The sequence below is a fragment of the Sinorhizobium sp. P24N7 genome, assembly GCF_042436655.1.
GTDB classification, from domain to species: Bacteria; Pseudomonadota; Alphaproteobacteria; order Rhizobiales; family Rhizobiaceae; genus Sinorhizobium; species Sinorhizobium meliloti_A.
This window is the reverse complement of record NZ_JBHMIW010000010.1, coordinates 171,590-277,603: the sequence shown is the minus strand read 5'-3', so window position 1 is coordinate 277,603 and position 106,014 is coordinate 171,590. Positions and strand designations below refer to the sequence as shown.

General features: G+C 62.4%; 98 protein-coding genes and 1 pseudogene (1 of these 99 running past the window's edge). 62 read left to right on the top strand and 37 right to left on the bottom strand.

Annotated features, from left to right (window positions below; genetic code table 11):
- Positions 1 to 49 precede the first annotated feature (49 nt).
- From ACFHWW_RS19620 to ACFHWW_RS19550, 15 genes are all read right to left on the bottom strand, one after another.
- Positions 50 to 430, bottom strand: a complete 381-nt coding sequence (locus ACFHWW_RS19620) for a RidA family protein (protein WP_379940241.1) — start codon at positions 428 to 430, stop codon at positions 50 to 52.
- Positions 431 to 473: 43 nt separating this feature from the next.
- Positions 474 to 857 carry a RidA family protein gene (locus ACFHWW_RS19615; protein ID WP_275598748.1) on the bottom strand — a complete coding sequence of 128 codons (384 nt, stop codon included), beginning with the start codon at positions 855 to 857 and terminating at the stop codon, positions 474 to 476.
- Between the two features lie 33 nt (positions 858 to 890).
- Positions 891 to 2,354 (bottom strand): NAD-dependent succinate-semialdehyde dehydrogenase, encoded by a 1,464-nt coding sequence (locus ACFHWW_RS19610; RefSeq protein ID WP_379940238.1) that lies wholly within the window; start codon positions 2,352 to 2,354, stop codon positions 891 to 893.
- A gap of 9 nt (positions 2,355 to 2,363) precedes the next feature.
- On the bottom strand, positions 2,364 to 3,749 hold the full coding sequence (locus tag ACFHWW_RS19605; protein ID WP_379940236.1) for an aspartate aminotransferase family protein: 1,386 nt from the start codon (positions 3,747 to 3,749) through the stop codon (positions 2,364 to 2,366).
- Positions 3,750 to 3,779: 30 nt separating this feature from the next.
- Positions 3,780 to 4,829 carry an ABC transporter ATP-binding protein gene (locus tag ACFHWW_RS19600; RefSeq protein WP_379940234.1) on the bottom strand — a complete coding sequence of 350 codons (1,050 nt, stop codon included), beginning with the start codon at positions 4,827 to 4,829 and terminating at the stop codon, positions 3,780 to 3,782.
- A gap of 15 nt (positions 4,830 to 4,844) precedes the next feature.
- Complete coding sequence (locus tag ACFHWW_RS19595; protein ID WP_379940231.1) at positions 4,845 to 5,675, bottom strand: ABC transporter permease; 831 nt, start codon at positions 5,673 to 5,675, stop codon at positions 4,845 to 4,847.
- A complete protein-coding gene (locus tag ACFHWW_RS19590) occupies positions 5,672 to 6,523 on the bottom strand; it encodes an ABC transporter permease (protein ID WP_379940229.1) in 852 nt (283 codons plus the stop codon). Before ACFHWW_RS19590 ends, ACFHWW_RS19595 begins: the two co-directional genes overlap by 4 nt.
- 126 nt (positions 6,524 to 6,649) lie before the next feature.
- Positions 6,650 to 7,723 (bottom strand): extracellular solute-binding protein, encoded by a 1,074-nt coding sequence (locus ACFHWW_RS19585; protein ID WP_379940227.1) that lies wholly within the window; start codon positions 7,721 to 7,723, stop codon positions 6,650 to 6,652.
- Between the two features lie 104 nt (positions 7,724 to 7,827).
- On the bottom strand, positions 7,828 to 8,799 hold the full coding sequence (locus tag ACFHWW_RS19580; RefSeq protein ID WP_100672384.1) for a membrane dipeptidase: 972 nt from the start codon (positions 8,797 to 8,799) through the stop codon (positions 7,828 to 7,830).
- A 12-nt stretch (positions 8,800 to 8,811) separates the two neighbouring features.
- Positions 8,812 to 9,540 carry a hypothetical protein gene (locus ACFHWW_RS19575; RefSeq protein ID WP_379940225.1) on the bottom strand — a complete coding sequence of 243 codons (729 nt, stop codon included), beginning with the start codon at positions 9,538 to 9,540 and terminating at the stop codon, positions 8,812 to 8,814.
- The gene (locus ACFHWW_RS19570) at positions 9,537 to 11,273 is read right to left on the bottom strand and encodes a hypothetical protein (RefSeq protein WP_379940223.1); all 1,737 of its coding nucleotides are present in this window, start codon (positions 11,271 to 11,273) and stop codon (positions 9,537 to 9,539) included. Before ACFHWW_RS19570 ends, ACFHWW_RS19575 begins: the two co-directional genes overlap by 4 nt.
- 1 nt (position 11,274) lies before the next feature.
- The gene (locus tag ACFHWW_RS19565; protein ID WP_275598755.1) at positions 11,275 to 11,994 is read right to left on the bottom strand and encodes an IclR family transcriptional regulator; all 720 of its coding nucleotides are present in this window, start codon (positions 11,992 to 11,994) and stop codon (positions 11,275 to 11,277) included.
- Positions 11,995 to 12,073: 79 nt separating this feature from the next.
- Positions 12,074 to 12,247 (bottom strand): hypothetical protein, encoded by a 174-nt coding sequence (locus tag ACFHWW_RS19560; RefSeq protein WP_379940221.1) that lies wholly within the window; start codon positions 12,245 to 12,247, stop codon positions 12,074 to 12,076.
- A gap of 136 nt (positions 12,248 to 12,383) precedes the next feature.
- On the bottom strand, positions 12,384 to 13,364 hold the full coding sequence (locus tag ACFHWW_RS19555) for an NADPH:quinone reductase (RefSeq protein ID WP_379940219.1): 981 nt from the start codon (positions 13,362 to 13,364) through the stop codon (positions 12,384 to 12,386).
- 16 nt (positions 13,365 to 13,380) lie between these two features.
- Positions 13,381 to 14,406, bottom strand: coding sequence for a sensor domain-containing diguanylate cyclase (locus ACFHWW_RS19550; RefSeq protein WP_275598757.1), 1,026 nt, complete (start codon positions 14,404 to 14,406; stop codon positions 13,381 to 13,383).
- Between the two features lie 320 nt (positions 14,407 to 14,726).
- Here ACFHWW_RS19550 and ACFHWW_RS19545 point away from each other — a divergent pair, with 320 nt between their 5' ends.
- Entirely contained in the window at positions 14,727 to 15,959 is a 1,233-nt protein-coding gene (locus ACFHWW_RS19545) for an HlyD family secretion protein (RefSeq protein ID WP_379940217.1), read from the top strand.
- Entirely contained in the window at positions 15,941 to 17,935 is a 1,995-nt protein-coding gene (locus ACFHWW_RS19540; protein WP_379940215.1) for a glycosyltransferase, read from the top strand. The genes ACFHWW_RS19545 and ACFHWW_RS19540 overlap by 19 nt, the downstream gene beginning before the upstream one ends.
- Positions 17,936 to 17,969: 34 nt before the next feature.
- Here the strand turns inward: ACFHWW_RS19540 and ACFHWW_RS19535 are convergent, their stop codons facing one another.
- A complete protein-coding gene (locus ACFHWW_RS19535; RefSeq protein ID WP_100672376.1) occupies positions 17,970 to 18,683 on the bottom strand; it encodes a transcriptional regulator NanR in 714 nt (237 codons plus the stop codon).
- A 137-nt stretch (positions 18,684 to 18,820) separates the two neighbouring features.
- Here ACFHWW_RS19535 and oiaX point away from each other — a divergent pair, with 137 nt between their 5' ends.
- Positions 18,821 to 20,077 carry a 3-oxo-isoapionate-4-phosphate decarboxylase OiaX gene (oiaX, locus tag ACFHWW_RS19530; RefSeq protein WP_379940213.1) on the top strand — a complete coding sequence of 419 codons (1,257 nt, stop codon included), beginning with the start codon at positions 18,821 to 18,823 and terminating at the stop codon, positions 20,075 to 20,077.
- Positions 20,078 to 20,100: 23 nt separating this feature from the next.
- A complete protein-coding gene (locus ACFHWW_RS19525) occupies positions 20,101 to 21,429 on the top strand; it encodes a four-carbon acid sugar kinase family protein (protein ID WP_379940211.1) in 1,329 nt (442 codons plus the stop codon).
- Between the two features lie 38 nt (positions 21,430 to 21,467).
- On the opposite strand, the gene ACFHWW_RS19520 is transcribed toward ACFHWW_RS19525, so the two are convergent.
- From ACFHWW_RS19520 to ACFHWW_RS19510, 3 genes and pseudogenes are all read right to left on the bottom strand, one after another.
- Positions 21,468 to 23,759 carry a xanthine dehydrogenase family protein molybdopterin-binding subunit gene (locus tag ACFHWW_RS19520; RefSeq protein ID WP_379940209.1) on the bottom strand — a complete coding sequence of 764 codons (2,292 nt, stop codon included), beginning with the start codon at positions 23,757 to 23,759 and terminating at the stop codon, positions 21,468 to 21,470.
- Position 23,760: 1 nt separating this feature from the next.
- Positions 23,761 to 24,715: pseudogene (locus ACFHWW_RS19515) on the bottom strand (FAD binding domain-containing protein).
- Complete coding sequence (locus ACFHWW_RS19510; protein ID WP_379940207.1) at positions 24,712 to 25,278, bottom strand: 2Fe-2S iron-sulfur cluster-binding protein; 567 nt, start codon at positions 25,276 to 25,278, stop codon at positions 24,712 to 24,714. The pseudogene ACFHWW_RS19515 and the gene ACFHWW_RS19510 overlap by 4 nt, the downstream one beginning before the upstream one ends.
- 124 nt (positions 25,279 to 25,402) lie before the next feature.
- Here ACFHWW_RS19510 and ACFHWW_RS19505 point away from each other — a divergent pair, with 124 nt between their 5' ends.
- Together ACFHWW_RS19505 and ACFHWW_RS19500 are read left to right on the top strand one after the other, a co-directional pair.
- Entirely contained in the window at positions 25,403 to 25,942 is a 540-nt protein-coding gene (locus tag ACFHWW_RS19505; protein ID WP_198516735.1) for a metallophosphoesterase family protein, read from the top strand.
- A 91-nt stretch (positions 25,943 to 26,033) separates the two neighbouring features.
- Complete coding sequence (locus ACFHWW_RS19500; protein ID WP_324764161.1) at positions 26,034 to 26,624, top strand: alpha-ketoglutarate-dependent dioxygenase AlkB; 591 nt, start codon at positions 26,034 to 26,036, stop codon at positions 26,622 to 26,624.
- Between the two features lie 11 nt (positions 26,625 to 26,635).
- On the opposite strand, the gene ACFHWW_RS19495 is transcribed toward ACFHWW_RS19500, so the two are convergent.
- Together ACFHWW_RS19495 and ACFHWW_RS19490 are read right to left on the bottom strand one after the other, a co-directional pair.
- Positions 26,636 to 26,899 (bottom strand): hypothetical protein, encoded by a 264-nt coding sequence (locus ACFHWW_RS19495; RefSeq protein WP_338283208.1) that lies wholly within the window; start codon positions 26,897 to 26,899, stop codon positions 26,636 to 26,638.
- A gap of 27 nt (positions 26,900 to 26,926) precedes the next feature.
- Entirely contained in the window at positions 26,927 to 27,100 is a 174-nt protein-coding gene (locus tag ACFHWW_RS19490; protein ID WP_275598765.1) for a hypothetical protein, read from the bottom strand.
- Positions 27,101 to 27,241: 141 nt separating this feature from the next.
- On the opposite strand from ACFHWW_RS19490, the gene ACFHWW_RS19485 reads away from it, so the two are divergent.
- The 3 genes from ACFHWW_RS19485 to ACFHWW_RS19475 are packed head-to-tail and all read left to right on the top strand — an operon-like array spanning position 27,242 to position 31,370.
- Positions 27,242 to 28,630: a c-type cytochrome gene (locus ACFHWW_RS19485; RefSeq protein WP_379940204.1), complete on the top strand. Its 1,389-nt coding sequence runs from the start codon at positions 27,242 to 27,244 to the stop codon at positions 28,628 to 28,630.
- 2 nt (positions 28,631 to 28,632) lie between these two features.
- A complete protein-coding gene (locus ACFHWW_RS19480; protein ID WP_379940202.1) occupies positions 28,633 to 29,130 on the top strand; it encodes a (2Fe-2S)-binding protein in 498 nt (165 codons plus the stop codon).
- Positions 29,130 to 31,370, top strand: coding sequence for a molybdopterin cofactor-binding domain-containing protein (locus ACFHWW_RS19475; protein WP_379940200.1), 2,241 nt, complete (start codon positions 29,130 to 29,132; stop codon positions 31,368 to 31,370). The genes ACFHWW_RS19480 and ACFHWW_RS19475 overlap by 1 nt, the downstream gene beginning before the upstream one ends.
- A gap of 15 nt (positions 31,371 to 31,385) precedes the next feature.
- Here ACFHWW_RS19475 and ACFHWW_RS19470 read toward each other — a convergent pair whose 3' ends face one another.
- Positions 31,386 to 32,165 carry a LuxR C-terminal-related transcriptional regulator gene (locus ACFHWW_RS19470; RefSeq protein ID WP_379940265.1) on the bottom strand — a complete coding sequence of 260 codons (780 nt, stop codon included), beginning with the start codon at positions 32,163 to 32,165 and terminating at the stop codon, positions 31,386 to 31,388.
- A gap of 111 nt (positions 32,166 to 32,276) precedes the next feature.
- On the opposite strand from ACFHWW_RS19470, the gene ACFHWW_RS19465 reads away from it, so the two are divergent.
- The 5 genes from ACFHWW_RS19465 (at position 32,277) to ACFHWW_RS19445 (ending at position 38,951) form a co-directional block, all read left to right on the top strand.
- A complete protein-coding gene (locus ACFHWW_RS19465; RefSeq protein WP_379940198.1) occupies positions 32,277 to 34,406 on the top strand; it encodes a hydantoinase/oxoprolinase family protein in 2,130 nt (709 codons plus the stop codon).
- A 17-nt stretch (positions 34,407 to 34,423) separates the two neighbouring features.
- Positions 34,424 to 36,616: a hydantoinase B/oxoprolinase family protein gene (locus ACFHWW_RS19460; RefSeq protein WP_379940196.1), complete on the top strand. Its 2,193-nt coding sequence runs from the start codon at positions 34,424 to 34,426 to the stop codon at positions 36,614 to 36,616.
- A gap of 3 nt (positions 36,617 to 36,619) precedes the next feature.
- The gene (locus tag ACFHWW_RS19455) at positions 36,620 to 37,117 is read left to right on the top strand and encodes an acetone carboxylase subunit gamma (protein WP_338283212.1); all 498 of its coding nucleotides are present in this window, start codon (positions 36,620 to 36,622) and stop codon (positions 37,115 to 37,117) included.
- Entirely contained in the window at positions 37,114 to 37,944 is an 831-nt protein-coding gene (locus ACFHWW_RS19450) for an SDR family NAD(P)-dependent oxidoreductase (protein ID WP_379940194.1), read from the top strand. Before ACFHWW_RS19455 ends, ACFHWW_RS19450 begins: the two co-directional genes overlap by 4 nt.
- 68 nt (positions 37,945 to 38,012) lie before the next feature.
- Positions 38,013 to 38,951, top strand: a complete 939-nt coding sequence (locus tag ACFHWW_RS19445) for a choline ABC transporter substrate-binding protein (RefSeq protein WP_379940263.1) — start codon at positions 38,013 to 38,015, stop codon at positions 38,949 to 38,951.
- Positions 38,952 to 39,118: 167 nt separating this feature from the next.
- Here ACFHWW_RS19445 and ACFHWW_RS19440 read toward each other — a convergent pair whose 3' ends face one another.
- A complete protein-coding gene (locus tag ACFHWW_RS19440; protein ID WP_102762638.1) occupies positions 39,119 to 39,592 on the bottom strand; it encodes a DUF2269 family protein in 474 nt (157 codons plus the stop codon).
- Entirely contained in the window at positions 39,592 to 40,881 is a 1,290-nt protein-coding gene (locus ACFHWW_RS19435) for an SDR family oxidoreductase (protein WP_379940192.1), read from the bottom strand. Before ACFHWW_RS19435 ends, ACFHWW_RS19440 begins: the two co-directional genes overlap by 1 nt.
- Positions 40,882 to 41,249: 368 nt before the next feature.
- On the opposite strand from ACFHWW_RS19435, the gene ugpB reads away from it, so the two are divergent.
- From ugpB to ACFHWW_RS19410, 5 genes are all read left to right on the top strand, one after another.
- Complete coding sequence (gene ugpB / locus ACFHWW_RS19430) at positions 41,250 to 42,542, top strand: sn-glycerol-3-phosphate ABC transporter substrate-binding protein UgpB (RefSeq protein ID WP_102762640.1); 1,293 nt, start codon at positions 41,250 to 41,252, stop codon at positions 42,540 to 42,542.
- Between the two features lie 117 nt (positions 42,543 to 42,659).
- The gene (gene ugpA / locus ACFHWW_RS19425; protein ID WP_018098461.1) at positions 42,660 to 43,541 is read left to right on the top strand and encodes a sn-glycerol-3-phosphate ABC transporter permease UgpA; all 882 of its coding nucleotides are present in this window, start codon (positions 42,660 to 42,662) and stop codon (positions 43,539 to 43,541) included.
- A gap of 8 nt (positions 43,542 to 43,549) precedes the next feature.
- The gene (ugpE, locus tag ACFHWW_RS19420) at positions 43,550 to 44,398 is read left to right on the top strand and encodes a sn-glycerol-3-phosphate ABC transporter permease UgpE (RefSeq protein ID WP_018098462.1); all 849 of its coding nucleotides are present in this window, start codon (positions 43,550 to 43,552) and stop codon (positions 44,396 to 44,398) included.
- Entirely contained in the window at positions 44,398 to 45,447 is a 1,050-nt protein-coding gene (locus ACFHWW_RS19415) for a sn-glycerol-3-phosphate import ATP-binding protein UgpC (protein ID WP_275598775.1), read from the top strand. Before ugpE ends, ACFHWW_RS19415 begins: the two co-directional genes overlap by 1 nt.
- A gap of 121 nt (positions 45,448 to 45,568) precedes the next feature.
- Complete coding sequence (locus ACFHWW_RS19410; protein WP_379940189.1) at positions 45,569 to 46,195, top strand: glutathione S-transferase family protein; 627 nt, start codon at positions 45,569 to 45,571, stop codon at positions 46,193 to 46,195.
- 102 nt (positions 46,196 to 46,297) lie between these two features.
- Here ACFHWW_RS19410 and ACFHWW_RS19405 read toward each other — a convergent pair whose 3' ends face one another.
- The 4 genes from ACFHWW_RS19405 to ACFHWW_RS19390 all read right to left on the bottom strand — a co-directional run bounded on the left by ACFHWW_RS19405 (position 46,298) and on the right by ACFHWW_RS19390 (position 51,028).
- The gene (locus ACFHWW_RS19405; protein ID WP_379940187.1) at positions 46,298 to 47,371 is read right to left on the bottom strand and encodes an alcohol dehydrogenase family protein; all 1,074 of its coding nucleotides are present in this window, start codon (positions 47,369 to 47,371) and stop codon (positions 46,298 to 46,300) included.
- 11 nt (positions 47,372 to 47,382) lie between these two features.
- Positions 47,383 to 48,759 carry an aspartate aminotransferase family protein gene (locus ACFHWW_RS19400; protein WP_379940185.1) on the bottom strand — a complete coding sequence of 459 codons (1,377 nt, stop codon included), beginning with the start codon at positions 48,757 to 48,759 and terminating at the stop codon, positions 47,383 to 47,385.
- Between the two features lie 120 nt (positions 48,760 to 48,879).
- A complete protein-coding gene (locus tag ACFHWW_RS19395) occupies positions 48,880 to 50,376 on the bottom strand; it encodes an NAD-dependent succinate-semialdehyde dehydrogenase (protein ID WP_379940183.1) in 1,497 nt (498 codons plus the stop codon).
- A gap of 157 nt (positions 50,377 to 50,533) precedes the next feature.
- Positions 50,534 to 51,028, bottom strand: coding sequence for an Lrp/AsnC family transcriptional regulator (locus tag ACFHWW_RS19390; protein WP_100672351.1), 495 nt, complete (start codon positions 51,026 to 51,028; stop codon positions 50,534 to 50,536).
- 104 nt (positions 51,029 to 51,132) lie between these two features.
- On the opposite strand from ACFHWW_RS19390, the gene ACFHWW_RS19385 reads away from it, so the two are divergent.
- The 23 genes from ACFHWW_RS19385 to ACFHWW_RS19275 all read left to right on the top strand — a co-directional run bounded on the left by ACFHWW_RS19385 (position 51,133) and on the right by ACFHWW_RS19275 (position 75,817).
- Entirely contained in the window at positions 51,133 to 52,518 is a 1,386-nt protein-coding gene (locus tag ACFHWW_RS19385; RefSeq protein ID WP_379940181.1) for a PLP-dependent aminotransferase family protein, read from the top strand.
- A gap of 170 nt (positions 52,519 to 52,688) precedes the next feature.
- Entirely contained in the window at positions 52,689 to 53,474 is a 786-nt protein-coding gene (gene ehuA / locus ACFHWW_RS19380; protein ID WP_379940179.1) for an ectoine/hydroxyectoine ABC transporter ATP-binding protein EhuA, read from the top strand.
- Positions 53,475 to 53,532: 58 nt separating this feature from the next.
- Positions 53,533 to 54,384, top strand: coding sequence for an ectoine/hydroxyectoine ABC transporter substrate-binding protein EhuB (gene ehuB / locus ACFHWW_RS19375; RefSeq protein ID WP_379940177.1), 852 nt, complete (start codon positions 53,533 to 53,535; stop codon positions 54,382 to 54,384).
- Positions 54,385 to 54,487: 103 nt separating this feature from the next.
- Entirely contained in the window at positions 54,488 to 55,147 is a 660-nt protein-coding gene (gene ehuC, locus ACFHWW_RS19370; RefSeq protein WP_003525889.1) for an ectoine/hydroxyectoine ABC transporter permease subunit EhuC, read from the top strand.
- Positions 55,148 to 55,149: 2 nt separating this feature from the next.
- On the top strand, positions 55,150 to 55,812 hold the full coding sequence (gene ehuD, locus ACFHWW_RS19365) for an ectoine/hydroxyectoine ABC transporter permease subunit EhuD (protein ID WP_018098471.1): 663 nt from the start codon (positions 55,150 to 55,152) through the stop codon (positions 55,810 to 55,812).
- The gene (eutA, locus tag ACFHWW_RS19360) at positions 55,812 to 56,597 is read left to right on the top strand and encodes an ectoine utilization protein EutA (RefSeq protein ID WP_379940173.1); all 786 of its coding nucleotides are present in this window, start codon (positions 55,812 to 55,814) and stop codon (positions 56,595 to 56,597) included. Before ehuD ends, eutA begins: the two co-directional genes overlap by 1 nt.
- The gene (eutB, locus tag ACFHWW_RS19355) at positions 56,594 to 57,598 is read left to right on the top strand and encodes a hydroxyectoine utilization dehydratase EutB (RefSeq protein ID WP_379940171.1); all 1,005 of its coding nucleotides are present in this window, start codon (positions 56,594 to 56,596) and stop codon (positions 57,596 to 57,598) included. The genes eutA and eutB overlap by 4 nt, the downstream gene beginning before the upstream one ends.
- Positions 57,595 to 58,584 (top strand): ectoine utilization protein EutC, encoded by a 990-nt coding sequence (gene eutC, locus ACFHWW_RS19350; RefSeq protein ID WP_379940169.1) that lies wholly within the window; start codon positions 57,595 to 57,597, stop codon positions 58,582 to 58,584. Before eutB ends, eutC begins: the two co-directional genes overlap by 4 nt.
- 43 nt (positions 58,585 to 58,627) lie before the next feature.
- Positions 58,628 to 59,809: an ectoine hydrolase DoeA gene (gene doeA / locus ACFHWW_RS19345; protein ID WP_379940167.1), complete on the top strand. Its 1,182-nt coding sequence runs from the start codon at positions 58,628 to 58,630 to the stop codon at positions 59,807 to 59,809.
- Between the two features lie 4 nt (positions 59,810 to 59,813).
- Positions 59,814 to 60,818, top strand: a complete 1,005-nt coding sequence (gene doeB, locus ACFHWW_RS19340; RefSeq protein WP_379940165.1) for a N(2)-acetyl-L-2,4-diaminobutanoate deacetylase DoeB — start codon at positions 59,814 to 59,816, stop codon at positions 60,816 to 60,818.
- A gap of 406 nt (positions 60,819 to 61,224) precedes the next feature.
- The gene (locus ACFHWW_RS19335; RefSeq protein WP_379940163.1) at positions 61,225 to 62,499 is read left to right on the top strand and encodes a nitrate/nitrite transporter; all 1,275 of its coding nucleotides are present in this window, start codon (positions 61,225 to 61,227) and stop codon (positions 62,497 to 62,499) included.
- A gap of 247 nt (positions 62,500 to 62,746) precedes the next feature.
- On the top strand, positions 62,747 to 63,487 hold the full coding sequence (locus ACFHWW_RS19330) for a FadR/GntR family transcriptional regulator (protein ID WP_100672572.1): 741 nt from the start codon (positions 62,747 to 62,749) through the stop codon (positions 63,485 to 63,487).
- Positions 63,488 to 63,523: 36 nt separating this feature from the next.
- Positions 63,524 to 64,498, top strand: a complete 975-nt coding sequence (locus tag ACFHWW_RS19325; RefSeq protein ID WP_100672345.1) for a sialic acid TRAP transporter substrate-binding protein SiaP — start codon at positions 63,524 to 63,526, stop codon at positions 64,496 to 64,498.
- Positions 64,499 to 64,565: 67 nt separating this feature from the next.
- Positions 64,566 to 65,138 (top strand): TRAP transporter small permease, encoded by a 573-nt coding sequence (locus tag ACFHWW_RS19320; protein WP_379940160.1) that lies wholly within the window; start codon positions 64,566 to 64,568, stop codon positions 65,136 to 65,138.
- Positions 65,139 to 65,143: 5 nt separating this feature from the next.
- Complete coding sequence (locus tag ACFHWW_RS19315) at positions 65,144 to 66,550, top strand: TRAP transporter large permease (protein WP_379940158.1); 1,407 nt, start codon at positions 65,144 to 65,146, stop codon at positions 66,548 to 66,550.
- Between the two features lie 14 nt (positions 66,551 to 66,564).
- A complete protein-coding gene (locus ACFHWW_RS19310; RefSeq protein ID WP_379940156.1) occupies positions 66,565 to 67,608 on the top strand; it encodes an L-idonate 5-dehydrogenase in 1,044 nt (347 codons plus the stop codon).
- Between the two features lie 9 nt (positions 67,609 to 67,617).
- Entirely contained in the window at positions 67,618 to 68,826 is a 1,209-nt protein-coding gene (gene uxuA / locus ACFHWW_RS19305; protein ID WP_379940154.1) for a mannonate dehydratase, read from the top strand.
- Between the two features lie 254 nt (positions 68,827 to 69,080).
- Complete coding sequence (locus ACFHWW_RS19300; RefSeq protein ID WP_379940152.1) at positions 69,081 to 70,775, top strand: putative bifunctional diguanylate cyclase/phosphodiesterase; 1,695 nt, start codon at positions 69,081 to 69,083, stop codon at positions 70,773 to 70,775.
- Between the two features lie 76 nt (positions 70,776 to 70,851).
- Complete coding sequence (locus tag ACFHWW_RS19295; RefSeq protein WP_379940150.1) at positions 70,852 to 71,370, top strand: ubiquinone biosynthesis methyltransferase UbiE; 519 nt, start codon at positions 70,852 to 70,854, stop codon at positions 71,368 to 71,370.
- Positions 71,367 to 72,545: a methyltransferase domain-containing protein gene (locus tag ACFHWW_RS19290; RefSeq protein WP_379940148.1), complete on the top strand. Its 1,179-nt coding sequence runs from the start codon at positions 71,367 to 71,369 to the stop codon at positions 72,543 to 72,545. The genes ACFHWW_RS19295 and ACFHWW_RS19290 overlap by 4 nt, the downstream gene beginning before the upstream one ends.
- Positions 72,542 to 74,902, top strand: coding sequence for a SpoIIE family protein phosphatase (locus ACFHWW_RS19285; RefSeq protein WP_379940146.1), 2,361 nt, complete (start codon positions 72,542 to 72,544; stop codon positions 74,900 to 74,902). The genes ACFHWW_RS19290 and ACFHWW_RS19285 overlap by 4 nt, the downstream gene beginning before the upstream one ends.
- Before the next feature lie 4 nt (positions 74,903 to 74,906).
- Positions 74,907 to 75,464 carry a slr1658 superfamily regulator gene (locus tag ACFHWW_RS19280; RefSeq protein ID WP_102762651.1) on the top strand — a complete coding sequence of 186 codons (558 nt, stop codon included), beginning with the start codon at positions 74,907 to 74,909 and terminating at the stop codon, positions 75,462 to 75,464.
- A gap of 14 nt (positions 75,465 to 75,478) precedes the next feature.
- Entirely contained in the window at positions 75,479 to 75,817 is a 339-nt protein-coding gene (locus ACFHWW_RS19275; RefSeq protein WP_026168975.1) for a slr1659 superfamily regulator, read from the top strand.
- A 35-nt stretch (positions 75,818 to 75,852) separates the two neighbouring features.
- On the opposite strand, the gene ACFHWW_RS19270 is transcribed toward ACFHWW_RS19275, so the two are convergent.
- Complete coding sequence (locus tag ACFHWW_RS19270; RefSeq protein ID WP_379940143.1) at positions 75,853 to 76,764, bottom strand: SMP-30/gluconolactonase/LRE family protein; 912 nt, start codon at positions 76,762 to 76,764, stop codon at positions 75,853 to 75,855.
- Between the two features lie 251 nt (positions 76,765 to 77,015).
- Between ACFHWW_RS19270 and ACFHWW_RS19265 the strand changes: the two genes are divergently transcribed.
- Positions 77,016 to 77,435: a DUF1236 domain-containing protein gene (locus ACFHWW_RS19265; protein ID WP_102762653.1), complete on the top strand. Its 420-nt coding sequence runs from the start codon at positions 77,016 to 77,018 to the stop codon at positions 77,433 to 77,435.
- 106 nt (positions 77,436 to 77,541) lie between these two features.
- On the opposite strand, the gene ACFHWW_RS19260 is transcribed toward ACFHWW_RS19265, so the two are convergent.
- Positions 77,542 to 78,156: a TetR/AcrR family transcriptional regulator gene (locus ACFHWW_RS19260; RefSeq protein ID WP_379940141.1), complete on the bottom strand. Its 615-nt coding sequence runs from the start codon at positions 78,154 to 78,156 to the stop codon at positions 77,542 to 77,544.
- Between the two features lie 104 nt (positions 78,157 to 78,260).
- On the opposite strand from ACFHWW_RS19260, the gene ACFHWW_RS19255 reads away from it, so the two are divergent.
- Positions 78,261 to 79,007: an SDR family NAD(P)-dependent oxidoreductase gene (locus tag ACFHWW_RS19255; protein WP_379940139.1), complete on the top strand. Its 747-nt coding sequence runs from the start codon at positions 78,261 to 78,263 to the stop codon at positions 79,005 to 79,007.
- 79 nt (positions 79,008 to 79,086) lie between these two features.
- Here ACFHWW_RS19255 and ACFHWW_RS19250 read toward each other — a convergent pair whose 3' ends face one another.
- On the bottom strand, positions 79,087 to 80,235 hold the full coding sequence (locus ACFHWW_RS19250) for an AraC family transcriptional regulator (RefSeq protein ID WP_379940137.1): 1,149 nt from the start codon (positions 80,233 to 80,235) through the stop codon (positions 79,087 to 79,089).
- Positions 80,236 to 80,593: 358 nt separating this feature from the next.
- Here ACFHWW_RS19250 and ACFHWW_RS19245 point away from each other — a divergent pair, with 358 nt between their 5' ends.
- Genes ACFHWW_RS19245 through ACFHWW_RS19220 form a run of 6 tightly spaced genes read left to right on the top strand, consistent with a single transcriptional unit; the run spans position 80,594 to position 86,587 of the window.
- Positions 80,594 to 81,640, top strand: coding sequence for a UDP-glucuronic acid decarboxylase family protein (locus tag ACFHWW_RS19245; protein WP_379940135.1), 1,047 nt, complete (start codon positions 80,594 to 80,596; stop codon positions 81,638 to 81,640).
- On the top strand, positions 81,640 to 82,626 hold the full coding sequence (galE, locus tag ACFHWW_RS19240) for a UDP-glucose 4-epimerase GalE (RefSeq protein WP_379940133.1): 987 nt from the start codon (positions 81,640 to 81,642) through the stop codon (positions 82,624 to 82,626). Before ACFHWW_RS19245 ends, galE begins: the two co-directional genes overlap by 1 nt.
- Positions 82,623 to 84,488, top strand: a complete 1,866-nt coding sequence (locus tag ACFHWW_RS19235) for a glycosyltransferase family 2 protein (RefSeq protein ID WP_379940130.1) — start codon at positions 82,623 to 82,625, stop codon at positions 84,486 to 84,488. Before galE ends, ACFHWW_RS19235 begins: the two co-directional genes overlap by 4 nt.
- A gap of 4 nt (positions 84,489 to 84,492) precedes the next feature.
- The gene (locus ACFHWW_RS19230) at positions 84,493 to 85,104 is read left to right on the top strand and encodes a DUF995 domain-containing protein (RefSeq protein ID WP_379940127.1); all 612 of its coding nucleotides are present in this window, start codon (positions 84,493 to 84,495) and stop codon (positions 85,102 to 85,104) included.
- A complete protein-coding gene (locus tag ACFHWW_RS19225; protein WP_379940124.1) occupies positions 85,101 to 86,078 on the top strand; it encodes a glycoside hydrolase family 26 protein in 978 nt (325 codons plus the stop codon). Before ACFHWW_RS19230 ends, ACFHWW_RS19225 begins: the two co-directional genes overlap by 4 nt.
- Entirely contained in the window at positions 86,078 to 86,587 is a 510-nt protein-coding gene (locus ACFHWW_RS19220; protein ID WP_379940122.1) for a DUF995 domain-containing protein, read from the top strand. The genes ACFHWW_RS19225 and ACFHWW_RS19220 overlap by 1 nt, the downstream gene beginning before the upstream one ends.
- A gap of 115 nt (positions 86,588 to 86,702) precedes the next feature.
- Here the strand turns inward: ACFHWW_RS19220 and ACFHWW_RS19215 are convergent, their stop codons facing one another.
- Positions 86,703 to 87,005 carry a hypothetical protein gene (locus ACFHWW_RS19215; RefSeq protein WP_379940119.1) on the bottom strand — a complete coding sequence of 101 codons (303 nt, stop codon included), beginning with the start codon at positions 87,003 to 87,005 and terminating at the stop codon, positions 86,703 to 86,705.
- Between the two features lie 146 nt (positions 87,006 to 87,151).
- Complete coding sequence (locus ACFHWW_RS19210; RefSeq protein WP_379940116.1) at positions 87,152 to 88,222, bottom strand: ROK family protein; 1,071 nt, start codon at positions 88,220 to 88,222, stop codon at positions 87,152 to 87,154.
- A gap of 176 nt (positions 88,223 to 88,398) precedes the next feature.
- On the opposite strand from ACFHWW_RS19210, the gene ACFHWW_RS19205 reads away from it, so the two are divergent.
- From ACFHWW_RS19205 to ACFHWW_RS19195, 3 genes are all read left to right on the top strand, one after another.
- Positions 88,399 to 89,556, top strand: a complete 1,158-nt coding sequence (locus ACFHWW_RS19205; protein ID WP_379940261.1) for an osmoprotectant NAGGN system M42 family peptidase — start codon at positions 88,399 to 88,401, stop codon at positions 89,554 to 89,556.
- A gap of 247 nt (positions 89,557 to 89,803) precedes the next feature.
- The gene (locus ACFHWW_RS19200) at positions 89,804 to 91,630 is read left to right on the top strand and encodes a sensor histidine kinase (protein WP_379940114.1); all 1,827 of its coding nucleotides are present in this window, start codon (positions 89,804 to 89,806) and stop codon (positions 91,628 to 91,630) included.
- Positions 91,591 to 92,271 carry a response regulator gene (locus tag ACFHWW_RS19195; protein WP_379940111.1) on the top strand — a complete coding sequence of 227 codons (681 nt, stop codon included), beginning with the start codon at positions 91,591 to 91,593 and terminating at the stop codon, positions 92,269 to 92,271. Before ACFHWW_RS19200 ends, ACFHWW_RS19195 begins: the two co-directional genes overlap by 40 nt.
- A gap of 29 nt (positions 92,272 to 92,300) precedes the next feature.
- Here the strand turns inward: ACFHWW_RS19195 and ACFHWW_RS19190 are convergent, their stop codons facing one another.
- Positions 92,301 to 93,632 carry a GDSL-type esterase/lipase family protein gene (locus ACFHWW_RS19190; RefSeq protein ID WP_379940108.1) on the bottom strand — a complete coding sequence of 444 codons (1,332 nt, stop codon included), beginning with the start codon at positions 93,630 to 93,632 and terminating at the stop codon, positions 92,301 to 92,303.
- A 422-nt stretch (positions 93,633 to 94,054) separates the two neighbouring features.
- Between ACFHWW_RS19190 and ACFHWW_RS19185 the strand changes: the two genes are divergently transcribed.
- Genes ACFHWW_RS19185 through ACFHWW_RS19175 form a run of 3 tightly spaced genes read left to right on the top strand, consistent with a single transcriptional unit; the run spans position 94,055 to position 96,512 of the window.
- Positions 94,055 to 94,486, top strand: coding sequence for a hypothetical protein (locus ACFHWW_RS19185; RefSeq protein WP_338283253.1), 432 nt, complete (start codon positions 94,055 to 94,057; stop codon positions 94,484 to 94,486).
- A gap of 30 nt (positions 94,487 to 94,516) precedes the next feature.
- The gene (locus ACFHWW_RS19180) at positions 94,517 to 94,666 is read left to right on the top strand and encodes a DUF5989 family protein (protein WP_010975331.1); all 150 of its coding nucleotides are present in this window, start codon (positions 94,517 to 94,519) and stop codon (positions 94,664 to 94,666) included.
- A 13-nt stretch (positions 94,667 to 94,679) separates the two neighbouring features.
- Positions 94,680 to 96,512, top strand: coding sequence for a carbamoyltransferase (locus tag ACFHWW_RS19175; protein ID WP_379940105.1), 1,833 nt, complete (start codon positions 94,680 to 94,682; stop codon positions 96,510 to 96,512).
- 208 nt (positions 96,513 to 96,720) lie between these two features.
- On the opposite strand, the gene ACFHWW_RS19170 is transcribed toward ACFHWW_RS19175, so the two are convergent.
- From ACFHWW_RS19170 to ACFHWW_RS19160, 3 genes are all read right to left on the bottom strand, one after another.
- Positions 96,721 to 97,224: a hypothetical protein gene (locus ACFHWW_RS19170; RefSeq protein WP_379940103.1), complete on the bottom strand. Its 504-nt coding sequence runs from the start codon at positions 97,222 to 97,224 to the stop codon at positions 96,721 to 96,723.
- A 1,019-nt stretch (positions 97,225 to 98,243) separates the two neighbouring features.
- Positions 98,244 to 98,465: a DUF4287 domain-containing protein gene (locus ACFHWW_RS19165; protein ID WP_379940101.1), complete on the bottom strand. Its 222-nt coding sequence runs from the start codon at positions 98,463 to 98,465 to the stop codon at positions 98,244 to 98,246.
- Positions 98,462 to 98,947 (bottom strand): VOC family protein, encoded by a 486-nt coding sequence (locus ACFHWW_RS19160; protein WP_275598801.1) that lies wholly within the window; start codon positions 98,945 to 98,947, stop codon positions 98,462 to 98,464. The genes ACFHWW_RS19165 and ACFHWW_RS19160 overlap by 4 nt, the downstream gene beginning before the upstream one ends.
- 291 nt (positions 98,948 to 99,238) lie before the next feature.
- Here ACFHWW_RS19160 and ACFHWW_RS19155 point away from each other — a divergent pair, with 291 nt between their 5' ends.
- The 6 genes from ACFHWW_RS19155 to ACFHWW_RS19130 all read left to right on the top strand — a co-directional run.
- A complete protein-coding gene (locus ACFHWW_RS19155) occupies positions 99,239 to 100,804 on the top strand; it encodes an ABC transporter substrate-binding protein (protein WP_379940099.1) in 1,566 nt (521 codons plus the stop codon).
- Between the two features lie 77 nt (positions 100,805 to 100,881).
- Positions 100,882 to 101,829: an ABC transporter permease gene (locus ACFHWW_RS19150; RefSeq protein WP_379940097.1), complete on the top strand. Its 948-nt coding sequence runs from the start codon at positions 100,882 to 100,884 to the stop codon at positions 101,827 to 101,829.
- Complete coding sequence (locus ACFHWW_RS19145) at positions 101,826 to 103,628, top strand: dipeptide/oligopeptide/nickel ABC transporter permease/ATP-binding protein (RefSeq protein WP_379940094.1); 1,803 nt, start codon at positions 101,826 to 101,828, stop codon at positions 103,626 to 103,628. Before ACFHWW_RS19150 ends, ACFHWW_RS19145 begins: the two co-directional genes overlap by 4 nt.
- Positions 103,625 to 104,422, top strand: coding sequence for an ATP-binding cassette domain-containing protein (locus ACFHWW_RS19140; RefSeq protein ID WP_379940092.1), 798 nt, complete (start codon positions 103,625 to 103,627; stop codon positions 104,420 to 104,422). Before ACFHWW_RS19145 ends, ACFHWW_RS19140 begins: the two co-directional genes overlap by 4 nt.
- Before the next feature lie 6 nt (positions 104,423 to 104,428).
- Complete coding sequence (locus ACFHWW_RS19135; protein WP_379940090.1) at positions 104,429 to 105,211, top strand: FadR/GntR family transcriptional regulator; 783 nt, start codon at positions 104,429 to 104,431, stop codon at positions 105,209 to 105,211.
- 123 nt (positions 105,212 to 105,334) lie between these two features.
- On the top strand, positions 105,335 to 106,014 hold the beginning of the coding sequence (locus ACFHWW_RS19130; protein ID WP_379940088.1) for an N-acetylglutaminylglutamine amidotransferase. The gene runs 1,096 nt beyond the window's last position; 680 of the gene's 1,776 nt are visible here — the first part of the coding sequence; it begins with the start codon at positions 105,335 to 105,337; its stop codon lies off the right edge, out of view.

Here is a 106,014-nt window from a genome sequence, read left to right as displayed (position 1 = left end):
GCTTGCAGCAGCGACGCGTGCAGCCGGCTTGGGCTGTCGCTTGAACTGCTCAATCCGGGGAGCAGACCGCAGTGGCGAGGATTTCCAGGCGGATGCCGGGTGAAAGGAGCTCCGTGACGACTGTCGCCCGCACGGGAAAGGGAGGCGCGAAGAATTCGCGGTATATCTTGTTCATGCTCGGGGCATCGGCCCGGTCGACCAGATAGACCTGTATCTGCACGACAGCGGCAAGCGTGCTTCCGGCGGCTTCAAGCGCCTGCCGGAGGTTGGAGAATACCTGTCGCGCCTGGTACTCGATGTCCCCGGTGACGAGTTCGCCGGTCGCCGGGTTCTTCGCTATGTGAGCCGATCTCACGATCCGGCCCGCCTTCACGGTACCGCTCAAGGGAGAGCGGGATGCGGCAATTCCGGTTTCGACTTTCTCGAACATTCGTGTTTCTCACGCCTTGCTGAATTCGGGCCGTGCGCTGCGATCAAGCACCCTCGAGCACCGCATGGGCAAGGACCTCGATGCGCAGGCCCGGGGTGATGAGCTCCTTGACGACCACGGTCGCGCGCACCGGATAGGGCTCCCTGAAGAACTCGGTATAGACCCTGTTCATGCCGGGAGCGTCGGCTCTTTCAGTGAGGAACACCTGCATCTGCACGACATTTGCGACGGAGCCGCCGGCGGCCTTGATCGCGATTTCCAGATTCTGCAGCGTGCGGCGCGCCTGCGTTTCGATGTCGCCAAAGACCGGCTCGCCGGTGACCGGGTCCTCCGAGATGTGCACCGACCAGAAAAGATCGCCGGCGCGAACCGCTTCGCTGACCGGAACATCCGACGGATCGGCGCCGGTATCGATGACTTCAAACATGCTCTTCTCGCTCGTTTCGTCTGTCGGATAGGTTCACTGCGGGACTTGGTCGAAACGGGTGACGAACTTCGCATTCAGATAGCCGTCGAAAGTCTCCAAGCCTCCCTCGCTGCCGTAGCCGCTGTCGTTGATTCCTCCGAAGGGGGTCTCCGGCAGCGCCAGGCCGAAATGGTTGATGCTCACCATTCCGGCTGCAAGGGCGCGTGCGGCATGCCGTGCGCGGCTGCTCGAGCCGGTGAACACATAGGACGCAAGACCGAAGGGCAGGCTGTTGGCGCGACGGATCACCTCGTCGAACTCGCCGAAGGGCGTCACGACGGCGATCGGTCCGAAGGGCTCCTCCTTCATCAGGCGCAGTTCATCGGTGCCGCCGGCGACCACGGTTGGCGCGTAGAAAAATCCCGCATTCCCAACGCGCTCGCCGCCGGTGACGATCTCGGCACCCTGCTCGCGCGCGTCCTGAACGAAACCCTCCATGGCAGCGACGCGTCGGGCGTGGCAGAGCGGGCCCATCTGTACGCTCTCCTCGAAACCGTTGCCGACCCTTGTCGAAGCGATCTTCTCGGCAAAGCGTGCCAGGAAACGGTCGTGCCCTTTCGCCTGCACGTAAAACCGTGTCGGAGAGATGCAGACCTGGCCCGCATTACGCACCTTCTGGCCGGCAAGCGCGTCGGCTGCCGCATCGATGTCGGCGTCGTCGAAGATGATCACCGGCGCATGACCCCCGAGCTCCATCGTGGACCGCTTCATGTACCTGCCCGCAAGGCTCGCGAGATGCTTCCCGACCTCGACCGAACCCGTGAAGGATATCTTTCTGACTTCCGGCGCCGCCAGCAGCGTCTCCGACAGGTGGGCCGGGTCGCCCCAGAGAATGTTGAGACAGCCGTCCGGCAGCCCGGCCTCCTGCATCAGCCGGCCGATCGCGACCGTGGAGGAGGGGGATTCTCCCGGTCCCTTGAGGATCACGGTGCAGCCGCTTGCAAGCGCCGCCACCACCTTGCGCAGCGCCTGGCTGAAGGGGAAATTCCAAGGGGTGAAGGCGATACAGACCCCCACCGGTTCGCGAAGGACCATCTGCTGTACGCGCGGATCGCGCGCGGGAATGACCCGTCCGTAGATGCGGCGCGCTTCCTCTGCGTGCCAATCGGCATGGTCGGCGGCGAAACGGACTTCGCCGATCGCCTCACCGAGCGGCTTGCCCTGGTCGCGCGTCATGTTGCGGGCGATCTCGTCGGCATGCTTGCGGGCGAGGTCTGCGAAGCGGCGCAGGATCTGGCCCCGCTCGAGCGGGGAGCGATCCTTCCAGCTCTCGAATGCGCGCTGCGAGGAGGCAACGGCTTCGGCAATCTCGCCATCGGTCGCCAAAGGCAGCTGAGCAATCGTCTGGCCCGTGGCGGGATCCACCACGTCGGTGCTCCGCTCCGTCTCGTAGATCCAGCGGCCATCGATCAGCATGCCGAGGCGCTCATAGGGGACTGCAGTGGTTTCCGGATTCATGATCTTCCCTCAGGCGACATGTCCCTCGGCGCGTGCCCAGGCCAGCGTATCATCAAGCGCCAGCCCCATGCGCGTCATCAGGTCGTCGATCTGCTCGTCATCGATGATCATCGCGGGGCAGAGGCTCACCATGTCGCCGAGGCCGCGTGTCAGGACGCCGCGGGCGGTCGCGAACTTGCCGGCCTGGTTTGCCACCTGCAGGGCGGGCGCAAAATTCTCCTTGGTCGCTTTGTCCTTGACGAATTCGAGACCGGCAACGAGACCGACGCCGCGCGCTTCTCCGATCAGCGGGTGCTCGCCGAGCTTACGCACACGTTCCTGGAAGGCGGGGGCGACGGAGCGCACATGGCCGACGATGTCGATCTCCTCGTAAATCGTCAGCGCTTCCAGCGCCACGGCGGCTGCAACCGGATGGCCGCCATAGGTGAAACCGTGCGAGAAGGTGCCGATCTTCCGGCTCTGGTCCACCAGTGCGTCCGCGATCGTCTCGTTGATCATCAGGGCGGAGATCGGCATATAGGCCGCCGACAGCTGCTTGGCGCAGCTGATCATGTCCGGCTTGAGCCCGTAGGTTTCTGAGCCGAACATGTTGCCCGTGCGGCCAAAGCCGCAGATCACCTCGTCGGCGACGAGCAGGATATCGTATTTGCGGAGGACCGCCTGGACCTTTTCGAAATAGCCTTTCGGCGGGGTGATGACGCCGCCCGAGACCATGACGGGCTCGGCGAAGAAGGCGGCGATCGTTTCCGGACCCTCTTCGAGGATCATCGCTTCGAGGTTGTCGGCCATGCGCGTGGCGAAGTCTTCCTCCGTCTCCCCGATCTCGGCGAAGCGCCAGTAGTGCGGGCAATCGGTATGGAGAATGTTGGCGATCGGCAGGTCGAAATCGCGGTGATTGAACGGCAGACCGGTGAGGCTCGCGGTTGCGACGGTGACGCCGTGATAGGCCTTGCGGCGCGAGATGATCTTCTTCTTCCCGGGACGCCCGAGAGCGTTGTTGTAGTACCAGATGAGCTTGATCGCCGTGTCGTTCGCTTCCGACCCGGAGCCGGCGAAGAACACCTTCGACATCGGTACCGGCGCGATCGCCAGGAGCTTCTCCGCCAGCCTGATGCCCGGCTCCGTCGATTTGTGCGCGAAGGAGTGATAGAAGGGCATCGTCTTGAGCTGTCGCGTCGCGGCCTCCACGAGGCGCTGCTCGCTGAAGCCTAGACCGGCGCAGAACAGACCCGCCAATCCCTCGATGTAGCGTCTTCCTTCGTCGTCGACGACATAGATGCCGTCGCCGCCGGTGATCACGTGCGGCCCGGTTTCCTGATGCACGGCCAGGTTCGTGTAGGGGTGGACGAGGCTCTGCTTGTCGAGAGCGTGGAGGGAATTCGGACGGTCGTTCATGTGCGGCTCCATCGGCAACCGGAGTTCGGATCAGGCGATGACGTGGACATCCTCGGCGCGCCAGGTCACGTGGCATTCGGAAATGCCCTCGATCCTGCGCGCTTCGGCGCCGGGGACCCGCATGCGGATTGGCTGCGTGCCGAGCTTCCCGATGACGAGCAGGTTGTCGCCGTAGTTGATCGTGCTGTCGATCTTCAGCGGCTGGCGTCCGCCCTGTGAGGTTTCGGCGATGCGGATCATTTCAGGTCTGAGCAGCAGATCGGCCCGCCGGTTGCGCTCCGCTTGCCTGCTCCGCGCCTCGACAATGCCGACCGGCGTGTCGAATCTTCCGTCGCCGAGCGACGAGCCCTCGATGAGGTTGCTGTCACCGATGAAGGATGCGACGAAGCGGGTCTTCGGCGCGCGGTAGATCTCGTTCGGCGTGCCGACCTGTTCGATCCGCCCCTGATTGAAGACGGCGATCCGGTCTGACATGGTCATGGCCTCCGACTGGTCGTGGGTGACGTAGACCATGGTGACGCCGAGGTCCTTGTGGATGCGCTTCAATTCCACCTGCATATGTTCGCGCAGTGCCTTGTCGAGCGCGCCGAGCGGCTCGTCGAGCAGAATGATGTCGGGTTCGAAGACAAGAGCACGGGCAAGCGCCACGCGCTGCTGTTGGCCGCCGGAAAGCTCGGAGGGCACGCGCGTTTCGAAACCCAGAAGCCCGACCTTGGCCAATGCCTCGCGGGAACGGCGCTCCTTGTCTTGCTTGGCGACGCCGCGCATGCGCAGCGGGAAGCCCACATTGTCGGCGACCGTCATGTGCGGGAAGAGCGCATAGTTCTGGAACACCATGCCGATATTGCGCCTGTGCGGCGGCAGGTTGTCGATTGCGCGCTCGCCGAGCCGGATCTCGCCGCTGGTCGGACGCTGGAAACCGGCGATCATCATCAGCGTCGTCGTCTTGCCGGAGCCGGACGGGCCGAGGAAGGAGACGAACTCGCCGGCCTTGATGTCGAGCGAAACGTCGTCGGCAGCCATATGCCTGCCGTCATAGGACTTGGTAACGTTGCGAAGGGTGAGGGAACGGGCATTCATGGCTTTGCTCCAAAATCAGGATGCTGCGGCGGCCGGCTCGGCGGCGCCGTTGCCGTCGGTCTGGTCCAGCACGCGGGTGCGGCGGCGCACGAGTTGCGGCGCAAGCCAGATGCAGAGGCCGGCGAGAACGAGCAGGAACAGGAAGGACGAGGCGGCCGAAATTGTCGGATCCGCTTCCTGGCGGACGGCGTTGAACATCTGGCGCGGCAAGGTCGCCTTGTCGCGGCCGGAGATGAAGAGGGCGATGACGGCCTCATCGAAGGATGCGATGAAGGCGAAGAGCCCGGCGACGGTGAAGGCCGGCCGCAGGATCGGAAAGGTGATAAGCCGGAAGGTCGTGAGCGGCGAAGCCCCCAGATTCATCGCGGCGCGTTCCACCGAGCGGTCGAAGCCCTTGAGCGCCGCCGTCAGGATCAGCGTCGACATCGGCAGGGCGATGCAGCTATGGGCGAGGATCACGCCGAGATAGCTCTGAACCAGCCGGAGCTGCCCGAAATAGATGTAGTAGCCGAGCGCCATGACGATGGTGGGCACGATCATCGGCAGCATGATCAGAAGGTTGAAGACCGTGCGCCCCATGAACACGTGCCGCACCAGGGCGAAAGAGGCCGGAACGGCGACGAGCATCGTCACGCAGACCGTGCCGAGGCCGATCAGCAGGCTGTTGGTCAGCGGCTGCGTCCAGTTCGGGTCGGAGAAGAAGTTGACGTAGTTCTGAAGCGTATAGCCGGGCGGCGGGAAGGCGAGCGATGCCGCCGAGCTGAAGGACATCGGAATGACGATGAACATCGGCGCCGCGACGAAGGCGGCGATCAGAATTGCCAGAGAACGGACCCAGAGGCTCATCGGTCACCTCCCGCCCAAAGGCGGTCGAGACCGAAGAAGCGGTTGTAGAGCGCATAGACCGCGAGCGTCAGCGCCAACAGCACGATCGAGATCGCCGAGCCGAGGCCGAAGTCGAGGGTCTGCTCGATCTGGTCTCCGATGATGCCGGCGATCATCTGGTCGCGTGGGCTCCCGAGCAGGACGGGCATGACGTAGAAGCCGAGGCAGGTGATGAAGACCAGGGTGCAGCCATTGACGATGCCGGGCGCGCTCAACGGCAGATAGACGGAGACGAAGGCGCGAAGCGGGTGCGCGCCGAGGTTTTCCGCAGCGCGGACATAGAGCGGGTCGATCCGTTTCATCACGGCGAAGAGCGACATGGTCATGAAGGGAATAAGGGCGTGGGTCATGGCGAGCGTGGCGCTGAAGGTGGTGAACAGGATCTTCGGCGCGCGGTCCCAACCGAACCACGTGAGGAGCGCCGTCACCGGCCCCTGATTGCCGAGGATGACCATCCAGGCATAGGTGCGCACCAGATAGCTGGTCCAGAACGAGAGGGCGACGACCGTCAACAGGAAAGTCGCAAAGCGCTTCGAGCCATTCGCCGCGGCATAGGCGAGCGGATAGGCGAAGAGAAGGCTCAGCAGCGTCACCAGGAGCGCCGTCTTGAACGTGTTGTAGAGGACCGAGGCGAACAGACTGGAATTCAGCAGCCGGCCAAAATTCTGCAATCCGATCACGGGCTGCGACACGCTCATCCAGACCACGTAGCCAAGCGGAACGAGAAAGAAGAGCGCAAGGAAGATCACCGCCGGAGCCATCAGCGGCATGGGCCCTTCTACCAGGATCGGGGACGTCCGGAGTTTCATGACATTGCTCCTTTACCCTCGGATAGGGTCTCCGTCGCGGACGGCCGGTACCGGCGCAGGCATCGCCGGCACCCTATCCGATGCATTGCATTTTCCGGCCGCACTTACCGGGACCGGATGCGCTGCTTAGATTCCGACCCAGCTTTCGAAGCGGGTGGACAGCTCGTCGAGTTGGGGCAGCAGCTTCGCCCCGTCCAGCATGACGGCCCGGGCCAGATGCTCCGGATGGGTCGGCATTCTGGCCGCGACCTCGGTGGGAATGAAATCGAAGGATTTCGGGTTCATCGGGCCGTTCTGGTCGGCGATGCAGAACTTCGCGAGCCCCTCTGCGTTCTGGCCGATATGGCTGATCAGCTTGAAGCCGTTTTCGGCGCGCGGGCTGTCTTTGGCGACGATCCAGCAGGCCTTGTCGACGACGGCCTGGTCCCAGACGATCTCGATCGGATCCTTCGATGCCTCCTTGGCGCCGAAGGCGTCGCTGTCCCAGAGGCCTGCCATGTCCACCTCGCCGTCGGTCAGTATCTGCCGCGCCTGTGGCCCGGCGGTCCACCAGACGCGGACGTGGTCCTTGATCCGGTCGAGCGAGGCGAAAGCGCGGTCGAGGTCATAGGGAAAGAGCTGGTCGGCCGGAACGCCGTCGGCTAGCAGCGCGATCGCCAGGACGCGGGCGGCGTGACGCTGCAGACTGCGGTTGCCCGGAAACTTCTCGGCATTGAAGAAGTCGGACCAGTTCTTCAACGCTTCCGGGAATTTCGCGGCATTGTAGGCCATCTGCGTGGCAAAGCCATGCGTCGACAGCCCGTTTTGGTAGATGGCGCCTTCCCAAAGCTTGGAGGTGTCGACGTGACCTTCCAGCGCCTCGAGGAGACCAGCGCCATTGGCGCGCGCGACATCGGCGACGCCGAGCGTGGTCACGTCGAATTCGTAGACGCCCGTGGTCTTCTGCGCAGCGAGCTTGGCGAAGGATATCGGCGAGACGGTCCGGATCTCTATTCCCGTATCCGCCGTGAAGGGTTCGAACAGGAACTTTTTGACCGATGCCTCCCAGTCGCCGCCCCAGGTGTTTACGTAGAGGACGTTTTCCTCCGCGCTGGCGCGCCGGATGTAGGGGGAGGCCAGCATTGCGGTCCCGAAAAGACCGGCGCCGAGAACGGTGCGTCGCGACAGCGGCGTGGCTGATGCTTTCTTGAACATTTCCATTCGTGGTTCTCCTTGATGTCGAATGGTCGTCTGTCTGCTATTCCCGTGGCCGCTCGCCCAAAGCGGCGGCTCTTCTTGTTTTTTGAATCGGTTTTTGGATCCGGTCAGTCCGGGCGGAAGACCTCCGCGTAGAGGCGGAGCCAGTTGCCGCGGAGGATCTTGTTCGCCTCCTCCTGATTGAAACCGGCGCGCAGCAGGGCCGGGGCGACGTCCTGCAGGTTCTGCGGCTTGAGCAGCCATTCCGGTTTCGCCACGGCCCCGGGCCGCTGAGGCGAGCCGGCACCGTACTGGACCGAGCGGGTCCAGCGGCCCTTGCGCATCCAGTCGTAGTCGCGTGGGGTGTGGTTATGCGAAATGTCGGTGCCGATGCCGACATGGTCGATGCCGGCGATGTCGACGGTGCGGGCAACCATCTCGCACCAGCCGTCGACGGTGGCGCAGGCAGCGTCGGGCGTGATGTTGCGATAGGCGACGCAGCCGATGACGCCGCCGCGCTCGGAAAGGGCTTTGATCACCTTGTCGGACTTATTGCGCTTATGCGCGAAGAGCGAAGCGGCATTGGCATGGGTGATCGCCACGGGCTTCTCCGACCACTCGATCGTGTCGAGGGTGGTCCGGTCGCCGACATGGGAAAGATCGACCAGCATGCCGACGCGGTTCATTTCCCGCACGACATCGCGGCCGAAGCGGGCAAGCCCGCTGTCGTTTTCCTCGTAGCAGGAGCCGCCGAGCTCGTTCTGGTTGTTGTAGGTCAGTTGCACGACGCGCACGCCGAGTTCGGCGAAAAACTCGACGAATGCGATGCGGTCCTCGAAGAGGTTGGAATTCTGGTAGCCGAGCACCACCGCCAGCTTTCCCTCCCTTTCGGCGCGCTCGATATCGGCGGCCGTTCTGGCGATAAGGATGAGGTCGGCGTTGTCACGCTCCAGGTCTCGCCAGCGGGCAAGCGAGTCGAGAGACTCCATCGTCCCTTCCCAGAAACCGAGCGTCGGCGTCACCGCGCTGTAGCCGCCCTGCCTCAGCGCCTCGAAGGACTCGCGGTTGAAATGACCGCATTGAAGTGCATCGATGATCATGGTCGTTCCATCTCAGTTATTGATTGCCGTCGTGCCGTGGTCCGCGGCGCCGGCGATGAGCAGGGACAGGTCCGTCTCGTCCTCGTCCTGCCGACCGATGACCTTGCCGTCGGCCTCGACGATGATCGGCCCGGCGTGGCGGCGCGACAGGTAGGAATCGGGCGCGAGTGCTTCGGCGGACCGGTGGAACAGCTGCCACCAGAGAGCCGCATCGACGGTCAGCCCGTCGCGCCTGATTCTTTCGAGAACCGTGGCATCCATTGCCTTCGGGGCGGGCGAGACGACGATCTCGGCAGAGCCGGCGGTCTCGTCGATCGCGACCTCGGCCTGCAGTCCAAAACGCTGCGCAAGAGCCTCGACGATCCTCAGTTCGCCGATCTCGGTGGCGTTACGGACCTCGACCGCCCCCGAGCCCTGCGTGCGCAGACGCTCCGCTGCGAGATCGAGCACCGCATCGGCGGCGATCCATGTGTGCTGCCCGCCGCAGTCGACAATGAGGCGCTCGGCGTCCGCTGTTAGGCTCAGCGCATGCGGATTTGCCGATCGCACCGCCTCGAGGTTGTGAGCCAGCCGGGCGAAGCCGCCGAGGCCGAGCGCTGCGGAATAAAGTGCGCAATCCCTTAGCGAGGGTACGAGACCCGCATCGAGCCGCGTGACCTGTATCAGCCGCTCGAAGACCATTCGCAGTTCGCGAAGGCTTACGGTGAGGGTCGAAGGAAGGTTGGACTGGCGGGAACTCATAGGCACGGCTCCGAAGGGTAGAACCACAGGTCGTCGGCGCTGCCGGCAGCAATGTCCTCCGGAACGGGCGCGCCGTGGAACAGAACGCCGCGCAGGTTGCGGTCGAGAAAATCGCGGGTCTTGTCGATGCCGTGGATGCCGACATTGAGAAGGCGGGTGATATGGGCGGGGGTGAAGGCCCCGCTCATGATGTCGGCATGCGGCGAGTGGAGGCCGGTGCCGGCAAGCGCCTGCACGCGCGTGGCGATCGCACGGTGTTCGGGATGCGCAAGCAGGAAGCGGGCCGTGCTGAGGGTCGGATCGGCGCCGGCGAGGTCGCGGTCGAGGGCAACCACGAGCCGTGGCAGGTCGAGGCCGAGATTGACGACATTCTCGCCGACTTCCGCAGCGGGGCCGCGGCGCGGCTCCTCGGCGGAAACCGATTTGTACCAGACGTATCGCTTTCCGGGCTCGATATCGAGATCGAGTCCGAAAGCCCAGGCGTAGTCATTTCTCAGGATCTCGCGCAGCCGGGCGACCGGCATTTCCGGCCGGCCCGTCAGCTCTTCATCGATGACCAGACCTTCCACGAGCTGGTCGGCCTCTTCGCCAACGAGCTCTATGAGGAGGGAATGGAGGGTTTCCATGGCTTCCGCATGGACGCGGCACTCGAGGGATGCAGCAAGCTCGGCAAAGGGCTCGCTTTCGAAGCGGCTGCCGCTCTGCCAGCGGGTAAGCAAATTCGCAACGGCGTCGCGGATCACGCCGAGTTCCCGCGCCACGACCTCGGAGCGCGTGACGTTCTCGTACTGCACGCGGTCCTCGGACCGGAAGGTGATCGCTTTATCGACAAGGCTCAGCAGCTTGGCGATCTCCGAGCCTGCTTCGTCCGGTGTGAGCGCCTTGGCGCGCGCGATCGCCTCCTCGCGGATGAAGAGCCAGCGCTCGATCAGGCGCGGATGGTTGTTGACGAAGAGCATCAGGCCAAGCGCCGAGCCGTTGCCGACCCCGAGGAAGCGGCGGAGCTCGATCGCCATCTGCGGGGCTGCAGGGGCTTCGAGCCGGACGAGATGGGCAAGGAGATCCTGGGCAAAGACGCGCATCATATAGGCGCAGAGCATCTGGGCGGCGAGCGACCAGCGGAGCGGGTGATCGCCCCCATAGGCGAGGAAGGACTTGGTCCCGAAGGTGCCGTTGCCGTCGAGGCCGGTATTGCGCATCAGATAGCAGGTCTGAGCGAGCTCGGCGACGTTGGGCTGGCGACCGGCCTGGAGCGCAGCCTTCGCGCCTTCGAAGAAGCGGCCGCTGCGGTTGGAGCGGCACCAGATCAGCGTTCCTGGCGTGGCGCGGCCCTCATAGAGCTTCGGAAGCTCGGTTCGGGTCGTTTCGAAATCCCGATCGCTCATGTCGCCTTCGACCAGAGCGCCCATCATATCCCAGGCCCGGCCGATGATGCGGCCCGTACGGCCGTGCGGCGAGGGCTCGAATGAATAGACGGGAAAGCTGAAGCGCCAGCCGCCGATGTCGATGCGGTATTCGGCGACGCCGTTGCCCTTGGCGTCGATGTCGAAGCGCTTGCACAGAATCTGCCAGCGCTGACCGACGGCGCGGCTCATCAGCGCGCGCGATGCGCTGATGCGCGACGGCTGGATGGCGGCGAGCCTTTCTGGCTTCATGATGTCGGCCGGCGAACGCATCAGCCGCGCGATGCGGTGTGCCTCCGACTCCGGCGCGGGTTTCTTCAGGGCGCTCATTTCATTGTTCTCCTCGCAGGCGCGCGGCGCTTGCCGCCGCGGCTGCGACGACGATCCGGGCGCACTTGTCAGTGTCGAAACCTGTGAACGGGCCGGAAAGCGCGAGCGCGCCGATGCATTCGTTCTGCGCATCGATGATCGGGGCGGCGACGGCCGATACGGTCCGTGGCCCTTCGACCTCCGAAATGGCGTAGCCGCACCGGCGCACCTCGGCGACGATCTGGTCATCCGGCAGTTCGACGCCCTGCGCCCGTAGCCGGTCGACTATTTCCGGACGCGAGAACGATACGAGCACCCGGCCGAAGGCGGTGCGATCGAGACGGAGCTGCGTTCCGATCCGAAGGTCCGCGCGAAGAACGCCTCGCGACTCCACCCGCCGAACGATGACCGCGGATTTTCCGTCGAGAACGGCGAGCGAGGCGGTCTCACCACTCTGAGTGACCATCTCTTCCAGAACGCCTGCAAAGCGCGCGCCGAGATTGGATTGTTCGAGCGCCATTGCCGCATGCCCGACGATGCGAAGCGTCAAACGATACCGGCCGTCGGGCGTCTGCTCGATCCATCCGGCTTCCACGAGGGTAACGAGGCGCTGATGGGCCGCACCCCGCGCTTCGCCAAGTTGGCGCGCGATGTCGACGAGGCGCAGCGGCTCCGGTGCAGCGGCGATGCACTCGAACGCTGCGAGGGTCTTGAGCACCGATGATAAGGGTCGAACCGACATTTTGCAAAAATTCCATACAGCCTATTGTCTTCTAATAGAAGACAGCGTATATATATGTTGGACATAGATTTGCCCTCTGTCAACTTCGTTCTGCGCGATCGACGTAGATTTTTTCCGCGCCGAGTCGGTGCTCGCTTCCTGAAAAGAAAAACCGAAGGACTTCAGCGGCTTGCAGCGTCAGGCTTGCATCGCCACCGACGAAGCCAATGTCGCGCCCGGGCTCGATTGCCGGCCGCGACTCAATGCGCCACATTTTAGGAATTGCAGGCGAGAGCTTTTAGAGCACTTCCACGATTGTACGTGTGAGCCGAACGGTTCGAACGTCGGCCCCGATACGGACGCACCACCCGGCCTCCGGTGCCGCGGTTTTCATCGGGCCTTGCCGCGGCCTACCGAGCGAGAGAAACGACGACGTTGCCGACTGGTTTCCCGCTCTCGACCGCCTCGTGGGCTGCGGCGATGTCGTCCAGCGCGAATGTTTCGGCGATATGATGTCTGAGAAGCCCGGATGCCAGCTGCCCTTGCAGCGCGCCGACGGTCTGCTCGCGCACTTCCGGCGACATCTCATAGACGATGAAGAACCGCGCCGCGGCGCCGGCGAGGATCATCGGAAAGAACTCGAATGAGATTTCCGGCTTGCTGGAGCCGTATATTACGCAAAGCCCGTCCCGCGCTATGATGCCTGGCAGCATCTCGACATTCGTGGCGGCGTCCACCTCTATGACTCGGTCGACGCCGCGCCCGTTGGTGATGCCCCCTATCCGGTCGACGACATCTTCCGTTCTGTAGTTGATCGTGTGGTCGGCTCCCAGCTGCGTGCAGATTTCGGCCTTTTCCGACGAACTGACGGTCGTGACGATGCGCGCCGCGCCATAAAGCCTGGCGAACTGAATGGCGTAAGCGCCGACTGCGCCCGCACCGCCGGTGACCAGCACGGTTTTTCCAAATACGGCTCCGTCCGTGGTCACCGCGCGAAGTGCCGTCAGCGCTGGAATGCCGAGGCAGGCGCCCTGCTCGAAAGATACGTTATCGGGCAGGTGAACCGCCTGATCCTGCGGAAGGACCACATATTCGGCAGCCGTACCGTTCGAACGCCGCCAGGCGGCATTCCAGGTCCATACTCGCTCGCCGATGCGCTCGCCTGCGACGCCCGTTCCCACCGCGTCGATAATGCCCGCGCCATCACTGTGCGGGATCATTCGCCCGGCAATGAGGGGCCGTCCGGCCCTGGCCTTCACATCGGACGGATTGACGCCGGACGCATGTATGCGGACGCGGACCTCTCCGGGGCCGGGGATAGGCTCGGGAAGGCTGCCAACCTCCAGGACATCGCGGGCGGCGCCATTCTTCTCGTACCATGCAGCTCTCATTGTCGTTGCCTTTCCGTCAGGCGTCGAGGACGACGAAACGGTCGCGACCGTCACGCTTTGCCGCGTAGAGAGCCCTGTCGCAGCTGTTCAGCAGCTCCGCTCGTTGCTGCCCGTTGGACGGGGCGAGGGCGCCGCCGATGCTGATGCGTGCGAGGACCGCCTTGCCGTCTACCTGGAAGGGTTCGCGAAAGGCTGCGACCAGCCGCTGCGAAACCGCTGCGAGCGCCGGCGCATTGGGCGGATTTGGAATGAAAACGGCGAATTCGTCGCCGCCCATGCGGATCGCGATATCGCCTGCTCTGATGACCGAGCGAATTCGGTTGGCGGCCTCGTACAGAACCTCGTCGCCGGCGTGATGGCCAAGCTCGTCGTTGATCGCCTTGAATCCATCCATGTCGAGATAAAGAGCCCCGAAGGTCTGACCCGCGGCAATCGCGTGGTGGAGAGCCCCGTCGACGATCGACGACAGGGCCGAGCGGTTGAACAGGCCCGTCAACGGATCGGTGATGGCCGCATTCTGTAATTGGTTATGGGCGAGGCCCATGACGAGATTGGCCTTCTGCAGGCTCAAAAGCGCACTGGCGACCGCCGCAAATCGGCGCAGGTTCTGCGCCTGCTCGTCGGAAAGATCCCTGGGCCGGCCATCGAGGATGCAGAAGCTGCCGACGGGCAGGTTCTCGAGATAGACGGGCGCGCCGGCGTAAAAGCGGAAGTGCGGGCTTCCGACCACATACGGTCTCGTTTTCAGTTCACGGTCTTCCGCCAGATCCGGGATAATGAGGAGTTCGTCCGCGAAGACGACCCGCGTGCATATGGACATCTCGCGCGAGCATTCGCCGATCCTCAAGCCCGCCTGACCGGCGATCCGCTGCCAGTCTTCGTCGATGATGTTTATGGCGGCGTAGGAAACGTCGAAGATGCCCTTGGCAAGCTCGGCCAGGGTTGCGAGTTCGGGCGTGGGAGCGCTGCCGATTGAATTGAGCGAACGGACTGCGAGCAATCTTTGACGCTCGTTCGTGGGGATTCGTACGGCTTGTCCCATTTCTGTCTCCGTCGTTCGTGAAAGAAGGCGCCCGGGCGACCCGTCCCTTGTTAGGGGAAGCCCGGCGGCGTTCCGACCTATCGCAAAAAAACGTCGGCGCGCTATCCTTAAACCTTAGAGTAATGCGGGCACTCTCCGTCACTCGCCGAAGTTTTGCGCAGTTCACCACGGAAACATGCAAATTTGAGGGTTGCTCAGCAAAGAATACCATTCAATCGTGACGGGATGCGGCGAGGCGGACTTGAGTTCGGGCGCGGCGTCGCGAGAAGAGTTGCAGCAGCGTATCAGCCGAACCGGCTGACCCCAGTGAGTAATTTGACATGATCCTCAATCATCGGCTCACACGTATTACCGTCGGCATCCTCCTCCTGGCGCTTGCAATTGCCGTCCTGCTGCCCGGGTTGACTGGCTACAGCAGCCTGGATGGGACGGTAAACGCGCGCCTTGCCGTGATAAATGCGCCGATCGACGGCGAGATCGAGAAACCGGCGTCTCGGATCGGAACGCCGGTGGCAGAGGGTGAAACGCTCGCGACGATCCGTAACCAGCGTGTCAACAGAGCGATCCTGGCGTCGCTGCGCACCGATCATCGAACCGCCGTCGAGCGCGTCGCGGCGCTGCGGCGGGAGCGGGATGAACTCGCGCGATTGCGGGATGATCTTGCCGGGCGGCTCGACATCTTCAGGAACGCGACCATCGCCAGTCTGGAGCGCGAGGTTCAGATCCTGCAGAAGAGGATCGAAGTGTCGCGCGCGCAGGACGTCGTGGCGAGGGTCGACCTCGTCCGGCGGCAGGACCTCGAGGCCAAGGGGATATTCACCCGCAAGATGGTGGAGGCGGCGGAAGCCGCCGGTGCGGCCGCCGGCGGCGAACTCGAGATCAGCAATTTGACCGTGGAATTGCTGCAGCAACGCCTCAAAGCCGTGCGTCAGGGCATATTCATCGTCGGCGACGGCCAGAACGACGTGCCTTATTCCAGGCAGCGCCAGGACGAGGTGATCGTCCGCATCCACGATCTCAATACGCGGATCGCGGAGAACGAGGCACGGGCAAAACAGACGGACCAGCAGATAGCCGAGGAGGAGAGGCGGGTTCTCAGTCTCGAAGCCGCGACGATCCCGTCGCCCTTCGATGGCGTCGTGTGGAGCCGCAACGTGGTCAGCGGTTCCAATGTCGTTCTGAACAACGAGATGATGCGCATCCTCGACTGCCGCGAGCTGTTCGTCGACATTCTGGTTCCTGAAGTCGATTATGACGAGATCTATCCCGGCCGCGAGGCGGAGGTCCGGCTCTTCGGGCGCGGAGATGTCTTCCAAGGCCGCGTGCAGGCAGTCAAGGGATCGTCCGCGGTCGCGGAAAAGGACACGCTGGCCGCCAACGAGCCGGAGACAGAGGAGCGAAATGCCCGCATCCGCGTCACGCTCGCTCCGTCGGCACTCAACACCGATTTCGCGAATTTCTGTCAGGTCGGGCGAACGGCCCAGGTCCGTTTCTCCAAGCGCAGCCTTCACCTGGCCCAGTGGGTTCAAAGCTTGTGGTTCAGTCTCTTCTAGCGCTGGCGCCGACCTTACTCGTCATCGCCTTTTTTCTCCTCGGGCCTTTCAACTGGCCGCGCCACAGGAGCTGGTCGCGCGCGGTCACCTGCGCGGTCGTCGCTGCCTTCGCGCTGCGTTACCTGATCTGGCGGTTCACCGAAACCGTTCTGCCCTATCCGAACGACGGTGCCAATTTCTATTGGGTCTGGTTCGTCTTCATCGTCGAGTTCCTCGCCTTTGCGGAGGTGGTGCTCTTCCTCATCCTGATGAGCCGCTACGTCGACCGCAGTGCCGAGGGGGATCGGCTGGAGCGGCAGTTTTTTGAGCGGGATGAACGGGAACTTCCCACGGTCGACGTCTTCATACCAACCTATAATGAGCCGCTCGACGTACTGGAACGGACGATCGTCGGGGCGCTTGCGCTCGATCATCCGAAGGACAAGCTGAAGGTTTATGTGCTCGATGACGGCCGGCGCGACTGGCTCAGGACGTTCTGCGAGGGGCGCGGGGCGATCCATGTCACGCGCAGCGACAACGCGCATGCCAAGGCCGGCAACATGAACAACGGATTGCGCGTCAGCTCAGGCGATTTCATCGCCGTCTTCGATGCCGATTTCGTGCCCTATCGCAGTTTCCTCCGGCGCACCTTGCCTTTCTTCATGGACGATACCATCGGCATCGTGCAGACACCGCAGCACTTCTTCAACGTCGATCCGATCCAGTCCAATCTCGGACTGGAGAACCTATGGCCCGATGAGCAACGCTTGTTTTTCGACGAGATCGCCCCCAGCCGCGACGGCTGGGACGTCAGCTTCTGCTGCGGCTCCTGTTCGATCGCAAGGCGCAAGGCCGTAGACGCCATCGGCGGATTTCCGACCGAGTCGATCACCGAGGACCTGCTGACGACGTTGTCGATGCTCAACCGGGGTTTCAAGACCCGCTATCTCAACGAGCGCCTTTCAATGGGTCTGGCGGCCGAGAATCTCACCGGTTATTTCGTCCAGCGCGAGCGCTGGTGCCAAGGCGGTATCCAGACGCTCTACCTGCACAACGGCCCCTTGCGCGGGCCGGGTCTCTCGCTCTTTCAGCGCGTCATGTTCCTGCCCATGTCGTGGCTGGTGCAATATCTGGTCCGCTTCATCGTGCTTCTCATTCCCATAATCTATCTGTGGTTCGGCGCCCTGCCGCTCTATTTCACGGATGTGGCCGACTATGTCTCGAACCAGGTGCCCCTGCTCGCGGCCTATTTCCTGCTGATGTTCTGGCTCACGCCGACGCGGTACCTTCCGGTGGTCTCCACCGCCGTCGGCACCTTCTCGACCTTCCGCATGCTGCCGACCGTCCTTTCGAGTCTGGTCAGGCCCTTCGGCAAGCCATTCAAGGTGACCCCGAAGGGCAGCAGCAACGAGGAGAACGTCTTCGACGCCTATACTTTCACCTGGATCGCCGGCTTCATCGTGGTTACCGCGCTGGGCCTCCTGATCAACATCGTTCCGGAGACGGCGCGGGTAGAGGGTTCGTTCTCGACGATTGCCGCGCTTTGGTCGGGCATCAACATCGTGGTGCTGATCATCGCTTCGCTTATCTGCTTCGAGAAGCCGCGGCGCCTGCTGCAGGCGTTCAAGCTCGACGAGCCGGTGGATGTGGATGGCGTCGAAGGCCGCCTCGTGAGCCTCTCGCTGGACAAGGCGGTGGTAGCGGTTTCGACGGAAACGCGGTTCAAATCGACCAAGGTCAGGCTGAACATCGAAGGCTTCGCGCCGCTCGAAGCGGATCTGAAGCAGGTAACGCAGCGGCGCGGGGACATCACCCGCACCGGCGACAAGCAGCGTTACTACCTTCATCTTCACTACGACCTGCGTGGATTCGAGCGGGACAAGATGATCATCAAGCTCTACACCGGGCGCTACTCCCGGGACGTTCCCGATATCGACAAGATCGCAGTTTCGGTGAATTTGCTGTTGCGCGCTTTCGGTCGCACGCGAACCGCCTGATCAGCGGTCCGCAGCCGGGCGGGAAGCTTCCGGTCTACCTGCCCTTCGGGGCATAGAGCGTGCGGGAGCGCTCGAGGTGTCTGATCATCGCCTGCTCGGCTTCGTCCGGATTTCCGCGGCGGATACAATCGATGATTTCCTCGTGTTCCGTGAGGGTCACGTTCTCCCGGCCGGTCCAGATCAGCATTTCCGTATGATACTCTTTGAGCCAGCCGAGCATCGCCTCGCTGACGGCGGTATATATCGGATTGCCGGAAATCTGGGCAATGCGGGTGTGGAACGCCATGTCCGCGGCGATGAACGCATCGGGATCCTCGAGTGCCGCCTGCTGCCGCTTCAAGGTTTCCTCCAGCGCCGCGATATCGGCGGCCTCGGCCCTGCCTGCCGCCTCCCGTGCCATGCCGCGTTCGAAGAAGATGCGCGCGCTCTTCAGGTGTTCGAGCGAATCCGAGGAGGCCGCAAGCATGATCTTGGCCGCGGCATCCACCTGCCGAAGCAGCGACCGCGCCGTCGGCTGCAGCACCTTGGCCCGCTCGCCATGCGAAATCTCGATCAGCCCCATATTGGCAAGCGCCTGCAGAGCCTCGCGAATGGCCGGGCGTCCCACCTGGAAGCGCTCCATCAGCATCCGCTCGGAGGGCATTTCGTCTCCCGGTTGCAGCTCGCCGGTTTCGATCAACGCCTTCAGCCGGGCAAACACCTCGTCGGAAAGTTTCCTGCGGATGATGGGCTCGGATTGCATGACCATGTGAACTCCAGCAGCTTGCGGATCATTCTCTATAGGCAGGTTTCTTCCGGCAGGCGAGATTTCTCTTGCCTAACTCAGATACTCATTATACCAGTTGCGCGAGAGAAGCTACTGAATCCAATGCAAAGAGCGCTGCCGTGATACGCATCACCTACCGCATCGAGACCCCGGGCGATGTCGAAGTCCTGGCGAGAAAGATCGCAAGCGACCAGTCGACCGGAACGTTCGTGCCGGTGCCGGGCGAAAGCGAAGAGCTGAAGGCGCGGGCGGCCGCGCGCGTAGTGGCTATCCGCCACCTCGAACCCGCCGATCGAGCCTCATGGCCGGACGAGGCGGGAGGTGCCACGCGCTTCAACCGGGCCGATGCGGAGATTGCCTTCCCGCTCGATGCGGTAGGAACGGATCTTTCCGCCTTGATGACCATTGCGATCGGCGGCGTCTATTCCATCAAGGGAATGACCGGCATCCGCATCGTGGATATGAAGCTGCCGCCGGAGTTCGCGGCGGCGCATCCGGGCCCGCAGTTCGGTGTTGCCGGCAGCCGGCGCCTGACCGGTGTCGAAGGCCGTCCGATCATCGGGACGATCGTCAAGCCGGCGCTGGGTTTGCGGCCCGAGGAAACGGCGATGCTCGTCGGCGACCTGCTTTCCTCCGGGGTGGATTTCATCAAGGATGACGAGAAGCTGATGAGCCCGGCCTATTCGCCGCTGAGCGCGCGCATTGCAGCCATCATGCCGAGAATCCTCGACCACGAGCAGAAGACCGGCAAGAAGGTGATGTATGCCTTCGGCATATCCCATACCGATCCGGATGAGATGATGCGAAACCACGATCTGGTGGTCGCGGCCGGCGGCAATGCGGCGGTCGTCAACATCAATTCCGTCGGAATGGGCGGCGTCGCTTTCCTGCGCAAGCGCTCCGGCCTCGTTCTCCACGCCCATCGCAACGGCTGGGACATTCTCACGCGTCATGGCGGCTTGGGCATGGAGTTTTCGGTCTGGCAGCAATTCTGGCGCCTCCTCGGGGTCGACCAGTTCCAGATCAACGGCATCCGCGTCAAATACTGGGAACCTGACGAGAGCTTCGTGAAGTCCTTCGAGGCCGTGAGCACGCCGCTCTTTTCCAAGGAAGATTGTCCGCTGCCGGTCGTGGCGTCGGGTCAATGGGGCGGACAGGCGCCCGAGACCTATGCACGGACCGGGCGTACGACCGATCTGCTCTATCTCTGCGGCGGCGGCATAGTCAGCCATCCGGGCGGACCCGGCGCCGGCGTCAGGGCCGTATGCCAGGCCTGGGAGGCGGCAGTCGCCGGGATCCCGTTGGCCGATTATGCCAGGGATCACCCCGAACTGGCGCAATCGCTCGAAAAATTCGCCGACGGCAAGGGCGCCTGACTTCCGCGCGACCGGAGACCCCAATGCACATTCCCTTGCTCAGCTACTACGGCGACGATCTGACCGGCTCGACCGACGTGATGGAGGCACTCTCCTCGCACGGGGTCGAAACCGCGTTGTTTCTCAAGGTGCCCGAGCCTTCGCTCTTCGAGCGCTTCGGCCATTGCCGTGCCTTTGGGCTCGCGGGCACCAGCCGCAGCCAAACGCCGGGCTGGATGGCGGAAAACCTTCCTCCGGCCTTTCTGTGGCTGAAGGCGCTGAAGGCGGAGATCGCCCACTATAAGGTTTGCTCGACCTTCGATTCGAGCCCCGGTGTCGGCAACATAGGCAAGGCGATCGAGATCGGGCGGGATGTCTTCGGCGCCGCGCCGGTACCGCTGGTCATCGGCGCGCCGCAGATCCGCCGTTACACCGCCTTCGGCAATCTGTTCGCCGCCTTTCGCGGCGAAACCTACCGCATAGACCGCCATCCGGTGATGAGCAGGCATCCGGTAACCCCGATGAACGAGGCGGATATCCGCCTTCACCTTTCGCGTCAGACATCGCTCAGCGCGGCTCTTGTAGACCTCGTGCAACTCGCATCGCCGGACGTGGACGCGTTCGCCGACAGGGCTTTCGCGGATCACCAACTCGTCCTTCTCGATGTCGCGGATGAGGGGAGCCAGGCCGTCGTCGGGCGCCAGCTCTGGCGGACGCGAGCAACGGAAGGGCAATTCGTCTGCGGCTCGTCCGGCATCGAATATGCACTCGTTCGCGAATGGCGTCGCCTTGGCCTGCTCGGCGAAGCGCCGACATTCGCGCCGCCCGGACCGGTCGACCGGATCGCGGTGGTTTCGGGCAGCGTCTCTCCGACCACGGAGCGGCAAATCCGTCATGCGATGGAGAACGGTTTCGAGGGGATAGGGCTCGATGCAGTCGCACTCGCGGCGACGGATGCCGGCTCGGCATTCGAGGATGCCGTTGCGCGGGGGCTTGCCTGTCTGAAGAAGGGCCGGAGCATCATTCTCTATACCGCACTCGGCCCCTCTGCCGATCGGGGCGAAGCCATTCCTCTGGAGGATGGCTCGCGTCACCGGATCGGCGAACGGCTCGGATCGCTGCTGAGAGAACTGGTGACGCGGGCCGGGCTCCGCCGCGCCGTCATCGCCGGGGGCGATACGTCGAGCCACGCCCTTGGCCAGCTTTCTGTCGACGCACTCACATTGCGGCTGCCACTTCCGCAGTCGCCGGGATCGCCTCTCTGCACCGCGCATAGCGCCGATCCGAGGGTGGACGGCATGGAGGTCGCTCTGAAGGGCGGCCAGGTCGGGCTCGACGACTATTTTTCGATGATCCGGGATGGACGGGGCTAAGGCGCTTCCGAGGAAAAGTGCGTCGTTCCGAAGCGCTCTCATAGCAGCTTGTCGAGCGTTATCGGCAGCTCGCGAATGCGTTTTCCAGTCGCGTGAAAGATGGCATTCGCAATTGCCGCCGCCGCGCCCGTTATGCCGATTTCGCCGACCCCGTGTGCGCCAAGCGGCGTATGTTCGTCGGGAATGTCGTTGTAGATGACCTCGATATGCGGCACGTCGAGATGCACCGGAACATGATATTCGGCGAGTGACGGATTCATGATCCGCCCGCGGCGCGTGTCGAGCAGGGTTTCCTCCGCGAGAGCCATGCCGATCCCCATGACGATCCCGCCGCGAAGCTGGCTGACGGCCGTTTTCGGATTGAGGATCCGGCCGCAATCGAAGGAGCCGAGCCAGCGGGAGATCCGCACTTCGCCCGATTCCCGGTTGACGCGAGCTTCGCAGAATTGCGCGCCGTAGGAGGCCATGGAGTACTTCATTACCTCGAACGGCATTCCCGAAGTCTCTTCCACTTCAATGAAATCACGGCCGGCGCGCTTCAGGATCGAGGCATAGGTCTCGCCCTTGCTTCCCTCGCCGGACAGGAAAAGCCCGCCGTCGCGTGCCTCGATCTCTACGTTTGCACCTGCCAACGGCGAGCCGTTACCGGCGAGCTTGATGAGTTCGCGATGGATCTTTTCGACGGCCACCTGCACCGCCGCGGCGATGCTGCCGGTCTGGCTCGAGCCGCCGGCGATGATCGGCGAGTCCGGCAGGGCGGAGTCGCCATAGCGGAATGAAACCATCTCCAGCGGCAGGCCGAGACGGTCTGCTGCGTGCTGAATCTGCACCGTCGCGGTTCCCATGCCCATTTCGTTCGCCGCCGCTTCCACGAGTGCGCTGCCGTCGGCGGAAATGCGAAGGCGAATTGCGGCGGGAAAGCGGAAGACCGGGTAATAGGCCGTCGCGACACCTTGTCCGATCAGCCATTTTCCATCGCGCTGCGAACACGGTTCGGCCGGCCGCCGGCTCCAGCCGAACTTTTCCGCGCCGCGCCGATAGGCCTCGACGAGATGACGGCTCGAAAATTCCGTGCCTTTCGTGGGATCCTTTTCGGGCTCGTTCAAGCGGCGAAGTTCGACCGGATCGATCTTCATCGCGTAGGCGAGTTCGTCTATGGCCGATTCCAAAGCGAAAGTGCCGATCGATTCCCCCGGCGCGCGCATCCATGTGTTGGCGACGGTATCGAGATCGACGACCTTCTGACCGACGGACATTGTCCGCGAGGCGTAGAGATGCCGCGGAGTCAATGAAAATTGTTCGGGATACTTGGCGTGGGTCGTCGTCGCCGTCACCCCGGTGTGAATGATCGCCGCGAATTTTCCATCCTCATCGGCGCCGAGCGCGACGCGCTGTTCCGAAGGCGTGCGGCCGCCGATGAGGCGGAAAACGTCTTCGCGAGCGAGCGCCATTTTGACGGGGCGATTGGCGACTTTGGCCGCCGCCGCACAGAGCGCGGTGTGATTCCACAAGGCGGCCTTGCCGCCGAAGCCCCCGCCGACGAATGGCGCGATGACGCGCACGTCGTCCCCCTTGAGGCCGAACATGCCGGCGAGTGCGTGCTTGCAGCCGTTTACGAATTGGGTCGAGTCGAAAACCGTCAACCTGCCGTCTTCGTCCCAGGCGGCGATCGCCGCATGCGGCTCTATGGCGTTGTGGTTGTAGTGCGGTGTCCGGTAGAGATTGTCGACCTTGAATGCCGCCGCCGCGAAAGCCTTCTCAGGGTCGCCGATCTCGAGTTCGGGATCTTCGCCCAGGACGGCGGACGGCACGGTCGCCTCCGCCTTGAGGTCCTCGAACGAAACGCGCGCTGCTTTCTCATCATAGTCGACGCGCACGAGCGAAGCCGCATGCTCCGCCTGTTCGAGCGTTTCGGCGACGACAACCGCGACGGGCTGCCCATCCCAACTGATCTCGTCGTCCTGCAGAACAGCGAGATCACTGGCCGCGAACCCCTTGTCCATGTGCCTTACGTCCATGAGTGGCGGCCGTTTCATCTTCGGGGCGTTTTCGGCAGTGACGATCGTTATGACGCCTGGACTCCTCTCGGCATCGGAGGCGTCGATTCCGACAATTCGCCCCTTGGCGATCGTGCTGCAGACCGGAACGGCATAGGCCAGATTTTCGATCTCGAATTCCGCGGCGAAGCGCGCTTCACCCTTCACCTTCCGTTGCCCGTCAACGCGGCTGACGGGCGTGCCGAGGTAACCGTGTTTGTGGATGAGCGGGTCCGGCGACTTGTCGGGCATGAACTGGACGACGGTTTCCATAAGCTTCTGCAGGACGCTCATCTTACCCTCCGGCCAATTCGCCCAACACGCCGACGATCGTGCGCTTCGCCAACTCGACCTTGAAGGCGTTATGGGCTAGGCCTCTCGCCGGCGCGAGTTCGGCTTCCGCCGCCTGTCTGAAGCTCTCGGCACCAGCGTTCGCTCCCGCCAGGCTTGTGCGCCACGCCCCCGAGCGCCAGGCGGACGTTCCTGACCTTACCGCTGTCGATCTCCAGAGCGGCGGCCACGCTGACCAGGGCAAAAGCATAGCTCGCGCGGTCCCGGACCTTCCGATAGAGCGAGCGCCTGGCGAAGCCGAGCGGCGGGATCTCGATGCCGGTGATAAGTTCGCCGGGCTGCAGATCGGTCTCGATATGGGGTGTATGCTCCGGCAAACGGTGGAAGTCCTCGAAGGCAATCGTGCGCGCGCCGCTGGGCCCGACGACGTTCACCTTCGCATCGAGAGCCGCCAGGGCGACGCACATATCGGACGGATGCGTGGCGATGCAGCTGTCCGAGGCTCCGAGGATCGCGTGCATCCGATTGAAGCCCCCGATCGCATCGCATCCCGCTCCCGGTGCACGCTTGTTGCAGCGCGCCGCGTGGTCGTAGAAATAGAGGCAACGCGTTCGCTGCATGAGGTTGCCCGCAACGGTCGCCATGTTGCGGATCTGGCCCGATGCTCCGAACACGATCGCCTGGGCCAGAAACGGATAGCGGTCCCGCACGACCGGATGACCGGCGACCGCCGTGTTCCGCACCGTCGCACCGATAGCAAGGCTGCCATCCGGCCGCTCCTCGATCCGGTCCAGAGGCAGCCCGGTCACATCCACCAGCGCGTCCGGCTGTTCGATGTTCTCGCGCATCAGGTCCACAAGGTTGGTGCCGCCGCCGAGCAACTTCGCATTCGGGGTCTTGGAGAGGAGCTGCACGGCGGTTTCCAGATCAGTCGCTCTCGCATAGGCGAAGCTCTTCATTTCGCCACCTCGCGGTCAAATGCGCCGTGGATCGCCTCGCAGATGCCGACATAAGCCCCGCAACGACAGAGGTTTCCGCTCATGCGTTCCTTGATCTCGGCGTCCGAGAATTCGATCGTAGCCGCGGCCATGTCCCCGGTCACGGCGCTCGGCAAGCCGCTTTGAAATTCTTGGAACATTCCGATCGCCGAACAGATCTGCCCGGGGGTGCAATAACCGCATTGGAAACCGTCATGCTCTATGAATGCGGCCTGAAGCGGGTGAAGCTCGCCATTGGCAATGCCTTCGATCGTGGTGATCTCCCGGCCTTCAAGCTGAAGCGCCAGCGACAGGCAGGACAGGACGCGCTGACCGTCCACCAAAACCGTGCAGGCCCCGCAGGCGCCCTGGTTGCATCCCTTTTTGGGCCCGGTAAGGCTCAAATGCTCGCGCAGAACGTCCAGCAGAGAGGTGCGTGGGTCGATCGACAGGGAATGGTCGACGCCGTTGATCTTCAGCAGGATCGGCGCTGAGCCGGCAGGCGGGATGGGCGCCGCCTTAGGCGTTCGGTGGGGCGATGGCATGAGCACACCCTCTCGATTTGCATCAGCCGCGGCATCTCGCGCCGGAGCGGGGCAGGTCAGTCGCGCGAGGCGGCAGGGGTTGCCAGAACCCGGCAATCGGATGAATGTTCCGAAGATTGTTCGCATGCGGCACGACCGCGGCGGCCGGGCAGGGACAGCGATTGGCGAGATGATCTATTTCACGGGCGACACGCATTACGGCGATCCGCGTGTGCTTCGCATCGACCGCCGCCCGTTTTCCAATATGGCCGAACATGATGCCGCCCTGATCGCCAATTGGAACGAAACCGTCTCGCCGCAGGACGACGTCTGGCACCTTGGCGACTTCGCGGCAAAGAGAACCGGGCTTGCCGAAGATCTGCTGTCCCGTCTGAACGGCCGCAAGCACCTCATCGTAGGCAACAACGACCCGATCGACACGACCGGGGCGAGCGGCTGGCACAGCGTGCAGCATTACGCGGAGCTGATGGTCGATGGGCGGCTGCTCGTCCTTTGCCATTATCCGTTCCGGACATGGAACCAGATGGGAAAGAAGTCGATCAATCTGCACGGGCACTCCCATGGCAGGCTGAAGCCGATCCCGCGGCAGTTCGATGTGGGCGTGGATGCGAGAGGCCTGCGTCCGGTCCGGCTGGTTGATATTCTCCCCCAGGCCGGGCGGTAAACTCCCGCTTGGCGCTTCGGGGAACGTGCGAGCCTTTCGAATGTTCTCCAATATCGGTGGCAGGCTTGCGTCCCGAATGCGAGGTGCTTCAATGCAAGGAGACCTATTCGGAAACCCGCCCGGCAATCTGCCCGAGGGCTTCCGCTACCAGGCGGGTATCGTTCCGCAGAAGCTCCAGGAGGTACTTTTGGAGGCGCTGCCGGGGCTTCCCTTCAAGCCTTTCGACTTTCACGGCTACGAGGGCAGGCGGCGTGTGGTTTCATTCGGCTGGAAGTACGACTTCGACACCGAGGCGGTCCGGAAGATCGATGCCATTCCCCCGCTGCTTCTGCCGCTCAGGCAGCTGGCGGCCGACTTTTCCGGACTGCCGGCGGAGGGACTCCAGCAGGCACTGGTCACCGAATATGATGTCGGGGCCCCGATCGGCTGGCACAGGGACAAGGCGGTGTTCGGCGATGTCGTCGGGATATCGCTGCTGGCTTCCTGCACATTCAGGTTGCGCCGAAAGCGGATCGGCAAATGGGAGCGGGCTTCCGTCATTCTCGAGCCGGGCTCGGCATATCTCCTCTCCGGCAGTGCGAGATCCGAATGGGAGCATTCCATCCCGCCGGTAGAGCGCCTGCGCTATTCGATCACCTTCCGGGAGCTGCGCTCAGGGATTACCGCCGGCGGCCGTGCGTGACTCTGTCGATATCAGCCGATCAACGTGCCCCAGGACGGGTCCCATTCGACGTCCTCCACGAGCTCGACATAGATCGGGGCCGACGCTTCGCTGTGGCTTGCCGCCAACCTGAAGGCCGACTCGGCCTCCATTTCTTCTCCGGGAAAGATGACGTCATCCTCGGAGGGGTCGGTGACCTTTCGCACATATCCCCGCACGGCGTCGCCGGAGTGGTAGAGTTTCACGACCATGGCGCCCGGCACGGGTCTTTCCGGAAGCCGCTGATAGACGGACATCGGGACCTCCCTCAGTCGCGGCAAAAGCTAATTCCGGCCATCGTTCGGCCTTGCCTTGTCGCCCCTCTTCTTCACCGTCGTCGCTGTCTTGGCATCCGGCTCCTGTCCGTAATACGTGCCACCCAAATGGCCCCCGGCGCTCGTCTTCTCGGCCTGTTTTCGTGCGTCCTTCTGGGCTTGCTCGACATTGGTCTTGCTCATCTTGGGAACTCCTCTGATTGCTGCTGTGTAACCACAGGCGCGCGCTTCTGTTCCGGGGCAGCGTTTACGTCGGGCAAACGTCAAAGCCGCTTGGAACCCATCGGCAATTGCGGCGTTTCCCCAAATCGGCGGAGATTCCGGATGCGAGCTTTGAGGGTGGCGATCGGCATCGCGGCGGTCATCTTTGTGGCTGCCGCTGGTTTCCTTTTATTTGCGTGGCGTTCGGAGTTACCCGAAGACACCGCGGCGGCGGAGGCGCGCTTTGCTCCGGAGCTAGTTGCCAAGGGCGCGCAGCTGGCGGCGCTCGGCAATTGCATCGCCTGCCACACCGTGCCGGGGAGACCGGCATTTGCCGGCGGCCTTGCATTGCCCACCCCCTTCGGCACGATCTACTCCACCAACATCACCCCTGATCGCGAAACGGGCATCGGCGGCTGGAGCGAGGCGGCCTTCGAGCGCGCCATGAGGGAAGGTGTCGACCGGGAGGGAAGTCACCTCTACCCGGCGTTTCCCTATGAGCACTTCACGCGTGTTTCGGCAGACGACAATCGCGCCCTCTACGCTTTCCTCATGACGCGGGTCGCGGTGAAAGCCGAGGCGCCGGAAAACGACCTTCCGCTTCCCCTTCAGTTCCGGCCTCTGCTTGCCGGCTGGAAGCTGCTTTTCCTCGACGGCGGCGAGCGAGAGCCGGACCCCGGCCAGAGCGAGGCCTGGAACCGCGGGCGTTATCTTGTCGAGGGCCTCGGCCACTGTGGCGCCTGCCATACGCCCCGCAACCCATTTGGCGCCGAGGACCGCGACCGGCATTTCGGCGGCGGCGAAGCGGAAGGCTGGCAGGCCTATGCGATCAACACGGAGTCGAAGGCGCCGATCCCCTGGGACGAGCAAAGCCTCGCCTTCTATCTTCGCAACGGCTGGCACGAATTCCATGGCGTTTCGCGCGGGCCCATGGCCGAGGTGACGGGCAATCTGGCTTTTCTGCCGGACAGCGATATCGCGGCGATCGCCACCTATGTAATGTCGATCATGGGCGCCCCGACGCCGGAACGCGAGCAAAGAGCGGCACAGTTGCGCGAGGCTTTTGGAGGGCAGCGCCCGGAGCAGGCGGCGGACAGCCAGAGCGCACCGGCCAGTGCCGCAGGCGGCCAGCCCGGCGAGGCAATTTATCTTGCCGCCTGTGCAAGCTGTCACGAGAGCGAGCGGCGTCAGCCCTTCGGGGGGCTGAATTTCCAACTCAGCACCGCCGTCAATGCGCCGAACCCGCAAAACATCGTCAACGTGGTGCTGTTCGGCCTTCCGCCCGCCGATGGCGAAGCGAGCGCAGTGATGCCGGCTTTCCGCCATCTGCTCAGCGATCAGCAGGTGGCCGATCTCCTTGCCTACATGCGCGAGCGGTTCTCGGAGGAGCCACCCTGGGCCGGGCTCGTCGAGCAGACGGCCAGAACCCGTTCCGGGACCTACAAGGTGGCAATCCGGCCCTCGGACGGCATTGAAAGGGCGCCGCACCATGTCGGCGCCGAGGAGGATTGAAGATGGTATCGCTGACAGTCAACGGCAGCCCGCATCAGATCGAGGCAGATCCGGCGACGCCGCTGCTTTACGTCCTGCGTGACGAGCTGGCGCTCAACGGGGCCAAATACGGCTGCGGACTTGGGCAGTGCGGCTCCTGCACCGTCGTCGTCGATGGCGAGGCGGTGCTTTCCTGCATGGTGCCTATCATGCTGCTGGAAGGGCGGGAGATCACCACCATCGAGGGCTTGGGAACGATCGACGCGCCGGGGCCGCTGCAGGAGGCGTTCATCGAGCTGCAGGCGGCGCAATGCGGCTATTGCATCCCGGGCATGATGATGAGCGCGCATGCGCTTTTGCGCCGCAACGCGCAGCCGAGCGAAGAGGACATCCGCGAGGCGCTTGCGACCAATCTTTGTCGTTGCGGCACCCATATGCGGATTCTCGCGGCGATCCGGCGCGCCGGCGAACTGATGCAGGCCGCCTCGCTGCGTGCCACTGATCAGGGGAGGGCCGGCTGATGGGCCTGCTTCAGGAAGAAATCACCCGCCGCAGCGTCATCGCAGGCGCCGGCGGGCTCGTCGTCGGTTTCTCGCTCGGCCGTGCATTTGCCCAGGAGCTTCCGCCGGCAATGCCGCCGGCTGCGCCGGTGTCCCTGCCGGGCAGCCTTGATGACGAGCGTTTCCTCGATTCATGGATAGGCATAGATCCCGACAATTCGGTCACGGTCTTCACCGGCAAGGCGGAACTCGGGCAGGGCATTCGAACGGCCCTGTTGCAGGTTGCCGCCGAGGAGCTCGAAGTCGACCCCGCGGAGATCCGGCTCATAACGGCCGACACCGGCCGAACCCCGAATGAAGGGTTCACGGCCGGCAGCCAGTCGATGCAAAACAGCGGTACCGCCATCAGGAACGCTGCAGCGCAGGTGCGGGCCCTGCTTCTGGCCGAAGCTGCCAGGCGCTTCGGCATGGCGGCGACGGAACTCAGGGCGGAAAACAAGGCGGTGCTGGCAAAAGACGGACGGCGGGCGACCTACGGCGAACTCGTTTCCGGACAGATGCTGCACGTGGAAGCGCAGCCGCAATCGGCATTGAAGCCGCCAGGCACTTTCCGCGTGATCGGCAAAACACTGCCGCGCGTCGACATCCCGGGCAAGGTGACGGGCGAGGCGGCCTATGTTCATGATCTTCGCCTGGAGGGCATGCTGCATGCGCGCGTCGTGCGCCCGCCGAGCCCGGCTGCCAGACTATCGGAGGTGGATGCGAGCGCCGCCGAGGCGCTGCCGGGAGTCGTGTCGGTCGTGCGCGACGGCAATTTCCTGGCGGTGGTGGCCTCGAAAGAGTTCCAGGCGGTGAACGCCATGCGGGCGCTGGCCACGGCCGCGCGGTGGCAGGAAAGCGAGACGCTCCCCGACCAGACCGACCTGCCGGCGGAATTGCAAAGACTCGAGAGCGAGGTGGGCACGGTCGCCGAGGCCGGCATGCTTTCGTCTGATGGCAAGGTCTTCGAGGCGACGTTTAGCCGGCCCTATCAGATCCACGGCTCGATCGGCCCGTCCTGCGCCGTCGCGCGGATGAACGCGGACGGGGCGTTGGAGGTCTGGTCCCACACGCAGGGTGTCTTTCCCGATCGGGCGGCGATCGCCGAGATGCTGGCCATGCCGGAAGACAGGGTCCACGTCGTCCATATGGAAGGATCGGGCTGTTACGGCCACAATGGCGCCGATGACGCGGCTGCGGATGCGGCCCTCATCGCCAGCAAACTGCCGGGCAAGCCCGTCCGGGTCCAGTGGATGCGGGAGCAGGAGCACAGCTGGGAGCCCTATGGTCCTGCAATGCTCATGAAGATCAGTGCGGCACTGGATGACCAGGGCAGGATCACCAGCTGGGCCTATGACCTTTGGAGCAATACCCACTCCACCCGTCCGGGCGGAGCCGGTGCGCTCCTGGCGGCGCGCCACAAGGCCGAAGCCTTCCAGCCGAAGCCCGCCAAGCTCAATATCAGTCCGTCGGGCAACGGCGACCGAAATGCCAATCCGCTCTATGTGATCCCGAACAAGCGCGTGCTCTGGCATTTTCTGGCCGAAATGCCGCTTCGCGTATCGGCGCTTCGCGCGCTTGGGGCCTATGCCAACGTCTTCGCGATCGAAAGCACGATTGATGAGCTGGCGCTGATCGCCGAAGCGGATCCGGTCCAATTCCGGCTTCGCCACATGGAGGACCCGCGAGCCCGTGCCGTGATCGAGCTGGCCGCGCAGCGCTTCGGCTGGGACAAGGCGCAAATGCCCCGTAACCGCGGACGCGGCTTCGGTTTCGCCCGCTACAAGAACCTTGCCGCCTATCTGGCGGTGGCGATGGAGGTGGATGTCGAACCCGAAACGGGCCGTGTTCATGTGGTCCGCGCCGTTTCGGCCATCGACAGCGGCGAGATCGTCAATCCGGACGGCATCCGCAATCAGACCGAAGGCGGAATTTTGCAGGCGATCAGCTGGACGCTCTACGAGGCCGTCGCCTTTGACCGGACCAGGATCACCAGCACCGATTGGTCCAGCTATCCGATCCTGCGTTTCGCCAGTGTACCGGAAAGCGTGGAGGTCCACATCGTCGAGCGTCCCGGGGAACCTTTCCTCGGCACCGGGGAGGCGGCCCAGGGCCCGGCCGCCGCAGCCGTCGCCAACGCGATCAGGGATGCGACCGGCAAGCGCCTTTACGATCTGCCTTTTACCAGGGATCGAATTCGAAGCGCCGTCGGGCGCGCGTGATCCAACGGCAGATCCTCACGACAGCCGGTATTGCTGGAAGACCTGCAGGAAGAGTTCGCGCTCCGTCGTGATGTCGAGCTTTTCATAGATGTGCGCCCGGTGGTTCTTGACCGTGCCCGGGGCGATCCCGAGCCTGGACGCGATGGTCGCGTTAGGGTGTCCCTGCAGAATGAGGGCGACGAGTTCGCGCTCCCGTGCCGTCAGATCCGGCCACAGGATCAGCGAGGCCTGGACGGCACTCACCGGTGCTTCCCCCATGGCTTCGGGCGTGCTGGTTCGCCTCAGATCGGGGTCGCGCGTGCGGGTATCGGCTGCGTGCAGTGCTTCGAAAACCGGAAAACGGCTGCGCAGAGCCGCGACCTCGCCATCGCTGAACATCGATGTGGAGCGGTCGAGAAAAATACCTAGGCACCAGTCGTCTCCGTCTTCCAGCAGGATGCCGACCTCGTCGCAGATTTCGGATTGCGCCAGGAACTCCGCTATGTAGCGGCCGCGCTTGGGGGCGTCGTCCGCCAGGCTCTTGAGAGGCACGATCCCTGCGCGCCTGTTCAGGCGCCAATAGGCATAGAAGGGATCGAATACATAATAGGTATCGAGGTAACGAGCCACCATCTCGTCGGAGTAACCGCGGTGCTTGACGAATTCGGGCTTGCGGGTGGCGGAATAACGGGTGACCGTGATAAGATTCTGCGGCACCACGGCTCCGATCATGTCGATCAGCCGGTCGACATGCCTGTCGGTACCGGTGGCGCCGATCGCTTGCGCCAAGATCTTCCAGAACCCATCGCCGCTCATAAGTTCGTCTAGCACTGTTCCCCCCGCCGGTCATTGTGCCTTTTGGCACATTTCCCGGCCGAAAATTCCCACCTAGGTTTCCTCCATCAGCAAAGCCATGGAGGTAAGACCTTGGAAAACCCAATCGTGATCGGCATCGACGCGGGCGGCACGATGACCGACACCATCCTTGTCGATCAAAACGGGCACTTCAAGATCGGCAAGGCCGCGACCACGCCGAAAAACGAGGCCGAAGGCTTCATTTCGTCCGCTGTCGACGCGGCGGACGCCTGGGGTATCTCTCTCGACAGTCTTTTTTCCGGTCTCGACGTGGTGCTCTATTCCGGTACCGGCATGCTCAACACCTTGCTCTCCCGCACCGGTCGTAAACTTGGTCTGATCACCACCAAAGGCATGGAGGACATGGTGCTGATGGGCCGCGGCCTGCAGGCCTGGGCGGATTATTCCTATGCCGACCGCCTCCATGCGGTCACCCACGCCCACCCCGATCCGCTGGTGCCGCGCCGCCGCACCCATGGCGTTACCGAACGCATCGACCATTTCGGCGATATCGTGTTGCCGCTCTACGAGCGCGAGGTAACCGCCGCGGCCCGTGCGCTGATCCGCGACAAGGTCGACGCGATCTGCATCATGACGATCTTCAGCCACGTCAATCCGGTGCATGAGAAGCGCATCGCCGAGATCTGCCGCGAGGAGGTTGCCGCCGCCGGCGTCGAGATCAATGTCTATACCAGCCACGAGGTGCGCCCGGTGATCCGGGAACAGTCGCGGCTGAACTCGGTGCTGATCGAAGCCTATGCGACGTCGCGCGGCCGCCAGCAGCTCAAGGGAATCGAGGAGGCCTCGCACAAATACGGCTTCAAATACGGCGTGCAGACGCTGCTCTCTTTCGGAGGCTTGACGTCGATCAACCATCCGCGCCTCCACGAGACGATGATTTCCGGGCCGATCGGCGGCATTCTCGGGGCAGCCTATGTCGGCAAGCTCATAGGCAATGACTCGCTGATCTGCTCGGACATGGGGGGAACCTCCTTCGACATGGGCGTCATCTCGCGCGGCCAGACCCGCATCGAGAACGAGCCGCTGATGGACCGCTTCAAGCTCAATGTGCCGACACTCCACCTCGACACGATAGGGGCGGGTGCCGGCATGATCCTCAAGGTCGACCCGCTGACCAGGAAGGTGTCGCTCGGACCTGAAAGCGCCGGCGCAGATCCCGGTCCGATCTGCTTCGCGAAGGGCGGCACGGAGCCGACCATCGCAGATTGCGATGCGATCCTCGGCCGGTTGAACCCGTATTACTTCCTCGGGGGCAAGGTGGTGCTCGAGGTCGAGAAGGCACGCGCGGCCTTCAAGGACAAATGCGCGGACGTGCTCGGGGTCGGTGTAGAGGAAGCGGCTGAAGGCATGATCGAGATGCTGGAGCAGGACGCCAATAACGCGCTGCGACGCGTTATCTCGGGCCAGGGCATCCATCCTTCCGAGTTCACGCTTCTTTCCTACGGCGGCTCGGGCCCGCTGCATCTTGCCGGCTGCTCGAGGGGCATCGGCTTCAAGGACATCATCACGTTCCAGTTCGCCGCCGCTTTCTCCGCCTTCGGCTGTACGACGGCCGATTATATGCGCCGGCATTCGGTGTCGACCCAGATCGATATCGGCGCCCGCGCCTCGGACGACAGGCTCGCTGCAGCCGGCGCGCAGGTCACCCGGGTGTGGCAAGACCTCGAAAAGGCCGCCGTCGACGAGATGCTGACCGACGGCCATGCGCGGGAAAAGATCAGGACCGTCCCCTTCTTCATGGCCCGTTACACCGGCCAGCTGGAGGACGTCGAAGTCATTGCGCCGCTTGCGTCCATCAACGGTCCCGACGACATGCGCGCGGTGCTGGCGCAGTTCGAAGAGGTCTATGCCAAGGCCAATCACCGCGTTTCGAAATACGGCGAGGCGGGCTTCTCCCTGATGGAACTCGGCGTCATCGCCACTGCCGAAAAGATCAAGCCGGTGCTTGTCAGGCGGCCTCTCGGGAGCGCCGATCCGCAATCCGCCCACAAGGGCGTGCGCGAAGCCTATATCGGCGGCCGCTGGCACAGGGCAGATCTCTACGAGATGGATCTGCTTGAGCCCGGCCACGAGGTGATCGGCCCCGCAATCATCGAGCACCCGGCAACGACGCTGGTGGTGCATCCGAACGATCGCGTCTTTATCGATGAATGGACGCTGCTTCATTACAACCATGCCTGAGCTGAAGGATGACAGACATGCTGGACAAAACGGCAAATCCCCTGCAGCGGCGGCTGCTCGAATCCGAACGGCTGATGGAGGAGACCGGCTGCTATGACGGCATCACCGAACTTCGGCTGCGCAGGCAGGATCCGCTGAAATTCGAGACCCTGCACACGAAGCTGCGCGCCTATTGCGTCTCGGCCAGGGAAATGGCCCGTCGCATCTCCGCCTCGCCGGGAGTGCGGGAAGTCGGCGAAATGGTAGTGGCGATCTACACGCCGGAAGGCGACGCGATCGCGCTTTCGAACGGCATCATGGTGCATGTGCACACGATGAGCCGCTTCATCAAGTGGATGATCAGAAACGGCTACGAGCAGAATCCATGCATCCGCGACGGCGACATCTTCGCCAATAACGACGCCTTCATCGGCACGGTGCAGGTGCCCGACGTCATGGACGTGGTGCCGATCTTCCACGAGGGCACGCTGGTCGGCTGGGCGGGCGCCGTCTGCCATGAACTCGAGGCGGGTGGCATCACGCCCGGCGGCGATGTGTGTCTTGCGCAGGAACGCTTCACCGAGGGGCTTTTCGTCTGTGCCGAAAAGATCGGCGAGAATGACGAGATCCGCCGGGATTACGTAATCCGTTGCGAGCGCAATCTACGCATGCCTATCTACTGGGTGCTGGACGAAAAAGCCAAGGTCGCCGCCTGCATCGACATGCGCGAGAGCGTAAAGCAGCTCATCGACGAGGTCGGCCTCGAATATTGGCAGCGGCTTTCCAAGGAATTCATCGAAGAGGGCAGAAGAGCACAGCTTGCCCGCACACGGCAGTTGACCGTGCCCGGCATCTATCGCGGCCACACCTTCTACGGTCACGTGACCGAGGGCAAGCCGGGTTTTCAGCCGCTCGCCGACCCGAACTGGCTCTACAATATCCCGATCGAGATGGAGATCACCAGCGAGGGCAAGATCAGGCTCGACTTCGACGGCACGCAGCCCTGGGGCTATCACTCGATGAACTGCACCCCGGCCGGCATGGACGGCGGCATGTTCGTGACACTCACCCAGCACATGAACTTCGAGGGGCTCGTCAATGACGGCGCCTGGATGGCGACCGAGATCAATATTCCCCACGGCACCTGGACCAACCCGGACAACGAGATGGCGGCGACAGCCACCTCCTGGGCCTTGCTGCTCCCGGCTTACGGCGTGTTCCAGCGGCTGCTCTCACGCGGTTTCATCGCCCGGGGCTTTGTCGAGGAAGCTTTTGTCGGTCAGGTGAATTCCCCGATGATCGAGATGGGAGGCACCAGCCAATACGGCACGGGCTTCGGCATGGCCCATTTCGAATGCGCAGCCGCGGGCTCCGGAGCGCTGGCGATCAAAGACGGGCTCGACACCGCCTATGTCGGCTGGAACCCCGAATCCGACATGGGCAATATCGAGATCTGGGAACAGAACATGCCGATGGTCTATATCGGCCGCTCGATCGTGCCGAATTCCGGCGGTGCTGGAAAGTACCGCGGCGGCTGCGCCTTCATCTCGACCTGGCTCATCAACAAGACCGATCACCTGCGCCTCGTGACGTCGGAGCATTCCTCGCGCGTGTTCGACAATGGCGGCCTGTGCGGCGGCTATCCGGCACCGACCTGCGAGAAACATCACGCGGTCAGGAACTCCGATATTCACGAGCGCGCCGAACGCCGGGAGCCGCTCGCGCATGCGCCGGGCACCGACCCGCTGGTCTCGGATTTCGAGCGCACCTACAAAGGCGAGCAGGTCTGGGAGGAGGGTCCCTACATCACCCGGCCCCACAAGGCCGGCGACATTTTCAGCCATGCCTATAATGGCGGCGGCGGCTTCGGCGACGTGTTGGAACGCGACCCGATCAAGACGGCATGGGACGTGGAAAACGGCTTCCTGACGCGCGAAGCCGCCGAGAAGGTATTCGGCATCATCCTTAAGGAGGATGCCGAAGGTTATCCGCAGGCCGACATCGACGCGACCGTCGCCCGCCGCGCGGAACTGCGCAAGAAGCGGCTGAAGCAAGCCATTCCGGTATCGGAATGGATCGCCAGGGAGCAACGGCGAGTGGAGGCTTCGGACTTCGCGCCGGAAGTCGCCAAAATGTACCGGAGCGCGATGAAGCTCTCGCCGCGCTTTTCCAGAAGTTTCAAGGAATTCTGGGGCCTTGCCTCCGATTTCGTTATCGCCGGGGAGAATTGAGCCATGACCGAATATTCGAAGGAAGTCATCAACGACCTCGTCAACGGCACGCTCCCCTGGGCGCAGACGCGGCGGATCATGAGCGGCTATAAGGACGACGACCGCTTCTTCAAATATCTGGCCGTGCTGCAGGACCGCGTTGTCTGGAGCGATCCGATCCTGCTCCCGGTCGGCGACCGGCTCTTCATCTGCGACAGCGCCGAGGGCCGGGTCACCCGCTGCGAATGCGGCCACTCCTTCGGGGACTATCGCAGGAACTGGAAACTGAACGCGGTGATCAACGTGCGCGACACCGAGGAGAGCTTGCGGGAAATCTACCCGAACAGCGATATCCCGGATCCGAAATGGATGGAGATCCGCGAGTTCTTCTGCCCCGAATGTGCGCATCTGCACGAAGTCGAAGCGGCGGCCCCCGGTTATCCGATCGTCCATGATTTCGAGCCGGACTTGGAAGGCTTCTATCGCGACTGGCTCGGCAAGCCTTTGAAGGATCTGTCATGACGGGCAGGCTCAAAGGCCGGAGCGCGGTCATCACCGGCGGATTGACGGGGCAGGGGCTGGCCATTGCGGAGGCGCTCGCTGCCGAGGGCGCCAACGTCGCCGTCGGCTCCTTCGTCCGCGAGGCGGCCGAGCGGCAGAGCGATGCCGCGGCCTATCCCGATCCGCAGGAGATCGTCGAGGTCCGGAAGCGGCTTGCCGTTGGCGGCACGGCTGTTTACGCCGGCCATCTGGACGTTCGCGACAGCGAGGCGATCGAGCTATTCGTGTCGGCGGCGGAAGCCACATGCGGCCCGGCCGACATTCTCGTCAATGCCGCGGGGACGACCGCCGAGCAGCCGGTGTCGGGCCATTCCGACGAATTATGGTTGAAGATCATCGACACCAATCTGAACGGCGCATTCCGAATGACGCGCCGGCTGCTGCCCGGGATGATCGGGCGCAAATGGGGCCGCATCATCAATATAGGCTCGACGGCTGCCACGGTCGGCTGGAAGGACAACCCGGCCTATTGCGCCTCGAAGGCGGGGCTCCTCGGCCTCACCCGCTGCGTAGCCCTCGAAGGGGCGCCGCATGGCGTGACCTGCGTGATGATCAGCCCGACCTGGGTTGAAACGGAACTGATGCGCCGCAACGTTCAGCAGGTCGTCGAAAGGGAGGGCAGGGGGCGGACGATGGAGGAGGCGATGTCGGATATCGCCGCCCAGAACCCGCAGAACCGCATCATTCAGCCCGACGAGATAGCGGCCGTGGCCGCCTTCCTCTGCGGCGAGGGCGCCAGGGGCATCACCATGGAGAACATACAGATCACAGGCGGCGCACTTTGGTGAGCCGCCTTTCTGGTCTTTTGACGTGAGTTTCGCAGTGCATACAGAACCTAAGAAGAGGGAACATGACAATGCTGAAACAGATCACTGCAATGACCGCCGGGCTGCTCATGACGATCGGCGTCGCCGCTGCCGCTGACCCGGAGAGCTGCAAGACAGTCCGTTTCTCCGATGTCGGCTGGACCGACATCACGTCGACGACGGCTGTCGCCTCGACGATTCTCGAAGCGCTCGGCTACGCGCCGCAGAGCAAGCTCCTATCTATCCCCGTCACCTATGCGAGCATGAAGAACAAGGACATCGACGTCTATCTCGGGGATTGGCAGCCGAGCATGGAAGCCGACCGCAAGCCGTTCCTTGAGGACAAGTCGATCGAAGTGATCGGTCCGAACCTCACCGGCGCGAAATATACGTTCGCCGTACCGAAATACGTCGCCGATGCAGGCGTCAAGGACATTTCCGACCTCCAGAAGTTCTCCGACAGATTCGGCCGCAAGATCTACGGGATCGAGCCCGGCAACAACGGCAACCGCATGATCCTCGACATGATCGAAAAGGGCGACTTCGGGCTGACCGGCTGGGAGCTCGTGGAGTCATCCGAGCAGGGCATGCTCGCCGAGGTCGAAAGAGCGACAAAGGACGACCAGTGGATCGTCTTTCTCGGATGGGCTCCGCATCCGATGAACTCGCGCTACCAGATCGATTACCTTTCGGGCGCGGACGCCTATTTCGGGCCGAACTACGGCGGTGCCGATATCTATACCAACATCCGGGCGGGTTATGCGCAGGAATGCCCGAATGTCGCGAAATTCGTGACGAACCTGCGCTTCACCCTGGAGATGGAAAACGAGATCATGAACGGGATATTGAACGACGGCAAAGACCCGAAGGAAGCCGCTGCCGATTGGCTGAAGGCTCATCCCGAGGCAGTCGCTCCGTGGCTTGAAGGGGTGACGACGTTTAACGGAGCACCGGCAAAGGAAGCGGTTGAAAGCGCGTTGAAAAGCTAGGCTCCAGTGAGGAACTCACGACCTGTTCGTCGCGGGCGGCGCGTCCGGACCAGGCGACAGGAGAGGACCCGATCACTTTGCCGGCGGCCACGGTCGAAAACACATTTTCCAATCGGCGGGAGAACCGCGAGTGCTCCGGTTCAGATCTGGTCAACCCGCCCTCGACACTACCAGTCGAGTATCGGCCGCGTGATCATGAGCCAGAAGATTGCGACGACGGCGCCGAAGGCCGGGAAGCCGAAGGCGAACCACAGACGGAAAAGTTGATGATAGCGCTTCGGCAGCGGCTCGCCGGACTTGCGTGCCGTTTCGGCGAGCCGGCGCATTTCCATCTGCATCCACACCACCGGCAGCCAGAATGCACCTGTGATCACGTAGAGGAGAAGCGAGAGCAGGATCCATCCTTCCGTGAGCGAATAGCCGACGTTCCAGGCAAGGGCGATCCCCGTGACGGGCTGCAACACCACGGCGGTGGCGGTGAAAAGAAAATCGGCGACGACGACCATGCGGGCCACGGCTGCGACCGTTTCCGTGCGGCCGGTCCGATGCGCCAGAAGCATGAAGAACGCGATCCCGGCGCCTGTGCCGAGGAGGACGGAGGCGCCGATGATGTGCAGGAACTTGAGAACGAAGTACAGCATCAACGCTCCTCCAGGATTGCGAGGGCAGCGAGATGCAGTACCAGGATGGGCCAGATCTTCAGAAGCGGCCCAAGCGGCTCGTTCCACAATTCCGGGAGCAGGACCGTTCCGGCGATGGCGTAGAAAAGCGAGAGGCCGACCGCGCCGTAAAGGCCGATGCGGCTGGTGCGGCGAAACGCAATTGCCATGCCGATCAGGATATCGGCGAGGGCTCCGGCGATGACGCTCGGCCCGGCAAGAACGCCGGCGCCTCCCCGTTCCATCAGATCAACGCCGATCTCGTACCCCGAGGTGAGCGAGATGACGCCCGTCGTGATCCAGAAGAGCGGCAGGACGACGAAGATGACGGGCTTGAGCAGATAGAGCTTGGCGAACCAGCGCTCCTGGACGGAGACCGGCGTTCTCGCCAGTGCGTCTGCGAGCGCCACCGGTTCTATCCCGGTCGTCTCGGCCCACACCCGGACGTCGCCGACGGCGCCGCGCACGATCTCCTTCTGCGCGGTGCTGCGGGTCGGCGGTCGCCAGCCCAGTGCCCCGGCGATATCGCTGAGCTTGTAGGTGAGGTTCGCGAGCGGCGTTGGCATGTTCACGACGCGAGCGGCGGGCCATCCGAACCAGCGCCTGTAGGCGCCTACCACGTCTTTGAACGACAGGGCCTCGGGTCCCGCAACCTCGAGGATAAGCCGCGAAGGAGCATTCCGGTCGACGAATATCTCGACCGTGCGCACTACGTCTTCGAGGCGCACGACCTGAAGCAAGCCGGTATTCGGCATGATCGGCAGCCAGGGCAGAGCGGCGAGGCCCCTGAAAAGAGCGCTGGCGCCGTAGGCTCCAGGGCCGAGCACAACGGATGGGCGCAGGATGATCCAGTCGAGATCGCATGCCATCAGCGCTTCGTCGCCCTGAAGCTTGGTGCGTGAAAAGGGCGACGGCTGGGCCCTGTCGACCCCCATTGCCGAAAAGTGGATGACGCGGCGCACCCCCGCCTGCTCGCAGGCTTTAAAGAGGGAGGCGGGACCGCGGGCATGGACTGCCGTCGTATCCTCTCCCGGACCGTCCTGGAGCGTTCCCGCGCAGTTTACCACGGCGTCGATACCTGAGAGATGCGGCAGCCAGTCCTCAGGGCCGACGGACCGAAGGTCGAGTTCAAGGGCCCTGCCGGCCGTGCGGGGGCTTGGTGCCGAGCCGGGCCGGACCACGCGGACGATCTCGCTTCCGCGGCCATGGAGCCCCGCGCACACGGCGGAGCCGATCAGGCCGGAGGCGCCGACCACAAGCACTCTCGTCATTCGTCCTCACAATCTTCCCGGGCGAGCCGCTATTCGCACCCGCCTGCGTCCGACGCCAAAACAATTGCGGCAAGGAAGATGTTCCTTTTGACTTGACCTGCGCTTTTTATGCGGCACTCTCCCGGTGGAAGAGTCTTAAGATCCTCTCCGCGAGGGCTCTCGACAATGGCCAGCTCTACTCTATTTGGATCGAGGCGGTGCTGGATGCGAAAAGGTGGCTGTAGCACTTTGATTCACTGCATGTTTTTGTCTTGGAATCATCGGGATTCAAGGGAAGACGCAGTGGAGAGGAAGACGAGTGGTTCGCTTGACATCGGGAGTGTCTGCGAGCGTCTCGGGTGTGGTTGAGTACAAGGGAGGAGAATATTATGCGGTTGATTTCCATTTCCACGACCATTGCCTTCGGTTTCGCTTTTCAGGCGCAGGCCGCCACGGAACTGCAGTGGTGGCACGCAATGACGGGTGCCAACAACGAAATGATCGAGGAACTCACCAAGGAGTTCAACGCGAGCCAGAGCACCTACAAGGTGGTGCCTGTGTTCAAGGGCACCTATCCCGAGACGCTGAATGCCGGGATCGCGGCTTTCCGGTCGAAGCAGCCGCCGGCGATCATTCAGGTGTTCGATGCGGGCAGCGGCACGATGATGGCCGCCGAGGGTGCGATCGTGCCGGCAGCGGAGATCCTCCAGAAGGGCGGCTTCACCTTCGACAAGTCGCAATATCTGCCCGGGATCGTCGCCTATTATTCGAAGCCGGACGGAACGATGCTGTCCTTTCCGTACAACTCCTCCTCGCCAATCCTTTATTACAACAAGGACGCTTTTCAGAAGGCGGGCCTGAACGTCGACAACCCGCCGAAGACCTGGCCGGAAGTCTTCGAAGCGGCGAAGAAGATCAAGACGAGCGGTGCGGCGCCTTGCGGAATGACGTCGACCTGGTTGACGTGGATCCAGACGGAGAACTTCGCGGCCTGGAACAACGTGCCCTACGGAACCAATGAAAACGGCCTCGGCGGCACCGACGTGAAGCTGCAGATCAACGCGCCGCTTTACGTGGAGCATTTCCAGGCCATTGCGGATCTCGCCAAGGAGGGCGCCTTCCGCTATGGCGGGCGCACCTCGGAGGCCAAGCAACTCTTCACCTCAGGTGAATGTGCCATCCTGACCGAGTCTTCGGGCGGTCTCGGCGACATCGCCAAGAGCGGCGTGAACTACGGTATCGGTCAACTCCCCTATTACGAGGGTCACGGTCCGCAGAACACGATCCCCGGCGGAGCGAGCCTCTGGGTATTCGCCGGCAAGTCCGACGAGGAATACAAGGGCGTAGCGGAGTTCTTCAACTTCCTTTCTCAGACCGAGATTCAGGCCAAGCTGCACCAGGTCTCGGGCTATATGCCGGTCACGATGGCCGCCTACGAGGAAACGAAGAAGTCGGGCTTCTACGAGAAGAACCCCGGGCGCGAAACGCCGCTCCTGCAGATGATGGGCAAGGCGCCGACCGAAAACTCGAAGGGTGTCCGGCTCGTCAACCTGCCCCAGGTTCGGGACATCCTCAACGAGGAGTTCGAAGCGATGCTGTCGGGGCAACAGGATGCCAAGACGGCGCTCGACAAGGCGGTCGAACGCGGCGACGCCGCAATCGCAGCAGCAATCAGCAATTGATCGAAGCAGGTTGCCCGGCGCCGTCGTTCGACGGCGTCGTGCTTTCTGCGGTCATGCCACCCTGACGTGATCTCGGGCCGATCCGGCCCCAGATCATCGTGATCCAGGAGATTGCTCGTGCAGCGTGTCGTCTTTCCGAACAAAATCCTCCCTTACCTGCTCGTCGCTCCGCAGATCGTGTTGACGATCGTCTTCTTCTTCTGGCCGGCAAGCCAGGCGCTCTACCAATCGGTGATCCGTGAAGACCCGTTCGGCCTGAAAAGCGGCTTCGTCGGTTTCGCAAACTTCAGCGCCGTGCTTTCGGAGGCGAATTATCTCAACTCGCTGAAGGTCACGGTGATCTTCAGCATTCTCACCGCGCTACTGGCGATGGGCGTCGCCCTGCTTCTCGCCACGGCCGCCGACCGCGTCGTGCGCGGCAAGACCTTCTATCGCACCCTGCTGATCTGGCCCTATGCCGTGGCACCGGCCGTCGCGGGCATGCTGTGGCTGTTCATGTTCAATCCGGCGATGGGCACCTTCGCCTACATGCTGAGGCGCAACGGCATTCATTGGGATCCGTTGCTGAACGGCAATCACGCCATGATCCTGATCGTCGTTGCCGCGGCCTGGAAACAGATCAGCTACAATTTTCTCTTCTTCGTCGCCGGGCTCCAGGCCATACCCAAGTCGCTCATCGAAGCGGCGGCGATCGACGGAGCGCGCGGCACCCGGCGTTTCTGGACGATCATCTTCCCGCTGCTGGCGCCGACGACCTTTTTCCTGCTGGTGGTCAACACCGTCTACGCCTTCTTCGATACGTTCGGCATCATCCACTCGGTGACGGGCGGCGGGCCGGCGAGGGCGACGGAAACGCTGGTCTACAAGGTCTATAACGACGGCTTCGTCAATCTGAACCTCGGCTCGTCCGCGGCCCAGTCCGTGATCCTCATGGCGATCGTCATAGGCCTTACCGCCTTTCAGTTCCGGTTCGTCGAAAGGCGTGTCCACTATGGTTGAAATCGCCAATGATTGAAAAACGCCCCATATCCAACCTGATCGGGCACCTGATGCTGATCATCGGCATCATCATCGTGGTCTTCCCGATCTATTACACCTTCGTCGCCTCGAGCATGAGCTCGGTCGAGATCATCCGGCCGCCGATGCCGCTCGTTCCCGGCACGCGGCTTGCCGAGAATTATGGCGAAGCGCTTTCCGGTGGCGTCGAGCGCGTGGTCGGCGTCAGCCTGGAACGCTTGCTGTTCAACACATTCGTGGTGGCGATCGCGATCGCCGTGGGCAAGATCGTCATTTCCTTCCTCTCGGCCTTCGCCATCGTATTCTTCCGATTCCCGCTGCGCATGGCCTTCTTCTGGATGATCTTCATCACGCTGATGCTCCCGGTGGAAGTGCGGATCCTGCCGACCTACAAGGTGATCGTCGATCTCGGACTGATCGACACCTATGCGGGGCTGACGCTTCCCCTGATGGCCTCGGCGACGGCCACCTTTCTTTTCCGGCAGTTCTTTCTCACCATACCGGGCGAGCTCGTTGAAGCGGCCCGAATCGACAATGCCGGGCCGTTCCGCTTCATGCGGGATATTCTGCTGCCGCTTTCAAAGACGAATATCGCGGCACTTTTCGTGATCCTCTTCATATACGGCTGGACGCAATATCTCTGGCCGCTGCTGGTCACGAATGACAGCCGGATGAACACGATCATCATCGCCCTGAGAAAGATGGTCGATTTCACGGATGCGTCGACCCCGTGGAACTACGTCATGGTGACCGCCATCCTCGCGATCATCCCGCCTGTCGCTGTGGTCGTCCTGATGCAGCGCTGGTTCGTCAAGGGCCTCGTCGAAACGGAGAAGTAATGGCAACGATCACTCTCAAGGATGTCCACAAGACCTATCACGGCGACATCGCCGCGATCCGCGGCGTTTCGCTTGCGATTGCCGACGGCGAGTTCATCGTGCTCGTCGGCCCTTCCGGCTGCGGAAAATCGACACTGCTGAGGATGATCGCGGGGCTCGAGAGCATCACGTCAGGCGAGATCTCCATCGGCGACCGCGTCGTCAACGGGCTGGAGCCATCCGAGCGCGACATTGCGATGGTCTTTCAGAACTACGCGCTCTATCCGCATATGACGGTGCGTCAAAATCTCAGCTATGGCCTGAAGAACCGCAACACGCCGAAGGAAGAAATCGAACGCCGGATAGCCAAGGCGGCGAAGTCCCTGGAGATAGAGCCCTTCCTGGATCGAAAGCCCCGTCAGCTTTCAGGCGGGCAGCGCCAGCGCGTGGCCATGGGGCGCGCCATCGTCCGGGAGCCTGCGGCCTTCCTGTTCGACGAGCCGCTCTCGAACCTCGACGCCAAACTCAGGGTCCAGATGCGTGTCGAAATCAAGCGCCTTCAACGGGCGCTAGGCACGACCAGCGTCTACGTCACCCACGATCAGCTTGAAGCGATGACGCTCGCCGACCGCCTGGTGGTTTTGAACGGGGGCAGGATCGAGCAGGTCGGTACGCCGATCGAGCTGTACGAGAAGCCGGCGACGGCTTTCGTCGCAACTTTCATCGGCTCGCCGTCGATGAACCTTCTCGATGTCGATACCGGCAATGCCGCCTGGTCCGCTCCGGCGGCGCTCGTCGGGAAGCCGGGGCTTGCGACGATTGGGATCCGACCTGAGGACATTACCCTCGCCGGTGCCACGGACGCCGGCGACCGCTTCAGAGCCCGCGTGCGCGTCGGCGCCGTGGAACTCGTCGGCGCCGAAAGCTATGTGCACGGCACGCTGGCGAACGGCGAGCCGCTCGTATTCAGGGTTGCCGGCCGTTCCCGCATAGCGATTGACGAGGAGGTCGAAGTCGCCGCGGCGCCGGAAAGCCTGCATTGGTTCGACGCCGCCGGGCGGCGTTCATAGCGCGAAAGGGGTAAGGGCGTCCCGCTCGCCAGGTTTTTGCAATCCCTTGTCGGCACGGCCTTTCCTGCAACGTCCTTGTGGGTAGCCATGTCGACGATGGCGAAAAATCAGGAGACCCGAGATGATGAAATTATATGGATTAGGTCCGACGCGCTCGCTTCGCGCGCTTTGGGCGCTTCAGGAGCTGGATGCGGAGTTCGAGTTCGTGCGCGTCAACATACTGGCCGGCGAGAACCTTCACCCGGATTTCCTGCGCCTCAACCCGGCGGGCAAGCTTCCGGTGCTGGTCGACGGCGACTTCGTCCTCACGGAATCCGCCGCGATCGTCATGTATCTGGCGGAAAAGTATGGTGACAAAGGGCTTATGCCGGCGGACCTGAAGGAAAGGGCGCAGGCATATCGATGGTCTCTGTTCGCGGTTACCGAACTCGAACAGCCGCTATGGCGGATAGCCAAGCACACATTTCTTTATCCCGAAGACAAGCGCCTGCCTGAAGATATCGCTCTAGCCAGAGAGGAATTCGCGGCCATGGCAGCAGTGCTTGACCGGCACATGGACGGGCGCGCGTTCATCGTCGGCGACAACATAACCGTGGCCGACTGCGTCACAGCCTATGTCCTGGACTGGGGCAACGAAAACGGGCTGATCGACAGCTTTCCAAATCTAAAAGCATATCTGGAACGGATGTATGCGCGTCCAAGGGCGCCGCAGCGCATTGCGGAGGCCGTTGCGAGCCTTCAGAGCTAGAACGGGATCAGGAATGATCCAGAGCGCTGACCCCTCTGCCCTGCCGGCCACCGGCAGAGGGGTCGTACTTGGTCGGCTCTGCCGCTTCGCGCCGTTGTGCCCTTAATCCGGCACGACCACGAGCTTGCCGACGAAGTTCTTCGCCATGAAGTCCGTCTGTGCCCGATGGAATTCCGATAGCGGATAGACGCCGCCGACGAGTGGCCGGATCTTTCTCTCCTCGATATAACGGACGAGGCGGCGGAAATCGGCGCGGCTGCCCTGGCTCGATCCGTGCAGCTCCAACTGCTTCAGATACATCGTCCTGAGATCGAGCTGCACGACCGGCCCGGCGATTGCGCCGGCGGTGGTGTAGCGGCCTTCCGGGTGCAGGATCTTCAGGAGGTCGTTGAAGAGGGGACCGCCGACGAGATCGGCGACCACATCGATCGGCCGGCCGCCGCTTGCCGCCTCCACCGCTTCGGCGAGGTCGCCTTGACCGCGGGTGACGACGGCCTGCGCGCCGATGTCGAGCATCGCCGCTTCCTTGCCCGGTCCGGCAACTGCTATCGGAACGGCGCCACGGGCGCGGGCGAGCTGGACGATCGCGGAGCCGACGCCACCCGAGGCGCCGGTCACGAGCACGGTTTCGCCGGCGGCAAGCCGCGCCCGTTCCAGCATTCGCTCGCCGGTGAGATAGGCGCAGCAGAAGGTGGCGAGCTCGACATCGGTCAGGTCGGTCGCGACCACATGGGCGTTTTCGGCCGGAAGTGCCATATATTCGGCATAGCCGCCATCGCGGCCATGACCCATGTAATCGATGTCGGCAAGACTGTCGTCGTCGCGGTTGTAGATCGAGAAATCGACCATGACGCGTTCGCCGATGCGCGCCCGGTCGACGCCTTCGCCGACGGCAACGATATAACCGACCGTGTCCGTACCCTGAATGCGCGGGAAGGTCAGGGTGTTGCCGTGGCGGCGCCAGGTCGAGACGGCGGACGGATCGTCCTCTGTCCCATAGGCGCCTTCGCGCACCCAGACGTCGGTATTGTTCATGCCGCAGGCAGTGACCTTGATCAGCACCTCGCCCGCAGCCGGAGCCGGGACGGGTACGTCCCGGCTGTAGACCAGCTTCTCCAAGCCGCCGTGCCCCGTCAAAAGCACCGCGGTCATGGTCTTCGGAACAGAATGCATCATACGCATTTTCCTCAGCGGCCGAGTACGGACTGGATGGCTTCGGCTGCCGCCTTGACGACGATGTCGGCTTCGTCTCGCGTCAGGCAGAGCGGCGGCGCGAAGCCGAGAATGTCGCCCTGCGGCATGGCGCGGCCGATGACGCCGCGTTCGAGGAGCGCTGCCGCGACCTGCGGTCCGACCTTGCGGCCCGGATCGAAGAAGGCGCGATCATCGCGGTCCTCGACGAACTCGATCGCCGCCATCAGGCCGTCGCCGCGCACTTCGCCGACATGGCGATGATCGCCCACGGCCTTTTCCAGTTCGGTCCGGAAATAGGCACCCGTCGAACCGGCATTCTCGACGATGCCGAGTTCGTCGATCAGTTCCAGGTTCGCGATGCCGGCGGCAGCGCAGATCGGATGGGCCGAATAGGTCCAGCCATGGCCGATGGCGCCGAGCTCGTCCGAGCCCTTCACCAGCACCTGCCAGAGCTTGTCGGAGACGATCGTGCCGGAAAGCGGCGCATAGGCGGAGGTCAGCCCCTTGGCGATGGTGATCAGGTCAGGCCTGATGCCGTAATGGTCGGAACCGAACATGGTGCCCAGACGGCCGAAGCCGGTGACCACCTCGTCGGCGACAAGCAGGATATCGTATTTCTGAAGGACGGCCTGGATCTTCTCCCAATAGCCCTTCGGCGGCGGCACGATGCCACCGGTGCCGAGGATCGGCTCGCCGATGAAGGCGGCAACGGTGTCGGGACCTTCGGCGAGGATCATCTCTTCCAGCTTGTCAGCGCAATACTGCGAGAATTGCTCTTCGCCCATCGAGCGATCGGGACGGCGGAAGTAGTAGGGCGCTTCTGTGTGCAGGATCGGCGCCCGCGGCAGGTCGAAGGCGTTGTGGAAGAGATGAAGGCCGGTGAGCGAACCGGTCATCACGCCCGAACCGTGATAGCCGCGCCAACGCGAAATGATCTTCTTCTTCTCCGGGCGGCCGAGAATGTTGTTGTAGTACCAGATCAGCTTGATGTTGGTCTCGTTGGCGTCAGAGCCCGAAAGTCCGAAATAGACGCGGCTCATGCCTTCCGGCGCCCGGTCGATGATCATCTTGGAAAGCCGGATCGACGCTTCGGTGCCGTGGCCCACATAGGAATGGTAGTAGGCGAGGTTCTTAGCCTGTTCGGCAATCGCGTCGGCGATCTTCTGGCGGCCGTAGCCGACATTGACGCAATAGAGGCCGGCAAAGGCATCGAGGCTGCGCTTGCCGGATATATCGGTGATGTAGACGCCTTCGCCGCCGCCGATCACGCGGGTCGGGGTTTCGCCGCGCGCATGCATCCCCATATGGGTCGAGGGATGGAAGAAGTGGTCGCGGTCCCAGGCGGTGAGTTCGTTGCTTCTTTCGAGCATGGTCTTTCCTTTCATGAAATCCGGAGCATTTCGGCCGAACCGCGAAAACGCCCTATCCTGTTGTTTTTACCCAATTCCGGACGCAAAATCGCTACGCAGTTTTGCTGGAAACAGCCCAGGTCAGGCAGCGGTGTCGATGCAGAGATATTTGAGCTCGGTGAAGGCCTCCATGCCATGGCGGGAGCCTTCCCGGCCGAGGCCCGATTGTTTCCAGCCGCCGAAGGGGATCGGGCCGCCGGTGATCTTCACCCGATTGATTGCCACCATACCGTATTCGAGGGCGCGGGCGAGCCGCATCTGGCGGGCGCCGTTTTCGGTCACGACATAGGCGACGAGCCCGTATTCCGTGTCGTTCGCCCGCGCGACCACTTCGTCTTCGCTGTCGAAGGCGGTTACGGCCGCGACGGGGCCGAAGGTCTCATCGCGCATGATGAGCGCGTCGTCGGGCACATCCGTCAGAAGGGTGGGCTGGAAAAAGAGCGGCCCGGCGGCGTGGCGCTTGCCGCCGACGGCAAGCCTGGCGCCCAGCTTCACCGCGTCCGCGACCTGTTCCTCGACCTTGGCGACGGCGCGTTCGTGCATCAGCGGACCGATATCCGTGTTTGGCTCCATCCCGGAGCCGACTTTCAGGCCGGAAATTCGTGCGGCAAAAGCTTCCTGGAATGCCTTGAGAACGGGCCGCTCGACGTAAATCCGATTGGCGGCAAGGCAATCTTGTCCTGATGTCGCGAACTTCGCGGCGATCGCAATATCGGCGGCTTTTTCGACATTCGCGTCCGCAAAGACGATCAGGGGGGCATGCCCGCCGAGCTCCATTACCAGCCGCTTCATCGTGGGCGCACATTGGGAGGCGATCAGGTGGCCGATCTCGGTAGAGCCGGTGAAGCTCATGGCGCGTATCCGTGCGTCTTCGCACATTCGTCCGACGATCGTTGCGGCTTTGCCGGTGACGACATTGAAGACGCCTGCGGGAAGACCGGCGCGCTCGCCGAGCTCGGCCAGGGCGAGCGCCGAAAGAGGGGTTTCGGAGGAAGGATGCGCCACCACGGTGCAGCCTGCGGCAAGGGCGGCGGCCGCCTTCCGGGTGATCATCGCGGAAGGGAAGTTCCAGGGCGTGACGATGCCGACGACGCCGAGCGCTTCGCGGCGCACGATCATTTCGGCCCCGGCAAGATGGCTCGTCACGCTTTCGGCATTGAGGCGTTTGCCTTCCTCGGCATACCACTCGATGAAGGATGCCGCGTAATCGATCTCGCCGCGCGACTCGGCAAGCGGCTTGCCCTGTTCAAGGGTCATCAACAAGGCGAGGTCCTCGCGGGCTTCGAGCATCAGGTCGTGCCATTTGCGCAGGATGGCGGCGCGCGCCTGCGGCAGCATGTTGCGCCAGGACCTGAATGCCTTTTCCGCCGCGTCGATCGCCTCGGAGGTTTGGGCAGCGTCGAGCGAGGCGACGAAGGCGAGGGCGGCGCCGCTGGCCGGGTCGCTCACCTCCAGGCATGTACCGTCCCGGCCGGCAACCCAGCGGCCGCCGACATAGGCCAGCTCCCGCAGCAATTGCCGGTCGTTCAGGTTTTTCAACGCGTCGTGAAAGGCTGTGCGCGCAAAGACGGCGGTCATATCGGTTCTCCTCGACTGTTGCGGGAAGAGTGCCATGCTTGTCGAGATAGATTGTCCAATCGGCGGTGGCGGAGGAGAGAGTTTGACCAAAGCGCGGGCAATGGGGAGAGAGATTGTCTATGTGGCGTGCCGGTGGGGTGGCCACACCCGCTGCCGACTATTCCTGCCCTGCCGGCGCGTGCGGTAGCAGCGAGCCGAACGGCAGCACCGTTTCTTCCTTTACCGTCTTCGTGACGATGTAGGTGAAATAGCGGTCGATGCCGAGTTCGCGTTCGAGCAGGCCGTCGACCAGCCGCTGATAGGCATCGATGTCCGCGGTCATGACCTTGAGGATATAGTCGACCCCGCCGCCGACCGACCAGCAGGCGACGATCTCGGGGATCGCGGCGATGGCGCGCTCGAACCGGTCGAAATCGGCCTGGCGGTGATTGCCGAGCGTCACCTCCATCATGACGCTGGCGACCGGCGCCACCCGGCGCAGCGCAACGCGGGCGTGATAGCCGGTGACGATGCCGGCTTTCTCCAGCTTTCTGAGCCGCATCCAGCAGGGCGTCGGCGACAGGCCGGCCTTCTCGGCGAGCGCCAGCTTGGTGATACGCCCGTCGGCCTGGATCGCTTCGAGGATCCGCAGATCGATCGCATCGAGCTTCATAAAGAGGTCCTTCCGTCGGTGTTGGTCACGTCAAAGTCGGGAAACGACATTGGGTGCTCACTTTTACATTGTCAATTGAGCTGATTTTGATCACTGTTCAAATCATGACAAATTGGACGCCCGACACGACACTTCTGCGCCGCCCCGCCTATCTCTCTCTGGCGGACCAGTTCGCCCGCGCCATCCAGGAGGGGAGGCTCCAGAACGGCACGCGGCTGCCGACGCATCGCAAGCTCGCCGACGATCTGAAGCTCTCGGTGCAGACGGTGAGTCGCGCCTATGACGAGCTCATCCGGCGGGGCTTGATCTCCGGGGAGGTCGGACGCGGCAGTTTCGTACAGACGCGGCCGCGCGAGCCGGAGCCGCCTTATTTGCCGGAACGCCTTGGCGAATTGATCGATCTTTCGATCTTGAAGCCCGTCTGCGAGCAGTACCATCTGGAAAAGATGCGGCAGGGTTTTGCCTGGCTTGCCGAGAACCTGCCGCCGAGTTCCGCGCTTTCCTTCCGCCCGAACATGGTGTTCCCGCGTCACCGCAATGTCGCGGCCGAATGGCTCTTGCGCTGCGGGCTCGATGTTTCGCCGCTCAACATCAACCTGACGAACGGCGCCACCTCGGCCATGACCGTGGCGCTGATGAGTGTGGCACCGCCCGGTTCGACAGTCGCGACGGAGGCCGTCAGCCATCATACGCTCGTGCCGCTTTCGACCTATCTCGGCATCCACCTTCAGGGTCTCGCGATAGACGGCGACGGCATGATCCCGGATGCGCTGGACGAAGCCTGCCGCAAGGGCGTGATCCGCGCGGTCTTTCTGCAGCCCTCGGTCATCAACCCGACCGCGACCCTGATGAGCGCCGAGCGGCGGGCAGCGCTGGCGGAGGTGGCGCGCCGGCATGACATCGCCATCATAGAGAACGACATTCTCGGACCCTTGGTGGAAGAACGCCTGCTCCCGGTCGCCGCACTGGCGCCCGAGCGCACGCTCTATGTGACGAGCTTCACCAAGATCACCGTGCCGGGCCTCAGGATCGGCTATCTGGTGGCGCCTGACCGCTACGTGGCCGCCGTCGCCAACCGGCATCTGGTTTCCAACTGGATGGCGACCCCCGCGATTGCAGAGATCGCAACGCAATGGGTGAGCGACGGAACGGCGATCGAGCTGGTGAACTGGCAGCGCCGGGCGCTCGCCGCTCGCCATGCGATCGCCAAGGAAGTTCTGGCAAGCCTTGCCCATCACACCCATCCGCAGAGCCTGCATGTCTGGCTGCCACTGCCCGAGGGGCACCAGGAAGATGCCTTTGTTTCCCAGGCGCGCTTGCGCGGCGTCGCGATTGCGCCGGGCGCGTCCTTCCGAACGGCGGACAGCGGCTGGCGTCCGGCGGTCAGGATATCGCTCGGCTCGACGACCGAGCTGGAGCTGAGGTCCGGGCTCGGCATCGTCGCCTCTCTGGCGCTCGGTGAGCCCGAGGCGCTGCTCCTCGTCATTTGAGGCGAATGCTCAGCTTTTGAGCATGTTTCAAATAATTGTCATGATATTATTATTCAGATTGACATGATTTTGGAACCGGATCATCGTTAGGACATTAACGCATGGCGCCCAGAAGTATGCAGCGGTCTGGAGCGACGCCATGCGCTTCAGTCTCAAAGGGAGAGGCGTGAATGTCCCAGCCGATCATTCGCATCGACAACATCGTCAAGCGATACGGTTCCCTCACCGTGCTCGACGGCCTGTCGATGGAGGTGATGCCGGGCGAGAAGCTGGCTCTCATCGGGCCGTCCGGTTCGGGTAAGACGACCATCCTGCGCATTCTGATGACGCTCGAGACCATCAGCGACGGCTTCATCCAGGTCGACGGCGAGCATCTCTATCACATGAAGAAGGCCGGCAACCTCGTCCCTGCCGACGAGCGGCATCTTCATAAGATGCGCGAGAAGATCGGCATGGTCTTCCAGCACTTCAACCTGTTTCCTCATAAATGCGTTCTCGACAACGTTACGCTGGCGCCGATGCTGACCAAGGGCATGGCGCGCGCTGCGGCGGAAAAGCGCGCGATGGAACTGCTCGACATGGTGGGCTTGGCCGATAAGGCCAAGAGCATGCCGGCACAGCTTTCCGGCGGGCAGAAGCAGCGTGTTGCGATCGCCCGGGCGCTGGCGCTCTCACCCAAGGTCATGCTTTTCGACGAGGTCACCTCCGCGCTCGATCCCGAGCTCGTGGAGGAAGTCCTGAACGTCATGCGCAAGCTCGCGTCCGAGACGGACATGACCATGCTGCTCGTCACCCACGAGATGGGCTTTGCCCATGATTTCGCAGACCGGGTCCTTTTTTTTGACCGCGGCAAGATCGTGGAGGAAGGAAAACCCGAGGACATTTTCCGGCATCCCAAGCAGGAGCGCACACAGACTTTCCTGCGCAAGATCATAGCGGCAGGGCACCGCGTCTAAGCCTTACGGCCGACATTGCCTCAAGGAAAACATCGAGAGAACAGAGGAGTTGGGAACGATGAAACTGAGAGATATCATGGTAATGGCGGCAGGCGCCACCGCGTTGATGGCAGTTGCTGCGGCGACGCCAGCCGGCGCGGACGAGAACAAGCTCGAGGAGCTGAAAGAGCAGGGCTTCGCGCGCATCGCCATCGCCAACGAACCGCCCTTTACCGCCGTCGGAGCCGACGGCAAGGTCTCCGGCGCAGCACCGGATGTCGCCCGCGAGATCTTCAAGCGGCTCGGCGTTGCCGACGTCGTCGCCTCCATTTCCGAATACGGCGCGATGATCCCGGGCCTGCAGGCCGGGCGCCATGACGCAATCACCGCCGGTCTCTTCATGAAGCCGGAACGCTGCGCCGCCGTCGCCTATTCGCAGCCGATCCTCTGCGACGCCGAGGCCTTCGCGCTGAAGAAAGGCAACCCGCTCGGACTTAAGAGCTACAAGGACATCGCCGACAATCCGGACGCCAAGATCGGCGCACCGGGGGGCGGTACCGAGGAGAAGCTGGCGCTTGAAGCCGGCGTGCCGCGCGACCGCGTCATCGTGGTGCCGGATGGCCAGAGCGGATTGAAGATGCTGCAGGACGGCCGCATCGACGTCTACTCGCTGCCGGTCCTTTCGATCAACGATCTCGTCTCCAAGGCGAACGATCCGAACGTCGAGGTGCTGGCCCCCGTCGAGGGTGCGCCGGTCTATTGCGACGGCGCCGCCTTCAGAAAGGGCGACGAGGCGCTCCGCGACGCCTTCGATGTCGAGCTCGCCAAGCTGAAGGAGTCGGGCGAACTCGCGAAGATCATCGAACCCTATGGCTTCTCGGCCAAGGCTGCGATGTCGACCACCCGCGAAAAGCTCTGCGCCGCGAAATAAGCCCCGGGCTGGGGCTTCCCGCCGCCTTCCGTTCGCACAATGCGGAGGAAGGCGGTGTGGGCGGCGACGACCAAGCCGAAACTCTGACTGGAACAACGAAACGATGATCGACTGGTCCGGCTATATCGGATTGATCCTGCAGGGCGCCTGGGTGACCGTGCAACTGACCCTCATGGGTTCCGCGCTCGCCGTCGTGGTTGCCTTCGCTGCCGGCCTCGGGCGCCTCAGCCGGTTCATGGCCGTGCGCGCGCTTGCCACGACCTATATCGAATTCTTCCGCGGCACTTCCATTTTCGTGCAGCTCTTCTGGGTCTATTTCGTATTGCCGTTCGCCGGCATAACGCTGACGCCGCTGCAGGCGGGGGTCCTCGCGCTCGGCCTCAATGTCGGCGCCTATGGAGCGGAGGTCGTGCGGGGCGCGGTAAAGGCGATCGGCCGCGAGCAGCGCGAGGCCTGCATCGCGCTCAACCTCACGCGGTTCCAGGCGATGCGCCACATCGTCCTGCCCCAGGCGCTGCCTCTGATGCTGCCGACCTTCGGCAATAACGCCATCGAGCTCCTGAAAGGAACGGCGGTCGTGTCGCTGATCTCGCTCAGCGACATGACGTTTCAGGCCCAGGTGGTCCGCGCCCAGACCGGGAGCACGCTGATCCCGTTCGCGACCATCCTGCTGCTTTATTTCGTCATGGCCTGGCTGATCTCGCTCGGCATGCGGTGGCTCGAGAGGCGCGTTTCGCGCGGCCTCGACGGTGTGAGGGTCTGACCATGGAATGGGACTGGGAATTCGTCCGCCAGATCATGCCGACCCTCATCGAGGGGCTGAAGATCACGATCCTCGCGACGGCGCTCGGCTCGGTGGTCGCAGCGGTGATCGGCCTTGTCTTCGCCATCCTGCGGATGACCGCACCGGCTCCGATAGCGCGTGTCACGAGCTTTGCCGTCGAGTTCATCCGCGGAACGCCGCTGCTCGTGCAGCTCTACTTCATCTTCTACGTGCTTCCGGACATCGGAATCCGCCTGCCTGCGCTGGTCGCCGGCGTCATCGGTCTCGGCATCCACTACGGCACCTATGCCGCCGAGGTCTATCGTGCCGGCATCGAGAACGTGCCGCGCGGACAATGGGAAGCGGCCAAGGCGGCGAACCTCACGACCCGGCAAACCTGGATACACGTGATCCTGCCGCAGGCGATCCCGCCGATGATACCGGCGCTCGCCAATTACCTGATTGCCATGTTCAAGGAGACACCCCTGCTTTCGGCAATCACGGTGCTCGAACTTATGAACCAGGCAAAGAGCATCGCCAACAGCAATTATCGCTATATCGAGCCAATGACGCTGGTCGGGGTGTTCTTCCTGATCATGAGCCTGATCTCGGTCTTCTTCCTGCGCTGGCTCGAAGAGCGATATTCCCGGGTGGAGGAGCGCTGATGAGAACCCCTGTCGCCCTCTCGCTTGCGGCGCGCAGGCCGCGTCTCGACGAGCGGCCGCTCGACAAGCGGATCGGCCTCGTCATCCTCGCCACCGACCATACGACGGAAGTCGATTTCCAGCGCATGGTCGCGTCGGACCGGATCGGGGTCTATGTCACCCGTATCCCCTACGCCAATCCGGTGACGCCGGAGAATCTGCGGGCGATGCAGCCGTCGCTCACCGAAGCGGCAGCCTTGATCCTGCCGGACGAGATCCTGGACGTCGTCATGTATTCCTGCACCTCGGCCTCCGTGGTCATCGGCGACAGGGAGGTGGCTGCGGCGATCAAGGCCGCAAAGCCGGAGGCGGCCGTCGTGACGCCGACGGCCGCTTCGGTCCAAGGCTTGCGTGCACTGGATGCAAACAGGATTTCGGTGCTCACCCCTTACACGATCGAGACCAGCCGGCCCATGGCCGACTATTTCGCCGAGCGCGGCTTCGCAATCGACAGGTTTACCTGCCTGGGTCTTACCGACGACCGTGAGATGGCGCGGATCAGCCCGAAGGAGATCGTGGCCTTCGCAAAGGATGCGGCAGCGCCGGAATCGGACGCGCTTTTCATTTCCTGTACTGCCGTTCGCGCGGCAGGCGTCATCGCCGAAATCGAGCAGGCGATCGGCAAGCCGGTCGTCAGCAGCAATTACGCCACCGCCTGGGCTTGCCTCCGCCTTTGCGGCGATCGGGAAGCACGCCCGCAACTCGGACGGCTGATGGAGCTGCCACTCGAGGGGGAAAGGCCGTGAGCGCTTCTCTTCCCGTAACGATCGACGACATCGAGGTGGCGGCACGACGCATTTCCGGCCGTGTACTTACGACGCCGCTGGCAATGTCGGGCTCGTTGAGCGAGCTCTGCGGCGTGCCGGTCGGCTTGAAGCTCGAGCACCACCAGACGACCGGAAGCTTCAAGCTGCGCGGCGCGACCAATGCGGTGCTTTCGCTTTCTGCCGGCGACCGGGCGCTCGGCGTGATCGCGGCCTCGACCGGCAATCATGGCCGGGCACTTGCCCATGCTGCAAAGGCGGAAGGCTCGGTCGCTACGATCTGCATGTCGCACCTGGTGCCCGTGAACAAGGTCTCCGAAATCAGACGCCTCGGCGCCAATGTGCGGATTGTCGGCAATTCCCAGGACGAGGCGCAGGAAGAAGTCGAACGGCTCGTTGCGGAAAATGGTCTCGTGATGGTGCCGCCCTTCGACCATCCGGCGATCGTCGCAGGACAGGGGACGCTCGGGCTCGAGGTCGTGGCGCAGATGCCGGACGTTGCCATGGTGCTTGTACCCGTCTCGGGTGGCGGGCTGGCGGCCGGGGTGGCGGCAGCCGTCAAGGCGCGAAGACCGGCGACCCGTATCATAGGCCTGACGATGGAGCGCGGCGCGGCGATGAAGGCGAGCTTCGCCGCCGGCACACCCGTGCTCGTCGACGAACAGCCGAGCCTTGCGGATTCGCTCGGCGGCGGCATCGGCCTCGACAATCGCGTCACGTTCCGCATGTGCCGGGACCTCCTCGACGACATCATCCTTCTGACGGAAGCCGAAATCGCCGCCGGCATGCGCCACGCCTATGCCGAGGAGCGCGAGATCGTCGAAGGGGCGGGCGCCGTCGGCATTGCGGCGCTTCTCGCCGGCAAGATCAAGGACATCGACGGTCCCATCGCGGTCATTCTCTCGGGGCGCAACGTCGACATGGACCTGCACCTGCGCGTGATGAACGGCGAAACGGATCCATTCCGCGAGGAGACGGCATGACACGGATGAAGATACTGACCGAGGCGGAACTGCGGCGCATCGTGCCGCTCGATCGCGAAGCGGTTGCCTGCGTCGAGGATGCGTTCCGCGCTCTCGCCACGAAGGCGGTGGCTATGCCGCCTATCCTGAGGCTCGATATTCCGGAGCATCGCGGCGAGGTGGACGTCAAGACGGCCTATGTGCCGGGGCTCGACGGTTTTGCGATCAAGATCAGCCCGGGCTTCTTCGACAATCCGAAGATTGGCCTGCCGAGCACCAACGGCCTGATGGTGCTTCTGTCCAGCAAAACCGGGCTGGTGCAGGCACTCCTGCTCGACAACGGCTATCTGACCGACGTGCGTACGGCGGCGGCAGGGGCGGTCGCGGCGAAACATCTGTCGCGGGAAGATTCCTCGGTGGCCGCGGTCTTCGGCGCCGGCATGCAGGCAAGACTTCAGCTCGACGCGCTCGCGCTCGTGCGCCCGATCCGGGAAGCACGCATCTGGGCCCGCGATGCGGCCAAGGCTGAAACCGCGGCCACTGCTTTTGCCGGGAAGCTCGGCTTTCCGATCAAAGCCGAAACCGATCCGAGAGCGGCCATCGCAGGTGCCGACATCATCGTCACTACGACGCCGTCCGAGACGCCGGTCCTCAAGGCCGAATGGCTCGAGCCGGGGCAGCACGTCACGGCCATGGGTTCGGACGCCGAACACAAGAACGAACTGGACCCGCATGCGATCGCCCGCGCGACTTACGTCGCCGACAGCCTCAAACAGACGCGCAGGCTCGGCGAGCTGCATCACGCGATTGCCGCTCATCTCGTGTCTGCGGAGGCCGATTTCCCAGAACTCGGCCAGGTGATCGCCGGGCTGAAACCCGGACGCACGCGCGCCGACGAGATCACCATTGCCGACCTGACCGGCACCGGCATCCAGGACACGGCCATCGCCACGCTCGCCTTCGCGCGGGCCAACGCGGCGGACGCAGGCACCACATTGGAAAGTTGAGACCGGCACCCCTGCAAGGGGCCGGAAGAACGAGGGAAGAGACATGACCCAACCCAACCTCAAATTCTCCCTTGGAGAATATGAAGCGCGGCTTGCGAAGACCCGAAAGGCGATGGAGGCGAAAGGCGTCGACCTCCTGATCGTGAGCGATCCTTCCAACATGGCCTGGCTCACCGGCTATGACGGCTGGTCCTTCTACGTGCATCAGGCGGTCATCGTGCCGCCTTCGGGCGAACCGATCTGGTTCGGCCGCGGCCAGGATGCGAATGGCGCGAAGCTGACTGCCTATCTCGAGCACAAGAATATCGTCGGCTATCCCGACCACTACGTGCAGTCGACCGAACGCCACCCGATGGATTATCTCTCGGGCATTCTCGCCGATCGCGGCTTTGGTTCGCTCAGCATCGGTGTCGAAATGGACAATTACTGGTTCTCGGCGGCCGCCTTCGCCTCGCTGCAGAAACACCTGCCCAATGCGCGTTTCAGCGACGCCACGGCGCTGGTGAACTGGCAGCGTGCGGTCAAGAGCGAGACCGAGATCAAATACATGCGCAACGCGGCGCGGATCGTCGAAGCCATGCATCAGCGCATCTTCGACAAGATCGAAGTGGGTATGCGCAAGTGCGACCTGGTGGCGGAAATCTACGATGCGGGTACGCGCGGCGTCGACGGCATCGGCGGCGACTATCCGGCGATCGTGCCGCTTCTTCCTTCCGGCGTCGAGGCATCAGCGCCGCATCTCACCTGGGACGACCGGCCGATGAAGCGGGGCGAGGGCACCTTCTTCGAAATCGCCGGCTGCTACAACCGCTATCATGTGCCGCTGTCGCGCACGGTGTTCCTGGGTAAGCCGACCCAGGCCTTTCTGGACGCCGAGAAGGCGACGATCGAGGGCATGGAGGCAGGGCTTGCCGTCGCGAAACCGGGCAACACCTGCGAGGACATCGCGAACGCCTTCTTCGCCGTGCTGAAGAAATACGGGATCGTCAAGGACAACCGCACGGGCTACCCGATCGGTCTTTCCTATCCGCCGGATTGGGGCGAGCGCACGATGAGCCTGCGTCCGGGCGACAAGACGGAACTGAAGCCGGGGATGACATTCCACTTCATGACGGGGCTCTGGCTCGAGGATATGGGGTTCGAAACCACCGAGAGCATTCTCATCACCGAGAGCGGTGTCGAGTGCCTCGCCTCCGTGCCGCGCAAGCTGATGGTCAAGGACTGAGAGCATGAGGGAGCACCACTTGCGGCCGTCGCCGATCAGCGCGACGGTCGATTTCGAGGCCCATGGCGTCCAGCACGGCTTCCTGCGCCTTCCCTATAGTCGCGATGATTCCGCGTGGGGTTCGGTGATGATTCCGATTACCGTGGTCAAGAACGGGCAGGGCCCGACTGCCCTCCTCACGGGCGGCAATCACGGCGATGAATACGAGGGGCCGATCGCGCTCTTCGATCTCGCCCGCAAGCTGGATGCGGCTGACGTCGAGGGAAGGGTGATCATCGTTCCGGCGATGAATTACCCGGCCTTCCAGGCGCAGACGCGGACGTCGCCGATCGACAAGGGCAACATGAACCGCAGCTTCCCGGGGAGGCCGGATGGAACGGTCACCGAGAAAATCGCGGATTACTTCCAGCGTGTCCTGCTGCCGCTCGCCGACATCGTGCTCGATTTCCATTCGGGCGGAAAGACGCTCGACTTCCTGCCTTTCTGTGCGGCGCACATCCTGCCGGACAAGGCCCAGGAAGCGAAAGCTTTCGACTTCGTCCGGGCGTTCGGGGCGCCCTATTCCATGAAGATGCTGGAGATCGACGCGGTCGGAATGTACGACACCGCGGCCGAGGAGATGGGCAAGATCTTCATCACGACGGAGCTCGGCGGTGGCGGTTCGGCGACTGCCCGGACCGCTTCAGTTGCAAAGCGCGGCGTAGCGAACGTGCTGAGGCATGCCGGGATACTCAAGGGCGAGATCGAGTCGGGACCCACCAAATGGCTGGACATGCCCAGCGACGATTGTTTCGCTTTCGCCGAGGATGGCGGTCTCGTCGAGTTCCTCATCGACCTTGGCGAAGCGGTCGACCGCGGCGCAGTGATCGCGTGCATCTATCCGATCGGACGCACCGGTGTCGCACCGATCGAGGTTCGAGCCAAGATGGATGGCGTTCTGGTGGCCCGACATAACCCCGGGCTGATCAAGTCGGGCGACTGCTGCGCAGTCCTGGGTGTCGAGGTATAGATCTAGTCCAGCCCGGAGTCGTAGGACTTCTTGCAAGGGACCCGCCTCCGGACTTGCTCCGGACGGCGGGTCTTTGCCTGTCTGCGAAGCGCAAATGCGGCCTGCACGATAATTGGGCATGACGTGGCGCGCGGCCCAATATTTGGCCATGCCGGCAGGGTACATGAAACGCGCGCCCGCTAATCTTTTGAATTCTCTCCCGCCTTCCGCGGATTTCGGTTTGGCACGCTGCTTGCATCCAATCCTTTGAGCCCGAGCAAGCCACCGGTGGCGCCCAATGTCGCGCGCCATGAGCAAGGTTGCCGGAGAGGATCGACGCACCCCTTTGGGTGAGTGCGATGCCTGCTCGCGGCTATTCCCATGATCAACGACGCGTATCGCGCGAGGTATCGCGCAGGGAGATATCATGTCCGCTCTTCACCAGACGCAGTCGACCTATAAGGGCGCATCAGGACGCGCCTTGTGGGTCTCAACGGGTGCATTTACGATCTGTTTCGCCATATGGACCATTTTTTCGATCATCGGCGTGCGCATAAAGGATGAACTGGGCCTGAGCGAAGCCGAGTTCGGGCTCCTGATCGGCATGCCGATCCTGACCGGCTCGCTCGTCCGCATCGTGCTGGGCATCTGGACCAGCCGCTATGGCGGCCGCCTCGTCTACACGATCACCATGCTGGCGGCAGCACTCGCCACCTTCCTGCTCGCTCATGCCACGACCTATCCGCAGATGCTCCTTGCAGGGCTCGGCGTCGGACTGGCGGGAGGCTCCTTTGCCGTTGGGGTCGCCTATGTCTCGCCCTTCTTTCCGCCGGAAAAACAGGGCACGGCCCTCGGGATTTTCGGTGCCGGCAACGTCGGAGCCGCGGTCACGAAATTTCTGGCGCCATTCGTTCTCGTCGCCCTCGGCTGGCAGGCCGTCGCGCAGGTCTGGGCGGCCGCGCTTTTCGTCACGGCGGTTGTCTTCTGGCTCTCGACGGAAGACGATCCGCAATTCCGCGCCCGCCGCGATGTTGGTGCACCCAGGAAGAGCTTCCTTAGAGAATTCGAGCCACTCAAGAACGTTCAGGTCTGGCGCTTCTCGCTCTACTACTTCTTTTCATTCGGTGGTTTCGTGGCGCTCGCGCTCTGGCTGCCGCGCTATCTCGTCGGCGTCTACGGTTTCGACATCGAGACTGCGGGCATGATCGCCGCCGCCTATTCCATTCCCGGCAGCATCTTCCGCGCATATGGCGGCGCTTTGTCGGACAAGCTCGGGGCCCGCAAGATCATGTATGCGATGTTCGCCGTGTCTGCCGTCGCGACGGCCATTCTGTCGATACCCGCAGGTGCGGCCGGCGGTGCGATGCCGATCCTGGTGACCCCGATCGTCTTCGTCGTCGTAACCTTCGTGCTCGGCTTCGTCATGAGCCTCGGCAAGGCGGCGGTCTACAAGCACATACCCGTCTATTATCCCTCCCATGTGGGCGCCGTCGGCGGCATCGTCGGCATGATGGGCGGGCTCGGTGGCTTCGTCCTGCCGATCGCCTTCGGCTTCCTTAAGGATGTGACCGGCCTTTGGTCCAGCTGCTTCATGCTGCTCTTCGTCATCGTAGCCGTTTCCATGGTCTGGATGAATGTCTCGATCCGGCAGATCAAGCGCGAGGCCGACCGAGGTGTCCCGGCCGGCGCGCTTGCGCAATAGCCCGTTCGGATCGACGCTCCGCCGGGCCGTCGTGGTCCGCGGATCCGTGCGTCGCGATATCCACTTCCCCTGGAGGGATAGCCAATTCCCTGCCGACTGCCCGGCATTCTGCCGGGCATTTTTGTTGGAGGCGGTACTTGTCATGAGGCAGCGGTCACCGTTGACACGAACGCAAGCACGAGTAATGTGTAGCGATTGGTATGACCACTTGGCCACCTGGCCGCAGGTCGCCTCAACGGGGATCATGATGTTCTCTGCCGTGGAATCGCGTCGCCTCTATCGCCAGGTGGCGGATCAGATGCGAGCCCTGATCGAAAGGGGCGAACTGGCGCACGGGTCGCGGCTTCCGGCGGAGCGCGAGCTGGCGCAGATGTTCGGCGTTTCGCGACCCACCATCCGAGAAGCGCTGATAGTGCTCGAAGTGGAAGGCTTCATCGACATCCGCATGGGTTCGGGCATCTATGTGACCGCGCGTCCGGCGCCGGCGGCCGATGCGCCGCCCGAGGATTTCGAAGGCCCTTTCGAACTGCTGCGGGCCAGGGCCGTGGTCGAATGCGCCATCGCCGAGGAAGCGGCGCGGCTGGCACGCCCGGAGCATATTTCCGTTCTCGACGACAATCTTGCCCGGATGGCCGCCGCACTCGAGGATCGCCGCCTCGCGCTTGCGATCGATCGCGAGTTTCACGTCATCGTCTCGAGCATCATTGCCAATGCGACTCTGAACCGCTTCGTCGGCAGCATCCACGACATGCGCATGACGCCCTATTTCGAAAAGCTGGCGAGCTATTTCGAAAACACCGAGACCTGGCGGGCAGCGATGGAGGAGCATCGCGTCATCCGCGACGCGATCGCGCTCGGGGATCCCGCCGCCGCGCGCGCAGCCATGCGGGCGCATCTCGACCAATCGCAGCTTCGCCTGTCCGCGAGCTTCGATGAGGAGCCGTCAGACAGCACGATACCCGCCGCGTGGAGGCGCGTCGGGCGGTAATCCACACAGCGACGATTTCACTTTGGGAGGAAAAAGATGACGATCAGACTGCTGACGCTACTCGGTGCCACCGCGACCATCCTGGCATCAGCTCTATCGGCTCATGCGCAAACGGCGCTCAAATGGGCCCATGTCTACGAAACGTCGGAGCCGTTCCATACCGAGTCCGTCTGGGCGGCGGAAGAGATCGCCAAACGCACCGAGGGGCGTTACAAGATCGACGTGTTCCCGGCGTCGCAGCTCGGCAAGGAAGCGGATATCAATCAGGGCCTGAAGCTCGGCACCGTCGATATCATCATTTCAGGCTCGAGCTTCGCCGCGCGCGACTATGCGCCGATCGGCGTCACCTATTTTCCCTATATCTTCCGCGACCCCGCCCATATGATCGCCTATACCAAGAGCGACGTATTCAAGCGTCTGGCCGCGGGATATGAAGAGGCATCGGGCAACCATATCACCGCCGTCACCTATTACGGTACGCGCCACACCACATCGAACAGGCCGATTGCCAAATGCGCCGACATGCAGGGCCTGAAGATGCGTGTGCCGGACGTACCGGCATATCTCGCCATGCCGCGGGCCTGCGGTGCCAACACCACCCCGATTGCCTTTGCCGAGGTCTATCTCGCGCTCCAGAACGGCACCGTCGAGGCTCAGGAAAATCCGCTGACGACGATCGAGGCGAAGAAGTTCTTCGAAGTGCAGAAACATATCGTTCTGACGGGCCACATCGTCGATCATCTGAACACGGTCGTTTCGAAGAACCTCTGGTCGCAGCTCTCCGATGCCGACAAGCAGATCTTCACCGAGGTGATGCAGGAGGCGGCCGTGCGTGCTACCAAGATCATCGAAGAGCGCGAAAAGGAGCTCGTGGCCACCTTCAAGGAGCGTGGCATCGAAGTGACCGAGGTCGACAGGGCCGATTTCGAGAAGACCGTCAATGAAAAGGTGAAGCTCGAAGACTTCGGCTACAACAAGGAAGACTGGGAGGCCATCCGCGCCATCAAGTGAACCACTCTCGCCGGCTCGCCCTCCATGGCGGGCCGGCGTTTCGTTTTTCCAGACGCCGGATGATGCCATGTCCCAGGAAGTCCATTTGCAAACGACGCCCGAAGAAATCGCCCATGCCTTCGAAGAGGCTCCGCCAGCCGCGGATCTCTCCAATTATGCCTTTGAGGATTGGGTGACGCTCGCCGTCTTCTGGCTGATGACCGGATGCGTGTTCCTGCAGTTCTTCACGCGTTACGTGCTCAACGACTCCTATGCCTGGACGGAGGAGATCGCCACGAACTGCCTGATCGGCGTCGTGTTTCTGGGCTCCGTCATGTGCGTGCGCCTGTCGCGCCACATCCAGGTCGACGTGCTTTATCATTATCTGCCGCCGACCGTCGCCCGTGCCCTGGCGATCTTCGTGGATCTGGTGCGGATCGTCTTCTTCGCCTATGCCTGCTGGCTGATGTGGCGCTACGTGGCGATCGTCGCCCATGAACGTATGGTCACCGTCGATCTGCCGCGCAACATCGTCTTCTATAGCGTGACGGCCGGTTTCGTGCTGATGCTGATCCGCTCCATCCAGGTCTTCGTGGCCAATCAGCGCCGCGGCTATTCGGTTCTCGAAAAGCCCGAAGAATTCCACAAGGTCGAGGACTGATCCCCATGCTCCTGCTCGTCGGTTCCTTTCTCGTCCTCATGCTGGTCGGCGTTCCCGTCGCCATCTCCATGGCTGCAGCGTCAGTCCTCTATCTGGTTTCCTACAATGTCGCGCCCGACATCATCGCGGCGCAGCGGATGATTGCGGGCGTCGAAAGCTTTCCGCTGCTTGCGGTGCCCTTTTTCATCCTGGCCGGCAACCTCATGAACTCCGCCGGCGTCACCGGCCGCATCTATTCCTTCGCGGTCGCCCTCGTCGGCTGGATGAAGGGCGGGCTGGCACAGGTCAACATCGTCGGCTCGGTGATCTTCTCGGGGATGTCGGGCACCGCGCTTGCGGACGCCGCCGGCATCGGGACGATCGAGATTAAGGCGATGAAGGATCACGGCTATCCGGTCGATGCGGCGGTCGGCGTTACCGCCGCTTCGGCGACGCTTGGTCCGATCTTCCCACCGTCGCTGCCCTTCGTCATCTACGGCATGATGGCGAACGTCTCCATCGGGGCGCTGTTCATGGCCGGTGTCGTGCCGGGCGTGGTGATGACGGTGCTGATGATGCTGACGGTGGCGATCTTCGCCTATAAGCGCGGCTGGGGCTCGGATACGCCTTTCGAATTGAAGCGGCTGCTTGCGGCATCGCTCGAGGTCGTGGTCGTGCTTGCCGTTCCGCTTCTCATCTATCTCCTGATGGCGGCCGGACTGTCGATGAACCTTGCGGTCGGCATCGCGCTCGTGGTGCTGCTGGCCCTCGACTGGTATTTCGACTTTTCCGCCGTCATGGCGCTGATGACGCCAATCATTCTGATCGGCGGCATGACCATGGGGTGGTTCACGCCGACGGAAGCGGCCGTCGCCGCCGTGATCTGGTCGCTGTTCCTGGGGCTGGTCCGCTACCGCACGATGACGATGTCGACGCTTGCCCGTGCGACCTTCGACACGATCGAGACGACGGCATCGGTGCTCTTCATCGTCACGGCGGCGTCGATCTTCGCATGGCTCCTGACGGTCAGTCAGGCCGCGCAGATGCTCTCCGGCGCGATCCTGACAATCACCGACAACAAATGGGTTTTCCTCATCCTGGTGAACCTTCTGATGCTCTTCGTCGGCTGTTTTCTCGATACGATCGCGGCAATCACCATATTGGTGCCCATCCTTCTGCCATTGACCGCCCAGTTCGGTATCGATCCCGTGCATTTCGGCCTGATCATGACGCTCAACCTGATGATCGGCCTGCTTCACCCGCCGCTCGGCATGGTGCTTTTCGTACTGTCGCGGGTGGCGAAGCTCTCGGTCGAGCGAACGACGATGGCGATCCTGCCATGGCTTGTGCCGCTGTTCATCGCTCTCATTCTGATCACCTTCGTTCCGGCTGTGGTATTGTGGCTGCCGCAGTCCGTGGGACTGATCCGCTGATGTCGGGAGCACCCATGCGCACACGCCTTGCCCGGCTTTACGGCCCACGTGATCTTCGGCTGGAAGTCGCCGACGTTCCTGCGCCGGGGGATGGCGAGGTGCTTTTGAAGATGGCCGCAGGCGGCATTTGCGGCTCGGACCTTCACTATTACCGGGACGGGGGATTCGGGCCCGTCCGGGTTCGTGAGCCGATCATACCCGGCCACGAGGCCTCGGGCCGCGTCGCGGCGCTCGGGGCCGGCGTCTCCGGCCTTGCTGTCGATGATTTGGTGGCGGTCAATCCGAGCCAGCCTTGCGGGACCTGCCGCTTTTGCGGCGAAGGCCTCCCGGTCCACTGCCTCGATATGCGCTTCCTGGGCAGCGCAATGCGTCTCCCCCACACGCAGGGCATGTTCCGCGACTGGCTGGTGGTTCCGGCCGTCCAATGTCATCCAGCGGGCTCGCTGGTCAGCCCCGGCGAGGCAGCCTGCGCCGAGCCGCTGGCGGTCTGTCTTCACGCGGTCGCCCAGGCCGGCGAAATCAGGGGAAAGAAGATACTCGTCACCGGAGCGGGGCCGATTGGCGCGCTCGTGGTGGCGGCGGCGCGCCATGCGGGAGCCGATGAGATCGTCGTAACGGATCTGGCCGATGCGGCACTCGACAGAGCGAGGGCCATGGGCGCGACCCGCACCGTCAATGTGCGTCGCGATCCGGCTGGTCTTGCCGCCTACGAGGCCGACAAGGGCCAGTTCCACGTGGCCTTCGAGTGCTCGGCCGCCGAACCGGCACTGCGCAGCGCGGTCGCGGCAGTTCGGCCGCGCGGCACGATCGTGCAGGTCGGCGTGACGGGCGAAATCAACCTGCCGCTCCATTCGCTGGTCGGCAAGGAGTTGCGGCTCGTCGGATCGCAGCGGTTCGACCGAGAATTCGCCATTGCCGTCGCGCTCATCTCTAATCGCCGGATCGACGTGCGGCCGATCATTTCCCATGAGTTTCCGGTCCACGAGGCGGTTCGGGCCTTCGAGCAGGCCGGCGATCGATCCGCTGCATGCAAGGTGCAGCTGACATTTCTTTCCTGAGGAGTTCACATGCGACATACATGGCGTTGGTTCGGGCCGGTGGACCGGGTGAGCGTTCAAGATGCAGCGCAAGCCGGTGCGCAGGGGATCGTAAGCGCGCTGCACCATATTCCGACCGGCGACGTCTGGCCCGTTGAAGAGATCGGCAAGCGGCAGGAGGAGGTCCGCGCAGGCGGGTTGGAGTGGGAGGTTGTGGAAAGCGTGCCCGTTTCCGAGTCCATCAAGACTCAGACCGGTCCCTGGCGCGAGCACATCGCCAATTGGCAGGAAACGCTGCGTCGTCTTTCATCCGCCGGCATCCACACGGTTTGCTACAATTTCATGCCGGTCCTCGACTGGACCCGCACGGATCTGCGCTGGACCGCGCGCCACGGCGCCAAGGCGATGCGCTTCGACCGGATCGACTTTGCGGCCTTCGACCTCCATCTCCTTGAGCGGCCGGGCGCTTACGAGGACTACGACGCGCCGACGGTGGAGGCGGCCGAGCGGCGGTTTCGTGAAATGACCGAGGAGCGGCGGCTCGCGCTCTCCCGCAATATCGGCGCGGGGCTTCCCGGCTCTGCCGACGGCTACAGTCTGCCGCAGCTTCGAGAGCATCTGCGCACTTATGACGGCGTCGGTCGCGAAAAACTGCAGCATCACCTGGTAGAGTTCCTCGCGGAAGTGACGCCGGTGGCGGAACGGGCGGGCATCAACATCTGTGCCCATCCCGACGATCCACCCTGGGCGCTGCTCGGCCTGCCGCGCATTCTCTCGAACGCCGAAGATTACGCCTTCATGCTGCGGGAGGTCGACAGCCCTGCCAATGGCGTCACCCTCTGCACGGGTTCTCTCGGTGCCCTGGCCGCCAACGATCTGCCGGCCATGGCCCGCCAGTTCGCGTCCCGAATTCATTTCGTCCACCTGCGCAACGTCCAACGCGAGGAGGAACGGACACCCTGTTCCTTCTACGAGGACGAGCATCTGGAGGGCGACACGGACATGGTGGCCGTCATTGCCGAACTGCTCAAGGAAGAGCAGCGGCGGCGCGCCGCCAGTCGGTCGGACCACCAGATTCCGATGCGGCCGGATCACGGGCAGGAGATTCTCGACGACCTCTCCCGTGGGGCCCAGCCCGGCTATCCGGCGATCGGCCGACTGAAAGGGCTTGCAGAATTGCGCGGCATAGAGCGGGCTCTTTCGCACGCGAGCTATGGACTGTCTGCCGCGAGAAGTTGATCCTTGCGCCGTAGCGTCCGGAAACCGGTCCATCGTGACAAGATGGATCGGCCGCGCCTGCGTGCCCGCAGCCGAGTTCAACCCTTAGCCATCTTTCCGCCGGAATCACGCAAATTAACTCTCTGCAGTCGTGCGCCATTGACCGCGACACGTTCCGCGATAATTTTTCTGGGAATGGCAGGGTTGCATCGAAGATAGCGAACTGTAGCCTCAGGGGCTTGCTCGGGCGACACGGAACGGAAGGAAAGGCGAGGATGCCGGACGGCGATACGACACTGCCTGCTTCATCTTCCGTCGAGTCCGACTTTTTCGCCGGTTCCGACGAACTTGTCTCGCTTTACGACGCGAGTTTTCAGCTCGTCGAATGCACGCCGCGGCTCAGACAGACCTATGCCGTCGATTCTCTCGTCGAGGCGTCCCTTTGGCACATCTATCCGGAACTGCTGGCGCCCGGACCGAAGTCCGCCGTCGAATTCGTCGTTGCAAGCGGATTGCCGCGCACCGTCGAAACCGCCCATGCATCGACCGGGAGCCGACGCACGCTCGTCATTTTCCGCAGTGCGCGCGGCATCGGGGTCGTCGAAGCTGAAAGCAGTTCCACCTACCGCGAAGCGTTCAGTCAGGGCGAGAGCGATCGTGCTCTTCTCCTGCATCAGGCGACCCATGACGTTCTCACCGGGTTGCCTAACCGGCGGCAGTTCAGCGATCAGCTGCGGGGCGCATTGCCTGTGCCTAACGGCGTCCGATTGGCGCTCATGCAGATCGACCTCGACGATTTCAAGCCGATCAACGACACATTGGGACACGGGGCAGGCGACGCCGTTCTCAAGATGGCGGCGGACCGGATCAGGAGCGTCCTGAGGGATCGGGAATTCGCCTACCGTCTGGCCGGGGACGAGTTCGCGGTCATTCAGTGGAGGGCCGATCAGCCGAGCGAGGCTGAACGTCTGGCAGACGCACTGATCAACGCGTTCAAGGAACCGTTCACGGTCGAGGGCATCAACGTCTTCGTCGGAGCAAGCGTCGGAATTGCCGTCGCGCCGGCGGACGGCAACGAGGTCGAGCAACTGATGAAAGCTGCCGATATCGCGCTTTATGCTGCGAAGAAGGACGGTCGGGGCCGGTCAAGCACGTTCAGCCGCTCGATGCTCATGGTGCTGGAACAAAGGGAAATGTTGCGCCGAAGCCTGCGCACCGCCCTTCAGGAGGGGCAGTTCTTCCTTGAATATCAGCCCTTGGTGAAGCCCTCCTCGGCGGTGGTCGGCTTCGAAGCCCTTTTGCGCTGGCGTCACCCACTGGTCGGCATCATCCCTCCGAGTGTCTTCATTCCGATGGCGGAAGCCGACGGTTTGATGAGCGACATCGGGCGATGGCTGCTGGAGCGGGCGTGCCGGGCTGCCATGGACTGGCCGTCCCACTTCACGATCGCCGTCAATCTCTCTCCCGCCGAATTCCTTCACGAGGGGCTTACGGACCGCGTGGCCCAGACGCTCGACCTGGTCGGCATGCGCGCAGACCGTCTCGAGCTCGAAATCACCGAGTCGGTGCTTCTGGAGCGTACGACCAACAACCTCGATACGCTCAATACTTTGAATGTATTAGGCGTGCAGATTTCGCTTGATGATTTCGGCACCTTCTATTCGTCGCTGAGTTACCTGAAGAATTTCCCCTTCGACACGATCAAGATCGACCAATATTTCATCAGGGACCTGGAAAGGGACGAGAAGAGCCAGACGATCGTGCGCTCCATCATCGCGCTCGCCCACGGCCTCGGCATGGATGTTACCGCCGAAGGAGTGGAGACCGCGGAGCAAGCAGCCTGGCTCAGGAATGAAGGCTGCGATCGCCTGCAGGGATATTTTCTGGGCATGCCGATGCGCGCGGAAGCGATAGCCGACTTTATCCGCAAAACGCCGGCCATCCCTGCGGCAGGTTTTCAACGAAGATGAGGGGGTCAGTGCCGGGAATTATTTCGGGCAGTCATTGAATTTCGCGTCGCTTTTTTTGCGTAACGGAGGAAGCCGCATGCACGGAGCCGAGAACCAGCCCACGGAAGCCGCTTTCGAGCCCTTGCTCCAGTTCGAGATGGAGATGGGCGCCTTTCTTTCCGATTGGAACCATTGCGATCAGCTGTCGACCTTCATGGCGCGAATGATAAGTCACAATCGCACTGATCCCGTTCGCCACTCGAATTTCTTCTCCTCCGCCTTGAACGAACTTCTCGAGGTCTCGTTTCGCAGCGGCTCCCCCGACGGCCGGATCGGCTGTGCGGTTTATCGATGGGGGCCGACTGAGCGGGTGGAGCTTACGTTCCCGTGCCCGCCCGGGCAGAGGCAGTTTTATCGCGAGGCGGTGTCGAAGACCCGCGACGGCGACGCCCATGCGCGCTACCTTGATTCCATCTCCACCGATCTCGCACCGAGTCGCGAGGCCGTTCTTCTGGACTTGTCGATCAATTTCGATGCCGACGTCCGGCTCGACGAAAGCGATCCGCCATCGATCAAGCTTGTCGTGGATCTGCCTCTTGAAGGAGTGGTGAGGTGAGTACGACAGCGTTTGCAGTTCCCTTCAAGGTGGAATTCGACCCGAACAGTCAGGAATTCGCTCTTTCCGGGGTGATGCGGCCGCGCTCGGCCGACGAGATTGCCGCAAGCATATCGATGCTCAAAGGCGCAATCGAAGAGGTGCGGGGCGTTCTCTACATCAACGTCAAGCGCCTGGTACAGATGAACAACACGGCCTATCACGCCTTCGCGCGCGTCCTTCTCGATGCCTGCCGCACGCGGTCGGACATTCGCTTCGTCGTCGTGACCTCGAGCGTCGTGGGCTGGACCGAGCGCATGTTCGCCCATTTGAACAGGATCGAGCCGCAAGTGACCGTCGAGGTCTACGACTCGAAGTTCTATCCTGGGCAGAGCTTCGTAGAAAATACGAGCTTCATCCCGATCCTGCGCACACAGACGAAAATGACCTGGCGCCACGAGCGCACGATCCTCCCGCGTCACGGCCTGCGCCCGGGTATGACGATGGCGGACATATGTTGCGGCATCGGCGACTTCGCCATGCTGGCTCGAAAGGAGTTCCAGCCGGCACGCATCGTCGCACTCGACCATTCGAAGGCGAGCCTCGCTTATGCGCGCGATGTGGCGTCCGGTTTCGGCGTCACGGATATCGAATATACCTATGGCGATGCCTCCGAGATGCTGCTGGAGGATAACCAGTTCGATTTCGTCACCTGCCGCCACTCGCTGCAGATCTTCAATCAGCCGGACGTGCTCCTGAAGGAACTCTTCCGCATTTGCAAGCCGGGCGGGCGCGTCTATATAACCAACGAGAAAAATTCGCACTGTCTCGGCGAGCCGCGCGCACAGAGCATTCAATGGACCTACAACGAGGTCGCGAGGCTGTTCAGCCATTTCGAGATGGATGTGGAGCTCGGACCGAAGAGCAAGCGCTATCTTGTTGATGCCGGCTTTGACGATATCATCGTCGAATCGTTCATGGTCACCAATCTCGACGGAGACCCTCAAGACTTCGCCGATATCATCGCCGCCTGGGAGAACGTCTATGCCGGTGAAATGGCCGTAAAGCGCGGCGACCCGCCCGAGTTCATCGAACGATTCCGGCAGGGTTTCCGGGATCATATTTTTGCGGCTCTCCATCCCAAGGGTTATGCCGGCTGGCCGATCTGGGCGGCCTCGGGGCGCAAGCCGCTATGAGTCTGCCCGGGGAAAACACCTCCCGTTTGGGCCTGCGCTCCTTCCGCGCCAAGTTCGTGCTGGTCGTCGGAAGCGCGGTGCTCTTCGATCTGCTCGTCACCGGCGGTCTTGCGCTCTGGAACGTGCAGAGACTTTCCCGCGACGCGGCGGCGGAAGTCGGCCGCGGCCTGGAGGAGGCCAACCAGGACTATATCCGCTCCTATGCGGCAACCACGGCCGCCCGGGTCAACCTGCTGCTCAACCAGGTCCACTCCGATGTGGGCACATTGGCGGGCGTTCTCCAGGAGCAGATCGATCGGCCGGTGAGAAAATCGGAAATCGGGGAGGCGATGGCGCGCGGTGCGCCGGGAACGGTGACGGTCGCGTACGATCAGAAAGGGGGATGGGCTCAGAACCTGCCGGGCCCTCCCTCGGTCGTCAGCGTCTGGGGCTATCTTCTTGATCAGAACCACGTTCCGCTTCCCGACGTGCAGACGGACATCGAGAACAGCGCGGTTCTGGACCTTGTCGCGCCGAGCCTGCTCGCAAACGGTCAGTCGAAACTGCAGATGTACTATATCGGCCCGAGAGAGCGACCGATATTCAGGACGGCGCCCTATACCGATCAGGCCCAGACCTTCGATAAGCTCTACCCGGGGCACAATTCGGCGGAGTTCTGGTCTTTCTTCTTTCCCGGGCTTTACGAATCCTGGGAACAATGGGCGCATGATCCGAAGTCACGTCCCATGAATGGCGACATCACTCAGACGGCGCCCTATACCGACGCGATTACCGGCAAGCTCATCGTGAGTTTCTTCCAGCCGCTGTGGTCGCGCGACCGCAGTCGTGTGCTGGGCGCTGCCGGCACGGATATCACGCTCGACCAGCTGGCCGAGATCGTCGAGAACGTTAAGGTTGCCGAGACCGGTTTCGGCTTTCTGACGATGTCGGACGGCAACGTCGTTGCCATCAATCCGGTCGGAGAAAAGATCATCGGCCTTCGGGCGTCGAACGCGGCCGCCAGCGGAGGTGTGACGGGTGTCGATCGCTCTCTGCGTCGTAGCGCCCAGCCGGAAATTGCACGATTGCCCTTGGGCGAGGATGGGCTGCTCAAGCATATTTTCCTTGAGGAGAACGGCGAGAGGGTACCCTATCTGGTCGTCCTGAAACAGTTGCAGCCGACCAACCTTTGGGCATCGGGCCCGGTCCGCCGTGAAGCGATGCTGCTCGGCATCGCCGTGCCCGAGCGGGAAATCTACGCTTCGCTGTTTGCCGCCCAAGCCGGGATCTCGGAGGCGACCAACCGGATCTTGATTTATCAGGTCCTGGCGCTCCTCGTATCCCTGCTTTTCGTCATTGCCGCCGTATTCGCCATATCCAAGCGGATCACCGGCGGCATAAGCGCCCTTGCCAATGCCGCCAAGCGCATCGAGGCCAAGGACTATTCGGTGCGGGTCGACATTCCGACGCGTGACGAGGTCGGCGACGCCGGCGCCGCCTTCAATCGTATGGCGGAAGAGATCAGCTTCCACACCGAGAACCTCGAACAGCTGGTCGAGGATCGGACGAAAGAGATCGAGGAGGCGAACCTCCAGATATCAGCGCTGAACCAGCAGTTGCGCAGCGAGAACCTGCGTCTCGGCGCGGAACTCGCCGTTGCCCGCCATATCCAGATGATGGTCCTGCCGAAGGCCGGCGAACTCGAGGAAATTGCCGAACTGGAGATCGCCGCCTATATGCGGCCCGCCGACGAGGTCGGCGGCGACTATTACGACGTGCTGAAGGACGGAAAGCGGCTGAAGATCGGCATCGGCGACGTGACGGGGCATGGTCTTGAGAGTGGCGTGCTGATGCTGATGGTCCAATCCGTAGCCCGCGCCTTGCAGGAGATGGGCGAGATGGAGCCGGCGCAATTCCTCAATCGCGTGAACCGGGCGATCTACAAGAATCTCGTCAGGACCAGGACCAACAAGCATCTCTCCCTGGCATTTCTCGACTATGACGGCGCAAGGCTGACGCTCTCCGGTCAGCACGAGGAGCTGATCGTCATCAGAGATCTGGAAAGGGTGGAGCGGATCGACACTCTCGATCTCGGTCTGCCCATCGGTTTGGAGCCGGATATTTCCGCCTTTGTCGCAACGCGCGAAATCTCCTTCGGTCGCGGCGACATGATCATCCTCCATACCGATGGCGTGACGGAGGCGGAGAGCGGAACCGGCGAACTCTTCGGCATCGAAAGGCTCTGCGAAAGCGCGCGATGCCGCTATGGCAGCAGCGCCGAGGACGTCAAGTCCGGTATCATCGAGGATTTGATGGCACATATCGGCACCCAGAAAATTCATGACGATATCACTCTGGTGGTGATGAGGCACAGGTGAGCGTATGACGACCTTATATGGACTGGAGGACCTTGCCGTCGGCACGGGCGAGAATTCGACGAAACTTCGTCTCTTCGACGGCCCGCTCGATCTCGGCTGGAAGCATTGCGCGATGACGTCCGATTTCGTCGCCGAGTTCGCGGCTCTGCGCTACAAGACGTCCCGCGGCCTCTACAAGGAAGTCCGGCACAATGTCGGCTATCTGACCAATGAGCTGATAGAGAACGCCGTGAAATTCCGTGCAGGCGGCGAAATCGTCGTAGAGGCGGCGATCGCCTCCAACACGTTCCGAACCAAGATTTCCAATCTTGTCGACGAGGGCACGGCCGACAAGTTCCGCCATCTGCTTTCTGAAATAACGATAGGAGATCCGTCCGACCTCCTGATTGAGCGGATAGAGGCGAACGCAACAGGATCCGGCTCCGGTTCCGGCCTTGGACTTTTGACGCTCATGAGCGATTATGGTGCACACTTCGCCTGGATATTCGGATCCGGCGAAGCGGATGGCAAGATCCCGCTGGAAACCTATGCTTCTATCGCCATCCCCGACCTCTCGAATTGACGGACAACGAAAACATGGAAATCAAGGAAGACGAATATCGCGTTTGGTCGGAAGACAAGGACATCTATTTCGACGGGACGATGCGCTTGCCGAGCACCGAAGCCTACGCCCCGATTTTCTCCCTCGTAATGGATATGCTCGAAGCCGAGCCGGAGCGCATGACTGTGGATCTCACGGGGCTGCAGTTTCTCAATTCCTCCGGAATCAACCTGCTCGCGAAGCTCACCATCGAAGCGCGCAAGCGGCCGAACATCCAGTTTACCGTTCGCGGAAGCTCCGAGTTCCCCTGGCAGACGAAGTCCCTGCCGAACCTCAAGAAACTCCACCCCGGCGTCGATCTGAGGCTAAGCTGAAGGGCGCTCCCAGGTTCGAAGGCGTGCTGAAGGCATCACGGATACTGCACGCCGTTCGTTGCCGTGTAGATGGAATAGAGCGACCGGGTGGCCGTAATGAAGAGGCGGTTCTTCTTGGGGCCGCCAAAGGTGAGGTTCGACACCGTCTGCGGCACGAGGATCTTGCCGAGCAGGGTGCCGTGGGCGTCGAAGCAATGCACTCCGTCGGCAGCACTGCACCAAAGGTTTCCCGCCACGTCGAAACGCAAGCCGTCCGGATTGCCGTTGTCGATCGAACAGAAATAGCGGCCGTTTGCGAGAACGCCGCCAGCGGCGACGTCGAATACGCGAATATGGCTCGGAATCTCGTGCTTTGCAGATCCCGAGTCGGCAATAAAGAGCCGCGCCTCGTCCGGTGAGAAGGCGAGCCCGTTCGGCTGGATGAAATCGCTGACGACGGCCTTGATAGCGCTGGATAGAGGGTCGATGCGGTAGACGTTGCGTGTCGGCTGTTCCGGTTCCGCTTTGTGGCCCTCGTAGTCCGATATGATGCCGTAGGTTGGATCGGTAAACCAGATCGAGCCGTCGGAGTGCACCACGGCATCGTTCGGCGAATTGAGCCGCTTTCCTTCATAACTGTCGGCGAGCTCGGTGATACGGCCGTCATGTTCCGTGCGTGTCACGCGCCGGCCGCCGTGCTCGCAGGAGATCAGGCGGCCCTGGCGGTCGCGCGTGTTGCCGTTCACGTAGTTCGAGGGGGAGCGGAAGACGGAAGCGCCGCCGTGCGGCGTCCACCGCATCATGCGTTGGTTCGGAATATCGCTCCAGATCAGGCAGTCGAGGTCGGAAAACCAGACCGGTCCTTCCGCCCAGCGGCAGCCGCGATAAAGTTCTTCGAGTGCTGCGCTGCCAACGATCAGCGAACGGAAACGTTCGTCGCGAATGTCGTAGAGGGGATTGTCGGCCAATGCTGTTCCTCCATTTCCCGAGAGCCTTCGGCGTGCGTGCGGGCAAATATCCCCGGCTGTAGGGTTTCACTTATAGTGCGACACCGGCTGAAGGGAACCGGCGACACCCGATCGCCTGCATGGATTTCCTCCAGCAGGGCATTGAGGCGATTTCGCCAGCTCGCTGCATTCCGCCAAGCCACGGAACAACTCCTGAGCCCAACGGGTTGTTTGGCGGAAGGGACGCATTTCGCATAACGGGAGAATGCCTGATGAAAGATCTGATCGTCAAAGGTGCCATTGTTCTGGGTCTCGGGCTCGGCTGCTTTGCTGCTCCAGCAGCAGCGCAGAGCACGACCAAGAACAGCACCGTTACCGGCGCAGCCGGCGGAGCTGCTGCAGGTGCAGTCATAGGAGGCCCTGTCGGGGCAGCCGTTGGTGGTGTCGCAGGAGCAGTCGCGGGTGCGGCGCTCGACCCGCCGCCGCCGAAGGTGATCGAGTATGTCGAGGCGCAGCCGCTTCCGGCAGAGCCGGTCGTCGTTCAACAGGAGATCGTAGTCGGAAAGCCGCTGCCTGAGACGGTGGTGGTCACGCCGATCCCGGACGATACGCGCTATGCCTATGCGGTTGTCAACGAGAAGCGCGTCATCGTCGAGCCGAAGAGCCGCACGGTGGTGCAGGTCGTTCAGTAAATCATGGGTCTTAGACGCGTTCGAGCGGGAGAAACCGCGTAGCCTTTCCTCTCCTGCTGTGAACCTCAAGCTTGCCCGGCGGGTGTCCGAAGCCCGCCGGGCGTTCCTATGACGCCGCGTTTTGCGTCAACACGCCCCAGGCGGCCATTGCGCCGTCGGCGACATTTCTCAGGGCTTCATAGCTGCCGCCATCACGCGCGAGGATCGACATTCCATGTTGTACCGTCGCATAAAAGGTCGCGACGGCGCCGGCATTCACCCCATCGGGCAACTCGCCTCCGGCAATTGCAGCCTCCAGCCGGTCGCGTAGCTTATCGCTGTTTTCCGTGCGGTGACGGGTCATCGCTTCGCAGACCGCTTCGGGAATTGCTGCCTGGTAAAGTCCTCCGAGCGCTATCAGGCAGCCGTGCGGGGTATCCGGCTGAGAATAGGCTTCGGCTGTCGCCAAAAGGAATCTCTTGACCGCTTCCCTTGCCGTCGGCGCTGTCTCCAGCGGCTCCCAGATTTCAGTGCCGACCGTTTGCGCGTAGAGCTCCATTGCCTCCAGATAGAGCGCTTCCTTGCAGCCGAATGCGGCATAAAGGCTGGGCGCATTGATGCCCATGGCGGCGGTCAGCGCTGTCAGCGACGCGCCCTCGTATCCTTTCTCCCAAAACACCTGCATGGCGCGCATGAGCGCATCGGCACGATCGAAGCTGCGGGGCCGGCCTTTGTCGGACATAAGATCAACTCTTTTCTGTAACGATCGATAAATATATCGCTTGACAGGCATTGGCAAGCTCGGGCAACATTTCTGTATCGATCATTACAGAATGGAGTTTTCCGATGACATCGATCAGTTTGGGCGGAAAGACCGCTTTCGTCACCGGCGGCAGCAGGGGTATCGGCGCGGCTATCGCCAAGAGGCTTGCTCTGGAGGGGGCAGCGGTGGCGCTGACTTATGTGAATGCGGCCGACCAGGCGCAGGCGGTCGTGTCCGAGATCGAGCAGGCAGGCGGTCGCGCGGTAGCAATCCGCGCCGACAACCGCGACGCCGAAGCCATCGAGCAGGCCGTTCGCCAGACTGTCGAAACATTGGACGGGCTGGACATACTGGTCAACAGCGCGGGCATTTGGCACTCGGCTCCGCTGGAGGAGACGACTGTCGCCGATTTCGACGAGGTGATGGCCATCAATTTCCGTGCGCCCTTCGTGGCCATTCGTTCCGCGTCAAGGCATCTCGGTGACGGCGGCAGGATAATCACGATCGGCAGCAACCTGGCCGAACTCGTTCCCTGGCCGGGGATCAGCCTCTATTCGGCCAGCAAGGCTGCTCTGGCCGGCCTGACGAAAGGCCTGGCCCGTGACCTCGGACCGCGCGGGATCACCGTCAACATCGTTCATCCAGGCTCGACCAACACCGATATGAACCCGGCCGATGGCGACCATGCCGAAGCGCAACGGGAACGTATCGCCACCGGCAGCTACGGTGAGCCGCAAGACATTGCCGGACTCGTCGCCTGGCTGGCGGGGCCGCAAGGCAAGTTTGTCACCGGTGCTTCGCTGGTCATAGACGGCGGCGCCAACGCTTGATGCCGGAAACCCCGGCGATCATGACGGTGTCGATAGTCCATGACGCCCGAAGATGTGCCACGGGTGCGCTGCTCATCCCTCATCCTTGAACCGACTTCAGCCAGTCGCCGATCGTCGCCCCGCGGTCCCGCTCCGGCGGGGCAACGGGCGTGGCGAGGCGTTCGGCGGCCGCAGCCTTACGGATTTCGCGCGGGCTCGCTCCGAATTCGTGGCTGAAGGCACGTGTGAAATTGGCGGCGAGGTCGAAACCGGCCGCTTCGGCGATCTCCGCGATGGGCCGGTTGTTCGTCGGATCGCTGAGCTCCGCGTACGCCTGCAGGAGCCGACGTCTGCGGATATAGTTCAGCACGCCGCCGCTCGGCTCGAATAGCCGATAGAGACGGGTTCTGGAAATTCCCAGCTCCCGGCATATGGCTTCGGGCGTCAGCTCGGCCGAGTGCAGGTTCAGGTGGATATATCGATGCGCCCGCTCCATCACTCCCATCTTTGCCTGAGAGCCTCCCGCATCCGGTCTCACAGCCGCCACGCAGGCGACCACCATGTCGCGTATCGTGCGAACGATGCGCGGCACTTCTTCCACGGTGATGTTGCCGAGGTTTTCTTCCATGCCGTTGATATAGTTCGCGAGCAGGTCGGCGAGGCTGCCGGACAAGACCGAATTGTTTGCACCCTCGAGCTTGCCCGCATCGTCCGCGAGCAGTTCATAGGGCATGAAGAGAAGGATAGATGCGGCATCCGTCATGCGCCCTCGATAGGGATAGCCGAGCGACCGGAAGAAGAACTCCCCCGGCCCCGTCTCGGTGACGCGGCGGTCGGCTTCTGTCCATGACCGGCCGCTGCGAAAGAGACCGACGTTCCAATGATCGATGGGGCTCGAGCGCAACATGGCCTGGGAGCGCTCGTAACTATGTGCCGGCGTCACCTGTTGAACGATCAGCAAATCGCCCAGATGCCAACCGGTCAGTTCGGCCGCAAAGCCGTCCTCTTCGGACACCCCATCGGGCAGGCGCACGTCCACGAGCGGCGCCATATGCGCCCGCCAGGATCTAAATTGCTCTTGCGGCGGCAGATCATGTGTCGAAAATCGCGAAGGTACGAGCGCCGGCGACCTTTCGGCTGAACGGTCCTTTCGGGCTGCCGGATCGCGCGGCCAACGGCGCCGCTCCATATGGGCAGGCCAGGCCGGAACTTCGACGGGGTCATCTCCTGATCCGGAGTCCTTCGTCATGCAACCCTCCAGCGAAATGGATTGCCCGTTCGGGTGAGCCCGAAAGAGCGATTTACCCGAGCGGCGAATCTGTCCCACCCTGATGCAACTCGCCTCAAGGTGGAATCGAATCGGCGGGGCACACCTGCCAGTTTCCATTTTATACCCCGTTATATGTAGAAATGCACGGCGGGATAACAATCGGGATTGGGTGATAACGACAATCCCCATCTGCTGCTTGTATTAAATACCTACAGTTGTTCCAAGCATTGCCCGAAAGTAATTAAGGTAGTTTCGAACGGTAAAGTTTCGATCACCAATTTATTGTGCCTGCTGTGGATGAATTTTAGAAGTTAGCAGATAGTGTGAGGATTATTCCGTGAACTATTTCAGAAATGACTTCAGGGGATCTATCTTCGGTCCGAATGACGATTTAGATTCATTGCGGCGCCGAAGCCTTCAAAAGAGAATACTTGTTACCGGCGGTGCCGGCTTCCTTGGATCGCATCTTTGCGAACTGCTTCTCGGCGCCGGGCACGAGGTCGTCTGCCTCGACAATTTCTCGACGGGCCTGAGGCGCAATATCGCGCCGCTCAAGCGTTTCGATACCTTCCGCGTAATCGCCCACGACGTCGTGGAGCCGATCGACCTCGAGGTCGACGAGATCTACAACCTCGCCTGCCCGGCATCGCCGCCGCATTACCAGGCAGATCCGATCCAGACGACGAAAACCTGCGTGATCGGCTCGCTCAACCTCCTCGATCTGGCCGCGCGTCGTGGCGCACGCATCTTCCAGGCGTCCACATCGGAAATCTACGGCGACCCGCACGTCCACCCGCAGGTGGAAAGCTATTGGGGCAACGTCAATCCCTTCGGCCCGCGCTCCTGCTATGACGAGGGCAAGCGTTGCGCAGAGACCCTGTTCTTCGACTTCCACAAGTCCCATGGGGTCGAAATCAAGATCGTCCGTATCTTCAACACCTACGGCCCGCGGATGCGCCCGGATGACGGGCGTGTCGTTTCCAACTTTATCGTCCAGGCCCTGAAGGGTGAGGACATCACGATCTACGGCGACGGCTTGCAGACCCGTTCCTTCTGTTTCGTCGACGACCTGATCGACGGCTTCGTCCGCCTGATGGCATCGCCGCCGTCCCTTACCGGACCGGTCAATCTCGGCAATCCGGCAGAGTTCACGATCGGCGAACTCGCCGAAGAGGTGGTCCGGTTGACCGGGTCGCGCTCGAAGATCGTCCGGCGGCCCCTGCCTGTGGACGATCCCCGCCAGCGCCGCCCGGACATCTCGCTCGCGAAGGAAGAGCTCGGTTGGCGTCCGAAGGTCGATCTGGTTGAGGGGCTTGCGCACACGATCCGCTATTTCGACGACCTTCTCTCCCGGTCGATACGGGAAAGCGCGGAGTTGGTCTGATGGTTGCGCCAATTATCCTCGTCACTGGTGGCGCCGGCTATATCGGCAGTCACACCGCGAAGCTTCTGCGCCTCGAGGGCATCGAGCCCGTCGTCTACGACAATCTGACGACCGGAAACCGTTCCGCCGTGCGCTGGGGACCATTCATTCAGGGAGATATTCTGGACGGGCGGCACCTGATCGAGGTCATCGAGGCCTATCAGCCGGACGCCGTCATCCACTTCGCCGCATCCGCCTATGTCGGCGAATCCGTCGCCGATCCTGCGAAATACTACAACAACAACGTCGGCGGCACGCTGTCGCTCCTCGATGCATGCCGCCAGACGGGTGTCGACAAGGTGATCTTCTCATCGAGCTGCGCCACCTATGGCGTACCGGCGTTGCTGCCGATCGACGAAGCGACGCCGCAGGCACCGATCAACCCCTATGGCAAGACGAAACTGATGGCCGAGCACATGCTCGCCGACTATGCGGCCGCCTTTGCGCTGAATTATGTCTCGTTGCGCTATTTCAACGCATGCGGCGCTGATCCTGAGGGTGATCTCGGCGAATGGCACGACCCCGAAACGCACCTCATTCCGCGGGCTCTGATGGCCGCGGCAGGCCGCATTCCGCATCTGGAGATTTTCGGCGAGGACTACGACACCCCGGACGGAACCTGCGTGCGTGACTATATTCACGTTTCCGATCTTGCGAGCGCCCATGTGCTGGCGTACCGGCATCTCACCAACGGCGGCGGGAACCTCGCGCTCAACCTCGGTACCGGCCGCGGCTTCTCGATAAAGGAAGTCCTGCGAACGATCGGCGAAATTACCGGGCATAACGTCCCGGTCGTATTTCGCCGGCGGCGTGCCGGAGATCCGCCGGCGCTTTATGCGGATGCCGGGCTGGCCTGCCGGACGCTCGGCTTCCTGCCGCGATATTCCGATCTCCAGACGATCGTGCGAACCGCCGCCCCGTTCTTCGGGCTGGAGGTACGGTCATGACCGTCCTTTCCGCCAATGAGCCGACGCGCATTTCCGAAGACGGTGAGCCGCGGCTTGTGCCTGTGCTCACGCGCGGACGCCGGATGGAATTTCTGCTGGGCGCGGGGCTCTGGGCCGCGGCGCTCGTCCATTTCTGGTCCTGGTGGCTGGAGCCGCGCCATCACGTTGACGCTTTGGGCAGTGCCATCGTGACTTCGGTCCTTGCCTGGGTCACCCTGCTGCCGGCCTATTTCATTGCCGTCTTTTATGGCGCGTTGAAACCGAACGGGCCGTTGCGGCTCCCGGCCGGCAGTCGCATTGCCATGGTCGTCACCAAGGCACCGTCGGAACCCTTTTCCGTCGTCGCCGAGACATTGGAGGCGATGCTTGCGCAGGACGTGCCGCACGACACTTGGCTTGCAGACGAGGATCCTTCCGAAGCGACGCTCGAGTGGTGCCGCAGCCATGGCGTCCTCGTCTCCACACGCAAAGGCCGGGCGGACTATCACCGGGCCACATGGCCACGGCGCACCCGCTGCAAGGAAGGCAATCTCGCCTTCTTCTACGATCACTACGGTTATGCCCGGTACGATTTCGTGGCCCAGCTCGATGCCGACCACGTCCCCGCACCTGGGTACCTCTTCGAAATGCTGCGCCCATTTGCCGACCCGGAAGTGGGTTACGTCTCGGCGCCGAGCATCTGCGACCGCAATGCTTCAGAAAGCTGGTCGGCACGCGGCCGCCTCCATGCGGAGGCGAGCATGCACGGTGCTCTCCAGGCCGGATACAATGGCGGGCTCGCGCCGCTCTGCATCGGCTCTCACTACGCGGTGCGCACGGCTGCCCTCAAGGAGATCGGCGGTCTCGGCCCGGAGCTTGCCGAAGACCATTCGACGACATTGATGATGAATGCGGCAGGCTGGCGCGGCATTCACGCGCTCGATGCGATCGCCCATGGCGACGGACCGCGCACCTTTGCCGACCTGGTGACCCAGGAGTTCCAGTGGTCGCGTAGTCTCGTGATGCTCCTGCTGCAGTATTCGCCGCGTCTCGTCGGCCGGCTGCCGCTGCGACTGAAGTTCCAGTTCCTCTTCTCGCAGCTCTGGTATCCGCTCTTCGCGTGCTTCATGGCGCTGATGTTTGCTATGCCGATCGTCGCCCTTGCGCGCGGCGAAACCTTTGTCGCCGTGACCTATCCGGAGTTTCTGGCCTATTTCACGCCGCTCTCGATCATCCTCGTCCTGCTGGCCTATCGCTGGCGTGCAACCGGCGCCTTCCGGCCTTACGACGCGAACATCCTGAGCTGGGAGTGCATGCTCTTCCTGTTTGCGCGCTGGCCCTGGGCGCTTGCCGGCACGCTGGCCGCTCTGCGCGACTGGCTCACCGGGTCCTTCGTGGATTTCCGTGTCACGCCGAAGGGATCATCCGAGGTCGATCCGCTGCCCCTGCGCGTGCTCGCGCCCTACTTTTTCCTGGCAGTTTCGGCCGCCCTGCCGGTCCTGTTCGTCGAAGATGCCGCGAAGGCCAAGGGGTTCTACCTCTTCGCGATCCTCAATGCGGCAATTTACTGCCTGCTTCTGCTGGTCATCGTCCTGCGGCATTCGAGAGAAAACGCCGTTGGCACCGCCTCCCGTTTCTATCGTCCCGCAATAGCGGCCGGGCTCCTGGCGGTCGTCGCACTGCCCGGCATTGCTACTGCCGAACACGGGAAGGACGGGCTCGAGGCGCTTGCATGGGGCAGTGGGCACCTGCGCATCTTCGAAGAGCGTTATGCGGTGGCCGGAGCCGGGCAGGGCGGTACGGCATTGCGCAAGATCGTCTTCCGGCCACGCTGGATTTCCGCCCCCGCGGAACAGCGGGACGGCAACTCTAAGAGGGGATAAGAACATGAAAGTGAAAGTCCCATTCTTCGGGAGAGAGGGCCGCGGCACCCGACATGCGCTGCCCGGCCGGCGCTTCGCCCTTGGCATGTTGGCCGTCCTTGCCCTCTGCCAATCACCGGCGTCCGCGGAAGTTGCCGTTCCCGAAAAGGCCCGCACCATGACGGGCGTCGAGCTCTACATGATCTTCCAGGACAAGACCTGGAAATGGGAGAGCGGCGCCGGCCGGATGGACCGTGAAGGTCGCGCCTTTCGGGCCTGGGCGCAATCGGCCACGGGGGAGAGCTGGGCCGAAGGCCGCTGGAGCGTGAATGACCGCGGCCAACTCTGCCTGACGGCCGTGTGGCACAGCCAGGGTGCCGCCGCCCGAGACAAGACCTGCTTCAGCCACCGGACGCTCGACGGAACCATCTACCAGAAGAGGGAGCCGTCCGGCGACTGGTACGTCTTCAGACATGCCAAGACGCAGGCAGGCGACGAGTTCAACCGTCTGGTCAGGGAGGATCTGGTCGCCGCCAAGCTCGCAGCCTTCGAGGAGCGTATCGAGGGCCAAGTGAAACAAACAAAGATTAGCGTTGGCCGGCAAACCGGGACGAACGCGGTTGGAGGTGTTCGATGAACAGGAAATCCAAGGCCATTACCTTTGCATCTCTCGGTCTGTTGCTGTCGGGTACCGTGCTCGCGGCCAACATGCCGCGGGGCATCCCCGAACCGAACTCGCCGACGATGGCGACACCATCGGACAAGCGGCCCGTCCTGACGGAGAACTCGATCGATTTCGGCGCTTACGATCCCCATGGCGACTTCGGCGCGCCGGGCAGCTCGAAGATCGAGCATCTCTTCCTGCCCTGGGAAGACGTCGATCTGTCGACACTGACGCTTGCCGACGACTATGCCCAAGCCCGCGGCCGTTCGCTCATGATCACCATCGAACCCTGGTCGTGGTCGCCCGAGTGGCGCGTGACCGAAGGGGAGCTCCTGCGTTCGATCCTGAGCGGCGAACGCGACGAGAACATGGCCCAGGTCTGCTCCGCCGCCGCTGCCCTCAAGAGTCCCGTGATCATCCGCTGGGGCCAGGAAATGGACGAAACCGACAACCAGTTCTCCTGGTCCCATTGGCGGGGCGACGACTTCAAAAAAGCCTATCGCCGCGTGGTGACTGTCTGCCGCAGCCACCTGAAGCACGCGAAGTTCATGTGGTCGCCCAAAGGCAACGAGGGTCTGGAAGCCTTCTATCCGGGTGACGATGTCGTCGATATCGTCGGGCTTTCGGTATTCGGTTACCAGCCCTACGATCGGGGCACGACCGGGCGCGATCAGACATTCGCGGAGCGGCTGGCGCCCGGATACGGCCGGGTGATGAACTACGGCAAGCCGATCATGGTCGCCGAGCTCGGCTATGAGGGCGATGGTACATACGCAGCAAGCTGGGCGGCATCGGTCGCCGAGCGGCACGCCGAATTCCCGCAGCTGACAGCCGTAGTCTATTTCAACGATCGCGAGATCTATGACTGGCCGCAGGGCTACGGCCGCCCCGATTGGCGGGTTGTCCGCGAAACCATTAGCGGGCAGGTGCCCGATGGAGGCATGTGATGAAATCGATATACCGAGGAATACCTTTGGCAATCGCGCTGGCCGCCAGCATAGCCGGTGCTTCGTTCGCCGAGGCCGCCACTGCGCGCCCGGAGAGGAAGGCAACTCCGCTGACGCACGCGGAGCTGCTCCAACTTTACGGCCAGAAATCCTGGATATGGAAAGAGGGGGCGGGCTACTTCTCGGTGCAGGCACGCCGGTTCACCGCCTGGTCAAAGGAGAACGGCAAACCGTCCTATGGGGTGGGCCGCTGGTTCATCACCGGCCCGGGGAAACTCTGCTTCCGCGCCGAATGGCACGCCAAGGATGGCTCGGCGCCGGCGACGACCTGCTTCAGCCACGCCAAGCGGGGTGGCGTGATCTATCAAAGGCGAGAGCCGGACGGCACCTGGTACGTCTTCAAGAACGCACGGGTGAGGCCAGATGACGAGTTCGCCAAGCTTCGACGCGGCAATTACGTAGGCGCGAGCCTGAGCCGCATCGAGGCGAGACTCGGCCGGGTCGAGTAACCCCCGGCCGGGAAGGGGTTGCGCGGCTGGCCGATGTCAGCAGTTCAAACCGGCTCCGCAGATGAGCCCGGCGTCGAAAGGCCCGCAACCCCGCCCCACGCTTTTTCGAAATCGCTCAGCGAAGGAAACAGCGCGAGGTGCTGCCGAAGCCGCTGGGCGTGCAGACATAGGGAGCCCGCCCGAGATAGGCCGAGCGCACGAGTTTAGGCGTTTTTTGCGTGACCGCTTGCTTGCCCGGCGCGGGCTTTCTTTCAGGCAAAGGGTAGCCGACTTCCCGCGCGATCGAAGCGGTCGTTTCCTGGCTGACGGTCGAGGAGCAGCCCCAGGTGGTCACGGCAAGCATGACGGCAAGGGTGCTGCGGGCGACGGTTTTGCGGGCTTCGAACAGTCCGGACAATGCTTTCGACTTTACCTTCACAATCGGAACTCCCCGTTTTTTGCTTGTGAAGGAAGGTTAGCCGAAAGCCTTTAATTCACGGTCGAGGAAAAGCCGACAATTCGTCGGGATTGCGCATCAGGCGCTTAACCATTCGGGCACTCACGGCAGCCAGGACGCGCCGCGCCTCAATTTTCGACCTTGTTGCTGAAATGCGCGTTTCCGAGGCCCGTCCCGATCGTCAGGATCCCCCAGCTCGATGCATTCTGTACGAAAGGTATCTGCGACAGACCTTGCACGACGGCGTCGTTGTGCATGATCACGAAGGTCTCGTGATCGCCGATCTGCGGAATGGCGTCCTTAAGCGCGGCAGGCAGGTTGAAGTGCTCGCTTTCCCAGTTGCCGCCCGGCAGGTTCTGGCCGCCGCGAAGGATCGAGCCATCTTCGTTGATCACGCCGGGGCAGGCCACGCCGATGACCGGCGCGGGCGCGAGGTCCGCCTTGTCCGCCTTGGCTATAAGCTTCTCGATCATGCCGATGAGCTCCTCGATGGTCGTGCTCCTGTTGGGCTTGTCATCCGCATGTCGCCAGATGTCCGATTTCCAGACCTTTGCCTTGGAGAGGTCGGTTTCATCCTTCAGGTGCAGCTCGACTATGCCCACGCGGATATTGGTGCCGCCGATGTCGATGGCGAGGATCGCCTTGTGGCCCTTCAGCATCCAGGCGGGCATGAGATGCGCGGCGCCGATGAGCCCGGCATCATCGGGATGGTGAACGATGGGGGAGAGTTCGATCTTGATCCCTTCAGCCTTCAGCAGCACCATTGCGCGGGCAATGGCCAATTCGCCCGCTGCGCTTCCCCGGAAGCCTCCGCCGATGACGACGCGCTCCGTATTTTTCCAGCTCTTTTGTTGCAGGAACCGTTCGAGAACGCTGGCGAGCTCGCCGGCGAACTCGTCGACCGCACCCATGATCAGGGCGGCCGCCTCCTTGTCGTCGCCGTGAAGAAGGGCATCGACCTGCTTTTTGGACAGATCCTGGGTCAGGGCCTGCCCCAGCGGATCGTCGCCGCCCTTGCGCACGCGTTTGCGCCAGGCGTCGAGCTTCTCCTGGAAGGCAAATTTGTTGGCCCTGTCGCCAAGGAAGCCATCGCCGTCACGCAGCTCCAGATTATAATCGTCGACCGTCACCGACGGCAGATTGCTGGCGCCATGAATGAGCGGGACGCCGTTTCGTCTTTCGTTCGCGGATTTGCCCACGCAACCTCCCGAGTGACGCCTGGCTGGCCTTGCCGAATAGCTGAGTACCTTACAACGTGGCGGGCGGTGCGATGTTCCCGTCCGAGATTTTCGAGACGCGCGTGACGATCTTCGGGAGCGCGCGTCGCTTCGGCAACATTGTTGACGCAGGCATCCATGATTGCGACAACGCGTTCATGCAGACACCGATCAATATAGACCCGTACTATCTCACCAGCCGGCTGAAAGCTCTGCTCGACATTGCGAGCCCGACCGGTTTCACCGATGAGGCGGTGCGTTACACGGCGCGTGAGCTCGAGCGGCTCGGCCTGGAAGTCAAGCTGACCCGCCGGGGCGCGATCCGCGCTCTTCGGCCGGGGGCCGCCGAGCGCCCGGCCCGCGGGATCGTCTCACACCTGGACACCCTCGGCGCGCAGGTGAAGGCGCTGAAGGAAAACGGCCGCCTCGAACTGGTATCGATCGGGCACTGGTCTGCACGGTTCGCGGAGGGGGCCCGCGCCTCGATATTTTCCGGCAAGGGCACCTATCGCGGTTCAATTCTCCCGCTGAAAGCCTCGGGTCACACCTTCAACGAGGAGGTCGACACGCAACCCACTGGCTGGCGCCATATCGAGCTGCGCGTCGATGCGCTCGCACGCGACCGGAACGATCTGGTGCAGCTCGGAATAGACGTGGGCGACATCGTCGCTATCGATCCGCAGCCGGAATTCCTCGAGAACGGGTTCATCGTTTCGCGGCATCTCGACGACAAGGCGGGGGTCGCCATCATGCTTGCGGCGCTCGAGGCCATGCAGCGCGAGAAGGTGGAAACGCCGGTCGATACCTATTGGCTCTTCACCATCGGCGAGGAAGTGGGTGTGGGCGCGTCAGCTGCAATCGTCCCGGAAATCGCCTCGCTGGTGGCGATAGACAACGGCACGACCGCGCCTGGCCAGAATTCGGACGAGTTCGGCGTGACGCTCGCGATGGCGGACCAGACGGGACCTTTCGACTATCACCTTTCGAAAAAGCTCTACGAGCTTTGCGGCGAGCATGGCATCCGCGTCCAGAAGGACGTCTTCCGCTACTACCGTTCCGATGCCGCTTCCGCGGTCGAAGCGGGGCACGATGTGCGCACGGCGCTTCTCACCTTCGGTGTCGACGCGTCGCACGGCTACGAGCGTATCCATCTCCATGCGCTGATGTCCGTCGCGAAGCTCGCGGTGTATTACGCGGCAAGCGAGGTCCAGATCGAGCGCGACGCCGAGGAGGTCTCTGGCCTTCGGGGCTTTACCCGGCAGAAGGTGCGACAGGCCGAGCAGGACCTGAAAGCGGACGAGCCTGACGTATCCTGAGGCGTCTCGCTTTTCTGACTCGCTACGCATGCGACGAGACCGGCTCCGATCGTTTAGCGCTGCCACCTGAAGGGTTGAATGGCGCTGTGGGACCCGGAAACGAAGCTGGTTCTTTAGGCCGCGATTCGACATAATCCCCCGTGTTTCTCGGAATTTGTGGGTTGCCTGTCTTCCGCTGCGGATTTCCTCCCCTCGAGAAGATCCGTCGCGCAATACAGAAGAGGGTTATTCGTCATCGAAGGAGCGCATGATGAGGGTGCCGCGGGCCTTCTTGCGGCGGGGTTTCAATCTCCGCAAGTGGTATATCACGCTCAAGGGCAGGATGGCCGCCGAGACCGGTTGGGCGGCCGCGCTCTTCGAAGGGGCACCGGCAATTGCGACCAGCCGGCAAACATGGATCAATACATTTCGCGCGCGCTCGGACAGTGTTATCGCCGTCGCTCGCATTCTTCTGGCCGTTGGAAGCCTCTGGATCACCTGGATCGATGCTACCATTCGGCCAGGTCGCTCGGACCTCGTCTTCTGGTTCCTCGTCATCTATCTGGTCTATGCAATCGCGGCGGCCCATTTTGTCTGGAAAGCCCAGGTCCATCGGGTCCGCGGGACCTTCATCAGGCATCTCATCGACGTCTCCAGCTTGGTGATCCTGGCGTTGCTTGCGGACCGCGTATCCGGTCCGGTCTTCATGCTGATACCATTTGTCCAGCTGGCAGCGACCCTTCACTGGCTTTGGCGCGGTGCCCTATGGACCGGATCCGTTGGCGTCGCGATCCTGATATACCTTGCGCTCTCTAATACGGTCTGGCCGTTCAGTTCGGACGTCGACGCGGCCGTCGCGCTGTCGTTCATTCTTTTCCTGGTCACGGCAACCATTCTTCTCACGTGGCTCGGCACCCATCAGGAGGCGGTGCGCTCGGAGTTGTTACGTCTGGTCGAGCGGACACCCTCCGCGTCCGACGGGCGCGAATGGCCGGCGGAGGCGGCGTTGGAATATGCGGTGCAGGTGGCGCGTGTTCCTCGTGCACTGCTAATCTGGAGCGATGGTGACGAGCCCTGGACCAATCTGGCGACATGGGAGAGCGGGACATGCGAGGTCAGGCACTTATCGCCGGCGGCCTATCTGCCCTGGACGCCGGAGGCGCTGGAGCATGCAAGTCTTCTGATCATCGACGCGAAGCGCTCCCGAGCTCTTGTTCATCGCGGCGGGGGGCGCTTCGACTGGTGGCGTGGCGACGGCCTGCCGGTGTCCCCGGCTCTCGTTGCGGAATTCTCTATCGCCTGCGCAATTTCGGTGCAGTTTCAGGCGAGCGATGTCGAGGCGCGTCTTTTCTTCCTCGATCCGCCGGCCCCGACAATCGACGATGTGGCCTTGGCCGAGATTGTCGCCGAACGATTGAAAACACTTTTCGAGCAAACGATTTTGCTACGCCGCCTTAGCGATGCAGCCGCCCTTGAAGAGCGCGTCAAGATCGGACGAGATATCCACGATGGTGTCCTGCAAGCGCTCGCAGGCACCGCGCTGCAGCTTCAGACATTGCGCTCGTCGAGAGAATATCATGAGATCGACGAGCGTTTAATGGCTATTCAGGCTATGCTTTCTGAAGAGCAGACTGATCTACGTGCTCTCATCCGCAGGCTCGATCCGGGGTCCGGCCGCCACGCCAGCGACTCTCGATTGGCGCTTCGGCTGGCGGCCTTGGCCCGGCGTCTGCGGCAGCAATGGTCGATAGAATTTCGCTTTGTGCTATATCCCGAGGATCTTCGCTTGCCGGTGGCGATGGTCGACGAACTGGTGCATATGATAGCAGAAGCGACCGCCAATGCCGCGCGTCATGGCCATGCGCGAACTCTCGAGGTTCGGATCCGACGCGATGACGGAACGGTGACCTTGACCGTGGATGACGACGGGACCGGTTTCGGATTCGACCGGCGGCTGGAGCATGCGGAACTGGAGACCAGCAAGTGCGGTCCGCGAAGCCTGCGCGAACGCGTGTCGATGTCGGGTGGGAATCTTTCGATCGAGAAGGTTGATCAGTGGACACGGATAACGATCAAGATCCCGGCTCACCCGTGAGTGCGCGTATCCTCGTCGTCGACGATCACCGGATAGTCCTCGATGGTTTGCGCCGTTTGCTCGGCGCCGAGTCCGGCTGGGAGGTGGTTGCAACCTGCAGGACAGCTGCAGATGCAATCGAAGCGCTCGCGAATAAGCCCGTCGACCTCGCGGTCGTTGATCTACGGATGCCTGAAATGGGCGGATCGGATCTTGTCCGCCGTCTTCGCAGCGACCAACCGAGACTGGCGTGCGTCATTTTGACGGCGGATATCAGTGATGAAGAAGTTGCCGAGGCGATAGAAGACGGGGTGAGTGGAATTGTCCTAAAGGAACAGGCGCCGAGCGCCCTCATCGAGTGCATCCGGGCGGTGCTTGCGGGCCGCACCTATTTCACGGATCGCAGTTTAAGTGCCGCGATCGACCGAATCCGGGAGCGCGACACCGAGCGCCGCTCGGTCATGCAGAAGTTAACGCCCCGCGAGCTCGAGATATCCTGCCTGGCCGCCGCAGGTTTGCGCAGCCGGGAAATAGCCGCAAGGCTTGGAATCGCTTCCGGCACGGTCAAGCTCCACCTTCACAGCGTCTACAGCAAGCTCAACATCACCACCCGCGTGGAGCTTGCCAACATTTCCCAGCGACTGCGTCTTGATACGCGTTGACAGCATTCCGTCAGCGCGTCCCCGGAAGATCAGTTGCTTCCGACGATTTGTCCCGCACTCTCGGGCATTGCCGCCAAGCGTGTGAGGATCTCGTTCGCTGCGAATCTGGCGCCGTCGCGACTGAAATGGGCGTCAGGGGCGTACATGAGAATAGGTTCGGGGCGAGTGCGTATGGCCTCTTGGAGATCGATGACCTCGATGCCCTCTGCTGCCGCAGCACCGAGAACCTCCATCCGCAGCGCATCGAAAGGCTCATCCGAGGAGAAAGGCCCGATGAAACGGTCAATTCTGGGAACGTAGACCAGTGTAAAGGAGCCGCCCCAGCTCTCGGTGAGTGCTTTCGCGCGTTGCAATATACGCCTGAACTCGGGGTTGCTCTGCGTAATTTTTGGATAGACGAGTCCCAGTCTCGTTAGGGTCTGTTGCAGCGCGACAAAATTGCGGAACAAGGCTGTTCTCGTCAGGAGGTCGACACTTGTGATCGGCGCATTCTTACGCTCCACCAAAATCTTTCGGGCCTGGTCCATCGTCTCCTTCGCGGTTGCCTGCAAACCATAGTTCGCGTCGGGCGAAAGCGCGGCGCGAAGCCACGGAATTGTCAGTTCGCGCTCTAAATTCTCCCAATCATTGCCTTCGAAGAAGACCATGACGACGCGACGGGGCCGCAGAGTCTCACCAAAGCGGCCGAGCGTCGCCAGTTCCGTCAGCGGACCGTTTCCTCTTATGCCGATGCTTGCCGTGCTAAGGCCGCGCCCGCGCAGCCTAGACGCAAGGTCCTCGCCCGGAGGCAGGCAGAAGCCCTCGACGAATGAATCTCCGAGAAGCATCACGTCGAGCCGCTTGTCGTATACATGGTCCGGATTATTGAAACCGAACCTGTCCGCGGTATAGCTGACGACGCCCTTGTTCGAAGTGCAGAGCACCACTTGTGTCGACGGGAAACCCGACAGAAGCGCCTCGGAAAGTTCGTCAGTGCCTGCAAGCCGATTCAAGCCACGAAGCGTGAATCCCGGAACCACGTTCTTGTTGCGCGTGAGCGTCTCAGCCTGGGCTTCGCTGAGTTGGCCGAACATTCCCAGCCGAACGGACACGACCGAGACCGTGTGCATCGCCTCAAAAAGAAACAGAGCCGCCAACAGGCTCGCACCACAGATACCGACGAGCAGGGAAAACTGCGGCTTTGCAAACAGGCCTACGACGATGAAGGCTACTGCTAGCACGCCCGGGATCAGCACGTAACGGAGGAAATGCGGATTTTCAGCTGCGAACAGTTCGTAGTGCAGCAGAGCGTAGATGGGACTTAACAACAGGTACAGGCCGGGAATCGCGCATACCAAAAGCCCCAGATGCCGCTTTGTCACGATGGCCTATCCTCTCGCGAAGCCGTTCAACGAAAAATGCTTGTGAGACCCCTGGCTCAGGTGACCCACTCCTTTGATGGTCTGGCTGATATGATTTTCAATCTCTCATGATTTATTTCACAGAAATGCTTTTTAAAATGAATACGGAAAAACGTGCGCGGCGGAATATAGGCCATTTTGCTGCTCCTGTCTCATCAAAATGCTGAATACTTCAAGTCGAGCGCGGTCCCGGCGAGCTTCTGCCCCGCCCTTACCTGAATTTGGCACTAATGGCCGTCTATATCCAATGGTATATTGACCGGATCGACCGCCGCTTGTTCTATACACATCTCTTAACTTATTGATTACAAGAATGACGCGAACGAAGCCGCGTCCCGACGGTATTAAAAAGCGATTAGCACTGGCCGCGCAGGAAGTGCCCAATGAACAAGTCTCACGAGTCCTTTTCCGAGCACATCGTGGAGGGGCCGTCAAACCGGAGCTTCGGCTATACCGTCGGCGGCATCCTCCTCGCTATCGTGCTCGTAAGGTGGCTGGTCACCGGGTCACTATCGTCCATCTCCGTAGGACTTGCCGCGATCGGTACGGTCCTCGTCCTGCTGGCGCTTGCTTTCCCCAACTCGCTTTCGGTGCCAAACCGGCTTTGGATGCGGCTCGGTCTACTGATGTTCAAGGTCGTCAATCCTGCTGTGATGATGCTGATCTACGGCACGGCCTTCGTGCCCATAGGATTGTTCCTGAGATGGCGCGGCTACGATCCGCTCGCAGCCTCCTTGGACAAGTGTGCCGACACATATTGGACGACGCGGGAACAAAACGAACCTGACCCGGCGACGATGCGAAATCAGTTCTGATCGTCCGGGTTCACGAGGGGAGGAAATGGGATGGAACTGGTACGCGAACTCTGGACCTATATGGGTATCCGCAAGAAGTTCTGGCTGCTGCCGATTTTCATCGTCCTCGGCGTCTTTGGCGCATTGGTCGTGCTGACGCAGGGTACCGCGGTGGCGCCGTTCATTTACACCCTGTTCTGAGTCGGCCGATCCCATGCGTATTCTGGGTATCTCGGCGTTTTACCACGACAGCGCGGCAGCGATAATAGAGGACGGACGCATCGTTGCCGCGGCGCAGGAGGAGCGGTTCACCCGCAAGAAGCACGATGCCGACTTTCCTACCAATGCAGTGGCCTATTGTCTGTCTGCCGCCGAGTGCGAAATGGCGGAGGTCGACCATGTCGTCTTCTACGACAAGCCGATCCTGAAGTTCGAACGGCTGCTGGAGACTTACCTCGCCACAAGTCCGCGCGGCTTCCGCTCCTTCAAGATGGCGATGCCGCTTTGGATCAAGGAAAAGCTTTTTCAAAAGAAGCTGTTGCGCAGGTATCTAGGCAAGCTTGCCGGGGTGAAGCAATGGCCCGGCTCGCTCCTGTTCACGGAACATCATCTGGCGCACGCGGCCAGTGCTTTCTTTCCGTCGCCCTTTGCGAGCGCCGCGGTCTTGACGATGGACGGTGTCGGAGAATGGTGCACTACGTCACTGGGTCATGGCCGCGGCAAGGACCTCCACATACTTAAGGAAATTCGCTTCCCACATTCGCTGGGGCTGCTTTATTCCGCATTTACTTACTATACGGGTTTCAAGGTCAACTCCGGCGAATATAAAGTGATGGGCCTTGCCCCCTATGGACGTCCGTTATTCGTACAGAAAATACTGGATCACCTGATCGATTTGAAGGAAGACGGTTCGTTCCGCCTGGACCAGCGCTATTTCGACTACTGCGCCGGTCTCACCATGACGTCTCCTGCCTTTCATGAACTGTTTGGCGCAGCACCTCGAAGACCGGAATCGCCCCTGACCCAGCGCGAGATGGATCTCGCCGCTTCAGTGCAGGCGGTCACGGAAGAAGTCGTTCTGAAGCTCGCCCGTTTTGCCCGTCAGGAAACTGGCGAGCGTCACCTTTGTCTCGCCGGTGGCGTTGCGCTGAATTGCGTCGCAAACGGCAAGCTCCTTAAGGAGCGTTTTTTCGACGACATCTGGATCCAGCCCGCGGCGGGTGATGCGGGCGGGGCGGTCGGCTCGGCGTTGGCGGCCTGGCACGGCTATCTCGGTAACCGGCGATCCCCAGACGGTCGAGACCGAATGGCAGGGGCCTATCTCGGCCCGGCGTTCGACCAAAGGGAAATTGAAAAGCGGCTGACTGCCAGTGGCGCGGTCTATACAGTCTTGAGCGACGAAGACGTGATCGCGCGTACCGTGGACGCGATCGTCGACGAGAAGGCGGTAGGATGGATGCAGGGGCGCATGGAATTCGGACCGCGCGCCCTGGGTGGACGGTCGATACTGGGCGATCCGCGCTCGCCGACCATGCAGAAGACGCTCAACTTGAAGGTCAAATATCGGGAGAGCTTCCGCCCCTTCGCCCCTTCCGTCAGGCGTGAGGACGTGGCGGAGTGGTTCGATGTCGACGTAGACAGCCCCTATATGCTGCTTGTAGGCGACGTACTCGATCGCCACCGACTGCCTCTCGGTGCCGGTGAGGCGGCATTGTTCGGCATAGCCCGCCTGAACGTTCCGCGGTCGGGTATCCCAGCCGTCACGCATGTGGATTATTCCGCCCGGGTGCAGACCGTCCATCGCGACACTAATCCACGCTATTGGGAGCTTTTAAGCGCGTTCAAGCAGCGAACCGGCTGTCCCGTATTGGTCAACACCAGCTTCAACGTCCGCGGTGAGCCGATCGTATGCACCCCGGAGGATGCTTTCCGCTGCTTCATGGGGACCGAGATCGAATGCCTCGTGGTGGGCAATTGCTTCTTGCGGAAAGAAGATCAGCCCTCGAACTTGCGGCAGGACTACAAAGATCGGTTCGAGCTCGACTAAGGCCTCCAGAGAGCCAATACCCGCCGCGGCTTGTTCGATCTCCTCGTCCCGGTGCTCGAGTGTCTAGCCCGGGGGTCCAGCCAGACCAAGTCCATAGCTGAAAGAACGCTTTCCGCGCCGCAGACACGGTACTGCCCTCATCTCTGTGACAAGCATAGAGATGCGGAAGGGAATCATCGAAGCAATAAAACAGTTGCGCTGATTCGCGTCAGATGGAGCTGTCGGACGTTTGCAACTGAGTCCAGACCCTTCCGGCAGCCTCAGCGGCACTCCAGCGGAGACGGTTTCCGGTGGGGGCAGGCGTAGCAACCTGTGGCTTTGCAACGTCTGGCGTGCGTACGTTTCTTTCAGACAGGGTGCGGATTTCCAGCCTTGGAATTGCCCTGTCGACGGGCGCGATGAGCTCGCGAGCTATGCCGCAACGAATTGTCAGACGACGGAACAATGTGGAAGCGGCGTAAATCTCCTCGGCGAAAAGCACAGCCTCGCGAACGCGTGTTTTGTCCCCAACGTCGACATAAAGCACGCCGGGGATCGTCATCGGCAGCGTCACTACGATCGGGTCCAGCACCAAATCGACGGCCTGAGGAGCAACACCGTTGAGAATGAAAACCACGAGGCCGGACTGGCTTGCCCAATAACCGGTTAAGATTAGTTCAGCAGGCAGATAACCGCCGGTCTGGACAATCTCGATAACGCGTCGCGCTTGCATGTTTCTGCCCACGTCAATGAAATGAGGGCCGAGGCCAATATCAGTAATAGCAAGGCGCCGGGTGGCGCGTGATCACTTCAAATTTTGATGAATGCCTGATGTCTATGCTTCAAGTACGGCACAGAGACTAGCGTCATGATACCGCTTGCACCATATGCCCTTGGATATATGTCCCGGCCCGGACAAAGACCGATTGATTATATCGCGCGCCGTCGGTGGCTCCCATTTAGGGCAGGCATGCGAAGCCGCGCGCGCCAGGTCCCTCTATCTTGCGAGCTATCCTGCGTCGATGCAATTACCATACTTTGTAAGAACTCGAGAGGCTCCGAGGGACGTGGATCGCGTGGAGGTTTCCTAGGTGCCGGCGCTCGGCGCGACGAGAGGGCCGCTGTATATCGCAATTGCCGAAGGTCATCGCCGGTCTCCTCGCTCAGTCGCCAACGGCGCAAAACGTCATCGTTTGAAGGCGACTCTCCCGTGCGAAGGCTGCGTGGAATTGCCGGCGGTCGACGAAGCGGGTGGTGCCCGGTCGACGGGAACGTAACGATGCCGGTGGCGGCCTCTGTCGCCGCTGTATATGGGTTGCGCGATCGCTGCCCCCGTTGCGGCCCAGGGCATTTGTTCGATGGCTTCCTAAAGTTTAGGCGAGAATGGAAAGTCTATGGTCTGGACTCTTCCTTCGCCGATTGCATCGTGCGTGGGATGTTTGCAGCGGCCGTCGAAGGAATGTGTGGACAGCGCGTCCGGCCATGCCCGATCCTTGTCGCTTTCGACGATTAGGCGCGGCAAAGATCGCCATCGACGCGGGATTCAAGGGTCACGTGGCTGCGAGTCGTACGGGGTATCGCGGCAATCGACAGCTGCTGTCGATTGCCAAATCATTTTGCATCTGTGACCGGCACAAACCTGTCGCAAATCAACAGTTGAAATTCGACGTGGAACGCCCATTTTGCAACGGTCTTTCCCCCGACCGCAAAGGGCGGAAGCAGACGAGATGTTTCGCCTCGCACCATACTCCGTTACACGGCTGCCGGCTTGTCTTCCGCGAGAGTGTAAGCCACGACCGCATTTGCATGGCCGTGGCCAATTCCGTGTTCGCTCTTCAGCATAGCGACGAGTTCCATGTGCTTCGCTGGATAGTGCATCCGCACGAGCGCTTGCCAATCACTGATCGGACGGCCGTATGCCTTCTCGATCGATGGAAAATAGGAAGCCGGTCCTTTGATCTTGTCGGCGGTCATAGCGTGTCAGCCCCTTTTCGTGCCGCATCGATCGCAGCTACGTCGATTTTCCTCATCGACATCATCGCGTCGAATGCGCGTTTTGCCTGTTCGCCACCAGCCGTAAGCGCGTCCATTAGAGTGCGAGGTGTGATCTGCCAGGATACGCCCCACTTATCCTTGCACCAGCCGCATTCGCTCTCCTGACCGCCATTGCCGACGATGGCGTTCCAATAGCGATCTGTTTCTTCCTGATCCTCGGTGCTGATCTGGAACGAGAAAGCTTCGCTGTGCTTGAATGTGGGGCCGCCGTTCAATCCGACGCAGGCGACACCTGCCACCGTGAACTCGACGACCAACACGTCTCCCTCTTCTCCGTCGGGGTATTTGCCGGGGGCGCGGATGATGGCTCCGATCTTGCTGTCTGGGAAGGTGTCCGCATAGAAGCGGGCGGCTTCCTCGGCGTCCTTGTCGTACCATAGGCAAATGGTGTTCTTAGACATCGCGTCGTCCTCCTGGTCGTTGTGCTTCAGATCGAAAACCCGACCTGATGATACGAAGACGCACCAGCCGCCGCCGATCCGACATCATCGTCAAAAAAATCGCTACGCTCTTTTGACCGACCTCGTTTTGGCGGGCCGAACGCCTCGGGCCGAGGGGTCGGTCGGGGGCCATCCCCTCCATGTCCCGCGCGGTGAAGGTCAAATTCAATCATGATAAATTATTGCAACGTGAAGATTTATCGTTATAAATACATCCTCGCGAACTGAAGCCAAATCGAAAGGATCTTCCCCATGAAGAGGCTGTTTCGGAGCGCCATCGCCTTGGCCGCTCTTGCTTTTGCAGGGGCTGCCGCCGCGCCGGCCGCAGCGCAGACTCCGCCCGACGTTCTCGTCGTCGGCCAGATTGCCGAGCCGCAGTCTCTGGACCCGCATACGGTGACCGCAACCAACGACTTCCGCATCCTGGTCAACGTCTATGACGGCCTCGTCCGTTTCGAGGACGGTACATTGGAGGTTGAGCCGGCGCTTGCGGAAAGCTGGGAAATCTCGGATGACGGCAAGACTTATACGTTCAAGCTAAGACAGGGCGTGAAGTTCCACGACGGTTCCGATTTCGACGCCGAGGCGGTGAAGTTCAACTTCGACCGCATGCTGAATAAGGACCATCCATTCTACGACACCGGGCCATTCCCGCTTTCCTTCAACTTCGCCTCCGTCGAAGCGGTCAATGTGCTGGATCAGCATACGGTCGAGTTCAGGCTCAGCGAAGCCTTTGCGCCGTTCCTTTCCAATCTCGCCTATCCCACGGGTCTGATCGTTTCCCCCGCCGCCGTGGAAAAACATGGCAAGGAATATGGCCGCACCCCGTCGGGGACCGGCCCGTTCAAGTTCGTAGAGTGGCTGTCGAACCAGCGCGTCGTCGTAGAGCGCAATCCGGATTACTGGGATGGCGCCGCGAAGCTTCAGGCCGTCGTCTTCCGTCCCATCACCGACGCCAACACCCGTGTCGCCGAGATGATGGCCGGCGGTATCGACGTGATGGTGGAGGTGCCGCCGGACAATCTCGCTACCTTTGAGCAGGATGCCAATTTCGCCGTGGCCGAGCAGGCGGGGCCGCATGTCTGGTTCGCCATCCTGAACACAAAGGAGGGGCCTTTTGCGGATAAGCGCGTGCGCCAGGCGGCCAATTATGCGGTCAACAAGCAAACGCTGGTGGACGACGTGCTGCAGGGAACGGCGACGGTCGCGGCCGGCCCGATACCGCCGGCTTTCAACTGGGTGGAAAGCTCGGTGGAGCCCTATGCCCATGATCCCGAAAAGGCCAAGGCAATGCTCGCGGAAGCCGGCGTCGAAAATCCGCAGGTGACGTTCTACGTTACCGAAGGCGGCTCGGGCATGCTCGATCCGATCACCATGGGTGCAGCGATCCAGGCGGATCTCCAGGCTGTGGGCTTCAAGGTCAAGATCGAGACCTACGAGTGGAACACCTTCCTTGGCCGCGTAAATCCCGGCCTCGAGGGCAAGGCGGACATGGCCGAGATGGCCTGGATGACAAACGATCCGGATACCGTTCCCTATCTGACGTTGCGCACTGATGCCATGCCCGACAAGGGAGGCTTCAACTCCGGCTACTATTCCAATCCGCAGCTGGACGAGCTTCTGGAAAAGGCGCGCAGGTCCACCGACCAGGCCGAACGCGGCAAGCTCTATGGCGAGGTCCAGTCGATCGTGCATGACGATGCGCCGTGGCTGTTCGTCGCCAACTGGAAGCAGAACGCGGTGACGACCGCTGCGGTCAAGGGGTTCAAGCTTCAGCCCTCCTTCCTTCTCGATCTCCATGACGTGACGAAAGAGTAGATCGCGCACCCGGAACGGCCACCGGCATGTTCGTTCTGCCGGTGGCGACCAACACAGACCTCCCGAAAGGGTTATCCATGCAGGCCTTTGTCCTGAAGCGGCTTGTTGCCGTGGTGCCCGTCCTGTTCGGGCTTTCCATCATCGTCTTTCTCGTCATGGCTCTGATCCCTGGCGACACGGCGACGGCCATTCTCGGCTCCTATGCGACGCCGGAAAACGTCGAGCGCATCAATCGTGACCTCGGGCTCGACAAACCGCTGGTGCAGCAATATGCGATCTGGATCGGCAACGTGCTGCAGGGCGACTTCGGCCGGTCCTTCGCGCTGAACCGCCCCGTGCTCGACGAGGTGCTGGAACGGTTTCAGGCGACGCTGGTGCTGGCCGGCGTATCGCTGGTCCTGTGCTCGGTGATCGGGCTTTTCGCGGGTGTGATTTCAGCCGTACGCCAGTTCGGCTGGGCCGACCGCATCATCACCTTCTTCGTACTGGCCGGCATCTCCACGCCGTCCTTCTGGCTCGGGCTGCTGCTCATCTATCTCTTCGCCGTTCATTGGCGCATCCTGCCGGCCTCCGGCATGTACGCCGTCTACGGCGGGGGTGACCTCAAGGATCTTCTGCTCCATCTGATCTTGCCGGCGGCCACGCTCGCCGTCGTTGCCGCCGGCGTCATAGCGAGGCTGACGCGTGGAGCGATGCTGGAGGTCCTGAGGCAGGATTATGTGCGCACGGCCCGCGCCAAGGGGCTGCCCGAGCGGCGTGTGATCTACGCCCATGCCTTCCGCGCGGCGCTGGTCAGCGTCGTCCCCGCGATCGGCATCCAGGCGGGCTTCGTGCTGGGCGGCGCCGTCTATGTCGAGACGGTGTTCCAGTGGCCCGGCATCGGCGCGATGCTTGTGAAGGCGATTTCGACGCGCGATATCCTGCTGGTGCAGGGCGGCGTGCTGGTCGTTGCGGCGAGCTACGTGCTGTTCAACCTTCTCGCCGACATCGTCCAGTCCATGCTCGATCCGAGGATTCGTACATGAGCGCGCTGGTAGCATCGCCGGCTCCGCCGAGCGGGCCGGCACGGATTACCTCCTGGCACCTGTTGCTCAACAACCGGCTCGCGGCGGCGGGGCTCGTGCTGCTCGGACTGATCCTGTTGCTGATCGTTCTGGTCCCGGTCCTCCCGCTTCCGGACCCGGATGCGACGGTACCCGCCGACCGGTTGAAGCCCGTGCTGACCGCCGGGCATGTCCTCGGCACGGATCAGCTCGGCCGGGACATTCTGAGCCGCCTGCTTTGGGGCACGCGGGTCTCGATCGCGGTGGGTTTCGCTGCGACCCTCATTGCCGCCGGTATCGGATCGGCCATCGGCATCGTCGCCGGTTACGCCGGCGGGCGCACCGACAACGCGATGATGCGCGGCATCGACATGCTCATGGCTTTTCCCTATATCCTGCTGGCGCTCGCGATCGTCGCCGCCCTCGGGCCCGGACTGATGAACGCGCTTTATGCGATCGCTCTCGTAAATATCCCGTTCTTCGCCCGGAATGTGCGCGGCGTGACGCTCGGCTACGCCCATCGCGAATTCGTCGACGCGGCGCGGCTCTCCGGCAAGGGACATCTGTCGATCATTCTCACCGAGGTTCTGCCCAACGTTATGCCCGTCATCGTCATCACCATTTCGACGACGGCAGGCTGGATGATCCTCGAGACGGCCGGGCTCAGCTTCCTCGGCCTCGGCGCGCAGCCGCCGCAGGCCGATCTCGGCTCCATGCTGGGAGAGGGCCGAGTGCAGCTCTTCACGGCTCCGCATGTCTCGATCGTGCCGGGCGTGATGATTTTCCTGATCGTCATCAGCCTGAACGTTTTGGGTGATGGGATCCGCGACGTGCTGGACCCGCGGCTTCGCTCCGGCGCTCTTGCGCGGCCGGGGCCGGTGACCGAAGTTGCCCCCGGCCGCGCCGCGCCGGCAAGCACGGCGGAAGGTGCTTCCCTCGCGATCCAGAAGCTGGAAACGGGTTTTCGGCGGGGAAAGGAGATAATCCCCGCAGTTCGAGACGTCTCGCTGCATGTGAAGCCCGGTGAATGCCTCGGGCTCATCGGCGAGAGCGGCTCGGGCAAGAGCGTCACCGCCTTGTCCGTCATGGGGCTCGTGGCTTCGCCGCCGGGTGTGATCCGCAACGGTGCGGTCTATCTCGGAGACGACGATGTGCTTTCCATGCCTGAAACCAGGCTGATCGCGAACCGCGGCAGCCGGGTCGCCTACGTGTTCCAGGACCCGCTCACGACGCTGCATCCGATGTATCCTGTCGGGCGGCAGGTGGAGGAGGCGATCGCAGCGCATCAGCCGGTCAGGGCGGCCGAGCGGCGGGAAAAAGCCGCCGCGCTCCTGGAAAAGGTGGGAATCCCGGACGCTCGCGAGCGGTCGGCGCATTATCCTCACCAGCTTTCCGGCGGTCAGCGTCAGCGAGTCGGCATCGCCATGGCGCTCGCCAACGATCCGGAGATCATCATTGCGGACGAGCCGACGACCGCGCTTGACGTGACCGTTCAGGCCCGCATCCTGGAGCTCCTGCGCGATCTTCAGCGCGAGCGGGGCATGGCACTGCTGTTCATCACCCACGACTTCGGCATTGTTTCAGAATTCTGCGACCGCGTTGCCGTGATGAAGGAGGGCGAAATCGTCGAAACCGGTAAAACCCGGGAGGTACTCGACAATCCGCAGCATGCCTATACGAAGCGGCTGATCGCCTGCGTGCCCGAGCTCGGAACGGGCGAGCGTTTCCTGGATCGTGTCGGCGAACTTTTTGCCGGCAGCAAGGCGGAGGTGGCGCAATGACGGGTGCTGCCATTCAGGTTCGGGACCTTTCCAAGACCTTCGGCGGAGGCCGCAGCCTTTTCGGCAAGGCGAAGCATGAAACAAGGGCGGTGAAGGCGGTTTCGCTGGATGTCGCGCGGGGCGAGACGCTCGCCGTCGTCGGCGAAAGCGGATCCGGCAAGAGCACGCTTGCGCGCATGCTCGTCGGCCTCGAGGAGCCGACATCCGGCAGCATGCTGATCGCAGGCAGGGATGCGGCGGCGCTGCGGCGATCCGGCCCGAGGGCCTTCGGCAAGACGATCCAATATGTCTTCCAGGATCCGGTCGCTTCGCTGAACCCGCGCAAGACGATTCAGGAGATCCTGGAGACGCCGCTGAAGCTTTTGTGCGGCTACGAAGCCCCCCGCCGTCGCGCCCGGATGCAGGAACTGCTTCACGCGGTGCAGATGCCGGAGGATACGCTCTCGCGCTACCCGCACGAGTTTTCCGGCGGACAGGCACAGCGGATCGCGATCGCCCGGGCGCTGGCGACGGAGGCCGAGATCATCGTGCTCGACGAGCCCGTGAGCGCGCTCGACGTGTCCATCCAGGCGCAGGTCCTGCTTCTGCTGCGCGATCTGAAGCAGCGCTTCGGTCTCTCCTATCTGTTCATCAGCCACGATCTGGCGGTGGTCGAGGCGATCTCCGATCGGGTGGCGGTGATGTATTTCGGCGAGGTGGTCGAGACCGCACCGGCCGCCCGCCTTTTTACCGACCCTGAGCACGCCTATACACGACAGCTTGTCGCCAGCGCGCCCCGCATCAGGAAAGAGTGACGGTTCATGCCAGTGGTCATCGAAAAGAAAAAGGAAACCGGTGGAGACGGCCAGCGTCTCTTCGTCCCTGCCGAGCGCACGAAACGCAGACCTGAGGCGATCGCCGATCGGATCAAGGATTACATCCGCCTGGAAGGATTGGGGCCGGGCGACCGGCTTCCGCAGGAGCGCGACCTGATCGACACCTTCAAGGCGGCCAAGGGGACCGTACGCGAGGCGATGAAAGCGCTGGAGACGCAGGGCCTCGTCTTCACGCGCAGCGGTCCGGGAGGCGGGGCATTCGTCGCCAAGCCGTCGGCGCGGCACGCCATGGAGCTTCTGTCGACACATTTCTTTTTCGATCAGCCGAGCATTTCCGACATCTATGCCATGCGCAAGATGCTGGAGCCGGAGGTGGCGGCGCTCGTTGCCGGCAGGGTGACGCGGGAGGAACTCATCGCCCTGGAAAATACGATCCGCATTTACGATCATCCACCCGCCGATCTGGACGAGCAGTATCGTCAGCGCGTCGCCGAGCTCGATTTTCATTCGATGCTGGCGCAACTCTGCCCGAATCCGCTTCTCGGCTTCGTCTGCGGCCTCATGCACAATCTGCTGCGCGAACTCCCGGCCGCCCGGGCGATCTATGCCGACCCGACGTCGCTCTCGCGCGAATCGGGCTTGTCCTTCCAGTACCGGCTCATGGCCGCCCTTAAGGACGGGCGGTCGGAGGATGCGCGCACGATCGCCGCCGAGCATATGGCTTTCGCCGAAAGCTACATGCTCGAACGTGCAGCCGCGACCAAGTGACGCCCATGGCGGAACTGTCGGCTCGGTGGGGCATTGGGTTTTCATAGCGACGTCAGGGCCGCGGATCGATCCGCGGCCCTGACGTCGCGTCTTGTACCAACAATGGAGGTTTCGACCCGGTTCATGTGTGGAATTTGTGGAGAAGTCAGGTTCGATGGCGGTTCGCCGTCGGTTACGGCAGTCTCGATCATGGCGGACGTCCTTGCCCCTCGCGGGCCGGATGCGTCGGGCGTGGTGGTGCGCGGGAATGTCGGGTTGGGACATCGGCGATTGCGTATCCTCGACCTCTCCGACAAGTCGCAGCAGCCCATGGTCGATCCTGACCTCGGCCTTTCGCTCGTCTTCAACGGCTGCATCTACAATTTCCGCGAACTGAGGTCGGCGCTTGAAGAGAAGGGTTACAGATTCTTCTCGTCCGGCGATACCGAGGTCATCCTGAAGGCGTGGCATGCATGGGGCGAGGAATGCGTCTCGCGCTTCCATGGCATGTTCGCCTTCGTCATTCACGAGCGTGACAGCGGACGTGTCGTCATGGCGCGCGACCGTTTCGGCATCAAGCCGCTCTATATCGCCGAAGCCCAAGGCGCCTTGCGCTTCGCTTCCGCCTTGCCCGCGCTCGTCAAGGCGGGTGGCGTCGACACCTCGATCGACGTGGCTGCGCTCCACAATTACATGACCTTCCACGCGGTCGTGCCGCCGCCGCTCACGATCCTGAACGGCGTGCGTAAGCTGCCGCCTGCGACCCTTCGCGTCTATCAGCGCGACGGGAGCTTCAAGGACCGGCGCTACTGGGATCCGCCCTA

Bases quoted from the DNA above. Each gene is read 5' to 3' on its own strand.
- ACFHWW_RS19600 (WP_379940234.1), bottom strand. From the start codon at position 4,829: ATGAATGCCCGTTCCCTCACCCTTCGCAACGTTACCAAGTCCTATGAC.
- ACFHWW_RS19485 (WP_379940204.1), top strand. From the start codon at position 27,242: ATGCGAGCTTTGAGGGTGGCGATCGGCATCGCGGCGGTCATCTTTGTG.
- ACFHWW_RS19585 (WP_379940227.1), bottom strand. From the start codon at position 7,723: ATGGAAATGTTCAAGAAAGCATCAGCCACGCCGCTGTCGCGACGCACC.
- ACFHWW_RS19535 (WP_100672376.1), bottom strand. From the start codon at position 18,683: ATGGTCATGCAATCCGAGCCCATCATCCGCAGGAAACTTTCCGACGAG.
- ehuD (WP_018098471.1), top strand. From the start codon at position 55,150: ATGGAATGGGACTGGGAATTCGTCCGCCAGATCATGCCGACCCTCATC.
- ACFHWW_RS19170 (WP_379940103.1), bottom strand. From the start codon at position 97,224: ATGCAAGCGCGACGCGTTATCGAGATTGTCCAGACCGGCGGTTATCTG.
- ACFHWW_RS19330 (WP_100672572.1), top strand. From the start codon at position 62,747: ATGTTCTCTGCCGTGGAATCGCGTCGCCTCTATCGCCAGGTGGCGGAT.
- ACFHWW_RS19395 (WP_379940183.1), bottom strand. From the start codon at position 50,376: ATGACCGCCGTCTTTGCGCGCACAGCCTTTCACGACGCGTTGAAAAAC.
- ACFHWW_RS19565 (WP_275598755.1), bottom strand. From the start codon at position 11,994: ATGTCGGTTCGACCCTTATCATCGGTGCTCAAGACCCTCGCAGCGTTC.
- ACFHWW_RS19400 (WP_379940185.1), bottom strand. From the start codon at position 48,759: ATGCTCGAAAGAAGCAACGAACTCACCGCCTGGGACCGCGACCACTTC.
- ACFHWW_RS19280 (WP_102762651.1), top strand. From the start codon at position 74,907: ATGACGACCTTATATGGACTGGAGGACCTTGCCGTCGGCACGGGCGAG.
- ACFHWW_RS19140 (WP_379940092.1), top strand. From the start codon at position 103,625: ATGACGGGTGCTGCCATTCAGGTTCGGGACCTTTCCAAGACCTTCGGC.
- ACFHWW_RS19580 (WP_100672384.1), bottom strand. From the start codon at position 8,799: ATGATCATCGATGCACTTCAATGCGGTCATTTCAACCGCGAGTCCTTC.
- ACFHWW_RS19225 (WP_379940124.1), top strand. From the start codon at position 85,101: ATGAACAGGAAATCCAAGGCCATTACCTTTGCATCTCTCGGTCTGTTG.
- ACFHWW_RS19315 (WP_379940158.1), top strand. From the start codon at position 65,144: ATGCTCCTGCTCGTCGGTTCCTTTCTCGTCCTCATGCTGGTCGGCGTT.
- ACFHWW_RS19435 (WP_379940192.1), bottom strand. From the start codon at position 40,881: ATGACGAGAGTGCTTGTGGTCGGCGCCTCCGGCCTGATCGGCTCCGCC.
- ACFHWW_RS19555 (WP_379940219.1), bottom strand. From the start codon at position 13,364: ATGAGAGCTGCATGGTACGAGAAGAATGGCGCCGCCCGCGATGTCCTG.
- ACFHWW_RS19300 (WP_379940152.1), top strand. From the start codon at position 69,081: ATGCCGGACGGCGATACGACACTGCCTGCTTCATCTTCCGTCGAGTCC.
- ehuC (WP_003525889.1), top strand. From the start codon at position 54,488: ATGATCGACTGGTCCGGCTATATCGGATTGATCCTGCAGGGCGCCTGG.
- ACFHWW_RS19310 (WP_379940156.1), top strand. From the start codon at position 66,565: ATGCGCACACGCCTTGCCCGGCTTTACGGCCCACGTGATCTTCGGCTG.
- ACFHWW_RS19135 (WP_379940090.1), top strand. From the start codon at position 104,429: ATGCCAGTGGTCATCGAAAAGAAAAAGGAAACCGGTGGAGACGGCCAG.
- ACFHWW_RS19200 (WP_379940114.1), top strand. From the start codon at position 89,804: ATGATGAGGGTGCCGCGGGCCTTCTTGCGGCGGGGTTTCAATCTCCGC.
- ACFHWW_RS19520 (WP_379940209.1), bottom strand. From the start codon at position 23,759: ATGAGCGTCCTGCAGAAGCTTATGGAAACCGTCGTCCAGTTCATGCCC.
- ACFHWW_RS19385 (WP_379940181.1), top strand. From the start codon at position 51,133: ATGACAAATTGGACGCCCGACACGACACTTCTGCGCCGCCCCGCCTAT.
- ACFHWW_RS19500 (WP_324764161.1), top strand. From the start codon at position 26,034: ATGCAAGGAGACCTATTCGGAAACCCGCCCGGCAATCTGCCCGAGGGC.
- ACFHWW_RS19450 (WP_379940194.1), top strand. From the start codon at position 37,114: ATGACGGGCAGGCTCAAAGGCCGGAGCGCGGTCATCACCGGCGGATTG.
- ACFHWW_RS19590 (WP_379940229.1), bottom strand. From the start codon at position 6,523: ATGAAACTCCGGACGTCCCCGATCCTGGTAGAAGGGCCCATGCCGCTG.
- ACFHWW_RS19275 (WP_026168975.1), top strand. From the start codon at position 75,479: ATGGAAATCAAGGAAGACGAATATCGCGTTTGGTCGGAAGACAAGGAC.
- ACFHWW_RS19175 (WP_379940105.1), top strand. From the start codon at position 94,680: ATGCGTATTCTGGGTATCTCGGCGTTTTACCACGACAGCGCGGCAGCG.
- ACFHWW_RS19295 (WP_379940150.1), top strand. From the start codon at position 70,852: ATGCACGGAGCCGAGAACCAGCCCACGGAAGCCGCTTTCGAGCCCTTG.
- ACFHWW_RS19415 (WP_275598775.1), top strand. From the start codon at position 44,398: ATGGCAACGATCACTCTCAAGGATGTCCACAAGACCTATCACGGCGAC.
- ACFHWW_RS19205 (WP_379940261.1), top strand. From the start codon at position 88,399: ATGCAGACACCGATCAATATAGACCCGTACTATCTCACCAGCCGGCTG.
- ACFHWW_RS19285 (WP_379940146.1), top strand. From the start codon at position 72,542: ATGAGTCTGCCCGGGGAAAACACCTCCCGTTTGGGCCTGCGCTCCTTC.
- ACFHWW_RS19255 (WP_379940139.1), top strand. From the start codon at position 78,261: ATGACATCGATCAGTTTGGGCGGAAAGACCGCTTTCGTCACCGGCGGC.
- ACFHWW_RS19610 (WP_379940238.1), bottom strand. From the start codon at position 2,354: ATGAATCCGGAAACCACTGCAGTCCCCTATGAGCGCCTCGGCATGCTG.
- ACFHWW_RS19605 (WP_379940236.1), bottom strand. From the start codon at position 3,749: ATGAACGACCGTCCGAATTCCCTCCACGCTCTCGACAAGCAGAGCCTC.
- ACFHWW_RS19150 (WP_379940097.1), top strand. From the start codon at position 100,882: ATGCAGGCCTTTGTCCTGAAGCGGCTTGTTGCCGTGGTGCCCGTCCTG.
- ACFHWW_RS19545 (WP_379940217.1), top strand. From the start codon at position 14,727: ATGATCCTCAATCATCGGCTCACACGTATTACCGTCGGCATCCTCCTC.
- ACFHWW_RS19220 (WP_379940122.1), top strand. From the start codon at position 86,078: ATGAAATCGATATACCGAGGAATACCTTTGGCAATCGCGCTGGCCGCC.
- ACFHWW_RS19480 (WP_379940202.1), top strand. From the start codon at position 28,633: ATGGTATCGCTGACAGTCAACGGCAGCCCGCATCAGATCGAGGCAGAT.
- ACFHWW_RS19550 (WP_275598757.1), bottom strand. From the start codon at position 14,406: ATGGGACAAGCCGTACGAATCCCCACGAACGAGCGTCAAAGATTGCTC.
- ACFHWW_RS19505 (WP_198516735.1), top strand. From the start codon at position 25,403: ATGCGGCACGACCGCGGCGGCCGGGCAGGGACAGCGATTGGCGAGATG.
- eutC (WP_379940169.1), top strand. From the start codon at position 57,595: ATGACACGGATGAAGATACTGACCGAGGCGGAACTGCGGCGCATCGTG.
- ACFHWW_RS19495 (WP_338283208.1), bottom strand. From the start codon at position 26,899: ATGTCCGTCTATCAGCGGCTTCCGGAAAGACCCGTGCCGGGCGCCATG.
- ACFHWW_RS19405 (WP_379940187.1), bottom strand. From the start codon at position 47,371: ATGATGCATTCTGTTCCGAAGACCATGACCGCGGTGCTTTTGACGGGG.
- uxuA (WP_379940154.1), top strand. From the start codon at position 67,618: ATGCGACATACATGGCGTTGGTTCGGGCCGGTGGACCGGGTGAGCGTT.
- ACFHWW_RS19155 (WP_379940099.1), top strand. From the start codon at position 99,239: ATGAAGAGGCTGTTTCGGAGCGCCATCGCCTTGGCCGCTCTTGCTTTT.
- ehuB (WP_379940177.1), top strand. From the start codon at position 53,533: ATGAAACTGAGAGATATCATGGTAATGGCGGCAGGCGCCACCGCGTTG.
- ACFHWW_RS19595 (WP_379940231.1), bottom strand. From the start codon at position 5,675: ATGAGCCTCTGGGTCCGTTCTCTGGCAATTCTGATCGCCGCCTTCGTC.
- ACFHWW_RS19180 (WP_010975331.1), top strand. From the start codon at position 94,517: ATGGAACTGGTACGCGAACTCTGGACCTATATGGGTATCCGCAAGAAG.
- doeB (WP_379940165.1), top strand. From the start codon at position 59,814: ATGAGGGAGCACCACTTGCGGCCGTCGCCGATCAGCGCGACGGTCGAT.
- ACFHWW_RS19560 (WP_379940221.1), bottom strand. From the start codon at position 12,247: ATGTGGCGCATTGAGTCGCGGCCGGCAATCGAGCCCGGGCGCGACATT.
- ACFHWW_RS19470 (WP_379940265.1), bottom strand. From the start codon at position 32,165: ATGAGCGGCGATGGGTTCTGGAAGATCTTGGCGCAAGCGATCGGCGCC.
- ACFHWW_RS19185 (WP_338283253.1), top strand. From the start codon at position 94,055: ATGAACAAGTCTCACGAGTCCTTTTCCGAGCACATCGTGGAGGGGCCG.
- ACFHWW_RS19575 (WP_379940225.1), bottom strand. From the start codon at position 9,540: ATGAGTTCCCGCCAGTCCAACCTTCCTTCGACCCTCACCGTAAGCCTT.
- ehuA (WP_379940179.1), top strand. From the start codon at position 52,689: ATGTCCCAGCCGATCATTCGCATCGACAACATCGTCAAGCGATACGGT.
- ACFHWW_RS19615 (WP_275598748.1), bottom strand. From the start codon at position 857: ATGTTTGAAGTCATCGATACCGGCGCCGATCCGTCGGATGTTCCGGTC.
- ACFHWW_RS19230 (WP_379940127.1), top strand. From the start codon at position 84,493: ATGAAAGTGAAAGTCCCATTCTTCGGGAGAGAGGGCCGCGGCACCCGA.
- ACFHWW_RS19165 (WP_379940101.1), bottom strand. From the start codon at position 98,465: ATGACCGCCGACAAGATCAAAGGACCGGCTTCCTATTTTCCATCGATC.
- ACFHWW_RS19260 (WP_379940141.1), bottom strand. From the start codon at position 78,156: ATGTCCGACAAAGGCCGGCCCCGCAGCTTCGATCGTGCCGATGCGCTC.
- ACFHWW_RS19525 (WP_379940211.1), top strand. From the start codon at position 20,101: ATGCACATTCCCTTGCTCAGCTACTACGGCGACGATCTGACCGGCTCG.
- eutA (WP_379940173.1), top strand. From the start codon at position 55,812: ATGAGAACCCCTGTCGCCCTCTCGCTTGCGGCGCGCAGGCCGCGTCTC.
- ACFHWW_RS19335 (WP_379940163.1), top strand. From the start codon at position 61,225: ATGTCCGCTCTTCACCAGACGCAGTCGACCTATAAGGGCGCATCAGGA.
- ACFHWW_RS19460 (WP_379940196.1), top strand. From the start codon at position 34,424: ATGCTGGACAAAACGGCAAATCCCCTGCAGCGGCGGCTGCTCGAATCC.
- ACFHWW_RS19390 (WP_100672351.1), bottom strand. From the start codon at position 51,028: ATGAAGCTCGATGCGATCGATCTGCGGATCCTCGAAGCGATCCAGGCC.
- galE (WP_379940133.1), top strand. From the start codon at position 81,640: ATGGTTGCGCCAATTATCCTCGTCACTGGTGGCGCCGGCTATATCGGC.
- ACFHWW_RS19570 (WP_379940223.1), bottom strand. From the start codon at position 11,273: ATGAGCGCCCTGAAGAAACCCGCGCCGGAGTCGGAGGCACACCGCATC.
- ACFHWW_RS19235 (WP_379940130.1), top strand. From the start codon at position 82,623: ATGACCGTCCTTTCCGCCAATGAGCCGACGCGCATTTCCGAAGACGGT.
- ACFHWW_RS19440 (WP_102762638.1), bottom strand. From the start codon at position 39,592: ATGCTGTACTTCGTTCTCAAGTTCCTGCACATCATCGGCGCCTCCGTC.
- ACFHWW_RS19455 (WP_338283212.1), top strand. From the start codon at position 36,620: ATGACCGAATATTCGAAGGAAGTCATCAACGACCTCGTCAACGGCACG.
- ACFHWW_RS19510 (WP_379940207.1), bottom strand. From the start codon at position 25,278: ATGCCATCGCCCCACCGAACGCCTAAGGCGGCGCCCATCCCGCCTGCC.
- doeA (WP_379940167.1), top strand. From the start codon at position 58,628: ATGACCCAACCCAACCTCAAATTCTCCCTTGGAGAATATGAAGCGCGG.
- ACFHWW_RS19265 (WP_102762653.1), top strand. From the start codon at position 77,016: ATGAAAGATCTGATCGTCAAAGGTGCCATTGTTCTGGGTCTCGGGCTC.
- ACFHWW_RS19145 (WP_379940094.1), top strand. From the start codon at position 101,826: ATGAGCGCGCTGGTAGCATCGCCGGCTCCGCCGAGCGGGCCGGCACGG.
- ACFHWW_RS19320 (WP_379940160.1), top strand. From the start codon at position 64,566: ATGTCCCAGGAAGTCCATTTGCAAACGACGCCCGAAGAAATCGCCCAT.
- ACFHWW_RS19325 (WP_100672345.1), top strand. From the start codon at position 63,524: ATGACGATCAGACTGCTGACGCTACTCGGTGCCACCGCGACCATCCTG.
- ACFHWW_RS19160 (WP_275598801.1), bottom strand. From the start codon at position 98,947: ATGTCTAAGAACACCATTTGCCTATGGTACGACAAGGACGCCGAGGAA.
- ACFHWW_RS19490 (WP_275598765.1), bottom strand. From the start codon at position 27,100: ATGAGCAAGACCAATGTCGAGCAAGCCCAGAAGGACGCACGAAAACAG.
- ugpB (WP_102762640.1), top strand. From the start codon at position 41,250: ATGCGGTTGATTTCCATTTCCACGACCATTGCCTTCGGTTTCGCTTTT.
- ACFHWW_RS19445 (WP_379940263.1), top strand. From the start codon at position 38,013: ATGCTGAAACAGATCACTGCAATGACCGCCGGGCTGCTCATGACGATC.
- ACFHWW_RS19410 (WP_379940189.1), top strand. From the start codon at position 45,569: ATGATGAAATTATATGGATTAGGTCCGACGCGCTCGCTTCGCGCGCTT.
- ugpE (WP_018098462.1), top strand. From the start codon at position 43,550: ATGATTGAAAAACGCCCCATATCCAACCTGATCGGGCACCTGATGCTG.
- ACFHWW_RS19250 (WP_379940137.1), bottom strand. From the start codon at position 80,235: ATGACGAAGGACTCCGGATCAGGAGATGACCCCGTCGAAGTTCCGGCC.
- ACFHWW_RS19620 (WP_379940241.1), bottom strand. From the start codon at position 430: ATGTTCGAGAAAGTCGAAACCGGAATTGCCGCATCCCGCTCTCCCTTG.
- ACFHWW_RS19475 (WP_379940200.1), top strand. From the start codon at position 29,130: ATGGGCCTGCTTCAGGAAGAAATCACCCGCCGCAGCGTCATCGCAGGC.